The following is an 84,445-nucleotide window of genomic DNA, read 5'->3' on the forward strand; positions in this document are numbered from 1 at the left end:
GCCGGAGCAGCGAGGGAGATCCCGCATGGAACACCACGCCCGCACACAGAACGAACGGCTCGACATCAAAACGACTACCTGCTACATGTGCGCCTGCCGTTGCGGCATTCGTGTGCATCTGCGCGAAGGCGAGGTGCGCTACATCGACGGCAATCCGGAGCATCCGCTCAACCAGGGCGTGATCTGCGCGAAGGGCGCTTCCGGCATCATGAAGCAGTACTCGCCCGCGCGCCTCACTCAACCGTTGATGCGCAAGCCGGGCGCCGAGCGCGGCAGCGCGCAGTTCGAGCCGGTGTCGTGGGAACACGCGTTCGAGGTGCTCGAAAAGCGTCTCGGCCACATTCGCGCCACCGACCCGAAAAAATTCGCGCTCTTCACCGGACGCGACCAGATGCAGGCGCTGACCGGACTCTTCGCCAAACAGTTCGGTACGCCTAATTACGCGGCGCATGGCGGCTTCTGCTCGTCGAACATGGCGGCGGGCATGATCTATACGATCGGCGGCTCGTTCTGGGAATTCGGCGGGCCGGACCTCGATAACGCCAAGCTCTTCTTCATGATCGGCACGGCGGAAGACCATCATTCGAATCCGCTCAAGATCGCCATTTCGAAGTTCAAGCGCGCGGGCGGCCGCTTCATCGCGATCAATCCGATCCGCACCGGCTACGCGGCGATCGCCGACGAGTGGGTGCCGATCAAGCCCGGCACCGATGGCGCGCTGTTCATGGCGTTCCTGCACGAACTGATTGCCGCCGACGCGTGGGATCACGAATTCGTGCGCCGCTACACCAACGCGGCGGAGCTCGTCTCGCTCGACGAAGCCAGCGAAAACTTCGGCCTGTTCGTGCGCGATCCCGAGCGGCCGGTCGGCAATCCGCTGTTTCCGCAGAATCATCTCTGGTGGGATGCAAAAGCCGCACGCGCCGTGCCGCATCACGCGGCCGGCGTCAATCCCGCGCTCGACGGCCGCTATACGCTCGACGACGGCACGCCGGTCACGCCGTCGTTCGCCTTGCTGCGCGAACGCGTGGCCGATTGCACGCCCGAGTGGGCCGCCGGCATCACCGGCATTTCAGCCGACACGATTCGCCGCCTCGCCGGTGAAATGATCCAGACGAGCCGCGCTCATCGCATCACCTTGCCGATCCGCTGGACCGACGCATGGGGCGAGACGCACGAAACGGTCACCGGCAACCCGGTCGCTTTCCACGCCATGCGTGGCCTCGCGGCGCACTCCAACGGCTTCCAGTCGATCCGCGCGCTAGCCGTGCTGATGTCGCTGCTCGGCACGATCGACACGCCCGGCGGCTTTCGTCATAAATCGCCGTTTCCGCGCGCCGTGCCGCCGTCGGCGAAACCGCCTAACAGTCCCGACGCCGTCAAGCCGAACACGCCGCTCGCCACCGGTCCGCTCGGCTGGCCCGCCGCGCCCGAGGACCTGTTCCTCGACGATCAGGGTGGACCGGTGCGCATCGACAAGGCCTTCTCGTGGGAATATCCGCTGGCCGTGCATGGCCTGATGCACAGCGTGATTACCAACGCGTGGCGCGGCGATCCGTATCCCATCGACACGCTGATGATTTTCATGGCCAACATGGCGTGGAATTCGTCGATGAATACGATGAAAGTGCGCGAGATGCTGGTCGACAAGCAGGCCAACGGCGAGTACAAGATTCCGTTTCTGGTGGTGTGCGACGCGTTCCAGTCGGAGATGACTGCGTTCGCCGATCTGATCCTGCCCGACACGACGTATCTGGAACGGCACGACGCGATGTCCATGCTCGACCGGCCGATCTCCGAATTCGACGGTCCGGTAGATTCGGTGCGCGTACCGGTCGTGCCGCCTACCGGTGAATGCAAGCCGTTCCAGGAAGTGCTGATCGAGCTTGCGTCGCGTCTGAAGTTTCCTGCCTTCACGACCGCCGAGGGCGCAAGGCGTTATCGCGACTATCCCGACTTCGTCGTCAATTTCACGACGTCGCCCGAGTCCGGCGTGGGCTTTCTGATCGGCTGGCGCGGCAAGGACGGCGACAAGGCGCTGGTGGGCGAACCCAATCCGAACCAGTGGGAACAATACGCGAAGAACAATTGCGTGTTCCACTACCCGTTGCCCGAGACGCTGCAGTACATGCGCAACTGCAACGGGCCGTATCTCGAGTGGGCGGTCAAGCACGGTTTTCGCAAGTTCAGCGAGCCGATTCTGATCCAGCTTTATTCCGACGTGATGCAGAAGTTCAGGCTCGCCGCGCAGGGCCGCACGAGCGGCAGGCAGCCGCCGGACCACTTGCGCGCGCGGGTAGAAAAGTACTTCGATCCGCTGCCGTTCTGGTATGCGCCGCTCGAAAGCGCGGCGACCGACCTCGACAAGTTTCCGCTCGCCGCGGTGACCCAGCGGCCGATGGCGATGTACCACTCGTGGGACTCGCAGAACGCATGGCTGCGGCAGATTCACGGCGAGAACTATCTGTACATGAATCCGTTGATGGCGGCCGAAAACGGTATCGCCGATGGCGCGTGGATCTACGCCGAATCGCAGTGGGGTCGCGTGCGCTGCATGGCGCGCTTCAGCGAGACCGTCGAGCCGGGCACCGTATGGACGTGGAACGCGATCGGCAAGGCGTCGGGCGCATGGAGCCTCGGCCCGGGCGCGAACGAATCGCAACGTGGCTTCCTGCTCAACCACCTCATCACCGACGAGTTGCCCAACCGCGCCGACGATGTAGCGCGAAGCATGTCGAATTCCGATCCGGTGACGGGCCAGGCCGCGTGGTACGACGTGCGCGTGCGCATCTATCCGGCGGAGGCGGACGCGCGGCACACGCTGCCGCAGTTCGCGCCGATGCCCGCGGTGCCGGGCGAGAACGGCGTTATCTCACGGATCGTGCAGACCTACTTCGCGGGGCGAGGGGAGTTCGCGGCGCGGCTGCGCGGCGCGACGGGGCGCAAATAACATCGGGACAGCCGCAAGGAGCCTTTGATGACACAGATGGCATTGGTGATCGACCTGAACGTGTGCGTGGGGTGCCATGCTTGCGTGACGAGTTGCAAGGAGTGGAACACGTCGGGCGAATCGGGCAGTCTCGCCGATATGAATCCGTACGACGCGGATCCGTCCGGCACCTTCTTCAACCGGGTGCAGAGCTTTGAAGCCGGCAGTTTTCCCAACGCCGAGACGATCCATTTTCCCAAGTCGTGCCTGCACTGCGAGGATCCGCCGTGCGTGCCGGTCTGTCCGACCGGTGCGAGCTATAAGCGCAAGGAAGACGGACTCGTGCTGGTGGACTTCGACCGCTGTATCGGCTGCAAGTATTGCGCGTGGGCGTGTCCGTACGGCGCGCGCGAACTCGACGAAAGCCGCAAGGAGATGACCAAGTGCACGCTGTGCGTCGACCGGATCAACGATGAAAACCTGTCCGAGCGCGATCGGCAGCCGGCTTGTGTGCTCGCTTGCCCGACTTCGGCGCGGCTGTTCGGCGATATTCACGATCCGCAGTCGGTGGTGTCGAAGGCGATCGAGGAGCGCGGCGGCTATCAGTTGATGCCCGAGTGGAATACGCGGCCGGCGAATCACTATTTGCCGCGCGTGCCCACCGAGGCCGCGGGTTGTGGCAGCGGTTCGTGCTCGTGCAAATCGTCGGGCTCGGTGCAGGAACCGGAATCGCTCGATGCGCAATTCGAGCGCGGCGAGTTGCATCTTGCGTCGATGGCGACGCGCATCTAACGACTGATAGGACCTCACGATGAATCCCGCATTCTCCGTGGTTTTTCTGACCACTTTGAGCGGCGCGGCCCAAGGCCTGCTGATCGCGCTCGTCGGCGTGGAAACGGCCGCGCATCTGGGACTGCTCGCGTCGCCCTCCGGTGCGTTCTATATCGCCGGCGCGGGTGTGTCGGTGGTGTTAGGCGGGCTCGGACTGATCGCGTCGTTCTTCCATCTCGGCCATCCCGAACGCGCATGGCGCGCGATCGCCATGTGGCGCACGTCGTGGTTGTCGCGTGAGTGTCTGTGCCTGCCGGCGTTTCTCGCCTGCGCGTTTTTCTATGGCGTCGCGCATTGGTTCGGCTCGCCGTGGTCGCTCGCGATCGGCTGGCTCGGCGTGCTGGCGAGCGCGGTGCTGTTCGTCTGCACGGCGATGATCTACGCGTGCCTGCGCTTTCTGCAGGAGTGGGCCACGCCGCTCACGCTGGTGAACTTCACGCTGCTCGGCTGCGCGTCAGGCTTCACACTGGCGACGGCTTTGAGCGCGTGGTTCGCGCCCGAGTGGACCGTTGGACTCGCTGTTTGCGCATGCGTGCTGACGCTCGCCGGCTGCGCGAGCCGCTCGGCGTCGCTCATGCGCAATGCGCGCTTGCGGCCGAAGTCGACGGTGCAGAGCGCCACCGGCATTCACAATCCGAAGCTGGTGCAGGTGTCGCGCGGCTTTACCGCTGGTGCGTTCAATCTGCGCGAGTTCTTTCACGGCAAATCGGCGGGGACGCTGCGCAATGTCAAATGGGGGTTTCTCGCGACAGCGTTTGTTGTGCCGGTTTTGTTGATGGCGTTAGGGGCGAGCTTGCATTCGATTGGCGTTTCGCTCGGCTTGCTGGCTGCGGCGTGTCTCGTGCAGTACGCGGGGTTGGTGGCGGAGCGCTGGTTTTTCTTTGCTGAAGCGAAGCATCCGCAGAATCTTTATTACGCGAGGGTGGGTTAGAACGTTAGGGCCCGGTCGTGCCGCGTATGCGATTTACTCAATTGGCAGCGTGCGCGGGACGAGAGTCGGTTGATGACGGCGCGCTTGGCGATCTCAGTTGGCGCAAAAAAAGCGGCCGCGAAGAATAGCGGCCGCGACTTTTTTCACGCAGAACAATCTACCCGCACGCCCCCACCTCACCACACGCGGTGCAAAAGTCACACCCATCCTTGCGAATCACCGCATTCGCCCCGCACGACCCGCACTTGCGCCCGAGCATCGTATGCAAGCCTTGCGCGCCGCCGGGTTGCGTCAACGCGAGAGCGTCGGCATCAGTCTCAACGGGATGCGGACGAATGCCGAAATCCGCCGGTAACGCCGTCTCAGCCCGCATCTGTCCGCGCGGCAAACGCGCCAGCATGCGCGAGGGCACCTGATTGCCTTCGGCATCGAGAAAGCCGCGCCGATGCAGAATCTGCTGGATCGCGAAGGCGAGGGCGGCCACTTCCGAATCGTGCCAGCGTGGCGCGCGATGTCCGTCGAGACGCTGCACCTCACCGAGCCGCACTTGCCCCCGATCCCACGAAACCTTGCGCATGTCCTGCAGATTGCGCGCGACAAAACCGCCGCGCGCCGCCAGCGACAGCGAACGCATCGTCGCCGTGATCCATTGCTGCGATTCGTCGCGCTGACCCGTCGGAATGAAGAACTCGATAGGCCGTTCGATGGTGACGTCTTCACCACCCAGCCGCCCCGTGACCTCGATGAACGACACCGCCACGTAAAGCGACTTCTTGCCCAACTGCGTCAGATATTCGACCTTCTCGATGATCGCGGGCAACTCGCCCCTGGGCCGATGATCGATCGCGATACGCAGCGGATCGAGGTCGCTCTCGGTCAGCGTGTCGTCGGCTTGCGGCGGGCTCACGCTGAGCACCGCGCCGAGCGTTTCGTTCGGACGATAGGTGGCGAGACCCTTGAGGCCGTTTTTCCAAGCATCGAAGTAAAGGCTTTCGAACGCTTCGAACGGGTAGTCGGCGGGTACGTTCACCGTCTTCGAGATCGACGTGTCCACGTACGGCTGCACGGCCGCCATCATGTCGAGATGGTCGCGTGCCGACATCTCCAGTGCGCTGACGAAATAGTCCGGCAGCTTGTTCGTGTCGCCGCCAAGCTCGCGATAGAGCCGATACGCGTAGTCTTCGACATCGAAGGATTCGCGGCCGCCGTCGGCCATCACCTTCATGCGCGTGTAGGTCCACGAGAAGGCCGGCTCGATGCCGTTCGACGCGTTGTCCGCGAAGGCGAGGCTCACGGTGCCGGTCGGCGCGATGGAGAGCAGATGGCTGTTGCGAATGCCGTCGCGGCGGATGGCCTCTTTGATGTCTTCGGGCAAGCGCGAAGCGAACGTGCCGGCTTCCAGATAACGCGCGGCGTCGAAAAGCGGAAACGCGCCGCGCTCGCGCGCCAGGTCTACGGATGCGCGATACGCCTCGTCGCGCATCAGTCGCGCGATGCGCACGGCAAAGTCGCGGCCTTCCTGCGAGTTGTAGCGCAAGCCGAGCATGACGAGCGTGTCGCCGAGGCCGGTGAAGCCCACGCCGATGCGCCGCTTGGCGCGCGACTCGTCGTATTGCTGCTGCAGCGGCCACAGCGTGACGTCGAGCACGTTGTCGAGAAAGCGCACCTGCGTGCGCGTGCGTTTGGCAAGGCCGTCCCAATCGAATGAAGGCTTGCGGCCTTCCATCTGCGCGAACGGATCGATCACGAAACGCGTGAGGTTCAGCGGTCCGAGGTTGCAGCAGCCATACGCCGGCAGCGGTTGCTCGCCGCACGGATTGGTGGCGCGGATGGTTTCCACGGCGCGCAGATTGTTGTCCTCGTTCATGCGCGAGATGAATACGATGCCGGGTTCCGCGACGTCGTAAGTGGAGCGCATGATGCGATCCCAGATCGCGCGCGCCGGACGTTCGCTGTACACCCACAGGCCGTCTTCGCGTTGCCGCACGTCGTCGGCAGCGCGTTGGGCCGGCGAGGGCTCGGCGCGATGCACGAGTTGCCACGGTTGATCTTCTTCGACGGCGCGCATGAATTCATCGGTCACGCCGACCGAGACGTTGAAGTTGTTCCAGCGGCCTTTCGAATGCTTGGCTTCGATGAACTCCAGCAAATCGGGATGATTGCAGTCGAGCACGGCCATCTGCGCGCCGCGCCGCGAACCGGCGCTTTCGACCGTGCGGCATGACGCGTCGAACACGTCCATATAACTGCACGGACCGGACGCCGACGAACTGGTGGTGTGAACGCGCGCGCCTTTGGGACGGATCGCCGAGAAGTTATAGCCGACTCCGCCGCCGCGGCGCATGGTTTCGGCTGCTTGCAACAGCGCGACGTAAATACCGGGCAGGCCTTGTTCGTCGACGCCCTGAATCGCGTCGCCCACGGGCTGCACGAAGCAGTTGATCAGTGTGGCCGCAATGCCGGTGCCCGCCGCGCTCATGATGCGGCCGGCGCCGAGCGCGCCGTGCCGCAGGTTGTCGACGAAGAGCGCCTCGACCGATTCGCGCAGCGCCTGCGGTTCAGCCTCGGCGACGCCGCGCGCGACGCGCTTGAACACATCGTCGGCGGATTGCTCGTCGCCTTTCGCGTACTTTTCGAGCAGGACGTCGAGAGAAAATTGTTGCGGTGCGACGAGTGGTGCGGGAGGCGCGGAGGGCGCTATTGGCGTGCGGGTTTCCGGCGTGTCTTCGGCCATGGTATGCCCTCAATCGGCGCCGCAAGGGGCGCGGCGCGGTGGGTGGAGTGCGGGTCACGATAACGCTGTGCGTGGAACAGGCAGGTGACTTGACGCAACGTCGTCCACCTTAACGCACGTGGCGAGGGGCCGCAATCAGAGGGTGTTTTACCCACGGTGTGAAGCGGGTCACGCGATGCGCGTGCCGCTATGTGGGTTGGCGCGCCGGGCAGAGCGAGCGCGTCAGGCGCGTTGGCCAGGACGTGCGCGCGACGCCGGCAGGGAGATTGAGGCTCAGGCCTCGACGCACTCCAGCAGTTCAGCGCAGATCATGGCCGAAGCATTCAAAGGCGCCGGCCGCTCGGCCGGTTTGAACACCGCGTCGCCGCGGCGAATCTTGCGGCGCGACACTGCACATGTTCCCGAGGTATGTGCCGACCTGCGCCGCCACCGCTGCTCGCCGTAATGACATTTTCCCGGCTCGACCCAGCGAATCACGAGCGTCGTGTCCGAGCGCTCGAGAATTTCGATGCGGACGCCATTGGTACCGTCAAGGGGGATGGACTCTAAGGTCATCGTCGTCGGCTCCGTATTGTGTGGTGTGCCGAATGTAGTCCCGCGCGCGCCGGATAGCCATTGTGTCGCAGTTGAAACACTGTTCTTCAAACAGCAACAATGAAACTTGACATTCGCGCTATCCCGAAAAGACGGGCCTTCGCGGGCCATTGTTATGCTGAATTTACGATAGGACGGATTTTTGCAACGCAGTGTTGTACGTAGTGAGACAAGCGTACCGCCTGCAAGAGGCGACGGTGCTTCCTTTAAGATGTGGTTATTGATGAGCGACCGTGCCGCGCCAGTGTAGCGGTTTTGCATTTTTCCGGTCGGCTCGCGCGCACATCGAAGGAAGTCCCATGAGGGCGCCTTCACAAAACCATAAGAGCTCACATGAATTCACGCCCGCCTGTCGCACCGCCTGAATCGCCTGAAGCGCCGCACTGCCTGAAGAAGCAGAGAGCGGCCTCGCTCGTGCTGTACATCGGCCTGGTGTTGCTGGCGTTGTGGGTCGCGCGCGACTTCATCGCGGTGGTGGCATGGGCCGCCGTGCTTGCGATCGCGCTATGGCCGCTGTTGCGCAGGGTCGAGGGCAACCGCTGGTTCACCGGGCGCACGACGCTGATCGCGGCCGTGTTGACGCTGGCGATCGCGTTGCTGGTCGTGCTGCCGGTGGGCATCGGCATTGCCCAGGCGCTTCGCGAAGCGCACGACATGAGCGACTGGTTCAAAGACGCGCAGGAAAACGGCATTCCGTTGCCGGATTTCATCCAGCATCTGCCGTTCGGCGTGCAGCAGATTTCCGCGTGGTGGCAGGCCAATCTCGCTCAGCCGCTGCGCGGATCGGCGGCCATGAAAGGCTTGCACAGCCCGACGGTGATGACGCTCGGCCGGCACTTCGGCGCCCGCGCGGCGCATGCCGTAGCGGTGTTCGGTTTCATGCTGATCACGCTGTTCGTGATTTTTCAGGCGGGGCCGCGCCTGTCGGGCTCGCTGCTCAAAGGCATGCGGCGTGGCTTCGGCGAAGACGGCGCGCAGCTTCTGCTACGCATGGCCACGGCGGTGCGCGGCACGGTGTCGGGACTGGTCGTGGTCGGCCTCGGCGAGGGCGCGTTGTTGGGCGTCGCCTATTTCGTGACGGGCTTGCCGCATGTCGCGCTGCTCGCGCTCGTCACCGCGATCGCCGCGATGCTGCCGTTCTGCGCGCCGCTCACGTTCGGTCTCGCGGCCTTGTGGCTGGTCTCGCAGGGCTCGGTGGCGGCGGGCGTCGGCCTCGCCGTGTTCGGATCCGTCGTGGTGTTCATCGCCGAGCACTTCGTGCGGCCGGTGCTGATCGGCAACTCGACGCGTTTGCCGTTCCTGCTCGTGCTGTTCGGTATTCTTGGCGGCGCGGAAACGTTCGGCCTGCTCGGCATCTTCATCGGCCCCGCACTGATGACCGTGCTGATGGTGTTGTGGACCGACCTCGTGCGATAGTTGCACGGGTTTTCAAACTGGCTTCAGGCAGTACTGCTGAATCGCTCAGGGCCGACCTCGTGGAATAGTTGCACGGGTTTTCAGACCCGCTTCAGGCAGTGTTGCTGAATCGCTCAGGGCCGCTGGTTTGACGGATGGTCCTGCGGCGGCGGCTGCTGCGGTTGCGACTTCACGCAACCGAGCGTGTATTTGAGCGCGGCGGGCAGCAGCGCGCTCCAGACGTCCCACGTGTGGCCGCCGTCGATGATGCGCAGCGCCGCCGGATTGCCCGCCAGCCGCAGGTGCGTGTACAGCGTCGATGCATCGGCCTGGATCGCGAGGTCGTCGTCGCCGGCGGCGATGAACATCGGCAGGCGGTAGGGCCGGCTCATGTAGCGATCCCACTGCGCCGGGTAGTTGAGTTCGTGCCAGATACGCGCGTCGAATTCGCGCTCGCCGAACACGCCGACGCGGCGCGCAGCCGACGCGCGCGGCGGCTCGTTCGGATAGATCGCGGGGCTCAGCAGCAGCGCGCCGCAAAAGCGCTCGGGTTGCGTCATCGCATAACGCAGCGCGCCGAAGCCGCCCATCGAGACGCCGCCGATCATGCGCGCGCCGCGTTGCGTCGAGACCGCGTAGCGCGTTTCGATCTCGGGCAGCAGATCGTCGAAGAACGCGGTCTCCATCTTTTCCTTGCGATCGACGTACCAGTCCGTGCCGCCTTGCGGCATCACGATCACGACGGGCGGCATGTCCTTGTGGTCGATCAACGCGTCGGCCACGCCCTGCAGATGGCCTTGTGTGATCCAGTCGTTGGCGTCGCCGTTATTGCCGTGCAGGAGATACAGCACGGGCAGGCGGCTGCCGTTATGGCGATAGCCGGTCGGCAGATAGATCGTGTAGGCCCAGTCGCGGCCGAGGGCGTCGGAATGGAAGCTGCGGCTGATCACGGTGCTGGCGAGCACCGGCGCGCTGATCGAGGCCGCGCAAAGCGCAACGAGGGCTGAACGTAGGAATAGACGCATGTCAGAGTAGGAGGCCGCCGCACAGGTTGCGCGCGGCCGTCATGCTATCAGGATCGGCGGAGCATTTTGACCGCTAACAAGTTCAGCGGACGGCGGTATGGAGCGTGATTGAATAGCAGAAAATAGCTGTGGCCACCACGCGGTGAGCCCACACCCATACGCGTGCATGCCCCGCTCACGGCGACGTGCGCAACCACCCGCCATACAACCGGCCGGCCAGACGCTTGAGCGGCTCCACGCCCAGCGCCACCGCGAACAGCGCGCCGATCGCGATGGCATCCGCGAGCAGTCCGAGCGGATAGTTCAGATAACCGTCCGTCGCCGCGTACAGCACGGAGTCGACCACCAGCGAGATCACCGCGCCGGCGATAAAGCACAGCAACCCCTTGCGCCCAATCACGCCGACCCACGGCACCCATTGCGCGAGCTTTCTTGCCCAGCCGAGCTGAATCAGATTCGCGACCAGCCACGCGATGGCGAGGAAATTGACAGCCCGCAGGTACGAGAGGTTTTGCTTGAGGCTGGCATCGAGCGGTTCGTGTTCGATGAACAGCTTGTAGTAAGCGGCCGCCGCGACCACGGCGAACGCCAGCAGGCTAACGAGCCAGCTCAGACGGTGCGCGCTCACGCGCTGATAAACCGGCTGGCAACGGGCCAGCACGCCGAGCACGAACAGCAACTGCCAGGCGAACGGATTGAAATCCCAGTGCATGTCCGGCGCGGCGGGCAGGTAGGCGACGATGGCCGGCGCGCCGGCCCACAGCGCAACGCTGCCGGCCAGCAGCAGCCACGGCTTGCTGCGCGCGAGCGGCAGGATCATCGGCACCAGCAGCGCGAAGAACGCGTACATGGGCAGCACCGAAGCCAGATACGGCTGGCGGCGGAACAGCAGGATGTCGCCGAGCGCCGCGAGCGGGGTGTCCATCAGATCGTCGAGATCGGTGGTGGCGAGGTTCGGCCCGTCGATGCTGAATGCGCTGAGCACGGCGCTGACCAGCAGCATCAGCGCGGCGGTGACGAGGAACGCGCGATAGATTTCCAGCGAGCGCCGCAGGAAGCGGCTGCGCGCGATCGTCTCGTTGCGCCGTTCGGCCAGCGCGGCGTAGGCCGTGGCGGTCGCAAAGCCGCCGAGGAACACGAACACCTCGGCGGCGTCGCATAGCGCGTAGGCGTGCAGCGTGACGCGCGACAGAATGCTGCCGCCGATGTGGTCGACGACGATGATCAGAAGGACCAGCCCCCGAAAAAAATCGAGTTCGATCAGGCGGGATTGCGACTTTTGCATTGTGTTCGCCAAAAGCAAACCCCGTGCGACGGCGCGCTGGTTCAGCGCGGCAGGCGTCTCACAAGGCTTTTAGAAATTGGATTTGGGATGCTGCGGCGGATACGCGACCCGCGTCGCCGCTTACCAACCGGCCGGACGTGGCACGGTTGCAGGGGGCAGTCAAAGTGACCCGCGTGGCGGCGCGGAGTTCCGCTGCGCCGCCGCAAGAAGCCTGCGATTATATTTCTTTTCGTGACAAATCGGCTTGAGACCGGCCAACGCGGCGCGCGTAATGTGCCGCCGGTATCAAGTCCGCGCGGCGTTGCGCCGTTTACCTGAATGAGCGCCGCGACAAAAGGGCCCAGCGCACCAAGTGGAGATTTCGCAACATTTTGAGACATCGACACGACACCCAATGGACGGCGCTCTAACGGCGTGTGAGGATTTCTGTAAAGCGCGTCAAGGGCGGTGCAGCGCCTTTTGAGGCGCAAAGAACAAAGCGGCCGGATCGAGTTGTCCCATTGCTCGAGTGCAGGGAGATCGTCATGAACAAGCAAGTGTTCGCGCTAGCTGTCTCCACCGCTATGTCCGCCGCTTTAGCCGCGCCCGCCCTGGCGCAGACGAGCGTCACGCTGTATGGCGTGCTCGACGAAGGCATCAACTACACCAACAATGTCGGCCGCGGCCATGTCTACGAGCTGGCGAGCGGCTATGCGCAAGGCAGCCGCTGGGGGCTGAAAGGCGCCGAGGAACTGGGCGGCGGCCTGAAGGCGATCTTCCAGCTGGAAAACGGTTTCGACGTGAGTTCCGGGCGGCTCAATCAGGGCGGCCGCATGTTCGGCCGCCAGGCCTTTGTCGGTTTGAGCGCGAACCAGTTCGGCACGTTGACGTTCGGCCGCCAGTACGATTCGGTGGTCGACTATCTGGCCCAGACCACGGCCAACGGCAACTGGGCCGGCTCGCTCTTCTCGCACCCGTACGACAACGACAATACCGACAACTCGTTCAGGCTCGACAACTCGGTCAAGTACACGAGTCCGTCGCTGTCCGGCTTCCAGTTCGGCGGCGTGTATAGCTTCAGCAACGACACCAACTTCGCCAACAATCGCGCGTACAGTTTCGGCGGCCAGTATTCCTATGGCGGACTGCTGGTGGCCGCGGCGTATCTGCAGGCCGACAATCCCGGCAATGGCGCGAACGGTGCGATCGCGGCGAACGACGCCAGTTTCATCGCCGCCCGCATGCGCGTGTTCGGCGGCGGCATCACGTATACGTTCGGTCCGGCGACGGCCGGCTTCGTCTATACCAACTCGAATTATCTGGACCCGACCGGCAACGGCTATCTCGGCGTGACGCCGCTCGTGCCGCCGGGCGTCTTGCTGAACTCGCTGAAGTATCAAAACTTCGAGGTGAACGGCAAGTATCAGATTTCGCCGATGCTGTTCGTCGGCGCGCAGTACGTGTACACGATGGAAACCTACGACGCCTCGAGCGGCGGCGTGAAGCCGAAAATTCACTCGTTTGGCCTGATGGCGGATTACAACCTGTCCAAACGCACCGACGTCTACATCCAGGGCGAGTATCAGCAGGTAACCGGCGACTCGACCTATTCGATTCTGGACGATGCCTTCAACGTCGGCACGCAGTCGCCGTCATCGACCTCGAAACAGGTCGTGGTGCGCGCGGCGATCCGGCATAAGTTCTGACTCCAGCTTACTTAGCCGGGCCGCGCGGCCGTTTGTTTTTGGACGCTGCCGCGGCGGGCGTTCGCTTGCCGATCAACTCCGCCACCCAGTCGACGAAAATCCGCACGCGCGGCGCCAGATGCCGGCCATGTGGAAACACCACCGACACCGGCAGCGGCGGCGCTTTCCAGTCCTTGAGCACTTCGACGAGTTCGCCGCTCTCGAACAGCTGCGCATCCACGCTGCCGACCGGCCCCTGAATCATGCCGAGTCCGGCGAGGCAACAGCCGATATAGGCATGCGCGCTGTTGACCGAGACGGCGCTGCGCATCGGCACTGTCTTCAGTTCGCCTTGCTCCAGATATTCCCAGTCGAGATCGCGCCCGCTGCGGCTGGAGAAAAAGCCGACGGCGACATGGTCGTCCAGATCGGCGGGCGTGCGCGGCAGGCCGTATTTTTCGATGTGGCCGCGCGATGCGCAATTGATCTGCTCGAACTCGCCGATGCGCCGCGCGACCAGCGTCGTGTCGCCCATGTTGCCCACCCGCACCGCGCGATCCACGCCGTCCTCGATCAGATCGATCATGCGGTCGGTCGCGCTCAGCACGACGCGAATGTCCGGATAGCGCGCGAAGAAGTCCGGCAGCGCGGGAATCACCGAGTGCAGCGCCAGCCGCTCCGGCAAGTCGACGCGGATCGCGCCGCGCGGGCCGGTAGCGACATCGGCGAAGAGCGCCTCGGCGTCGTCGATATCGGCCAGCACCTGAACGCAGCGCTCGTGATAGGCGGCGCCTTCGGGCGTGAGCGCGACGCGCCGCATGGTGCGCTGAAGCAGCCGCACGCGCAGATGGCTTTCCAGGTATTGGATCGCGTTACTGACGGTGGGGCGCGGCAGTTGCATCTGCTCGGCGGCTTTGGTGAAGCTGCCGAGTTGCTGGTCGGCGGCGCCGACGAACTGGCGCGCATCGAGGCGGCGATTCCGCCTGAAGCCGTGGCGGGCTCACGCTACAACGAGGTGCAGATGGCGCATCTGGACAGCGAACGCAGCGGGCATTGATCGGCTGGTCGACTATCGGATCAAGCCGCGGCTGGGAAAAGGAAGAGCTAAACGAACTGCGCGCCTTGGACAACGGAGTATCACAAGGCGCGCGAATTAAAGATGACGAATATCGAGCGGCTTATTAAAGCTGATTAACGCTCAATTCATCACGCAATTCTGAAACAGAATGCCGACGATCACGCCGAATGGAATGCCGAAAGTCCGGCCGCGAAGCGTGGCGTTGATATCTTCATCGAGGACGAAGCTGCAGCGGCGCTCGCGCCACACGGTCTTATAGGCCAGCGGTTTGGCGTCGACGATTACGATGGAAATCAGCGCGGTCACGATAACCTGTTCCAGCGCATGCAGTTTGGCCATAAACGGCGAAAATTCGCCGGCATTGCACAAGAGCACCATGATGACGGCGGCAATCAGGGTGCCGAAGAAAAAACCGCTCATGAATCGACTTGCTGAACTGAGAGAATCCAATTGAACCTCGGCTTTATGCGCCGCCTTGAGAAAAGCGGCGAATCAAAAATATTCTGACGGAAAGGGTTTCCATTCGATAAACCGGCGCCGCCTTGATTGCGGCGCCGGTCGACCTCAATGGGATACGCAAGAATATTTTTATTGCCGGGTCCAACCTATCGGCTTTTTCCTAATGCCCGATAGGATGAATCCGAAAAGCGGGGAAACTCGCCACGTTCCAGCTATGTGCGAAAAAGGTTCAGCCTGGCGTACTGCAACAGCATGATGGTTTTTCCGTCGACGATTTCACCGCGCTCGATCATCGCCAGCGCTTCGTCCACCGGCAGTTCCAGCACCTCGATGTCTTCGCCTTCGTCGGCGAGGCCGCCGCCCGCGCCGACTTTCGCCACCGCATCGTATTCGGCGACGAAAAAGTGCAGTTTCTCCGTGACCGAACCCGGACTCATGAAAGCCTCGAAGACCTTGCGGACGTCGTGCACGCGGTAGCCGGTTTCTTCCTCGACTTCGGCGCGAATCCGCTCGTCCGGCGACGCGGTCTCCAGCAGCCCGGCCGGCGTTTCGATCAGCATGCCGTGATGGCCGTTGACGAACGCCGGCAGGCGGAACTGCCGCGTCAGCACGACCGTGCGCCGGCGCGGTTCGTAAAGCAGCAGCGTCGCGCCGTTGCCGCGGTCGTAGGTTTCGCGGCTCTGCCGCTGCCAGCTGCCGTCGGCGCGCCGGTAGTCGAAGGTGGTTTTTTTCAGCACGTACCAGTCGTCTGACAGCACCTCGACGTCGACAATCCTGACCCGTTCGGCGATTTCGTTCATGGCTCGCACCCTGTCCCGTGGAAACGCGGTTCGCTCCGCATGCGAATCATGGTATCGTGCGATATCGTGCAAAAACAAGCAATTTCGTGCAAACCCACGAAACTCGCCGAGGACCGTCGCCGTGCTCACATCGCAAAGAAAGCAGCTGATACTCGACGCACTCAAGCGCAATGGGCAAGTGATCGCCAAAACCTTGAGCGCTGAATTCGAAGTCTCCGAGGACACGATTCGCCGCGATCTGCGCGAACTCGCCGCCGAAGGCCAGCTTCAGCGCGTGCATGGCGGCGCACTGCCGGCCTCGCCGGCGGCGGTGGATTTTGCCGGGCGCGAGCGGATCGAATCGGCGTCGAAGGCGGCGATCGGGCGGGCGGCGGCGGCCATGATCGCGCACGGCCAGATTGTGTTCGTCGACGGTGGCACGACGGCCGTGCAGCTGGCGCGCCATCTGCCGCGTGACTTGCGCGCGACGATCGTCACGCATAGCCCGAGCGTCGCCGTTGAACTCGCGGAGCATGCCGAGCTCGAGGTCGTCATGATCGGCGGCCGCCTGTTCCGGCATTCGATGGTCAACGTCGGCGCCGCGGCCATCGAAACGCTCAGCCACATTCGCGCGGACCTGTATTTCATGGGCGTGACCGGCGTGCATCCGCAAGCGGGTCTGAGCACCGGCGACAGGGAAGAGGCCTACGTGAAGCGCGCGTTCGCGGAACACGCGGCGGAGACGGTGGTGCTGGCGTCGGCGGAAAAACTCAATGCGGCCTCGGCATACAAGATCGCGGACGTGACAGCGGCCAGTACGATCGTCGTCGAGCGAAACACGGATGAGGCGTTGACCTCGCCGTTCGACGCACTGGGCATTAGCATCGTGCGCGCATAGTTTGGCATGCTGATTAAAAGATCGAAAATCGCCGAAAATCGCCGAAAGCCGCTGTAAACCTGAAAATACAGCGCTTCATACCAGATCCGTTATTTGCGAGATAGCGCACAAAATTTGACGCACGCTGCGGCCAATCAACGCGATAATCCCGCCCCTTGCCCTCTGTGGGGCGAGGAAAGGCAACTCACGGTAGTTCAAGGTCAATCAGATCGACTGCGGCACGACCGAAGTGACGGTTGTCGCAGGTCGCCGGTACGCCCGGACGTTAGATAGCGTCCGCGGTTCGAATACCTCCCTCGTGGTGACGGCCGTCCAGCGCAAGTTCGTCGTGTGCCGGCACGCACGCGGACGCTCGCGCGCGATGCTGCGCGTCTTTCAGACGACGCCCGAAGGCAGTCACCTCACGGGCCGCCTCGATGGATGCCCCTTGGACGACGCCTCGAAGGAAGCCCCGCGAGGCCGGGTTGCCGCCGTATTCACTAAAGGAGAAGTCCATGGGGAAACTCGACCTTTCGCGTCGCAGTTTTCTGAAGGCCAGCGTGCTGGCGGGTGTGTCGGTGTATATCGCGCCGATGGGCAGCCGCGCATTCGCTGCGTTGTTCGAAGAAAAATTCCTGACGCCCGTGCAGTGGGATGCAGCCAACGGCCAGGCGAAATTCCGCATCGACGGGATTGCTAAAGTGACCGGCTCGAAAGTGTTCGCCCGCGACATTCGCGCCGCCGACATGCCGCACTGGCCGCAGCAGCAATCGCACGCTTTCATTCTGCGCACGACGCAAGCCGACCGCAGCTATGAGGGCTTCGACCTGTCGCTGCTCAGCGACGAACTGAAGCCGGACCGCGTGATTACCGCCGCCGATCTGGCGCGCGACGGCCTGATCTTCCCGGCGTTCTATGGCGACGACATGCTGCTACCGCCGGGCAAGACGCCCGCGTATCTCGGCCAGGCGGTGGCGATCCTGATCTATCACGACTTCGCGCGCTTCCGTTTCGCGAAAGACAAGCTGAAATTCCAGGATCAGATCATCCGTTACGGCGCGCCAACCGGCGCGCTCGAACGCGATCCGTGGGGCACGTTCCGTTTCGTGCGCGTCGGCGGCAAGACGCCGTACGACGACGACACCTTCTCCAGTCTGAAAGACGCTCCCGTTTTCCCGAGCATGATGCGCAAGCATCAACCGGTGTGGCCGGACGGCGTCGAACACGGCAAGCTCGACGAACAGGGCATGTTCCACGCCGCGCGCATCCAGCAGGAACTCGATCAGCCGTCGCCGGACTGGCTGGTGATGCAGCGCGAGTACAACACGCAGTCGATCGACACGGCCGCGCTCGAGCCCGACAACGCGAACTGCTGGTACGACGCGGCGACGCAATCGCTGCATATGGTCGTGCCGACCCAGGCGCCGTCCGAGGTCGCCGACAGTGCGGCCGAGATGGTCGCGAAGTGTGCGTTCCCGGTGAAGCATCTGTTCATCCACCCGTGCTACACGGTGGGCTACGGTTCCAAGGATCACTTCAACGTGCCGTTCTACGGCCTCGTCTGCGCGATGTATTCGGACGGCCGTCCCGTGCGCCTCGCCAACGATCGCTACGAGCAGTTCCAGACTTCGTTGAAACGCCACGCGTTCAAGATGAACTACCGCATCGCCGTCGATAAAAAGAGCGGTCTGCTGCAATCGTTCAAGGCGGAGATGGAAGCGAACGGCGGCGGACGTTGCAACTTCTCGCCGTCGGTGGCGATGGTCGGCGCGACGGCCGCGCAGTCGATCTACTACTTCCCGAAGAACGACCTATCGGCGGTGGCGATTGCTTCGCGCGCGATCGACGCGGGTTCCGCACGCGGTTACGGCACGCTGCAGAGCATGGCCGCGACCGAGATGATGATCGACGAAATCGCCGCGCAACTCGAACTCGATCCGATCGAGTTCCGCCTGAAAAATGCGCTGCGTTCCGGCATGAAGAACACGCAAGGCGCGGTGCCGGCCGGCGCGATTCGCGTCGACGATGTGCTGAACAAGGCGAAGCTGCATCCACTGTGGACGAATCGTGCGAAGCGCAAGGCCGAGTTCGAAGCGGCGCATCCGGGCAAGCGTTACGGCGTCGGCTTCGCGTGCGTGCAGAAGGACTTCGGCACCGGCGCGGAGACTTCGTTCGCGAAGGTCGAATTCACTGCCGATGGCAAGATCGGCCTGCAACACACCGCCGCCGAAATCGGCACCGGTATGTCGACCTCGCAAGCCGTCGCGGTGGCGAAGTGGCTCGGCAAGCCGGCCACCGACGTGCACGTCGCCATCACCGACTGGCCCGATCTGCCGGTGGTGACGAGCGGCGATCCGTACATGATGTCGCAAGCGGATCAGGACAAGCTCGCGGCGAATCCGCGCTGGTCGCCTGGTTACGCGTCGCCCTCGAGCGCGACGAATTCCGCTTACTACTTCACGCACAGCACGCGTGAAGCGGCGCGCGTGCTGTTCACGCATGGTCTGTGGCCGGCGGCGATGTCGATCTGGAGCCAGGGCATCGGCGGCGGCCAGGCCGCGCCGCTGGAAGTGCGTATCGAAGACGCGCGCTGGGTCGACGGCAAGCTCTCCGCGGCAGGGCTCGAAGCGCTGCCGTTCGAACAGCTCGCGAAGAAGGCGCACGAACTCGGGCTCGTGACCGGCGCGACCGTGCACGTGTTCAACCGCTGGCAGTGGACCGAAGCGGACTTCGAGATCGACGGCAGCGTCGAGCGCTGGCCGCTCGACGGGCTCGCCGTGCGCTACGGCGACAGCGCTCCGGCCGATAAGCAGAAGACGCAGACCACGCCGAATCGCTACCGCGTGCTGGATCGTCAGCGCGTGTTCATTCCACCGGTCCAGCGCAACAACGCGGCCGTGACGTATTACAGCGCGGTCGGCACGCTGGTCGAGCTTTCGGTGCATGAAGCGAGCGGCAAGGTCGATCTGCTCGCGCATCACTCGATCATGGAGTGCGGCAATCAGATCTCGCCGCAACTCGTGTCGGGCCAGTTGCAAGGCGGCCTCGCGATGGGCATCGGCCACGCGCTGCATGAATATTTGCCGCTCTACGAAGACGGTCCCGGCAACGGCACGTGGAACTTCAATCGCTACCACTTGCCGCGCGCTACCGATGTCGCCGTCTGGACCCAGACCGGCGAAGTGCTTCCGCCGCTGACCGAGACCGATCCGCCGAAGGGCATCGCCGAAGTGGTGATGATCCCGGTGGTCGGCGCCATCGTGAATGGGATCGCCCACGCGATCGGACATCGCTTTACCGACCTGCCGGTCACCCCGCAACGTATTCAGGAGGTGCTCGCATGACGGCCCCTAATCAAACCAACGCTAATGTCGCTAGTGGAGCGGTGAGCGCTGCTGCAGCAAGTGGCGCTTCCGCAGCGCTCGGCACGGCTCCCGCAAGCAGCGCTAACGCCGCCTCTGCAAGCGGCTCTTTTGCAGCTCCCGCGAGCGGCGCCGCTGCGGCTTCGGCTGCCGTCGCTGCGAGCACGCCTGCCGGCGCGTCCGTTGCCGCCGTGGTCGAGCGGCCGCTGACGCATTTCCGCTCGATGCCGCTGTCGATCAAGGTGAACGGCGAGATCGTCGGCCCGACCGATGTGCCCGCCGGGCTGATGATGATCGATTACCTGCACGAATATCTGCATCTGACCGGCTCGCGCCTCGGCTGCGGCCAGGGCCTCTGCCACGCGTGCGTGGTGATCGTCGACAAACCGGACGGCACCAGCGAAGAAGTGCGCACCTGCATCACCGGTGCGAATTTTTTCCACGGCAAATCCATTCGCACGATCGAAGGCCACGCGAAGCGCAACGAAGCGGGCGAGGTCGTCGAGTTGGCGCCGATCCAGCAGAAGTTTCTCGAGCATTTCAGTTTTCAGTGCGGCTACTGCACGCCGGGCTTCGTCAATGCGGCCATCGTGTTGATTGAACGCCTGAAGCGTCAGCCGGTCGCCAAAGACAAAGTCGAGGCGACCATTACCGAAGCGTTGAACGACCACATCTGCCGCTGTACGGGCTACGTGCGCTATTACGAAGCCGTGAAGGAAGTCGTGCTGACGACGCCGGGCCTCGTAAAGGACGCTGCATGATGAGGCGACCGATCACCTTGCGCCGCACGCTATTGCTGCTCGGTACGATGCTCACGCTGAGCGCGTGCGGCGGTAAGCATGACGACTCCGGTGCGCTGGCCGCGGCCGCCGCATTGGGACCGCAATCCACCGCGGCCGATCCACTCGCGCGCGGCCGCTACCTCGTCAAAGCCGCCGATTGCGCCGCCTGTCACACGACCGTGGAAGGCGCGCCGTTCGCGGGCGGCGTGAAGCTGGCTTCGCCGTTCGGCACCTTCTACGGCACCAACATTACGCCGGACAAGGACCACGGCATCGGCAACTGGAGCGCGGACGATCTGTACAAGGCGCTGCACGACGGCGTCACGCCGGACAAGCAACTCTATCCGGCGATGCCGTACACGTCGTACCGACAGTTATCACGCGCGGACAGCGATGCGATCTACGCGTACCTGATGGCGCAGAAGCCGGCCGCGGTGGCGAACCGCGAGCCCGACCTGTCGTTCCCGTTCAACCTGCGTTTCGGCGTGCGTTTCTGGAACTGGGCGTTCCTGAAAGACGCGTTGCCGGATGCGTCGACGGGACAGACAGCGCAGTGGAATCGCGGCCGCTATCTGGCGAGCGCGCTCGGCCATTGTGCCGAGTGTCATACGCCGCGCGGCACGTTCGGCCAGCTCGACGGCGCGAAGCCTCTGACCGGCGCGGCGCTCGGCCGGATCGCGGCGCCGGATATCACGCCGCACGGTCTCGCGGCGCGTGGCTGGACCGCCGCCGATCTGCAGACCTTCTTCGCCACCGGCATCGCGCCGCAAGGCTCGGCATTCGGCGAAATGTATCCCGTGGTGCATCTGAGCAGCCAGTACCTGACGCACGACGACTTGCGCGCCATGTCGACCTATCTGCTCGGCGACCAGGCGCCCGCGCCGCAACCGCTGCAGCCGGTTTCCGCAGATGCCGCTCAGCTCGAAGCAGGGCGCAACGTGTATCTCGCCGTTTGCGCGGGCTGCCATGGCCTGAACGGCGAAGGCAAGCCGCATGTCGCCGTGCCGATGCACGGCAATTCGACGCTGCGTCAAAGCGATGCCCACAATCTGATCGTGGCGATGCTCGACGGCATCGGCGCGCAGGATTTTCCGGGCCTCGAACGGATGCAGGAGATGCCCGGCTTCGCCACGCAGCTCAGCGATGCGGAACTCTCACAACTCGCCAACTATCTGCGCGCGACGTGGGGCGGTCAGCCTGCCGATGTGACGGCGGATGCGGTGAAAGCGCTGCGTTGAATCGTTGCTGCATTTCTGGCGCTTTGTCTCAGGCGCTAGGTGTAGGCAGTTAAAGAAGAAACCGACGCTCTCTGGTTAAGGGCGTCGTTTTTTTGCGCGGTGATCAGGCACAGCAAGCCTGGACAAAAACCGTCGAGGCCACGCACGCACGTCAATCCCGCTCTTCGAGCAACGTCTTCAGCTTGCGCAGATCCCGCTCGACCCATTGCGCGTCGGCGGCAAATTTCTCGTCAGTCATGCCGGGCACGCGAAACAGCGTGAATTGCACATCGCAGCCGCTGCCGTTCGCGATCACCCGCAGCGGTATATAGATCTCGCTGCCGTCGGGCAGAAGCACGAAGTGATCGAGCACGCCATACTCGTTCGGCGCACAGAAGCGCACGGTCGTCGTGCCTTCGCTGCCTTCGAAGCGCCAAATCGCACCGTCGTGGCCCAACGGGCGGCCGAGTCCCGATGCCCACTCGGGAAATGCTGCCGGATCCGAAGTGAAAGCGTAAACCTCGCGCCAGTCGCGCGCGATATGAACGCTGATTACTCGGGCTTGTGCCGCCTTTCTCATCATGTCTCATCCTATCGAGCCGGAGGCACTCCGTGCTGTCTCCGCGCGCCGCCCCGACTTTTACTGCACGCGTACGGCCAGCCGGAGCCGGCGATTCAAGTTTCCATGCCACTTTGCCGTTAATGCAAACGTTATCGTGCGTTTGCCGAGGCGTCGCCGTAGGTGCGTTTTACATGACTTGCAAACGCGCACCCGATTCGCCAGCGGCCCACGAAGCGCGGTCCGATAACGACCGGACTTGCGGCGGTCACGCGGATGCCTGACGGGCACGCGCCGCCGCCGTACACGTTGCATGCGCAACGATGACCGCAATACCCTGCGTAAGGTTTGTATCAAAGTATGTGGGTTGGCGCGTTTCGTATAAAACGCACTTTACAATTCCGCTTGAATTTTAATCGGCAATCTGGCCCTTTTCGCGGAAGATCGGCTGCTCTGGTGGCATCCGGCAGCTTGTGAAGGCGAGGGGTTGGGTTGGTCGGCAAAGGCATGGGTGAGCGCCGCACGAGGCGGCTTTGCCGTGTCGCAGGGAAAGCAGCGCGCCGTCCGGGCGTGCGCGTCGCTTGCGGCAAGGCGGCATCCGGCTCGCCAATGAATGAGGCAGGAGTCGAACAAGATGGGAAAGCGCTTCGACAGAACAATGATGGCCAGTATGGCTGGCGTATGGGTCGCGCTGGCGGTCGGCGGTTGTGCGAATGTGGGGCAGCAGGGCGCCCAGACAGGCGCCGCAGCGGGCGCGGCGCCTGTGTCCGGTGCGCCGGCGGCAAGCGCGCCCGCATCCGATGCGACGGCGACCGTACCGCCCGGCATCAGCGCCGACCAGAGCGCGCTGCTCAAGAAATCGCCGCCGCTCGTGTATCGCGTCAAACGTGGCGACAGCCTGGCGCGCATCGCGCAGCATCATCATTGCAGCGTAAAGCAGTTGCAAACCTGGAACGGATTGAAGGCCTCCTCGCGCTTGAAGTTGGGGCAGGTCTTGCACGTCGCGTCGCCGGAAACGGTGCGGGCGGTGAACGCGGCCAATGCGGCAGCGAAAGCCGCGGCGGCATCGGCGGCGGCATCCGCGCCGGCGGCTTCGGTCGCTTCGGTCGCTTCGGTCGCGGCGCGGCAGGCGGTGGCAACCGCGTCGGGTGCTATGCAGTCACCGTCGCAAGCCGCGCAAGCGGCGCAATCAGCGCAGTCACCAGCGCTCAGTGCCGCCGAAGCACGCGAAGTGGCGCAGCAAGCCGCGCGGCACGCGAACGGCGTAGCGCTGGCCTGGCCCGCGGGCGGACGCGTGGTCGAAGGATTCCAGCCGGGCGAAACACGCGGCATCGAAATCGCCGGTAAGCCGGGCGATCCGGTACGCGCCGCGGCCGACGGCAAGGTGATGTATGCCGGCACGGGTCTGAACAGCTACGGCAGTCTGATTATCGTCCAGCACAACAAGGACTTCCTGACCGCCTATTCGCACAACCGCAAGCTGCTGGTCAAAACCGGCGATATCGTCGCGCAGGGGCAGCAGATCGCCGAGATGGGCGACGAAAACAACTCGCGCGTCTCCGTGGGCTTCGAGTTGCGCCGCGACGGCAAACCGATCGATCCAATGCCGTACCTGCCGCAAGGGCGCGGCTAGGCGCGCCGCTTCAATCCAGCCACAGCAGCGCCGCGGCGACGATCGCTTCCGGCGCATCTTCCTGCATCAGGTGGCCGGCTTTCGGCACCGCCTGAAAGCGCGCTTCCGGTATGGCCGCGGCCAGTTGACGGCCGCGCGCCAAAGGAATCCATTGGTCCTCTTCGCCCCACAGGATCTGCACCGGACAGCGTAACTGCGGATAGCGCGCTTCGACCTCGTCGGTGTAGCGCTGATCCATTTGGGCGATCTGCCGGTAGAACGCGGCCTGGCCAGTTGCGCCTAGCCATGGCGTCACATAAGGAGTGAGTTCGTCGTCTGGAATCTCGCGCGCTATCGCGCCGCGCACGTACGCTTTCACGACCGCTTCGTGGATATACGGCGGCAGTCCGGCGAACGCGTCGCCGTGCTCGCGCACGTGCCGCACGAACGGCGAACCCCATGGCGCGACCGCCACCGGATCGATCAGCGTGAGGCTTCGATAGTCGCAGCCATCGATCAGATGCGCCCGCAATGAAGTCGCGCCGCCGAAATCATGCGCGATGACATCCGGGCTTGTCAGTTGCCAATGCGCGAGCAATTCCGCCAGCAAAGCATTCTGCACGCCGAGCGAGACGTCCTGTCCATCGCGCTGTTCGGATTGCCCGTAGCCGAGCAGGTCGTAGTAATAGACCGAGCGTGTCTGTGCGAGATGCGGAGCGATGCGATGCCACACATACGAAGAAAACGGTGTGCCGTGCACCAGCACCAGCGGCGGACCATTGCCGGTAACGTTGAAACGCACGGCTTGGTCGCGGAAGGTATAGCTTTCAGGGAGCGGCCAGATTTGCATAGCGATGAGCGTCGCGAGGGAGTCTGCCTACCATAGCAAAGCTTCGTGCAGCATGCTGACCGGCTTTTCGTAGCGCCCGCTGAACTCTCCCGCAGAAGCTCACCTTTGTTTTATTCAGCAAAGCCAGGCAAATTCAGCCACGACTCGTTCGCGCACTCGTTTCAATCGAAAACGAGTGGGGCCGGCAACATGCACTCTTACGAATCGCGCATAAATTGGCCTGAAATAAGGCCCCGTTGTGTTGGCCGTGTTCGAAAAGCCTGGTAATCGCCCGGCGACGCACGCGTGTCGCAATCGAACAGACAAGGCGCGATCGGTCGAAACGCGCGCTTTCGATGGTGAGGAAATTCGGGAGCCGAGGCGGGGTGAACGCCACGCGCCGCACACGCGATCATGCCGACGGCAAATCGCAACCAACGCGCAAACCAAGCGCGGCCCGAACCCGCATCACGCGAGCACACGAAGCCGCGCGCAACCGGCTACTTCGATTCGATCCCGCGCAACAGCTGCGACACCTGGCCATGGTGATGCAGGATCGCCGGATCGGCCTGCAACAGCGGCAGATAGCGCGGCAGAAAAGCGTTGTTCGGCTGATCGGGCGAGAAGAGTCCCGTCACGGCTTCGGCCGCGGCGGTCCGGTCGACGGCGTCGGCTTCCTTATCGTCGAGAATCTCGTCGACGTTCGCAATGACCGTCGAGAGCGGCGTAAGCCAGCGGAACCCCGATCCGTTGATGAGCACCTGCAGGAAAGCCGCCGGCGTGACCGGGCCGAATTCCTTTTCATACACGGCACGCTCGTGGTCGAGAATGGCTTTGTGCAGCGCCAACAGCGGCCGGCGAATGTCCGAGAGGAATTGAGTGCATTGCGAGTCGTTCATGTGTGCTGCTCCTTCGGATAGTCAGTCAGACCGGACCATGCTAACAAAATCGCCCGGTATTGATTCAACAAGATTCACGGGTCGCATAAAGGCCGGCCGTTCAGGCCGATGCGCGGATCGTCTCCCGTCGATTAACAACAGCTTTCAGACGCGCGATCACCATCCGCGAAATGCTTTGAGCCGGCCACCGGTGTGCAGCCGCGAGGCGAACTTTTTAATGCGCGTCTACAATTCGCCGGTCAGCATCGGCGCGGTCGCGCCCGTGCATTTATCGCCGTTTTCGATGACCGGAAAAACACTACACGTATTAGTCCGGTCAGTCGAATAAACGCGGCGAGTCTTTATGTTTTGGTTCGACGTCTCTGTCTAAACAGCCTGATAAACAATAAACCCCACTCGGAGCCGCTCAATGACAACGCTGAATATCAATGGCCAGACGCACACTGTCGATGCGCCACCCGACATGCCTCTACTGTGGGTCCTGCGCGATATCGTCGGTCTGACCGGCACGAAGTTCGGTTGCGGCATCGCGCAATGCGGCGCGTGCACCGTGCACCTCGACGGCGTGGCGGTGCGCTCGTGCGTACTGCCGGCAGCGGCCGTCGGCGATAAAAAAATTACGACGATCGAAGCGGTGGGCAGCACGCCGGCCGGTCAGAAGGTGCAGCAGGCCTGGCGTCAACTGGACGTGGTGCAATGCGGCTACTGTCAGTCGGGGCAGGTCATGTCGGCGGCGTCGCTGCTGGCGAGCAACCCCAATCCTACCGATGCGGACATCGACGCCGCCATGGCCGGCAATATCTGCCGCTGTGGGACCTATAACCGCATCCGCGCGGCGATCAAGCAAGCCGCCAAGGGGGCATGACATGTCCCAGGGATTGCTTGATTCACAGAACGGCGGGCAAGCGTCGAAGGGCGGCGCGCGCGCTCCAGGTGGCATTTCACGCCGCAGCTTTCTGAAACTCGGCGTGACGGTGGGCGCGGCAGCGGGCGGCGGTCTGTTGCTCGGCTTCAGCATGCCGGCATCGAGCCAGGATCAGAAGGCGGGCAAGTCGGTGATCGGCGGCGACGGTGTCGAAACGCCGCAAAGCGGCGTGTTCGCGCCGAACGCGTTCATTCAGATCGACACCGCGGGCAAGGTCACGCTAGTGATTCCGAAGGTCGAGATGGGCCAGGGCGTCTACACGTCGATTCCGATGCTGATTGCCGAAGAACTCGAAGTGCCGCTCGACGCGGTCACTATCGATCACGCGCCGCCCAATGAAAAGCTCTTTATGGATCCGCTGCTCGGCGGCCAGCTCACGGGCGGCTCGACCTCGATCCGCTATGCGTGGGAGCCGATGCGCAAAGCGGGCGCCACCGCGCGCACCATGCTGATCGGCGCGGCGGCGCAGCAATGGCAGGTCGATCCGGCAAGCTGCCATGCGCAGGGCGGGCAAGTGATTCACGAGGCCAGCAAGCGCAGTGTCAGCTATGGCGAACTGGTGACCGCTGCCGCCGGTCTGCCCGCGCCGCAGAACGTCAAACTGAAAGACCCGAAAGACTTCAAGCTGATCGGCACGGCGGCCAAACGCCTCGATTCGCCGGAGAAAGTGGACGGCACCGCCATGTTCGGGCTCGACGTGCGCGTGCCCGACATGGTCTACGCGGCGATTGCGAACTGCCCGGTGTTCGGCGGCACGCTCGCCAGCGTCGACGACACCAACGCGAAAAAAATCCCCGGCGTGCGCCAGGTCATCAGGATCGACAACGCGGTCGCGGTGATCGGCGACCACACGTGGGCCGCCAAACGCGGCGTGCAGGCGCTCGTCATCAAGTGGAACGAAGGGGCGGGCGCGAACCTGTCGATGAAGCAGATCGTCGACGATCTCGCCAATGCCTCGCAGCGCAACGGCGCGGTGGCGCGCAAGGACGGCGACGTCGGCAATGCGTTCTCCAATGCGAAGACGCGCGTCGATGCCGTGTATCAGCAGCCGTTCCTCGCCCACGCCACCATGGAACCGATCAACTGCACGGTGCACGTGCGCCCCGACGGTTGCGATGTCTGGCTCGGCTCGCAGGTGCCGACGCGCGTGGTGGATGCCGCCGCGGCCGTCACCGGTTTGCCGGCCGACAAGATCGTCGTGCACAACCATCTGATCGGCGGCGGCTTCGGCCGGCGGCTCGAGTTCGACATGGTCACGCAAGCCGTGAAGGTCGCGAAGCAACTGTCGACGCCGGTGAAAGTGGTCTGGACGCGCGAAGAAGACATTCAGCACGACATGTACCGCCCGTATTACTACGACAAGATTTCGGCCGGGCTCGACGCGAACGGTAAACCGATTGCATGGCAGCATCGGATTGTCGGCTCGTCGGTGATAGCGCGATTCGCGCCGCCCGCGTTCAAGAACGGCATCGATCCGGACGCGGTCGAGGTCGCGTCGGACTTGCCATACGACTTGCCCAACCAGTTGATCGACTACGTCCGCCAGGAACCGCACGCGGTGCCCACCGCATTCTGGCGCGGCGTGGGACCGACGCGCGGCACCTTCGTGGTGGAGAGTTTCATCGACGAACTCGCGGCGCAGGCCAAGGTCGATCCGGTCAAATATCGTCAGGATCTGCTCGGCAAGACACCGCGCGCGCTGAACGTGCTGAACGTCGCCACGCAGGCGGCGAACTGGGGCAGCGCCGTGCCGAAGGGGCAAGGGCGCGGCGTGTCGGTCATGCATGCGTTCGGCAGCTTCTTTGCGATCGTCGTCGACGTCGCGGTCGAGCAGGGCGAGGTGGCGGTCAAGCACGTGGTGTGCGCGGTCGATTGCGGCATGGTGGTCAATCCGAACACGATCGAAGCGCAGGTGCAGGGCGGCATCATCTTCGGCATCACGGCGGCGCTTTATAGCGAGATCACGATCAAGGACGGCCGCGTCGAGCAGAACAATTTCACCGACTACCGGATGCTGCGGATCGATCAGACACCGCCTATCGAGGTGCATATCGTGAAGAGCAGCGAGGCGCCCGGCGGCATTGGCGAACCCGGCACCGCGGCGCTCGCGCCCGCGCTGACCAACGCGATTTTCGCGGCCACCGGCAAGCGGCTGCGGCAATTGCCGGTCGGCAGCCAACTGCAAACCGTCTGACCGGAGCCCGACATGAAAAACACTCTGAAGGGTTTCGGCGCGGCGTTGTGCGTGACGCTGCCGTTGTTCGCGCAGATTCCGGCGCAGGCGGCAGATTCGGCGTTGGTGCAACGCGGCGCTTATCTGGCAAAGGTCGGCGATTGCGTCGCCTGTCATACGGCGCCCAAGGGCAAGCCGTTCGCGGGCGGCCTGCCGATGACCACGCCGATGGGCCAGATCTACACCACCAACATCACGCCCGACCCGCAGACCGGCATCGGCGGCTACACCGAAGAGGACTTTGCGCGGGCGATGCGTGAAGGCGTCGCAAAAGACGGCCACAACCTCTATCCGGCGATGCCGTATCCGTCTTACGCCAAGGTCAACGACGACGACATGAAAGCGCTGTACGCGTATTTCATGAGCGGCGTGGCGCCGGTGCAGCAGGCGAATCGCGAGCCGGACATCAAGTGGCCGTTGAACATGCGCTGGCCGCTGAAGTTCTGGAACATGGTGTTTCTGGAGAAGGGCGTCTATCAGGACAAGCCGGGCAAGGACGTGGCGTGGAATCGCGGCGCGTATCTGATTCAGGGGCTCGGGCACTGCGGGTCGTGCCACACGCCGCGTGGCATCGCGTTCCAGGAAAAGGCGCTCGATGAAAGCGGCAGCGCGTTCCTGACGGGTGGCGTGCTCGACGGCTGGTTCGCGGCGAACCTCACCGGCGAGCACAACGTCGGTCTGGGCCGCTGGAACGATCAGGACTTGCAGGCGTTTCTGAAGACCGGCGCGAATCGCCATGCCTCGGCGTTCGGTTCGATGACCAGCGTGATCAACAACAGCACGCAGAACATGAACGATACAGATATAGCGGCCATGTCGACGTATCTGAAGTCGCTGCCGCCGGCCGGCGGCAGCGGTGCGCCGCCTTACAAGTACGATCCGCAGGCGACCAAGGTGTCGCTGAACCGTCCCGCGAACGATGCCGGCGCGCGCGTCTATACGGCGTATTGCATGCACTGCCACGGTGTCGATGGACGCGGCTTCGCGCCGATGCTCGCGCCCTTGTCCGGCAATCCGAACGTGCTGGAGAAGGATCCGTCGTCGCTGATCAACGTGACGCTGAACGGCACCGAGGACCTGGTGATCGGCGGCATTCCCGCGCCGTATCCGATGCCGAAGTACGCGCCGGTGCTCAACGACCAGCAGATCGCCGATGTGCTCACTTTCGTGCGCGCCGGGTGGAACAACGGCGCGCCCGCGGTGACGGCGGACGACGTGGCGAAGTTGCGCAAGTCGACGCACGCGGCCCGCTAGTTCTGCGAGGCTGGCAATAAAAAACGGCAACCGTATGAAGCGGTTGCCGTTTTTTCGTTCATGCGCTGGAGCCAGGCATCAACGATGTTGCCCCACCTTCTGCCGCTTCTCCAGCACCCGCGCATACCACGTCAGCGGGAAGCACATCGCGAAGTAAATCATCGCGACCATGCCGTAGATCGGAAACGGGCGGAACGCGGCGTTAGTGATCATGGTGCCGGTCTTGGTCAATTCGGTAAAGCCGATGATCGACGCGAGCGCCGTGCTTTTCACCACCTGCACGAGAAAACCGACCGTCGGCGCCACCGCGATTTTGCGCGCCTGCGGCCACACGATGTAACGCAACTGCTGACCGAACGTCATGCCGAGACTCGCGCCAGCGGCCCACTGGCCGCGCGGCACGGCTTCCACGCAGCCACGCCAGATATCGACCAGATACGCACTCGTGTAAAGCGTCAACGTGACGGTGGCGGCGACCCACGGCGATACATCGACACCGAGCAGCGGCAAGCCGAAGAACGCCAGGAAGAGTTGCATCAGTAGCGGCGTGCCCTGAAACACTTCCACATACACGACGACGATACGCCGCAGCCAGGCGATCGGCGACACGCGCATCGCGAGCAGAATCAGCCCGACAATACCGCCGCCGACAAACGCGATCAGCGAGAGCAGCACCGTCCAGCGCGCGGCGAGCAACAGATTGCGGGCAATGTCCCACAGCGTGAATTCGACCATGATCAACGCTCCGTGGGCAGGGTGCGGGCGCCGCGCCACATCAGGCGGTTGCGCCAGTTACGCGGCGCGCTCTCGTTGCCGCGCGCCACACGGCCCGCGAACAGACCGCGGCCGAGCCGGTTGAGGATTTGCCGCAACACGATCGACAGCACCAGATACGTCGCGGTGATGATCAGGTAGCTCTCGAACGAACGGAAGTTGCGCGACTGGATGAAGTTGGCCGCATACGTGAGATCGGGCACGGAGATCTGCGAGACGACCGCCGAGCCGAGCATCACGATCAGCACCTGGCTCAGCAGCGCGGGAAACACATTGGCGATGGCCTGCGGCAGCACGATGAAGCGAAACACTTGCCGCCCGTGCAGACCGAGCGCCTGCGCCGCCTGCACCTGGCCGCGCGAAATCGAGTCGATGCCGGCGCGCACGATCTCGATGGCGTAAGCGCCGAGATTGACCGTCATGGCGAGAATCGCGGCCTGCACTTCATCGATATGAATGCCGAGGCTCGGCAAGCCGAAGAACACGAAGAACAACTGCACGATAAACGGCGTGTTGCGGATCAACTCCACGTAACTCGCCACCACCCAGCGCGCCCATTTCGGCCCGGCCACCGCCACGCTCGCACCCGCAATGCCGACGATCCCGCCGAGCACGGTCGAGACGGCCGTCAGCCCCAAGGTCACGGCGACGCCGCGCGCGAGCATCCCCGCATAGAGGCCGAAGCCGCTGAAGTCGAACGCATAGGTCATGGCGTGGCGCTCATCGTGAGGTCAAACTCCGGCGCGGACCACGCTTCGTGGGCCGCGCAAAAAAAGGTTCAGAGGTCGGCCGGCAACGGCGCACGCAGCCACTTCTGCGAAATCGCGTTCATGGTGCCGTCCTTGCGGGCCTTGGCAATCGTTTCGTCGACCTTCTGCTTCAGACGCGGCTCGTTCTTGTTCAAACCGACGTGATCCGGCGAGCTGAACAGCGAGAATTTCTGCTCGGGATCGTTAGCGGGATGACGCGCGAGAATCGTGGCGCCGACGTCGTTGCCGACTACCATCAACTGTACCTGACCAGAAAGAAACGCCGAAATTGCGCCGTTAGGATCGTCGAATCTTTTGATGTTCGCCGTGGGCGGTGCGATCTTGGTCACGCTCAGGTCTTCCAGCGTGCCGCGCGCGACGGAAATCGACTTGCCGGCGAGATCGGCGGCGTTCTTCACGGGCAGGGCTTTCGGGCCGAACACGGCGAGGTAGTACGGCGCGTACGGCTGCGAGAAGTCGATCACTTTTTCGCGTTCCGGCGTCTGGCCGACCGACAGCAGCATGTCCGCCTTGTGGTCGGCGAGATAGGCCATGCGGTTGTCGCCCGTCACCTGCACGAGTTCGACCTTGGCGTTGAGCGCCTTGCCGATCAGGTTGGCGACGTCGATGTCGTAGCCCATCGGCTTCATGTCCGGGCCGATCGAGCCGAACGGCGGATAGTCCTCGAACACGCCGATGCGCACCGTGCCCGATTTGGCGATGTTGTCGAGCGCGTCCGCATGCGCGGCAGACGGCAACGCGCACAGCGCGCCGAGAGCGGTGAAGGCCAGCGTCGCGGCGAGCGTGGCGAACACGCGGCGGGTGCGGGTTGGGATAGCGCAGCGGTGGTTCATGGTCTGTCCTCTGTCGAAAAATGTCGGTATTGGAATGGGTTCTAGTGACGTGCGACTCAATGCGCGGCGCGCGCGGCGATCAGTTTGCACGCGTGCGGTGGCAATTCCGCGAGCACCGGCATGCCGAGCGCGAGCCCTGGCGTTTCGCGCGGCGTGGTGGCGGCCGTCAAGGTGAAGCCGGCGCAATCGATGGTCGCTTCGAGCGACGCGCCCACGTCGCGGATAAACGTCACGGTGCCTAGCAGCCGGTTCGGGCCCGCGGCGTCGGACGCCGCTTTCACGCACACGTCTTCCGGTCGGATCAGCAGGCGGATATCGCTGCTCGACTCCGGCACGCGCGCCGGTTGCACGACGCTGATGCGCCGGCCGCCCGGCAGGCTCACGCTGCCCGCGCCGTCGTAGGTGACCGGCAGGATATTGCCAAGGCCGATAAAGTCGGCGACGAACTCGCTGACCGGATCGCGATAGATATCGAGCGGCTTGCCGACCTGCGCGATGCGGCCTTTCTCCATCACGACGATTTCGTCGGCCATCGTCATCGCTTCGCGCTGATCGTGCGTGACCATGATCGTGGTGATGCCGAGGCGCTGCTGCAGCAGGCGGATTTCCACTTGCATGGCTTCGCGCAGCTTGGCGTCGAGCGCGGAGAGCGGTTCGTCGAGCAGCAGCAGTTTCGGTTGCGAGGCGATCGCGCGCGCAATCGCCACGCGCTGGCGCTGGCCGCCGGAGAGTTGCGTGACCGGCCGGTTCGCCATGTGCGGCAACTGGATCAGTTCCAGCAACTCGGTCACGCGGCGCGTCTGCTGGTCCTTCGCGGTCTTGCGCAGCTTCAGCGGATACGCGATGTTCTGCGCGACTGTCATGTGCGGAAACAGCGCGAGCGACTGAAACACCATGCCGAAGTCGCGCTGGTTCGCGGGCAGGCGCGTGATGTCGCGCCCGGCGAAATGGATGCTGCCCGAGGTCGGCGTTTCCAGCCCGGCGATCATGCGCAGCAGCGTGGTCTTGCCGCAGCCGGACGGGCCGAGGAAGCACACCAGCTTGCCGTCGGGCACGCTCAGATCGACGTTGTCCACGGCATGCGCCGCGCCGAAACGCCGGGTCACGGCCTGCAACGTTAAATGGGTCATCGGATGCTCCAGCAATCAAGCGCCATAAGCGCGTCTGTTCACAACGCGACGCCTTCGTCGCCGATCAGCTTTTCGAGCAGCCAGATCAGCGCGAAGTCGATCGCGACGATGAACACGGCGAAACAGAACACGGTCGGATCGAGCGACGACACCGTGCGGCTGTAGAGCCACACCGGCAGCGTCATCGTATCGATGCCGTAGAGGAAGAACGTGACCGTGAATTCGTTGAACGAGATGATGAACGCGAACAGCATGCCGGCGAGAATGCCGGGGCGCATCAGCGGCAGGATCACGTCGACGAGCGCGCGGCTCGGGCTCGCGCCCATTACACACGCGGCCTCTTCGAATTCCGGGCCGATCGACGCGACCGACGCCGCGCAATTCTTCACGGTGAACGGCAGCGCCAGAATCACGTGCGCGATGATCAGGCGGAACACGCCGAGTTCGACCGGCAGCACGTTGAACACCAGCAGCAGCGACAGGCCGAGCATCACGAGCGGATAGACGAGCGGCAACGCGACCAGTTGTTCGACCGCGGGCTTGCCGCGAAAGCGGTAGCGGCTCAACGCGTAGGCGGCGGGCACCGAGACGAGCGTGGCGATCACCATGGTCGACAGCGCGACGACCAGGCTCGTGCGCAATGCGTCGCCCATCGAGAGCGTGTCGCTCGCGTCCGGCGACACGAAGCTGTGCCACGCGGCGCAATACCAGTGCAGGCCATAGGCGTGCGGCGGGAATTCAAGCGTGTCGGCCGCGCTGAACGACATGGTGATCATCGTGAGGATCGGCAGCGCGGCGAGGAACAGCACGAGCGCCGCGAGCAGGGCGGTGGCCTTGCCGAGCTGGCCGGGCATGACGGTCGCGAGGCGTGGTAAGCGCGGCGAGCCCGGCATGCGCGAGGGAGCGGTTTGGACGGGCGTGCTCATGCGTGCGGCTCCTCGGCGAGTTTTTGCGTGCGGCGCACGAGGCGCTGCGACAGCGCCATCACCGTCAACGTGGCGATCATCAAAACGACACCCGACGCGGAAGCCGCCGGCCAGTTCAGCAAAGGCGCGACCTGATCGTGGACCAGCACGGCGAGCATCGGCACGCGGCGTCCGCCGAGCAGCAGCGGCACGGCGAAAGCGCTCGCGTTGTAGGCGAACACGAGCAGCGCGCCGGATACGAGGCCGGGCATCGCCAAAGGCAACAGCACGTGACGCAGCGTTTGCCAGCGTGTCGCGCCGAGCGTGGCGGCGGCTTCTTCGTAGGAACTCGAAACCGCGCGCATCGCGCTCGAAAGCGGCAGCACGGCGAGCGGAAACGCCGTCTGGATCAGCCCGAGCAACACGCCGTTTTCGCGATACAGCCACATCAACGGACGTTGCACGAGGCCGCTGCCGAGCAGCGCGTGATTGAGCAGACCGGCCGGCCCGAGAATGATCAGCCAGCCATAGCCTTGCAGCAGCAGATTGACGAGCAGCGGCAGCAGCACGCCGGCGAGGAGAAGCCGCCGCGCGAGCCGCGACTTCGTGCGTGCCATCGCCAGCGCGACCGGAATCGCCAGCAGCACCGCGCAGATCATGCTCTGGAACGCGAGCTTCAAGGTGAGCCACAACGACTTCAGGAAGTAGCCGTCGAGCAGGTCCGCGTAGTTTTGCAGCGTGAAGCCGTGCCACTCGTTGCCCTGCGTGCCGAAGCTCATGCGCAGCACGACCAGCGCGGCCGCGCCGAGGATGGCGAGAAACAGCAGGATCGGCGCGAGCAGCAGCCACGGCCGCGCCTTTGCCATCGCGGTGGCGGCAGGCGTGTCCGGTCCGAGACCGGACGCACCCGACGCCGCGTCCGATGCCGGCCCGGACGAAGAAACACGCCGCGAGAAGCGCGCGAGCATCGTCGTCATGCCGCGAAGATTTCGGTGTAACGCTTGATCCACGCCGGCTGCACCACGGCGAGCGCCTTGTCGTCATGCAGCACGGCTTTCTCGGCGATCTGCTGCGGGCTCGGCACGAACGCGCGGCTCTCGGCGGGAATCACCGCTTTCGAATTTACCGGGCCGTTCAGCACGTCGGCGGCCATGCGGCCTTGCACGCCGGCGTCGAGCGAATGGTTGATGAAGGCGTGGATCAGATCGCTGTCGCCCGGATGCGATTTGGGGATCACGGTGAACATCAGTTGCGTGGCGAAGCCTTCTTTCATGCCGTAGGTCACGCCCATCTTGTACTCGGGCTTGCGGATCTGGGCGGGGAAGAACGCCGGCGAATAGATGCCGCCGATATCCAGCGAGCCGGTGCGGAACAGATCGGCCACCTGATTCGGGTTCTCGCCGAGCGTCATCACGCGATCTTTCAGCTCCATCAGTTTCTTGAAACCCGGCTCGATGTTCTGCTGCGAACCGCCGTTCATCTTCGCGGCGATGATCGCGAGGTCGACCGCTTCGGCCCACTCGGGCGGCGGCAGGAACAGGCGCCCGGCGTATTTGGGATCCCACAAGGCTTCGTACGATGCCGGCGCGGTCTTGACCGTCGACGTGTTGTAGATCAGGCCGTCCGACCACAGCAGATAGCCGACGCCGAAGCCGTTCGCGCCCGTGCGGTACTGCGGCGCGACGTCTTTCAGGTTCGGCAGTTTGTCCAGATCGGGCTTCATCAGCAGACCCGCGTCGCCGAGACCGGAGGCGCCGACGCCGGCGAGGGTGATGACGTCGTAGGTCGGGCGATCGCCCGCGGCCTTGACCTTCGCGACCATGCCGGAGGTGCCGTCGGCGCGGTCGGCGATGACCTTGGCGCCGGTTTTCGCGGTGAAGGTGGCGGCGATATTGCGCAGCGCGGCCGCGCCGGTGTCGTCCGACCAGGTCAAGAGGCGCAGCGTCTTGCCGCTGAAGTTGTGCTCCTGCGCGCGCAGATTGATGAACGGCATCGGCAAGGTGGATGCCGCGAGTGCGGCGCCGAGTGTCTTGATGGCCTGCCTTCTACCCCGTTTGATCTCTTGCATGGCGGTCTCCTGTGTTGAACGCCTTGTTGCCGGATATGTCACTGTGATTGCCGCCGTCGCCTCGCTAATCGGCGTTGTCTGCCTGCGCTGCGTGTTGAAGCACTCTAGATTTGCCAAAATCCCTCAACAAACGAAATCTGCGCATGGACGGCATGACATAAGCTCATGCGGCGGCCGTCGCGCGATTGCGGCGGCGCAGGCCCGTCAGACGGCGGGAGCGCCGAGGCAGTAGCGCATGCGGGTTAACGTCCATGTTTCGCCGACGCTTTCCGCCCTTGTGGAGGTATGAGGAAAGCTCGGTTCTGGTGCGATCGTGGACACGCTTTGCCCTGTGCCGGTGCATGGCGGCTTGCCGCGCCACAAGGTTTGGCGGCGGCATGAGCCGAATGCATGAGGCCACGTTGCACGCTTGTCGTGCGGAAAGCTGTGATCGCGTATCCTGTAGGCCCGGGAGCGGCGTTCCGGCGGCCTGCGACGAGCCGCCCCGCCACGCTCACGCAATGACTTTTCCTGATCGTACTGGACACTCACGATGCGACGCCTACCGCCGCTCAACGCTCTGCAGATTTTCGAAACCGTGGCGCGGCATCGCAGTTTCACGCGTGCCGCCGATCATTTATGCCTGACGCAGGGCGCGGTCAGCCGGCAAATCATCGCGCTCGAGGATTACTACAAGTTTCCGCTCTTCAAGCGCCATGCGAAAGGCCTGACGCTCACCGCCGAAGGGGAATTGTTGTTGCCGGCCGTGAAGGAGAGCTTCGCGCGCATCGAGGAAATTTCGCTGCGCCTCACACGGCAGCGCACCGATCTCGCGTTGAAAGTGCCGACCTGTGTGATGCGCTGGATGTTGCCGAAGATCATGCGCTTTCAGGCCGAGTATCCCGAACTGCACGTGCAGATCACGACCACGTGGCAGCACGACGTCGATTTCCAGCTCGAACCGTTCGACGCGGCGATCATTTACGGCTCGTCGCCGGGGGCGGGCGTGCAGGCGGTGTCGTTGTTCGAGGAGCGTCTGACGCCCGTGTGCGCGCCCGATCTTTTGAAGGACAAGCCGCTTGCCGAAGTGGCCGACCTCGCGCGTCATACGCTGCTGCACCCCACGCGCGATCATCGCGACTGGAAGATGTGGCTCGCCAAAGTAACCGAGATCGATGCCGCGAACGCCGTGGCGATCGACGCCGAGCACGGCCCGAGTTTCGATACGCTCGACATGGCGACCAACGCCGCGCTACAGGGCTTCGGCGTCGCGATCAGCGACCTCGCGCTGATCGACGAGGACGTGGCGGCCAAGCGTCTCGTGCGGCCGTTCGATACGGTGCTCAAGACGGGGTGGCGCTATTACTTCGTTTATCCGGACTCGGTCGCGCATCAGCAGAAGCTGAATCTGTTCCGCGACTGGATCGCGGCGCATTGGGAAGAGTAGGCGCGCCGTTGGGGCGCCGCGGGGCCGCCGGCCCGACGCCTTTCTTTAAAGGATCGGCCTTCAGGCTCAAGGCGCGAACGACAGAAACAGATACGCCGCGAACAGCGACAGATGCACGGCGCCTTGAAGAATCGTCGTGCGGCCCGAGCTGAGCGTGAGCGTGCCGACGATCAGCGTGAGGACGAGCAGCACGGTTTCTTTGCCGTCGATGCCCAACACCAGCGGCTGACGCGTATACAAAAACACCCCGGCGACGGTCGGAATGGTCAGCCCGATACTGGCCAGCGCCGAGCCGAGCGCGAGATTCAGGCTGTTTTGCAAACGGTCGGCGCGCGCCGCGCGCACCGCGGCCAGCCCTTCAGGCAACAGCACGAGCGCGGCAATGATAATGCCGACCACCGCCGGCGGCGCGCCCGCATTCTTGACCGCGGTTTCGACCACCGGCGAGAGCACCTTCGCAAGCAACACCACCGCGACGAGGCACACCAGCAGCAAACCGCCCGCCGCAAGCGCCTGGCCGGCGCTAGGCGGTGCGGCGTGAACGTCCTCATCCGGCGTGCCAGCCAGGAAGTAATCGCGATGGCGAACGGTTTGCACGAACACGAACACGCCGTACAGCACCAGCGACGAGACCCCGGCAAACGCCAGTTGTGAAGACGAGAGAAGCGGGCCGAGACTGATGGTCGTGTAGTTCGGCATGACCAGCGTCAGTACGGAGAGCGACGCGAGCACGGCCAGCGCCGCAGCGGCGCCGCGGCTCTGAAAATCCTGCTCGCGATGGCGAATGCCGCCCACCAGCAGGCAAATGCCGACAATGCCGTTGCAGACGATCATCACCGCGGCGAAAACGGTGTCGCGCGCGAGGCCGGCTTTTTCCGGACCGGATGTGAGCATGACCGAGACGATCAGCGCCACCTCGATCACGGTGACGGCCACCGCCAGCACTAGCGTGCCGAACGGTTCACCGACGCGATGCGCAACCACTTCCGCATGATGCACGGCAGTGAAGACCGCCGCGCACAGCGCCACACCGACCAGCACGAGCAGCAGCCCACTGTCCGGCATGGCGTACGCGATACCGAGCACGATCCACGCAACGAACGGCGCGGCAATGGTCCAGCGGGGCAGAACGATCGCGGGCGTGGTCATTCGGGCTTCCTTTTTAATGCTTGTCGTGAATGGCACGGCGGGACGCGAATGGCTTCCGCCCTGGTTCGGAGCGAGCGTGCATGTTCATGAATCTTGTCAACAACACGCTCTAACGCTTTAAATTATAAAGGATAGTTGTTCGTGTACGGGGCTATGTCGATTCTCAGGGACACGTGACGACGGCGTGCGTCCTGCATGCTGTAGCGCAAACGGCGACTGCTGGAGAAAGGGATCGGGTCACGCAGAATTGCGCGGATAACGCGTGGCGGGCGTGGCTGGCGCGTGCTTAATGCGCGGCGGCGATGGCGACCGGTATGCATTGAGGTCCGCTGGCTAAACGCGGATGCAGGGCGAATCTCAGTGTGCCGAGCATACTACGGGCGCGCGGCACCCGGCGAAACTGCTCGACACCGCTCCGGTAACGCCAATGCCCTGCGAGAAGGCATTGGCGTCCGGCTATATTGCTACAGCAGGGTCACTCGATTACTGGCCGACCGGACGAATCGTCAGCGCGTTCTTGACCGACGTCACGCCTGCCACGCCTTGTGCAGCCTGGGTGGCCAGATCGACTTGCGGTTGTTCGGGCACGGAGCCGGCCAGCGTCACTGCGCCGCCACGTGCGCGCACGGTGATGTTCGCCACGCTCAGGCCTTTCGTCTTCGACAGGGCCGAGCGGACCTTGCGTCCCAAAGCGCGGTCTGTTGCCTTGGTCTGCTTGGCCGTCGGCGCTGCCGCGGCCGGGGCTGCATCGCTGCTCTGTGCATATGCGTTCAAGGACGCGAGAACGATCAGCGCGCCGCCGATCATCTTGATTGCCGGGAATGCTTTCATTCAACTCTCTCCTATTGTCATGGGTACAACCGCCCCCGAATGAGGCAGTGCGCTACACCAGCAGGTACATCGGGATCAAAACTGAATGGAACGGTGCTGCGGATCGTGCGAATGCTTTCAATCTGTATGCTGATTCGGGCGGGCCGAAACACACGCGAGCCGGCAAAGGCTGTGCTGCAGGCCGGAAACACACGATACTCCAATTAGTGCCATGGTGATGGCGGCGCAGCACAGAAGTGAGGTTTTGGTACAACGAATGGGCCGATGAAAACTGGCCGATGGCGCTCAATCGCTGGAACCGATGCGTGCATCGCCCTGTTGACGGCTCGCGCGGCGGCCTGATTGCACGCCCTTTCATGCCGTTCGCATTTTCTCTTAAGCCCCACACCATGAGGCCTGACGCATGCGGAAACATCAACTTCCGATCCTGCCATTGCTTCGTGACGATTTGCCGGTCGATACCGTCGAACTCGCGCGCTTCATGATCGGCAAATACCTTGTGCACGATCAGTCCGAAGGCCGCATGAGCGGACGCATCGTCGAGACCGAGGCGTATCCGCTCGGCGATTCGACCAGTCATGCATTCATGGGCCGTCGGCCGCATAACGGTTCGATGTTTCTCGCGCCGGGTCACGCGTATGTGCGGTTGACCTATGGGCTGTCGTACATGCTCAATATGTCCGCCGAAGCCGAGGAAGTCGGCGCCGGCATTCTGTTGCGCGCGATCGAGCCGCTCGAAGGCCTGCCGTTGATCGAAGCGCGGCGCCCCGGCGTGCCGTTGCGCGACCTCGCGCGCGGGCCTGGCCGACTCACGATGGCGTTCGGTGTCGGACCGTCGTTCGACGGCTGGGATCTGTGCTCGGGGCAGGGCTTGTGGATCGGGGTCATCGAGCGGGGCGAGGTGCCGGTCGGCGTGACGACTCGCATTGGCTTGTCGCGCGAAATGCATCAACCGCTCAGGTTCTTCGAACCCGGCAGCGCCTTTGTCAGCGGGCCGCGCAAACTCCTGGTAACGCCCCAGTCCGGTGCGCCTAAGCGTGCGTAAATTTGCCCGGCAATCCCGTGTATGACGGTAGAACACGCTCAGATCAGACGTATTTTTGAAACGTCAGACACAAAGGGTTACGTTCCCGACAATTATTACGCCAAAGATGCTATTTGAATACGAGCTTGCGGTAATTTTCGGACCATTCTTGCGATTTCAACAATTATCTATCTCTTAATCAAGGGTTTTCCCTTGGCGATCTGATGACTAGACTGAATTCACTCGCTTCTCACATGGTGTGGCAAGCGTCGCAAATAAAACCAGGTCTGGAGGTAAATCATCATGAAATCGCTCATCAAGGCAGTTGCCATTGCAGCCGTTCTCGCCGCTCCGATCGCTTCGTTCGCTCAGTCGAGCCAGCAGCCCGTAACCCGCGCGGATGTTCGCGCCGATCTGATCCGGGTTGAACAGGCGGGCTATAACCCGGCCGCGTCGAACGATCCGACTTATCCGTCGGATATCCAGGCCGCTGAACAGCGCGTCCAGGCGCAAAACCCGGCCGTCGCGCAGACGCAGGAGCCGGTCGCCGATACCAGCGGTTACGGTGGCGCGACGAGTGGTTCGTCGCAAGCCGGCGGCGTGGTTCAGCCGATGTCGGGCCCGAAGTCGGTCTACTTCGGTAATTAAGATTAGCTGAGGTAGCCGGGCAAGCGGATTCGGCGCTCAGTGGCCGGCTTGCCCGGTCGGGCGCCGAACGACACGGAGCCGCGCGGATCAGTCGAACCGTGCTTCCAGGAAGGAGCGTTGCGCCGCCTGGAAATCGAAATGGAAACCGCAGCAAGCGGTCTGAAGTTGAGAACAACGTGCGCGTCCCGTCATGACGCGCGCGGTTGCAAAAACGGTGAATGGGTTGAGCGCGCCACGCGCCAGCAGCGCTGCGAGCGCCACAAGCGCGCCGTGCCGCGCGCAAGTTGCCCACCAGTCAGGAAACCTCCGCTGCCGCAAGGTAGCTTCGCCCAACCGATTGACCGATTGGGCTTTTTTCGCGCGTCCGGTGCCGCGACGTGGGCTCTGCGTCAGGGCCGCTCGCCGTGAATATAGAACTCGAGTTGCTGAATGGTGAACTGCTGTTCGGCGATGATGTTCTTCACCAGGTCGCCGATCGATACCATGCCGACCAGCCGGTCATTCTCGATCACCGGCAAGTGGCGCATGCGCCGCTCCGTCATGAGGGCCATGCAGTCGTCGGTGGTCTGATCGGGACGCACGAAGCGCACCGCCTTGCTCATGATGTCGCGCACCGGCGTGGCCTTCGACGAACGGTCCATCAGCACGACCTTGCGCGCGTAGTCGCGCTCCGTGACGATACCGGCGATGCTGTCGCCGTCTGTCACGACCAGCGCGCCGATGCCTTTTTCGGCCATCAGCTTGATTGCCTCATAGACTGAATCGTCGGCCCCGACAGTAAAAACGGTGGTGTTGTTCGGTTTCGTTTTAAGAAGCTGTGCAACGCTTGTCATGGAGCGGCTCCGTTTCGCAGTGCAGCACGCCGGCGCGGCGCGCTGTCGTGAGGGACAGGCCATTCCAGTATAGGCGTGACGCGGCACCGGGGTACTTCGGGAATACCTGTGGCGCGCCGGACGTTTAACTCGGGTAGCGCCGCGCCGGCGGTTCCGTGCTGCATGCAAGGGCATACGGGTGCGGGACGCCGATTAGCGGTAAACTCCCAGTCCGTACCTTATTCCCGGTTTGATCGGGTTCATGTCAGCACCATTGTCTAACGCCATGCTCACGTCTCACGATCCGTCGCCCGCAGTAGACGGCGCAACCAACGGCGAATGCGTCATTCTCGACGCCACCGCCACGCTTCCCACGCGCTACGGCACGTTCACTTCCTACGTGTTCCGCGTATGCGAAAGCGGCGCCGAACATCTCGCGCTCGTGATGGGCGACGTCGCCAACCAGTCGTCCGTGTTGACGCGCCTGCATTCCGAATGCCTCACCGGCGACGTGCTCGGCTCCTACCGCTGCGACTGCGGCGAGCAACTCGACCTCGCGCTGCGCTACATCGCGGCGGAAGGCTGCGGCGTGCTGCTGTATCTGCGCGGCCACGAAGGGCGCGGCATCGGGCTGTCGAACAAGATTCGCGCGTATGCGCTGCAGGAGCAAGGGCGCGACACCGTGGAGGCCAATCTCGATCTCGGCTTGCCGGACGACTCACGCGAATACGATTCGGCCGCCGGCATTCTGCGCACGCTGAAGGTCACCTCGGTGCGTCTGATGAGCAACAATCCGGAGAAGTTCGACACGCTGTCCAAGCACGGCATTCCGGTGTGCGAGCGGGTCGCGCTGGCCATTCCAATGCGCGAGGAAAACGAGCGCTATATCCGCACCAAGCAGGTGAAGTTCGGTCACTATTTCGACGAAAACGAATAGTGACGATTTGAGGTCTATCCACTCTCTGCCAAAGAGAGCCAAGACTGTCTGCAACTGATTGAAAATAAAATGAAAAATATCAGTGGTGAGGGTCTCGGCCGGCACAGCGACGCGTGTCTCCGTCTGTCTGAACTTGCAATGTAGGCGTAGGCTTCCTCGGCGTTGCCAAGGAAGCCTACGCCGGATATTTTTCCCTCAGAAAAACCTACGCCGGGGGAAGAATGCGCTTCGATGCACGTGCCGCGGCCAAGCCAGTTGCGGTCAGTCGACCGGCGAAGTAGCGGGACATTCGAAGGTCCGCTGCACGCTAAGCGACGTTCAGGCCATCATTTTGTTCATTGGGTCAATTGCCGCTATCGATGCCTTGGCGCTCGCCTGGCGGAAGACAGCGCATAGTCGCGCGAGGACGTTGGCGTGACCGTATCAAGGTGACCAATAAGGGCATCAATGAAGGCGCGGAGCTTTCCTGACATGCTGCGGCGTGTCGGATACAGCGCGTGAAGCTCGACGGGTTCGCGTCTCGGTGAGCTAAGTACCCGCGCTAACGTGCCTGCCCGCGACTTCGACAGACTCAGTTCGACCCAACTGATTGACTATTGTTGTCAGATTCATCGCTAGCTTCAGCTCTAAAGTTCGGAGGCCCGCGCCAGTGCAAGCGTGTCGATGTACTCCCGGATGTTCGTCACTTTGCCATTTCGAACGGTAATGGCGAAGACCCAATCGTCCTCGAACGTCCTGTTCGTGGCTTTGATCCTGCCCGTGGCGAAGCCGACGACCAGAACCCGGTCGCCCTGCGCGACGAATTCGGGGGGCTCCGGGTATGACGTTTCCACCATTTCGGAAGCCTTCTGAAGCAAAGCCGCCAATCCCGCATGCCCGCGATGGGTGCCGGCCAGCGGCCACTCGCCCGGAATGATCCACTCAATGTCTTCGGCAGAAATCGCCAGCAGACCTTGCTTATCGCCGCGGCCCATTGCTGCAAAAAACTCCTTCACAATCTGGACATTCTCATGCGTGCTCATCGAAATCTCTCCATTTCTGTTGCATCGGATCGTCCCACGCTCTTCGGCATGATTTCATGTGGTCGAAAAGCCGCCGTCGATAAACAACCCCACTGGAATGGGTTAACGAGAACGCCGTGAGAGATGGCTTGCTCCCAGTGGTGTTGTGGACCTGCCGGTGAGGACGTGGCGTCGGCGATTCAGCCGATCTCGACGTTCAAGGCGATGTCCCAGGTGCCGGCGCCGTTTTTGGCCAGGCCGATCATCATCAGACCGAGCGCCTCGAGCGTCGAGGCCATGTGCAGGCCGCCGACATCCAACGGACGCAGTCCGAGACTCTCGATGAAGGTCGAAACGCGCGCCTTGGCCTCCGCGTCGTCGGCCGCGATGAACGCGTCGAGGCGTCCACCCTTGGCAAGCACGTGGCCGAAAATAGTGTTGAACGCCTTTACGACGTGCGCGGTGGCCGGAAGACCCCTGGCGATCTCCTGCGCGCCGGAACTGCCGTGCGGGGTGACGAGGCCGGAAAGCTCCGGGGCGACCGGATTGGTGATATCGATGATCACCTTGCCGTCGAGCGCGTCTCCGTAATCGGCCACTACCGCCGCCGCACTGCCATACGGCACGGCGAGGATGACGATATCGCCCGTCGGCGCGGCGGCGTAAGTCCCGGTAGTCGCTCCCGCTGGGAGCTTATCGGCCAGCGCCCGCGCTTTGGCGGGGTCGCGGCTCAGGACCTCGACGGTATGTCCTGCCGTGGCGATACGGGCGGCGACCGCCGTGGCCATGCCTCCTGCGCCAATGATGCTAATAGTGCTCATGTCAAATATCCTTCTGAGTTGGGGTATGCCCGTGATCTGTACGAGGCTTTCGCCCCATGATGTTTTCCGTGCGCCGAGCCACTTGCGTCACCCTCCTACCGCTCCGGGTGGATAGTGTCCTGGTCGGGCTCGGCGCGATGCGGGAGTCGCTGCCGTCCGCTTAGCTCAGCTGGCAGGGAAGTAGTGGCCATTGTCCATATCGGCAAACAGGCCGGGCTGCGTTGGTGTCCAGCCGAGCGTCTGGCGCGTGATGGCACTCGACGCCGGGGTATCCAGCGTGACCAGATTCGCAAGGAACCCGAAATACCCCGGCAGCATCAGCACGTCAGCGGGAATGGGCACGGCGGGCAGCTTCAGGCGACTGCCGATGGCCTCGGCGATCTCGCGGTAAGGAATGCTCTCGTCCGCAACCGCGTGCCAGCTTCTGCCGGCGGCGCCCTTCTCAAGCGCCAGGCGGAACACGGTGGCGAGGTCGCGGGCGTGCACGGCGGCCCACCGGTTCGCACCGTCTCCAGGGTAACCAACGACACCCTTTTCCTTCGCCAGCCCGATCAGCAACGGAAGGAAGCCGACGTTATCGGTCGTGCTGTGCATGATTTCAGGAATCCGGACGACTGAAGACCGCACGCCTTTTTCGGCGAGGCCGATTACGGTGGTTTCCACAATGTTGCGAACCCGCAAGGTGTTCTTGTATGGATCGCCGCCGGGAAGAGGCGGATCCTCCTCGGTGGCCGGCCGACCCAGGTTCTCCCAGCCGGGCGAGCCGATGCTTCCCGATGAGACCAGCGGCTTTCCGGTTCCGGCCAGCGCCTCGCCATATGCGAGCATGATCTGAAGCTCCGCGTCGGCCACGGCGTTGATCCCGCCGACCGGCATCAGGTCTTGCCGGTGTGCGACATGGATGACACCGTCGGAGGCGGCGGCCGCTTCTTTAAGACCGTCAAGATCCTCGAGGGTACCGGGACGCGCCTTCGCACCGAGTGCGGACACTGCAGCCGCCGCCTTGTCTGAACGAGCGAGGGCGGTGACCTCATGGCCGGCGGCGATGAGCTCGGAGATGATGTACGGACCGGAATGGCCGGTCCCGCCAGTGACGAATACGTGCATGTTAGGGCTCCTGTTGATGATGTGATGCGAGAAGTTCTGCGAGCGCGCTCAGCCGGGAAGGCTGGCGCCGAGTTTGAAGGTGACGGGTTTTGTAAAATGCATGGGCCGTTTGCTCATGACCTTGGGTATGACGGCCGGGTGCTTTGCTACCGGCTCCCTGCCGTCAGCTTGTCAGCCGGCGGGGAAGTAATGACCGTTGTCCAAGTCCGCGATCAGGCCGGGCTGAGTGGGCTCCCAGCCGAGGACCTGGCGCGTGATCGCGTTGGACGCCGCGAGGTCCAGCGTCACCACAGCCGTCAGGAACCCGAAATAACCTGGCAGCATCAGTTCGTCAGCGGGAATGCTCACGGCGGGCAGGCCCAGGCGGGCGGCAATGGCCTCCGCTATCTCGCGGAACCGGATACCCTCGTCGCCGACCGCGTGCCAGGTCTTGCCGGCAGGTCCTCTTTCGAGCGCCAGGCGCAACAACGAGGCCAGATCGCTGGTGTGCACCGCGGGCCACCGGTTTTCGCCGTCACCGGGATAGCCGACGAAGCCCTTCGTTTTCGCGAGCCCGATCAGTTGCAGGCGCCCCGTCGAACTATGCACCAAGGTAGGAATTCGCACGACCGAAGACCGCACGCCCTTCTCTGCGAGCCCGACTACAGCAGTCTCCACGATGTTGCGAGCCACCAGCGTGCCCGCGTCCATGGGTCCAAAAGGAAGGGCCGGGTCATCCTCGGTCGCCGGTCGGCCGAAGCTGGCCGGTGCGAGGAGCGGGCCTGCCCGCCCCAGGTTCGTGGGCGCGCCGATACTCCCCGCCGCGACGAATGGCTTTCCAGTGCCCGCCAACGCCTCGCCGAACGCGAGCACGATCGAAAGCTCCGAGTCGCCTAAGGCAGTGATCCCGCCGGACGAAAGCAGTTCGGCCCTGTACCCGAGGTGGATGACGCCGTCGGAATCCGCCGCCGCCGCCTTCAGACCGTCAAGGTCGGCAAGGTTTCCACGTCGTACCCTGGCGCCGAGCGCAGACGCCGCTGCCGCAGAGGCGTCCGACCGGGCCAGGGCGACCACCTCATGCCCGGCGGCGATGAGGCCGGGAATGAGGTATGAACCGACCTGGCCGGTCCCGCCAGTGACGAAAACGTGCATGTGAATGTTCCTTATGAGTAATGCGATGCGAGAAGCGGTGGTACCGTGCACTCAGCCGGGAAGGCTGACGCCGATTGAAAAGTTGGCGTGCTTGACGGAATGGGTGCGGAGGCCCAGCGACAGCAGGCAGGCGTGCTCCAGCGTCCTCGCCATGGGCAGCGGCCCGGTATCCATAGGGCGCAGTCCGAGGCTCCCGATGAACGCCGAGACGCGTGCCTTTGCCGACACGTCGTCCCCGGCGAGGAACACGTCCAGCGGCGGGTGGCCCGCAACCGAACCGGCAGCCAGGACGTGGGAGAACTGGGTGTTGAACGCCTTGACGACTTTCGCATCGGCAGGCGCGGCCTTGGCAATCTGCTGGGCACCGAAACTGTCGCTGGGGGTCACGAAGCTCGCGTGGTCGGAGGCGACGGGATTGGTGATGTCGACTAGAACCTTGCCTGCCAGCTCTTCGCCGTACTGCTTCACCACATCGAGAACGGCGGAGTAGGGAACCGCCAGGATGACAATGTCCCCGGCCGGGGCGGCGGCGAACCTTCCTGTCGTCGCGCCGGCTCCGACCTGCCCGGCGAGCGCCCGCGCCCTGGCGGCGTCGCGACTCATCACCTCGACGGTGTGTCCGGCCCTGGCGGCAAGACCGCCGATCGCCGCGGCCATGCCGCCTGTGCCGATGATGCTGATAGTGCTCATATGCAGCCTCCTGGTTGCTGGGTGCTGCTCGTACTCCCGAACAACCATGCTAGACACATTGCTTGCAAAAAACAAGTAAACAACAGAATTTACTTGCGATATGCAAGCGATGTTAATATCTAGCCATGAAGACGACATCTAAAGAAGACCTTCGGTCCCATTGCGCAGTGAACTATGGCGTGGAGATCTTCGGCGACCGGTGGTCGCTCCTGATCATTCGCGACATCGTTTTTGTCGGCAAGAAGACGTATGGCGAGTTCCTGAAATCGGAGGAGGGAATCGCGACCAATGTCCTTGCTTCCCGCCTTGCGTTTCTTGAGGAGCAAGGAATTCTCTCGAGGGCACCCAGCCCCGACGACAGGCGCAAGGACTTTTACACGCTGACCGAGAAGGGCCTGGACCTCATTCCCATCGTGCTTAACATAGTCCTTTGGAGCGCGAAGCACGATTCGAAGTCGTACGTGCGGCGCTGCAAGCAGTTCGTTGCTCGATTAAATCAAAACCCCATGCAGGTGAGCGAAGAGGTGAAGGCGCTGATCCGTAATGGCGGATGTATGTTCCCTGATCCCGAGATTGAGCCGAGAACGCAAACAAAGTGAAACACCTCGAACAGCTGTGATCGCACTCAAGGAGGCGTTGCACTGAATGACGGACGGCGGTGCCGCACGCACCGGCCGCCGTGCGTGCATGGCGGCCGGTGCTGTAGCGGCGGATTCGTCGATATCTTGCGCCCGGCATGCCGGGCGCTTTGCTTTGTGCCTTCCATGGATCGAAGCGCGGCCGCTCAGAACAGGCTGAAGTCGTCGTTGCTGTCGGGGATGGCGTTGAGCATATCCCGCAGCGCGCGCCAGCCGAGCCATCCCGCAAGACTCGCCGATATCGCCAGCCAGCGGTGCGCGCGTGTGCTCGTGCTCGTGCGTGTCGACTGCGTTCGATGTTGGGATTCGACCTTGCGCGCGTCGATCGATGCGCGGAGCAAAGGGCAGGTATGCATGCGATCTCTCCTGTTTATCGAGCGGTGCCGGTGCCGGTGGCAGGTGCAGCAGCCGCGGCCACGCGCGGCAGAAGCGCAGCGAATACTTCCGCTAGCGTCGTCGCGCCGAAACGCCGCTCGCTGATCTCGGCTTCGACATCGATACGGCCCGCGTTGTGCGCGTCGTAGAGATCGGTGATCAAACGCGCATGGTGTTCGCCGAGCCCCGTGCCTTGCAGCACCGCGGCCCATTCGCCGCGCGGCACTTCGCGTGCTACGACGGTACGGCCCGCCAGTTCGCTGATCGTGCGCGCCACATAGAATGCGCTGACACGCTCATCGCTTTCTATGCTCACCACGCGCGGCGACACCGGCTGCGCGCCGCCGTCGAGCAACACCTCGGCGGCGAGCACGCCCACGTCCTGCGCGGCGACAGTCGGAAAGCGCTTGCTCAACGGATGATGCAAACTCGGCAGCGCGCCGCTCGCGAGCGCGACCGGCAGCACGCGCGCCCAGTTGTGCATATGTTCGGCGGCGCGCAGAAACGTCAGCTGCGAATCGACCGTTCGCAGTTGCGTTTCAAGCTCGTGAAACAGCGTGGTGATGCCCGTGCCGGCTGCATGTTCCGCGCCGTAGTCGGAGAGCGCGAGGATGCGCGGCGGCGGATCGGCGCGCAGTGCGGCGACGCTCACGTCGATCATGCGGCGCATTGGCTGCGCGGGATCGGCGTGCCCACGCGGCAACGGACACAGCAGTTGCACCGCATGCGCGCCTTCGATGGCGCGCGCCACCGTCGCGGCGTCGAGCAGATCCGCGACGACGATTTCGCAGCCGAGCCCTGCAAGAAATTCACCCTGTTGCTTATCACGGACGACCGCGCGCACGTTGCGGCCCGCCCGGCGCAATGCCGCCGCGCTTACTTTGCCGACATTGCCGGCAGCTCCAAAAATCACGAACACGTTGCGCTCCCTGGTTGACTCGGTACGCCCTCATCTTAGGGACGCAGCGGCGGGAAAGCGCGCGGGCAAGGATCGCGCCGCGCAGATTCGGATGACGGTTTTACTTGCCGCGCCGCAGCAGAAACGTTGAATCGCGTAGAGTCGAGCGAAGCCGCGCAAAACGCCGCACAATGCAGACTCACTCGCCGTCATCCACGAGGGAAGCAATGAATGCAGTGACACCGAAACCGGTAGGGCAACCGCAACCGCGACCACAACCGCTGCCACATAGCGGTTCCCGCCTCACGTTGCGCTCGAGCAGATTGCTCGGCTGGCAGGGCTTCGGCGCGGAACTGGTCAACGTGTCGGCCGGGCTGCACCGTATTCCCGCGTTCAAGTATCACCGGGTGGGCGTGCATGTCGGCGCGCCGGTCAGGGCGCGCTGCCTGTGCAACGAGCGGCGCCACTCGCGAATCCAGGCGCATGGCGACGCCGACGTGATTCCCGCCGGTCTCGACGGGCAGTGGAGCGACGAGGCCGCCTGCACGATTTTCAGCGTGTGGATCAGCGAGGCGTTCGCGCAGCGGACCGTCGAGCAACTGTCGTTGAAATCGGCCGATGCGCAACTGCGTCCGCAATTCCAGATGCGCGATCCGCGCTTCCAGCATCTCGCCTGGGCCTTGCGCGCCGAGCTCGAAGCGGACGAGACATCCGATCCGCTTTACGCCGAAAGCCTGTGTACGGCGATGGTGGTGCGCCTGATCGGCGGTGCGCCGACGCTCGAGAACAAGGGGCGCACGCTCGCGCCAAAAACGGCCGCGCGCGTGATCGAGTTCATCGAAGCGCATCTCGACCAGCGTCTCACGCTGAGCGAACTGGCCGCGCTCGCCGAGCTGAGCGTGCCGCATTTCAAGGTGCTGTTTCGCGAGACGCTCGGTATGCCGGTGCATCAATACGTGGTGCAGCGGCGCGTGGAGCGCGCGCGGACGCTGCTGCTGCAAGGCAAGCTCAACGCGAGTCAGATCGCGCTCGATACGGGCTTCGCGCACCAGAGTCACATGGCGCATTGGATGGGCCGCCTGTTGGGCGTGACGCCGCGCGAGCTGATCAGGTCGGGTGCGAATGCGGGCAATATTGTCGAGTTCGATTCGAACCAGGTGCGCAGCATTGCCATACCGCGATAGAGCCTAAAAACAACGCGATGCGCACGGCCTCACACGTTCGAGGCCGCGTGCCCGCAAAATAAAAAGCCCAGCGATCAACCCGGCGCCACGCCCGTCAACTGCGAATACACGTCATGCGACAGTTGCAGCAACTGCTTGCGGTCGATGCCTCCCGACACCGCATAGCCGAAGTCGCCGTCGATCCAGTAGAACACGTTCACCGGGCCGTCCTGATACAGCTTGAACGCCGTCGTGTTCGAATTCTGCTGGCGACGCGAGATGCACAGCGTGACCCGCTCGCCGTTCGGCCCGCGATACATGAACTGCGCGGTCGGGCCATCGGCGCCAGGCAGTAGCCGTCCACCCGAGAGGTTGAAACCGCTCTTCGAGAGAACTGGCGGATGCACGTTCGTGCCGAGCCGGCTGGCGAGCCACTGCACGAAATCCTGTTCGTGGTCGTCGGTGCTCAGCTCGGTCGGCCGGTCCACTGCTGGCATGTAGACCACATGCGCCACCGCCGCCTGCCGCGCGAACATTTCCGAGCTGTCGGCGCTGACAGGGCGCGTGTCCGAGTGGCCGCCCGCGACCGGCGCGATCGCGTCCTGTCCCATATGCGTGCCCACGCCGATGCCCACGCCCAGCACCAGCGCCGCCGCCATCCCGGCGAATTGCGGCCAGTTGGCGGCAATCCGCCAGCGGCGCGGGGCGGGCGCCTGCAGGCGCTTCGGCACGGGCTCGTTCAGTACGCGGTCGTAGCGCTCGTGGAACATGCTGTTCAGCGAGAAATAATCGCTGACGCGCGCGGCCAGGTCGGGATTCTGTTCGAGCGCGCGTTCTACATCGGCACGGCGTTCGTCGGACAGCGTGCCATCCACGTACGCGTGCAGGTCTTCTTCGCCGATCGGCATAGTCTGGTCGCTCATCGCACCACCTGTAATTTTGCACCGGGCTGCGTGCCCGCCATCAACGCCCGCAAGCGTTCGCGTCCGCGCGACAGCCGCGACATCACCGTGCCGAGCGGAATGTTCAGCGCAAGCGCCACATCGGCATAGCTCATTTCCTCGAGGCCCACCAGCAGCACGACTTCGCGCTGCTCCATGGGCAGACGCTGCAACGCGTAGTCGAGGTCGCGCATTTCCAGCGAGCGGGTCTGCTCGGAGGGCACGGCGAATTCGCTCTCGGACACGCTTTCGTCGTCGACCGCCACGTGGACGGCGCGCGCCGACGCCTTGCGCGCCTGATTGGCGAACACGTTGTGCATGATCGTAAACAGCCACGCGCGCAGGTCGGTGCCCGGCTGAAACATGCCGGTGCGGCCGAGCGCACGCTCGAGCGTGTCCTGCACCAGGTCGTCGGCGAGGTCGCGGTTGTTGATCAGCGCTCGCGCATAGCGCCGCAATCGCGGCACATGTTCCATCAACTCGTCACGGACATCCATTTTTTATCCCAATCGTGGGGTTTCCCGCAGGCGAGGAGGCGTGCTCCTGTCGCGCGAAAAGACGCATTTGAGATGCGAACACGTTTGTGTGCACTTTATTCCGCCGCAGTGTCTGAGATCGTGAATCGCGTGCTGTATTCATCACATCGTCATCGCATGGTCATTGCGTCGGCGGCGCGCATCAGGCCGTGGGTGCGAGCGTCGCCGGCGACCACGAAACGCTGCCGCTGCGCGGTCCACAGCAACAGGCGAATCTCGCCGATGCGTCTCGCGGACCACTGCGCCTGCACCGGCGCGAACAGCGCCAAAGCCGACAGCAGCACGACCGGTTGATTGTCGCCGTTCAGATAGATGAATTCGCTGACCCGCTGCAGCGGGCCCAGCGCCACCACGCGTCGGTCCACGAGACGCAGTCCGATCGCCGAGAGATTCGGCGCGGACGCATCGACGCGTGTGGGCGATGCAGCCGAAACCTGGCCGGCCGCACTTTCCGCGAGCGCCATCACCGCGGCGTTGTTCAGCGCCTGGGCGGACACCTGGGTCGCGGCGAGCCAGCCGCTTGCCACTGCGAACGTCAGCGCAAGCGCCGCCAGCGCGTTGAGCCACTTCCGCGTGCGTTTTGACATGTTGATGCGCGCGATTGCGCGGCGCCACGCCGTGACGCGGCCCGGCACGGGTTCGTCAGTTGTTTGAAAAGCCTGCTGGATCTGCGCGTTCAGCCTGCCGTAAAACGCCACGCGGCGCGCCTCCGCCGGATCCTTGCCCAGATATTCCCGCAAAAACGCGGCGCGCTCGGGCGTCAGCGTGCCGTCGGCGTAGGCCTGAATGTCCGCTTCGGAAAGCGGCGAATCGGATGGGGCGTCAGTGGTCATGGTGTCGGCGTGCGTCGGAGTTCGGCTGTCGAGGGGCGAACACGCACACACCCCAGTTTATTCCATATGTTCGCACGCCAATTTCTACGCTGCCGGTTCGCGCGTGCGCACTTTCACGCAGCCCGCACCGCACCGCCGAAAGCGCGAGCTAACCCGATTGCGGGTCCGTTTATTCCCGCTTTCGAATATGTTTTTTCTCTCGCTTCGAGGCAGGAATAAAAGCCGCGGACCTGTGGTTCTCCCTCATGCAAACCCGCACAAAACTCATTGGAGTTCATCATGAAGAAGATCGCTTTCGCCGCATTGTCCGTTGTCGTTCTCGCTGCTTCGTCGAGTGCTTTCGCGCAAGGCAAGACGCGTGCTGAGGTGTACCAGGAATTGATCCAGGCCCAGCAGAACGGCCTGAATTACGTCACCGATGCATCGTATCCCGACGTGAGCCCGGTGTTCGCGCAGCAGGTCGCGCAGCACAAGGAAGCACTCGCCAAAGAAGCGGCGGCTACCAACCACGTCGCAAGCCAGGACGCGCAGGCAGGCAGCGTCAATTGAAGTGCCGATACCCGGCGCGCAACTGGAACGGGCGCGCCGGATATCGAATGGAATAGATCGCTGCGTCGTGTGTTTGCCCGGTAAGCGCATCTATCCGACAGAGGAGTTTTCGTGGCAAAACCATCCGTTCCCAATCCGGCGCCTGTCTGCGTGCCTTGCCGACTCGTCGCGATCGGCGCGGCCGTGCTGGTGCTCGCCGGCGGCTTCGCTTACACGGCAGGCTGGCTGACGCCGGCACGTCTCACCGCACCGCGCATCATCAACACATTCGAAGCCGTGGCGGGTCAGCCGCATCCCGGTTATCGGCGCAATCATGCGAAGGGTCTGTGCATTGAAGGCTATTTCGACAGCAACGGCGAGGGCGCGGCGCTCTCGAGCGCGGCGGTGTTCGCGGCCGGCCGCACGCCCATCACGGGACGCTTCGCGGTGCCCGGCGGCAATCCTTCCGCGCCGGATACGAGTTCGCCCGTGCGCAGTCTCGCGTTGCTGTTCCAGTTGCAAAACGGCGAGCAGTGGCGCACCGGCATGAATTCCACACCGGTGTTCGCGGTGCACACGCCCGAGCAGTTCTATCAGCAACTGAGCGCGGCGAAGCCCGACCCGGCGACCGGCAAACCGGACCCCGCCAAACTCAAGGCGTTCTATGCCGCCAATCCCGAGACCCAGCCGTTTCAGGCGTGGGTGAAGGCGCATCCGCCTTCGTCGAGTCTGGCGAATGCCGCGTACTACAGCATCAACGCATTCCGTTTCACCGACGGCGCCGGCAACACGCGCGCGGTGCGCTGGGCTATGGTGCCCGAGACGCCGTATGCGCCGATCACGGACGCCGAAAAAACCGCAAAGAATTTCCTCGAAGCCGACCTCGATCAGCGCCTGCAAGACGGACCTTTGCGCTGGCATCTGATCCTGACGGTCGCGAAGCCCGGCGACCCGACGAACGACGCCACGCTGCAATGGCCCGACGATCGGCAGCATATCGACGCGGGCACGCTCGTGATCGATCACACCACATCGCAGGCAAACGGCACGTGCCGCGACGTCAACTTCGATCCGACGATCCTGCCCGCGGGCATCGCGCCATCGGACGATCCCTTGCTCGCCGCGCGTTCGGCGGCGTATGCGCTGTCGTACCAGCGCCGCACACGCGAGGAAGCCCTGCACCCCGCGGTTCATCAAGCCCAGACAAACGGAGATCACTCATGAGGCCGACGCGCACCCATTTCAGTCCGCTCGCGCGCCTGTTGCACTGGACGATGGCGCCCCTGATCATCGCGATGCTGTTCATCGGCGTGGGCATGGTCGCCACCGTCTCGCGCGCGCACAACACGCTGATCGCGATTCACCGGCCGCTCGGCATTGCGTTGCTGCTGCTGGTGCTGCTGCGCGTGGGCGTGCGCATCACACGCGGCAGCCCGCCGTTGCCCGACGATATACCCGCGCCGCAGCGCCTCGCGGCGAAGGCCTCACATCTGGTGCTGTATGTGTTGATGGCGGCCATGCCGTTGATCGGCTGGGCGATGCTGTCCGCAGCGGGTTATCCGGTCACGCTCTACGGTCCGCTGCACTTGCCGCCGATCGCGCCGCACAACGTCGAGTTGTTCGCGTTGCTGCGCGCGTTGCACACGTGGCTCGCGCTCGCGTTGTTCGCCACCGTGCTGCTGCATCTCGCGGCCGCGCTGTTTCACGGGCTGATCCGGCGCGACGGCGTGTTTTCGAGCATGGCGCGCGGCGAGCGTTAGCGCTTCTTTAACTCTTCACGCGTTCCGAGCGAGGATCATAAGGCGCCTTCAGATGCAGCGTTGCCGGCAGCAGTTCGCCGGCGACGTCGATCGCATAGCTGCCGCTGTTCAGATACGCGGCGTCCGCTGCGCCGTCTGGATTGTTCACGTAGCCCATTGCCACCGGACAGCCCAGCGTGTGGCCGAACGCCGCCGAACTCACGAAGCCCACCGGTTTGCCGTCGCGCAGAATCGCTTCGCCGCCCCACAGCATGCGATCCGCGGCGCCGTCGGCGGTCAGCACGACCATGCGGCGGCGCACCGGTTCGGCGCGCAATTTCAGCAGCGCGTCGCGGCCGCGAAACGCAATATCCTTGTCGAGTTTGCACGCGAATGAGAGGCCCGCTTCGAACGGGTTCGTATCCGGCGTGAGTTCGCGGCCCCATGCGCGATAACCTTTCTCGATGCGCAAGGAGTCGATCGCGTAGTAGCCCGCGTTGACGAGGCCGAATGCTTTACCCGCTGCGTGCAGCGTCTCGTACACGCCGACCGCGAATTCCACCGGCACGTACAATTCCCAACCGAGTTCGCCGACATAGGTGAGGCGAGTGGCCCGCACTGTCGCATAACCGAGATCGACCTCACGGCTCTGGCCGAATGCGAACGCTTCGTTGCTCCAATCCGCTTTCGACACGCTTTGCAGCAGTTCGCGCGAACGCGGGCCCATCACGGCGAGCACCGCATATTGGCCGGTCACGTCGACGAGCGTGCAGTGTTTGTCGTGCGGAATCAATTTTTCGATGGTGTCGAAGTCGCGCGTGGTTTGCGCGGTGCCGGTGACGAGCAGGTATTGATCGTCGGCGAGGCGCGTGAGCGTGAAGTCCGATTCATAGCCGCCGCGCTCGTTGAGCATGGCGGTGTAGACGGTGGTGCCGTTCGGCACGTCCACGTCGTTGGCGACGAGGCCTTGCAGCACGCTTTGCGCGTCGCGCCCCTTGACGAGAAATTTGGAGAACGACGTCATGTCGAACAGCGCGACGCCTTCGCGGCACGCGCGGTGTTCGGCGCCGCTCCAGGGCAGCCAGTTCTGCTGGCCGAATGCGTACTCGATCCTGGCCTCATCAGGCGAAGGCGCGAAAAAGTTGGCGCGCTCCCAGCCCATCTTGCTGCCGAAACATGCGCCTTCGTCACGCAGCAGCGAATACAGCGGCGAGCGGCGAAACGGCCGCGCGCTGTCGAGTTCGCGATTCGGCCAGGGCATTGCGTAATGCAGGCCGAGCGTTTCCTTGACGCGATCGTGCAGCCACGTATCGTTGCCGTTGAAGCGCGCGAAGCGGCGAATATCGACCGGCCACAGATCCATGGTCGGCTCGCCCGCGACGATCCATTCCGCGAGCGCCATCCCGGCGCCGCCCGCCGACGCGATCCCCATCGAATTGAAACCCGCGCCGACGAAAAAGCGCCGCAGTTCGGGCGCTTCGCCCAGCATGAAGTTGTTGTCCGGCGTGAACGATTCGGGGCCGTTATAGAACTGCTTCACTTGAGCGGTTTCCAGAGCGGGCACGCGCTGCAGCGCGTTTTCCATCAGGATTTCGAACTGATCCCAGTCGTCCGGCAGCAGTTGAAACTCGAAATTCTCGGGGATGCCGTTCATGCCCCACGGTTTCGCATCCGGCTCGAAGCCGCCCATCACGAGGCCGCCCACTTCTTCCTTGAAATAGATGAAGCCGTCCGGGTCACGCATCACCGGCAGATCCGGATGCACGCCGGCAATCCGTTCCGTGACGATGTAGTAGTGCTCGGCCGAATGCAGCGGCACGGTCACGCCGCACAGGCGTCCGACGGCCTTGGCCCACTGGCCCGCGCAATTCACGACGATGTCCGCGCCGAGCGTGCCTTCCTCGCCGTCCTTGTTGCGCCACGCGAGGCCGCTGACTTCGCGCGCGCCGTTCGACTTGCCGTCGTGTGCATTCCGCGTGTGGATCGCCGTGACGCGGGTATTTTCGACGATGCGCGCGCCGCGCTGGCGGGCGCCGCGGGCGAGTGCCTGGGTCAGGTCGGTGGGATTCGCCTTGCCGTCGCCTGGCAGCCAGACGGCGCCGAGCAGGTCGTCGGTGCGCATGACCGGCCACAGGTCGCCGGCTTCGCGTGGGCTGATCACGTCGCAGGCCACGCCGTAAGCACGGGCGACGGCGGCGGTGCGCTTGAGTTGCGTCATCCGCTCGGCCGTGCGCGCGACCGAGAGCGAGCCGCATTGCTTCCAGCCGGTGGCGAGGCCGGTATCGGCTTCGAGTTCGGCGTAGAGCGCAGTCGAATAGCGGATCAGCTTCGTCATGCTTTCCTGCGCGCGCAACTGGCCGACGAGCCCGGCCGCATGCCAGGTCGTGCCGCACGACAGTTGGCCCTGTTCGAGCAGCACCACATCGGTCCAACCCAGTTTCGTCAGATGGTAGGCGACCGAACAGCCGATGATCCCGCCGCCGACGATGGCGACGCGAGCGTGAGTGGGAAGGGATGTGGACATGTGTGGAAATGCGTGGAGGAGGTGTGGGTAGATTGCCGTAAAAAAACACGAAATGCAACGAGCACGCGACCCTGTTGTGATTTCGGCGGCGTCATGCAACGGTCACACGATCGTGTTTTTAGAAGGAACCGACTTCACCGCAGCCCCGTTTCAGCAGAATAGAACGGGCCGTCATCGCCGTGGACATGTGGTTTTAGTTGGAAACGTGTGGCTATTCAACCCGCAGAACTGTGTCTTTTGCTAGACTCCACCGAACCATCACCGCCCAATCGCCATGTTTTCCAACCAGCGCCAAGCCGAAATCCTGCGACTCGTCCGCGAGCAGCGCACCTGCACGATCACGGACCTAGCCGGCCGTTTCGACGTGTCCGACGAGACCATCCGCCGCAACATCAAGCCGCTCATCGCGGACGGCCTGCTGATCAAGGTCCACGGCGGCATCATGCTGCCGGAGCGGCTCGACGAGCCGCCGTTCCAGCGACGCATGACGGCGAGCGCCGAAGGCAAGCGGGCAATCGGCGCGCGCATCGGCGAGCTGGTGCGGGATGGCGATTCGCTGATCCTGGAGGGCGGCACGACCTGCCTGCATATCGCGCAGGCGCTTGCCGTCCGCTCGCGGCTCACGGTCGTGACCAATTCCATCGAAGTCGCGCGCGTGCTGGCGCCGCGCAATGGCAACCGGGTCTTCATCGCGGGCGGCGAGTTGCGGCCGGACGATTGCGCCGCGGTCGGCGACAGCGCGCTGGCTTTTCTGCGGCAGTTTCACGTGCGCTACGCGATCGTTTCGGTTACCGCGATCGACATGCAGGGGCGTTTCATGGACGCGCTGCCCGCCGATGCGACGTTTTCGCAGGCGGCCTTCGCCCAGGCCGAACGGTGCGTGGTCGCGGCCGATCACGCGAAATTCGGTCACAGCGCGCTGGTGCACGCGTTCGGCGCCGACGCAGTCGATCAGCTGGTGACGGATGAAGCACCGGCGCCCGCACTAGCTCAGGTGTTCGCGGCGGCTGGCGTGGATGTGGAGGTGGGCACACAACCCATTTTGTCCAACGCGTAAAATGGCCGGTTACCACAGGCAATCGATGCCGCACAGATATTCACCGGCCGGCGCCATCCGCGCACCGGACTGATTCTGTCCGCGCGTTTGCCTAAGCCGGCTTGAATAGGATTGGACGCTGATGTCGTCAGTTTTCTTTGATCGGGAACGGATTGCAGAATGGCTCGGGGACCACACCGTCGCCAAGGCGCGCTCGGTCGGCCCCGTTGCCAACGTGAAATGGCACGGCGCCACGCTCAGCGGCGACGTGCAGGGCACCCGGCCGATCCCCTACAAAACGCGGGTGCGATTCCGTACCGATGGCGGTTCGCCCTGGGCGCAGGGCGACTGCACGTGTCCGGTCGGCCGCAACTGCAAGCACGTCGCCGCGCTGCTGTTCGCCGAGCTCGAGTACCACGACGAGATGGACCATATCACCCAGGTCGAACCGGACGACAGCGAGACCACCGGCGATCTGCCGCCGAAGCGGATTGCACACATGGGGCACATGGGGCAGCCGGCAGGCGTGCGGCCCGAACTGGTCAGCTGGCTCGAACGTTTTCGCGCCCGCGCCGAGGCCGCGGATGCCGACGCGCAGAAGGCGAGCGCGCCGCGCACGCAAACGCTCGCGTACCAGCTGAACTGGTCCAGCTTCCACAAGCGCCACGAAGTGGTGCTGTACCGCGCGCGCTGCAATGCTGCCGGCGCGGTCGTCGCGGTCGACGAAGCCTGGGGCAATGTGGAAGCGGCGCTGCTCAAGCAGCCCAAGTTCGTCTCCGACGAAGACCTGTCGATCCTGCGCGGTCTGTGGCTTGGCCGCTCCCGTGAAGATTTCGGCCAGTTCATTCTGCGCGGCACGAGCGGCGCGGAGATGCTGCAGAAACTGATCGCGACGGGGCGGCTGTTCTTCGACTTCAAGCCCGCGCCCGGCGAGGCCGGACCGGCCGCGCTGTCGCGCGGCGCCGACCGGCCTGGCCGGATCGAATGGGAGCCGCTCCCCGACGAACGCCTGAGGCCCGTGCTCTGCACCGAACCGCGCGCCAGCATGGTGCTGCCGACCGAGCCGGTCTGGTACGTGGACGGCGTCGCGAACGAGGCGGGCATCGTCCAGTCGTCGCTGCCGTTCCAGCAGTTGCCCGATTACCTCGCCATGCCGCCCATCTCGCTCGCCGAAGCGCCGCTGGTCGCTTCGGTGCTACGCGAGATCGCGCCCGAGTTGCCGCTGCCGCCCACGCAAGACGCGTCCGCGATTCGCGTGATCGACGTCGAGCCGGTGCCGGTGCTTTCGCTCAATAGTCACGCGCTGCCGTCTTCGACGAGCAAGGCGGGGCTGCGTCAATCCGGATCGGTCGAGCTGGCTGGCGTGAGTTTCGATTACGAAGGCGTGAGCATCAACGTGGACAGCAGCGTGACGCTCGTGCCGATGCCGGGCGGCGATGTCATTCATATCCGCCGCCGTTACGAGGCCGAGAAAAAGCGTCTGCTCGAACTGCGCAAGACCGGTTTGCAGAAGGTGCCGACCAGCCGCGTCTACGCCTCGCGCCTGCTGCCCGACACCATGCTCGGTTTGCCCGATGCCGAGGCGTGGTCCGCGTTCGTCAACGACGCCGTGCCGGAGCTCGTGAGCAAAGGCTGGCGTGTGACGATGGCGCCCGAGTTCCGCTACAACGTGATCGAGATCGACGCGATCGAAGGCACCGCGCATCAGGCCGGCGACGGCTGGTTCGATCTCGAGATGGGCATTCGCATCGGCGAGCGCAACGTGCGGCTCGAACCGCTGCTCGCCGACCTGTTCCGGCGCGACAAGCGCTGGCTGGGCGGCGCGCTCGAAGCCATCGCCGACGATGAACCGATCGAGCTGAAGACCGAGGAGAACAAACGTCTGCGTTTGCGCGCCGATCGACTGAAGCCGGTGGTGCGCGTGCTGGTCGATCTGTTCGACGCGCTCGGCGGCTCGCTCGCGGACGGTGCGCCGCTGCGCGTGGCATCCGTCGACGCCGGCCGCCTGGAAGCGCTGAACGGCACGGGCCGCTGGCAATTCCGTGGCGACGATTCGATCCGCCAACTCGCGCAGCGTCTGCAAGCCGGGCCTGGTCTGCGCGAAGTTCAGGTGCCGCGCGGCCTGAAGGCCGAACTGCGGACTTATCAGCACCAGGGCCTGAACTGGATGCAGTTTCTGCGCGAGCAGAACCTCGCCGGTGTGCTCGCGGACGACATGGGTCTGGGCAAGACCGTGCAGACGCTCGCGCATATCCTCGCGGAGAAAGAAGCGGGGCGTCTGACACGGCCGGCGCTGATCGTCGTGCCGACCACGCTCGTGCACAACTGGCGCGAGGAAGCGCGCCGCTTCGCGCCCGAATTGAAAGTGCTGCTTCTCAACGGTCCGCAGCGCAAGGAGCGCTTCGAGCAGATCGGCGAACACGAACTGATTCTGACCACGTACGCGCTGCTGTGGCGCGACCAGAAGGTGCTCGCCGAGCATGAGTATCACTTGCTGATTCTCGACGAAGCGCAGTACGTGAAGAACGCCACCACCAAAGCCGCGCAGGCGATTCGCGGGCTGCGCGCGCGGCATCGGCTGTGTTTGACGGGCACGCCGCTGGAAAATCATCTCGGCGAGCTGTGGTCGCAGTTCGACTTTCTGTTGCCGGGTTTTCTCGGCAGCCAGAAAGACTTCACCAGGCGCTGGCGCAATCCGATCGAGAAGAACGGCGACGGTGTGCGTCGCGCGTTGCTGGCGCGGCGCATCCGGCCGTTCATGCTGCGCCGTCGCAAGGACGAGGTCGCCAAGGAGTTGCCGGCCAAGACCACGATCCTGTGCTCGGTGGACCTGGAAGGCGCGCAGCGCGATCTCTACGAAACCGTGCGCACGGCGATGCAGGAGAAAGTGCGCGCCGCCGTCAGCGCGCAGGGTCTCGCGCGCAGTCACATCATCGTGCTCGATGCGTTGCTGAAGCTGCGCCAGGTGTGCTGCGATCCGCGACTCGTCAGAACGCTCAAGGCAGCCGGCGAGGCGGGCGACGTTCCTGAAAAAGCCGAGAGGACGGGCAAGATCGAGAAGGGCGCACGCGCCATGCGCTCGGCCAAGCTCGACCTGCTTCTGTCGATGCTGCCGGAACTGATCGAGGAAGGCCGCCGCGTGCTGCTGTTCTCGCAATTCACCGGCATGTTGTCGTTGATCGCGCAAGCGCTCGAAGAGGTCGAGATCCCCTACGTGATGCTCACCGGCGACACGACGGATCGCGTCACGCCGGTCGAGCGTTTTCAGAAGGGCGAGGTGCCGCTGTTCCTGATCAGCCTGAAAGCGGGCGGCGTCGGCCTGAACCTGACCGCCGCCGACACGGTGATCCACTACGACCCGTGGTGGAACCCGGCCGCCGAGAATCAGGCGACCGATCGCGCGCATCGGCTGGGACAGGACAAGCCGGTGTTCGTCTATAAGCTGATCGCGGCGGGCAGCATCGAGGAAAAGATCGTCGAGTTGCAGGAGCAGAAGGCCGGGCTCGCCGACAGCATTCTTTCCGAAGACGCCGCCGGCGCCGCCAAATTCTCGGACGACGATCTCGACGCGCTGTTCGCGCCGATGCCGGAAATCGAAAGCGGCCGGTAGGAACCGGTTATCCGGAAAACGATCTCGAAACGTTCCGGCGCGCATGCCGCGCCGCGCGACGTTGCGCCCGTTCGCGGGCGCTCAAATATCTCCACATTTGATGCTGCCATGAGCGCAAGCGTGACAAATGGTCAAGGAACGCCCCGTTCCCGGCGATGCCGTCAACGCTTTGTCCTGACACTCGTTGAACACGCGACCGTGAAGCGGTCATTCAACGCAGTTCGTTAAGGAAATACCGTCCATGAAGAAGCACATTTTCACCGTTGCCGTCGCGGGTCTGTTCTCGATCGGCGCATTCGCCCAGGCATCCAACCCGGTCGCAGCATCGTCGCAAGCAGGCGTGGCTACGCAGGAAGCCTCCGCGCCGGCCGCCAAGCATCACCACAAGAAAAAGCATCACAAGCACGCGCATCGCCATCAGGCGGCGTCGGCTGCCAGCGGCGCGCAAGATGCGCCGTCGAACGACGACGCAGCGCCGGCTAAGCCGTAAGCATCACCCGACGATGTGACGATGCGGGCCGGCGCAGGTCGCCGGCCCGGTTCGATTGATCCGGATCTCCCCGATGAAAACCTGTTCGTCCCGTGTTACCAAATCGGGCTCTTCCGTGCTGTTCGCGTTGTTGCTGGCCGCGTCGTTGACAAGTTGCGCGCTGCCTTCGTCTGGCGCACCGCCGGCACGTCCGACCCATGTTGACGAAGCACCGCCGCCCGCGACTGCATTCTCGAATGCGCCTACGCCGGTGCCCACTTCGCAAGTCCCTGCGGGCTTTTACCGCGTCAACCCCGGCGACACGCAGATCGGCGTCGCCAAGGCGTTCGGTCGCGAGCCTTCGGCGCTCGCGCAATGGAACCAGTTGTCGCCCACGGACGGCCTGCGCGTCGGTCAGGTGCTGCGCGTTGCGCCACCGCTAGTTGCCGGCGCACCGTCTGCAACCGGCGCGTCATCGAATTCACTCGCACAAGCGCGCGCCATCTTCGCGGATAGTCCGAGCGAGCCTGCGTCCGCGAAGGCACGACTCGCGTGGCCGGTGAGCGGTCAGGTGAGCGCGCCGTTCGTGTCGGGCAAGACGAAGGGGATCTTGATAGGCGGGCGCGTCGGCGAACCCGTGCGGGCGTCGGCGGGCGGCCGGGTTGTGTACGCGGGCGGGCGCATCGCGGCGTACGGCAAGCTGATCATCATCAAGCACGACGCCCACCTGTTGACGGCGTACGGCAGCAACCGCGCGCTGCTCGTCAAGGAAGGCGCGGACGTCAAGGCAGGCGAGGTGGTCGCCGAAATGGGCGCGGACGACAAAGGCCAGGCGTCGCTGCGCTTCGAAGTGCGCGCCGACGGCAAGCCGGTCGATCCGCTCAAGTACCTCCCGAAACGCCAGTAACACGGCGCGCTCGCGGCCTCGCCGCTCATCTGCAGTGACCTTGAATTCGAACGGGACGCGGAGCCTGCCGCAGGCAGTGCGCCGCGCGACGTGATGCCTATGATTTTCTCTCCACATTGCTTTGCGGCGGCCCGGCGCGCGTCGGCAGTCCTGCTGCTCGGCGCGCTGTTGGTGCTCGCCGGATGCGCGCAACCGGACGCCGGTCGCGATTCGCTTAGCGGCGGTGCAGCCGTCGATCGCCAGGGTCAAAGTGCAGCACAGCATGCGATGCAAATTGGCGGGTCCCGCGCATCGCACGCATCAGACACCGCGAACGACGAGCCGCCGCCCGATCCACTGGTGAACGACGATACCGCATCGTCCACACCCGCCTGCGCATGCGGCAACACCCTCCGGCAAACCGGTACGGCGACGTGGTACGGCAAGCAGTTCCACGGACGCCGCACCGCGAGCGGCGAGCGCTACGACATGCACGCGCTCACGGCGGCGCATCGCACCTTTCCGCTGGGCACCTGCGTACGGGTAACGGCGCTCGGCGGCGCGCGCTCGGTGATCGTTCGTATCAACGATCGCGGACCGTTCGTGCGTGGACGGATCATCGATTTATCGTATGCCGCCGCGCAGGCGCTCGGCATCGGTTCGGTGGGCAAAGCGCTGGTCACGCTGGAACGCGTCGCGGCGGCACGCCGCTGCATGGGTGCCTGATGCCGGTCGTGGGTACGAGAGGAGCTTGGCCGAACAGCTAACAAATTGATTGATTAAAGGTTGCCGTAGTAATCCGACAATCTGTCCCACAATCGCATCGACTGTAACAAAATGGCTGCGTATGTAAATTCCCCATTGCGAACGCTTCAATTCATACGATTTTCAGCGCATATGGCGCAAGCTCTCCCTCCCGCGCGAATTACGTCCGACGTAATAACTACCTCGCTGCCAGTTACAAAGGCAGTTTTTTCATCTTGAGCTCGATTTTATGACGGGCTAATTTGACTTTACTCGTGCGGCTAGACCCCTTGCGAGCGTGTGATGTTTTGAGCGGCGCGGGCCTTCGGAATGAGGCCGCGCCGCATTTTTTTGTCCGGATCGCGAGCCCTGCGGTTTGACAATTCTTAAACGATTTATTTTGAGACTGTTCCTATACTGACTCGCAAATTGTCAAATCGCCGCGAGCTGAATGTAAGACGCGGCCTGCAAAGACAACGGCGAACGGGGCCAATCACCGTGCGAGCGAGACCAGCCGACCCGAACCGCGACCCGAGCGGTCGATACCAATAAATGGCGTCGCATAGCCGGACCGGATAGCGGCTTAATCGCATCCGGAAAACAGCAGCCGTTTTTCGATTATGATGGCCTTCCCCCTCGATACCTCGGCGATAAAGCGAATCACGCGTCCTAATATCGAGATGGCGGCGGAAGGCCTGAACAGGGCGCAAGGCAAAGGACCACTAGTCGAAAAATGTGCAGCCGAAGATGAAATTGAAAGCCGGATCGTCGGTGCTTACGCCGTCATCCCGGTCATCTGCCGGCCAGCCGGCCACCAGTTACGAAGGATGTCGCGTTGCGGGGTGTTATGAGAATTGCTGTCCTGGATGACGATTCGGCTCAGGCCGACCTGGTTTGCCAAACGCTGTCGGCGGCGGGCCATATCTGTCACGCATACGGTGCGGGCCGCGAACTGGTGCGGCAGTTGCGGCGCCAGACGTTCGATCTGCTGGTGCTCGACTGGAACGTGCCCGACATGTCGGGCGAAGAGGTGCTGCGCTGGGTGCGCGAAAGCCTCTCCGAGCGCCTGCCGGTTCTGTTCATGACGAGCCGCGGCCGCGAAACCGACATCACGTCGATTCTCAACACGGGCGCGGACGACTACGTCGTCAAACCGGTGTCCGCGGCGGTCTTGCTGGCGCGCGTCGGTTCACTGCTGCGCCGCGCGTACCATCTCAAGCCGGCCGCGGCGAAGGAAGTCTTCGGCGAATTCGAATTCGATCTGGGCGCCAAGCACGTGGTGGCGCGCGGCACGACGGTCGCCGTTACGCAGAAGGAGTTCGAACTCGCGCTTCTGCTGTTCCAGCATCTGAGCCGGCCGCTGTCGCGAGCGCATATTCTCGACGTGATCTGGAAGCAGGCGACCGACATTCCGTCGCGCACCATGGACACTCACGTGTCGATGTTGCGCAGCAAGCTCGGCCTGCGCCCGGAGCAGGGCTATCGGCTGACGCCGATTTACGGCTATGGCTACCGGCTGGAGAGAATCGATTCCGCCACGCCGCCGGCAGCGGCCGGCGAACGCCCTGAAGCGGGGGAGGCGTGACGGTTTGCGTTGATGGAGCAGCACGCGGCCGCCTGGTTTCGCCGGGCCGACGCAGCGGCGCATGGCTCGCGGCCGCCGGCCTGCTCGCGATGACCTGTTTCGCGCCGGTGTCGGCGTCCGCGCAAGCGTCGCGCGCGCCGAAACCGCGTGCGAAAGCCGCCGCGCCGGCCTATGTCTCGTATCTGACTCACGCAGGCGACACGCTCTACGAGATCGCCGGCCGCTATATGCGCGACTCGAGCGATTGGGCCGTGCTGAGCCGCCTGAATCATGTGCCCGCGCCACGCCGCATGCCGGCCGGCATCGCGTTGCTTCTGCCCGCCGACAAGCTCAAACAGGAACAGGAATCCGCTCGCGTGATCGCGACCAGCGGACCGGCCGAGCACGCCTTCGGCAAGAACCCCTACGTGCCGCTCGCCGAAGGGACGACGCTCGGCGAAGGCGACCGCGTGCGCACCGGCGACAACGGTTTTGTGACGCTGGAATTGCCCGACGGCTCGCACGTCACGGTGGGGCAGAACGGCCTGCTGGATATCGGCACGCTGAGGCGCACCACGCTGACCGGCGCCGGCGATCGTCTGCTCGAACTGCGCAATGGCGAAGTCGAAAGCCAGGTCACGCACGCGACGAAAAAGGACGACCGCTTCCAGATCCGCTCGCCGTCCGTCGTGGCGGGCGTGCGCGGCACGCGCTTCAAGATCGCCTACGACGGCGACGCGCGAAGCACCGCGGTAGAAGTGCTGGACGGCGCGGTCGGCGTCGACCCGGCCGCGCTCGGCGGTCGCGCTTTCGCGTCGCCGCCCGGCGTGCCGCTGCAAGCCTCCGTGCAACTCGTGAAGGCGCGCTTCGGCAGTGTGACGCGGGCGGGCGGCACGATCGGCGGCCCGGTTGAATTGTTGCCCGCGCCGGCGCTCACGCAGCCGGCCAAGGTGCAGGACGGCAAAACGGTTGCGGTCGACCTCGTGCCGGCCGACCGCGCGGTGGCCTACCGCGTGCAGATCGCGCGCGACGCCGACCAGCTCGACCTGATCCGCGACCAGCGCGTGAGCGAGCCGCACGCGGATTTTGGCGACCTCGCCGACGGCACCTATTTCGTACGCATTGCCGCGATCGACGCCCACGGCCTCGAGGGCTTGCCGCAGGTGTACGCGTTCGAACGCCGCCAGCTCGGTTTGGCCGCGTCGGCGACGCAGCGGGCCGGCAGCCGCGACTATGAATTCCGCTGGTTCGTCAGCCGCGCCACGGTCGAGTCACGCTTCCGTTTCGTGCTGGCGAGCACGGCCGATCTGCGCCATCCGCTCGTGGACCGCACCGATCTGTCGGGCGGTCAACTGATCGTGAGCGATCTGCCGGCCGGTGTCTATTACTGGACGATCGTCGCCGAGCAGTTCGAGAACGGCCGCTTCTATGAAAAGAGCAGTGCGGTGCGCTCGTTTACGCTTGCGCGCTGACGCTGGTAGATTCACGGGGCTGAGCCATGCATCAGCCCGCTTCCTGGTTTCGAACCAAGCAACCCTTTGCCGACCACACCTACGCGCCTGAGCCTCGATCCGCGCGCCCGTCTCGGACGGCGCGCCGGCCGCCGCTTCCTGATCGAATGGGTGGCCATCGGCTGTCTCGGCATCGTGGTGATTCTGCTCAGCTCGCTCGGCCGCCTGAGCGCGAGCGTCGACCATCTGGTCTACGACCGCTTTCTGAGCCTGCGCGCGCAACCTCTTCTGCGCGATCTCGTGGTGGTCGAAATCGACAACGCGAGCATCGCGCAACTCGGCCGCTGGCCATGGCCGCGCAGTGTTCACGCGAAGCTGCTGGAACAGATCGCCGGCGCGAAGCCCGCCGCGGTGATCTACGACGTGCTGTTCACCGAAGCCAATCCGCAAGACGCCGAACTCGCCCACGCGATCGCGCTGAGTCCGACCTATCTGCCGATCCTGCTCACCGCGTCCGATGACAGCGGCCGCCGCGTCGCGGTTGAGCCGGTGGCGCCGCTCGCGCATGCGGCGGCGGGGCTTGGCCATATCAATCTCGAAGTCGATAGCGACGGCATCGTGCGCAGCGTCGCGCGCTACGAGGGCGGCGCCGATTCACGCTGGCCGCAACTGATGGTGCCGGTCGCCCAGGCGGTGGAGCACGGCTCGCTCCATCTGAACAGTTCGCAGCGTGGCCACGCGTTGCGGGAAGCCGAAGCCGCATCCGACGACGGCGGCGAAGGCCGTTTCCTGATCCCATTCGGTCCGAACGCGCAGAACTACACGAAGCTGAGTTTCGCGCGCGTGCTCGCCGGCGATGTGGCGCCGGAGCAGTTGCGCGGCCGCATCGTGCTGATCGGTGTGACTGCGTCCGGCTTGTACGACCGTTTCGCGACGCCGGTGTCCGGCAAGCTCGGCCCGCTGCCCGGCGTGTACATCCACGCGAACGTGCTCGACACGCTGCTCACCGGCCGCGAGATCGAGCCGGTCTATCCGTGGATTCTGTTCGCGGTGTCGCTCGCGCCGCTTGCCGCGTTGCTGGCCGGATTTCTGGTGTTGTCGCCGCGCCGTTCGTTGCTGCTGACCGGCGCACTGTGTCTGCTCGCGGCGGCCGGCAGCGCCGCCTTGCTGTACGGCGCGCGGCTCTGGATGTCGCCGGTGCCGGCGATCGTCGGTCTCGTGGCCGTCTATCCGATCTGGAACTGGCGGCGCCTCGAGATGACGATGGCCTACCTGCGCGGAGAACTGCAACGCCTCGCCGACGAACCCCATCTGCTGCCCGAAACGCCGCAGCGCCGCCGCGAGTTCGGCGGCGACGTGCTGGAGCAGCACATGGCGCTGATGGCGCAGGCCGCGCAGCGCGTGCAGGACATGAAGCGTTTCGTGTGGGACAGCCTCGACAGCATGCCCGAGCCGATCCTCGTGAGCGATGTGCGCGGCGTCGTGCTGATCGCCAATCATGCCGCCAAGGCGCATTTCGCGCGTCTCGGCGCGCCGCTGCCCGAAGGCCGTCCGATGCAAGCCGTGCTCGGCGGCCTGACGCTCGTGAAGACGATCGACACCGATGCCGCCTCCGATGCCGAAAACAATCTGCTCGCCCGCACGCACTGGCCCGCGCCGCTCGATCCCACGCGCCGTGAATTCGCCGCGCTGATGGCGCACGGCGTCGAAGTGCGCGATGCCCACGAGCGCGACCATTTGCTGCGCTACGCCAACTGCACCAACGCGCAGGGCGAGACCACCGGCTGGATCGCGGGCCTCGTCGACGTGTCGGCCTTGCATGCGGCCGAGCGTCAGCGCGAAGACGCGCTGCGGCTCCTTTCGCACGACATGCGTTCGCCGCAGGCGTCGATTCTCGCGCTGGTGGAGATCGAGCGTGCCCGCCGCGAGCCGGTGCTTGCGCGCGGTTTGCTCGAGCGCATCGAACGCTATGCGCAGCGCGCGCTTACGCTGGCCGACGACTTCGTGCAACTGGCGCGCGCCGAATCGCAAACCTATGTGCTCGAACCGGTGAGTCTCGCCGAGTTGCTGATCGACGCGAGCGACGAAGTCTGGCCGCAGGCACACGCCAAGCGCATCACGCTGCACACGGAGACAGGCACTGCCGACGCTGCCGACGACGGCCACTGGATCTGCGCCGACCGTTCGCTGATGACGCGCGCGCTCGTCAACATTCTGAACAACGCGGTCAAGTACAGTCCGCCGGATACGCGGATCGTGTGCAGCCTCGCGAGCCTGACGCCGAACGGCGTGCCGGCGGCGGCAAGGCGCGTGTCGTGCACGATTCGCGATCAGGGCTACGGCATCCCCAAGGAGCAGCAGGCGGGGCTGTTCGAGCGCTTCCGGCGGTTTCACGAAGCCGAGCGGCCGGAAGTGGGCGGCGCGGGGCTCGGCATGGCCTTCGTCAAGACGGTCGTCACGCGTCATGGCGGCGACGTCGAGGTGGCCAGCGAACCCGGCCAGGGCACGGAATTCACGATCTGCCTGCCGGTGCTCGAAGACGCACAATCGGGCGCCTCCTTCACGCCGCGCCCATGACGTATGACCAAGCACCTTATCGAAGCGAGAAGACTGTGAAAGCGATGCTGATCTGTGCCGCGTTGGCCGCGGCGAGTCTCACTGGTTGCGCGGGCCTGAGCGCCGATGTGCATACCGCGGACGCCACGAACGCGGCCGCCGCGCTGCAAGGCGAGCGGACTTACACGATCGCGCGCATGCCGTCGCAGGAGACCAGCGCGGATCATCCGCAATTCGAGAGCCTGCTGATGGATGAGTTGGCGAAGCAGGGCTTTGTCGCGGCGACGGCGGAAAGCGCGCGTTATCTGCTCTCGGTTGCCTACGACACGCGGCCGGCGACGATCGGCGTCAATGAAAACGGCTGCACGTCAGGCGACTGCCAACGCGGGCCCGCCGCACCGTTCTCGCTGTTCGGCGGCCCCGGGTACCGCCATGCGCTGACGCTGCGGTTTTTCGAGCGCGCGAGCGGCCAGGAAGTCTACAAAGTCAGCGCGGTGAGCAGCGATCGCGACGCGGACCCACTGCATGCCATGCCTACGCTCGTCAAAAGCGCCCTCGCCAGATTTCCCTTCGATGCGCCGCCAGATTGGCGCGTGAAATTGCGCGCCGACGAAACTGGCGGCGTGCCGACGGTGACGTCGGTCAAACCGCTTCAGCCGTAACGCGCGTCGAGCTCATTGCGGCGCATCGCTGTCTTCCGGCCAGCGGTTTTCGAACACGCAATCGGCGAGCGGCAGGCGGCTCGCCCAGCGTTCGGTTTCCAGCATCGGCTCGCTATAAAACCGGTCGACGTGGCCGAGACACAGAATCGCCACGGGACGCGCGCCCTCGGGCATGCGCAGCAGCTGGCGAACCGCGTCGACGTCGAATAGCGACACCCAGCCCATGCCGAGACCTTCGGCGCGCGCGGCCAGCCACATGTTCTGGATCGCGCAGGCCACCGACGCGAGGTCCATCTCGGGCAGCGTGCGGCGGCCGAAGATGTGGCGCTCGCGGCCGTCCATCAGCGCCATCACCAGCAGTTCGCCGCAATCCAGCATGCCTTCCACTTTCAGCTTCATGAACTCTTCGCGGCGTTTGCCGAGCGCATCGGCGGTGGCGAGTCGTTCGCTTTCCACCGCGTCATGCAAGGCCGTGCGCAGCGCGGGATCGGTGATCCGGGCGATCCGCCACGGCTGCATGAAGCCGACGCTCGGCGCGTGATGCGCGGCGTCCAGCAGGCGCTGCAGCACGGCCGGATCGACCGGATCGCGCACGAAATGGCGCATGTCGCGGCGTTCGTAGATCGCGCGGTAGACGGCGTCGCGCTCGGAATCGTTAAAAGGCTTCGCCATGGAACAGGGCGGCCGTGAAGGCCGGGTTGGAGGGCCAATAAGCGTGCATGTAAGTCGCCACGATCGAGCCGGCGCGATAGACGGCCTCGCCGGGCGCGTCGCCCTGCGGCCTCGTGGCCGAGCGCAGCGGCGTGAGCGGCGTGTTCAGCTTCGAGTAGTGAAACGTGTGGCCGGTCATCGGCCCGTGCAGGCTGTCGATCTGTTGCATGCCGAGCGCGGTGAAGCGCGTTTGCATGGTCGCGTGGCCGGGCAGCAGGCCGAGCATCGGTGTGGTCACGCCGTGCGTGTCGGTGAGTTGGTCTAGCAAATAGAGCATGCCGCCGCATTCGGCGACGAGCGGTTTGCCGGCGGCCACGTGCGCGTGGACGCTTGCGGCGCTGCGGGTGTTGTTCGCAAGCGCTGCGGCGTGCAGTTCCGGGTAGCCGCCCGGAAGATACAAAGCGTCGGCGTGTTCGGGCAGTGCTTCGTCGGCGAGCGGCGAGAAGAAGGCGACTTGCGCGCCGAGTGCTTCCAGCAGCGCGATGTTGGCCGGATAGATGAACGAGAACGCGGCGTCGCGCGCAACGGCAATCGTCTTGCCGTCCAGCAGGCGCGGCAGGACCTCGGGTGTGGGCGTGCCGAACTCGACGGGCGGCGGTAGTTCGGCCAGCGCGGTGCGGCCCAAAGTGTCCGCGGCGTGATCGAGGCGCGCGTCGAGGTCGTCGATTTCGTCCGCCTGATGCAAGCCGAGGTGGCGATCGGGCAGCGCGATTTCATCGCTGGCGGCAATGTGCCCGCACCAGCGCAACTCCGGCGGCAACGCTTCTTCGAGCATCTGCGCATGCCGCGCGGAACCGACGCGATTGGCGAGCACGCCGTAAAACGGCACCTGCGGCCGGAATTGTGCGAGACCGAAAGCGACCGCGCCGAAGGTCTGCGCCATTGCCTTCGCCGAAATCACCGCGAGCACCGGCACGCCGAACGTGGTGGCGAGATCGGCGCTGCTCGGCGTGCCGTCGAACAGACCCATCACGCCTTCGATCAGGATCAGATCGGCTTCGGCGGCCGCTTGCGCGAGCAGCGTGCGGCAGGCGGCTTCGCCCACCATCCACAGATCGAGCGACAGCACCGGCGCGCCGCTCGCGCGCGCCAGAATCATCGGGTCGAGAAAGTCCGGTCCGGTCTTGAAGACGCGCACGCGTCGCCCCAGCCGCCGATGGTAGCGCGCAAGCCCCGCGGTGATCGTGGTCTTGCCTTGACCCGACGCGGGCGCGCTGATGAACAGGGCGGGGCACGCGGCCATCGCTCAGAACTCCACGCCGCGCTGCGCTTTCACGCCTTGCTCGCGATACGGATGCTTGACGATGCGCATTTCGGTGACGAGGTCGGCGGCTTCGATCAATGCATCCGGCGCGTGACGGCCGGTGACGACCACATGCAGCATCGGCGCGCGCGCGTTGATGACCGACAGGACTTCGTCGAGCGGCAGGTATTCGTACTTGAGCACCGTGTTCAGCTCGTCGAGGATCACCATCTGGTACTCGCCGCTTTCGATCATGCGGCGCGCTTCGTCCCAGCCTTTGCGCGCGGTCGCGATGTCGGCGTCGCGGTTCTGCGTGTTCCAGGTGTAGCCGTCGCCCATTGTGACGAAATCGCAGTTGGCGATTGCGCCGAGAAAGTCGCGCTCTGAAGTGTGCAGCGCGCCCTTGATGAACTGCACGACGCCGAGACGCATGCCGTGGCCGAGCACGCGCACGGCCATGCCGAACGCGGCGGTGGTTTTGCCTTTGCCCGTGCCGGTGTTGACGATCAGCAGGCCTTTTTCGACGGTGGCGTTGGCCTGCTTTTTCTCGTGGCCTTCGCGGCGGCGCTCGGTCATGCGTTGATGCGATTCGGGGTCGGTCTTCATGGCAGGTCCTGTTGCTGTGTGTCGTTGTCTGGGTGTTCGTCTTTGGCGCGAGCGGTAGCTGAGGCGATCGCCACGGTCACGCCTTCATGAACGGTTTTGCGCACGAGGAGTGTGGCGCGAGGCGCATGGCTTATGACAGATTCACCGAGCCCGGCACCGGCGTCGGCCACCGCGCCAAGCAGCGCGCAGGGCTCGCAGACGCCGTCCACGCCGAGGTGCCCGCGCGCTGCCGCCGAAGGCGCCGCGACGGGCATCGCCGCGATCTGTTCAAGGCTGAAGAATGTCAGCGGCAGCGCATGCCGCGCGCAGAATTCGAGCAGGCCCGCTTCGCGGGCTTTGGTATCGAGCGAGGCGACGATACGGATTTCGTCGAAAGAATGCGCGCCGAGCGCGGCGCGCACGGCTGCCTCGATCTGCTCGGCCGGGCTGTGCAAACGGCAACCGATGCCGACGCTCAGCGTTTTCATAGCGTATCCGTTCCGTCCGTGCGCGGTGTCGCGGCGAGTTCCGCCTGCGCCGCCTCACGCGCCAACGCGAGCGACGCCACCCCGCCGATCACCACGATCGCCGGCGACCCGAGTCCGGCACGCGCGACGGCGTCGGCAAATTCATCGAGCCGCGCGAGCGCATGGCGTTGCTCGGGACGCGTGGCCGATTCGATCGCCGCGCACGGCGTGTCGGCGCTCATGCCGGCCGCGAGCAGCGCACCGACGATATCGTTGAGCCGCCGCATGCCCATATAGATCACGAGCGTCATGCGCGTGGCCACGAGCGCGACCCAGTCCGGCTCGCCGCTGCCCGCGCCGTGCCCGGTGACGAACACCACGCCCTGCGCATGATCGCGATGCGTGACCGGAATGCCGATCGCCGCGGGCGCCGCGATTCCCGCCGTGATGCCGTTGATGACTTCCACCTCGATACCCGCCGCGTGCAGCGCCTGCTGTTCTTCGCCGCCACGGCCGAATACGAACGGATCGCCGCCTTTCAAACGCGCGACGCTACGCCCGGCCCGCACATGTTCGAGCATCTGCGCGACGATGCCTTCCTGCGGCGTGGACGGATGGCCGCCGCGCTTACCGACGTAGACGACCAGCGCGTCGGCGCGCGCGAACTGCAGCACCTCGGGATTCACCAGATCGTCGACCAGCACGACATCGGCCTGCGCCAACGCACGGGTGGCCTTGATGGTCATGAGTTCGACGTCGCCGGGGCCGGCGCCGATCAGCCAGGCGCGGGTCATCGCGGCGTGCATGGCGGGCGCCATGTCGTAACAAGCGGGAAAGAGTAAAACGCGAAGGGTCGCCAGACGGCGGACTTTGGGGTCATGCAGTGCTACGGATTCAGGCACGGCGCAATGCGTGGTTCGTGGCGATTCCAGACGGAACTCGCCTACGCGGACACAGTGCGTCGTGCTTCAGCGCCTTCACATCCGTCCCTCGCGGATTCCGGCGGCCGGCGGCGCGATGATGCCCTGAGGTTCGCCGCCTCCGCGTCTGGCCGGTATCCGGGCTGGCGGCCTCACGCGCTTTGCCTTCCCGTCCGCATTCGCTGGAAATTGCCGGACAGTGGCTTAAAAAAACGCATGCGCGGCGCAAGTCGATTCAACATCGCGCCGCAGGTCGCTTACCGTTGCGGGGACAGCACAGGTTGAGCGCATGGCGCGCTGCCTGTTTCCCGTTTAACTGCACACGCGAACGCATGTGCGGGCACCAAACGCGCGCATACGATAGCACATGGCGCCCCGCCCGATAAGCGCTTGCGGCCTGGGTTTCCTTGACGGCACCGGGCTGCGGGCCTACACTCGCACGCACTTTGGTGCTCGTGTGCGCGCTCGTGCGCATGCAGTTAAACGGGAAACAGGGTGCCCACCTGCCATGGACCGGGTCAACCTGTGCTGCCCCCGCAACGGTAAGCGAAATGTGGTGCTAACTGCAGTGTTAAAGCAGTCGATCAGCATCGCGGAGCCGGCTTCGATGTCCACGCGCAAGGCCGCGTCGGCATATCACCACTGGGCGAGAAATCACTCGCCCGGGAAGGGGAAGCGGCGCTTTCGCCAGCCCGGATACCGGCCAGATAACGAAGGACGAACGCCGCGGGGATGCGGCGCTGCGTTCATGACCTCATTCCCGCTTTCTGTTTTTTGTTGTCGCGGCAACGCCGTCGTTCGTCCCCGTGTTTTGATATTGTCGTGGCTGGCCGGGCGCGTGCTCCGTTTGCCGCGGCATAAGCTGAAAACACGCCGGCGTGCACGTGCAACTCCTACGGATGGACCTCACGATGCAAACTCAAATGCGCAAGATCCCCGTCACCATCGTCACGGGCTTTCTCGGCAGCGGCAAGACCACGCTGCTGCGGCATATTCTTCAGCATGCGGGCGGCAAGCGCATCGCGGTGATCGTCAACGAATTCGGCGAGCTCGGTATCGACGGGGAAATCCTCAAGGGTTGCGGCATCGGTTGCGATGAAAACGGCGTCGAGACCGAAGGCCAATTGTATGAACTGGCGAACGGCTGCCTGTGCTGCACCGTGCAGGAAGAGTTTTTTCCGGTGATGGAAAAGCTCGTGGAGCGCCGCGACCAGATCGATCACGTGCTGATCGAGACCTCGGGCCTCGCGTTGCCGAAGCCGCTGGTGCAGGCGTTCAACTGGCCGCAGATCAAGAACAGTTTCACCGTGGATGCCGTGGTCACCGTGGTGGACGGCCCGGCCGCGGCAAGCGGTCAGTTTGCGGATAATCCGGTCGCCGTGGATGCGCAGCGCAAAGCCGATCCGAATCTCGATCACGAGTCGCCGTTGCACGAATTGTTCGAAGACCAGTTGTCGGCCGCCGACCTGGTGATTCTGAACAAAACGGATCTGCTCGACGACGCGCAGCAAAGCGCTGTTGAAGTTTCGATCCGCGAAGAAATTCCGCCGCAAGTGAAGATCGTTCGCGCACATATGGGCCAGCTCGATCTGCATACGTTGCTGGGCCTCGAAGCGGCGTCGGAAGATTCGATCCACTTGCGCCACGACCACCACGGTTCCGCCGAAGATGCCGATCATCACCACGACGAGTTCGACTCCGTGGTCGTGCAGGCGAACGCGTCGTCGCGCGAGGCGGTGATCGCCGCGCTGCAGCAGCTGGTCGAAACCAGCACGATCTATCGCGTCAAGGGTTTTGCGGCGCTGCCGGGCGCGGCGATGCGTCTGGTCATTCAAGGCGTTGGGCGCCGCTTCGACAGCTATTTCGATCGACGCTGGCAGGCCGGCGAAAGCGGCCCGAGCCGCTTCGTGCTGATCGGTGAAGACCTCGATCAGCCCGCGTTGCAACGTGCGTTCGACGCGGCGCTCGGCGTGCCGTCGAGCGTCGAAACGCAGCAGGCGTAAGCGCATATGCATCTGCTGCGCACCACGCCGGGCGGTTTTGTCGACGACACGCAAGGCGTGATCCGGATCGATCAGCAGCCCGCGGATATCGTGGTGCTCAGTTCCGCCGACACCACGCTGTCGCTGCTGGCGAGTGTTTTTCCGCGGCTGGGTGAAGGTTTTCCGAGCGTGCGGCTCGCGAATGTCACGTATTTGCGGCAACCGGCGTCGGTGGATTTTTATCTCGAAGACGTCTTGCAGCATGCGCGCGTGGTGGTGGTCGATCACTTGGGCGGCGAGGCGTATTGGCCTTACGGCATCGAGCAGGTCGTGGCGCTTGCCGAGCGCAAGCAGCAGACGCTCGCCATGTTCTCTGGCGATCTGCAGGAGGATCCGAACCTGCTCGCGCGCAGCACCGCGAGTGCGGATCTGTGCCATCAACTGTGGCGCTATCTGCGTGAAGGCGGCCCGCAAAATGCCGAGGCGTTCCTGCGCTGTATCGCGCACCGCGCCTTCGGCTGGGGGCGCGAACCTGCGCCGCCGCGCGCGTTGCCCGCCGCCACGCTCTACCATCCCGAACGCGACACGCCGACCGTGGCCGACTGGCAGGCGCGCTGGAAACAGGGAGCGCCGGTCGCCGCGATCCTGTTCTACAAGGCGCATCTGCAGGCCGCCAACACGGCGGTGTTCGACGCGCTGATCGACGCACTCGAATCGCAAGGTCTGAATCCGCTGCCGATCGCGATTACCTCGCTGAAAGATGCGATGAGCCGCGACGTCGTGCAATCGCTGTGCGCGCAGCACGATGTCGCGCTGGTGCTGAATACGACTGCCTTCGCCGCGTCCGCGATCGACGACCCCGAGCCGCTCGCGCTCGCCGGCGACGCGCCGGTGTTGCAAGTGATCCTGAGCGGCGGCAATCGCGAGGATTGGGTCAAGGACAATCAGGGTCTCAATTCGCGCGATATCGCCATGCATATCGCGCTGCCGGAAGTGGACGGCCGCATCATCACGCGCGCGATCAGTTTCAAGGGGCTGGCGTACCGTTGTCCGCATACGCAGGTCGATGTGGTGCGTTATCAGCCGGACCTGGAACGCGTAAGCTTTCTCGCCGAACTGAGCCGGCGCTGGTGCCGTCTGCGTTCACTCGATAACGCGGACAAGAAACTCGCATTGATCCTCGCCAACTATCCGATGAGCGAAGGGCGCATCGGCAATGGCGTGGGGCTCGACACGCCGGCCTCGGTGGTCGGCATTCTGTCGATGCTGCGCGCCGAAGGTTATCGTCTCGCGGATTTGCCCACGGACGGTGACGCACTGCTGAAAAAGCTCACCGAAGGTGTGACCAACGATCCAGTCGTGCGCGATCTGCGTCCCGCGCTGCAAAGCCTCGCGCTCGACGACTATCTGGCGCACTTCAACGCATTACCTCTTGAAGCACGCAACGCGTTGAACGCACGCTGGGGCGCGCCGGACCTGGATCCCACGCTGCGACGCGGCCGCTTCATGATCGCGGGCTGGCGTTGCGGACAGGTGTTCGTCGGCATTCAACCGTCGCGCTCGCGCGAACAGGGCGACTACGCGAGCTATCACGACGCCGAACTCGTGCCTCCGCATGCGTATCTGGCGTTCTATTTCTGGTTGCGTCACCAGTTCGGCATCGACGCAATCGTGCATGTCGGCAAGCACGGCAATCTGGAATGGCTGCCCGGCAAGAGCGTCGCGTTGAGCGATACCTGCTGGCCCGATCTGATTCTCGGGCCGATGCCGCATCTGTATCCGTTCATCGTCAACGATCCGGGCGAGGGCAGCCAGGCGAAACGCCGCGCGCAGGCTGTCATCATCGATCATTTGATGCCGCCGCTCACGCGCGCCGAAAGTTACGGACCTTTGCAGGATCTGGAGCGCCAGGTCGACGAGTATTATGAAGCGCTGATGGTCGACCCGCGCCGCTCGAAGCTGTTGCGGCGCACGATTCTGGCGACCATCGTCGAACATAAGCTGCATGAGGAACTGAGTCTCGCGGCGCCGAACGGACAGGACGATGAAGACGCGCTGCTCACGCGCGTCGACGCGTGGCTGTGCGAGTTGAAGGAAGCGCAGATTCGCGATGGCTTGCATACGTTCGGGCAATCGCCTGATGGCGTGCAGCGGCGCGATACGTTGCTGGCGCTGGGGCGTTTTCCGGTCGGCGACGGGCAGGGCGGCAAGGCCGGTTTGATCGATGCACTGGCGCGCGATCTGCAGATGGATCATTTGTTCGATCCGTTGTCGGTGGATTGGTCGGCGGTGTGGGACGGTCCGCGTCCCGATGTGCTGCAATGCGTGAGCGATGCGCCGTGGCGGCACTGTGGCGATACGCGTGAACGGCTGGAATTGCTGGCGGCTGAGTTGCTGCGCGACGTGTGTGGCGACAGAACTGATGCATCTTCCGGGCCGCTTGCCACGTGCTTGCCGCAAGCGGAGCAGGTGATCGAGCGTCTGCGCAACGACGTGCTGCCGCGGCTCGACGCCTGCGGTCCGCAGGAAATGCATCAGCTAAAGCGTGGCCTAGAAGGCCGTTTCGTGCCGCCGGGGCCGAGCGGTTCGCCGTCGCGTGGCCGGCCCGACGTGCTGCCCACCGGCCGCAACTTTTATTCCGTCGACACGCGTGCGGTTCCCACGCAAGCTGCCTGGTCGCTTGGTTTGAAATCCGCCCAGCAACTGATCGAACGGCATTTGCAGGAGAAGGGCGATTATCCGCGCGCTATTGGTCTGTCCGTTTGGGGCACCGCGACCATGCGCACGGGTGGCGACGATATCGCCCAGGCGCTCGCGTTGCTCGGCGTGCGGCCGAAGTGGGCGCCGGGCAGCCATCGCGTGACCGATTTTGAAATCATGCCGATCGAGGTGTTCGACCGGCCGCGAATCGACGTCACCTTGCGGGTGTCCGGTTTCTTCCGCGACGCCTTCGCCAACGTCATGCATTTATTCGACGCCGCCGTGCAAGCCGTCGCCGAACTCGACGAACCCGAACACATGAATCCGATTCGCGCGCGCGTGCTGCGCGAACGCGATGCGCTGATCGCGCGCGGCATGGACGCCGCCGAAGCGCGCAAGCGCGCCGGCTGGCGCGTGTTCAGTGCGCGGCCCGGCGCTTATGGCGCGGGTTTGCAGGACATGATCGACTCGCAGCAATGGCAGACCGACGCCGATCTCGCGAACGCGTATCAGGCGTGGGGCGGCTACGCGTACACGCAAAAAAGCGCGGGCGAAGAGGCGCGTCACGCGTTCGGCGCGCGTCTCGCCGCAATGGACGTGGTGCTGCAGAACCAGGACAACCGCGAACACGACCTGCTCGATTCGAACGATTACTACCAGTTCCAGGGCGGCATGGTCGCCGCGGTGCGCCATCTTGCCGGCGATCAGCCGAGCGTGTATCACGCCGACCACAGCAATCCGGCCGCGCCGCGCGTACGCACGCTGCATGAGGAGATCGCGCGCGTGATCCGCTCGCGCGTGGTCAATCCGAAATGGCTCGATGGCGTGAAGCGTCATGGATACAAAGGCGCGGCCGAAATCGCCGCGACCGTCGATTATCTGTATGGCTACGATGCGGCCGCGCGCGTGATCGCGGATCATCAATATGCGCTCGTGACCGACGCCTATCTGAACGACGCGGACACGCGCGAGTTCTTGCAGCGGCATAACCCGCACGCGTTGCATTCGATCTGCGAGCGTCTGCTCGAAGCCATGCAGCGCGGTTTGTGGCAGGCGCCGGGCGACTATCGCGCGCAAGTCGAACAGCATCTGCTTGCGAGCGAGCAACAGATCGAAGGAATGCAAACATGAATCCAGCGATGAGTGCCACCGCCGCGCGGCCCGTTTTTCCCTTTGCCGCGCTGATCGGCCAGGCGCCGTTGCAGCAAGCGCTGCTGCTGGCCGCCATCGATCCGGGCTTGGGCGGCGTACTCGTCACCGGGCCGCGCGGCACGGCGAAGTCGACCGCGGCGCGCGCGCTGGCTGAGTTGCTGCCGGAAGGTCAACTGGTGAATCTGCCGCTCGGCGCCAGCGAAGATCGCCTGATCGGCACGCTCGATATCGAAACCGTGTTGCGCGACGGTTCGGTGCGCTTCTCGCCCGGCCTGCTCGCCAAGGCGCACCGCGGCGTGCTGTATGTGGATGAAGTCAATCTGCTGCCCGACGCGCTCGTCGATGCGTTGCTCGACGCGGCCGCGAGCGGCGTGAATACCGTCGAACGCGATGGCGTATCGCATAGCCATGACGCGAGCTTCGTGCTGATCGGCACGATGAATCCTGAAGAGGGCGAACTGCGGCCGCAATTGATCGACCGTTTCGGCTTGATGGTCGAGTTGCAGAACTGTTTCGAGCCGCGCGTGCGTCAGGCGATCGTGAAGGCGCGGCTGGCGTTCGATCTGGACCCGCAGGGTTTTCGTGCGGGTTATGCGCAACAGCAGGCGGCGTATGTCGAGCGGATTCGTGCGGCGCGTTTCAAATTGCCGCAACTCGCATTCGACGACGCCGTGCATGCGCATGTGAGCGCGCTGTGCATCGACGCCGCCGTTGACGGGCTGCGCGCCGATCTTGTAATGCTGCGCGCGGCGCGTGCGTTGGCGGCGCTCGAACAGGCTGCCGCGGTGACGGCGGAGCATGTCGATCGGGTGGCTGAAGCGGTGTTGGCTCATCGGCGGCATGTTCGCGAGTCGCCGGCCGAAGGTGGCCCGCGTGAGGGCGACGCCGAACGTGCGGCTTCTTCCGATAGCCGGTCCTCATCCGCGGAAGGCAATGGGCCGCTGCCGGCCGACGCCACCGGCGATAGCGATTGGGGCTATCTCGCGCCCGAGCCGGCCGCGACCACGCACGTCAAGGGCGTCATTCCACTTAACGTAAAAAAACGCTGAGCCATCGGAAGGGCGCCGCCGCTGACTCGCGCAGCGGTTTTCGATGGTTGCAAGGCGCGGGCACAGCTCCCGGTATGCGCGGGCGCTTGCGCGGCGAACCGGGCAAACGCATCGACTGGCTGCCGACACTCACTGCGAAACGCCAGGGCGCGTTGCGCGCCGGGCATCTGCGTTTCGTGCGTGAGGCGCCGCGCGGAGGCGTGCTGCACTGCTTCGTACTCGATTGCTCCGGTTCCATGCTGGCCGGGCAGCGTCTCGCGCTCGCCAAAGGTTTGCTGATTGCCCTGTTCGACCGTGCAAGCGCGGAGCGTGCCGAGGCGGCGCTGGTCTGTTTCGGCGGCGTCGCTGCGGATGTGCGTTTCGGCCCCGCTGTGCCGCGCTGGTGGAACGAGCGCTGGTTGAGCCCAGTGGGCGGCGGAGGCGGCTCGCCGCTGACGGCAGGCGTTCAGCGTGCATCCCAGCTGCTGGATCGCAGCGCACGCCGCAAGCCCGGCCAGCAACGCTGGTTGTGGATTCTGACCGATGGCCGCACGCGTGACCTGCCGGCGCGGCCGCTGGATGCGGACGAAGTGGTGTTCGTCGATTTCGAGCGCGAGGCGATCCGGCTGGGCCGCTGCGAAATGCTCGCCGATGCCTGGGGCGCGCGGCGTTTGACGCCGGAAGAACTGATGCTGATGGGCTGAGCGGCTGAGCGGCTGAGGAAGTGATTGGCTGATGGTCTGATTGACTGAGCGGCACGCGGGCCGTGCTGCTCACAGGCCAGCGCTTATTTCAGGCCGCTCGACCAATACACCACATCGTCCTGACGGTCGAACACGAAGACTTTCATCACCATCTGCTGGGCTGCATCGAGTTGATCGAGTTCGAGCCCGTGCGTCGAAGGCTCGCCTGGGCTGTTGCCTTTCTGCACGTTGCGGATCACCGCCGTGGTTTCGATCTCCGTGTCGAGATCCTTCGACTTCAGGCGGAACGCAACGCGCAAACGGTCGCCGACGGCGCCGAGAGTCCACGAGGCGGCCAGCGACATGCCGAGCGCGCTGATGCCTTTCGCGAGTCCGAGGCCTTCATAGGATTCACCGGTTTCGCCGATGCCGAAACGCACCGCGAGGTGCGCGCGAACGCGGATCGATTTGCGTTCGCGCAGGCGGCGGATCACGCCGGGCTTCGACAGCACGACGTAATCGAACGGCGTGCGGCAGATCGCTTCGATCGTGCAGACGAAACGAAACACCGCATGGCTCGCGATCGCGACGATTTCGATGTTTTCACCGATGCCGAGCGGGAAGATACGGCCTTCGTGCATCGGCGGAGTGACGAAAAGCGAATGATTCGGCGCGAAACCGATGATGCGGCACGGATGCATGGGCGCGCCGCTGCCGAGCTGCGAGCGCACACCGATCAATGCACCGATTTCCAGATGCATGTCCTTGAGCGTCAGTTCGCCGTTGGGATCCGCTTGTGGCTCTGTCTGCAGCGGCGGTTGCGTGGCTGCATCCAGTAAGTCGCCGCGCTGCGGACGGAAGTGCCCGAACAGGAACCTGCACTCGTCCGTGGTTGCCAGAATGGTGCCGCTGGCGAAAAGCAGCGTGCCGTCGGCGTCGACGATCGGCCAGTCGAGAGGTTTGCCTACCGGCACCTGCTCCGGATTCAGGGCCTTCGTTTGGGCTGCGGATGAGGCTTCCTCGACGTGTTCCTCGACTGGATTGTCCATGGTCGGCGGCTATTTAAGTGACGGGATATCTTGGTTGACGGCTGACGAAAGAGAAACTTTAGTTCTTTGCGGCGGTGCCGGCTTTCCATTCTTTCGATGCTTCTGCCAAGTGTGCGCCGGATGTGTGTCGTGGCTCTATATAGTAAGGAGGATCGCTTGGCTGATTTGACGGCGCGGAGGTGCGGCCGCTGATCACCTGGCTGGCGTCACGAGTACGATTGCCTCATGAGTAGGCAATTAAATCGGATGGCTAACTAATTTGCCGGCGTTGTGGTGGTGGTCTGTTTTCGTGTCTCTCAACTTTCTGAAAAATATTGCGCGAAGGGGGTTGACGACCTGTCGCTCGCTCTCCATAATCTCGTTTCTCTGCTGCTGATGCAGCGACGCAGAACGAAGCGGTACCGGGTGATTGTGATGTTGATGGCTGATATCAGAAGCGTGCGGTGCCGGTTTGGTAGTGAG

75 protein-coding genes and 2 riboswitches are annotated in these 84,445 nt (G+C 64.2%); of the genes, 36 read left to right on the forward strand and 39 right to left on the reverse strand.

Features of this window, described 5'->3' with window-relative positions:
* Positions 1-25 precede the first annotated feature (25 nt).
* The 3 genes from PQR54_RS33970 to PQR54_RS33980 are packed head-to-tail and all read left to right on the forward strand — an operon-like array spanning position 26 to position 4,691.
* Positions 26-2,950 (forward strand): molybdopterin-dependent oxidoreductase, encoded by a 2,925-nt coding sequence (locus tag PQR54_RS33970; protein ID WP_408253349.1) that lies wholly within the window; start codon positions 26-28, stop codon positions 2,948-2,950.
* 27 nt (positions 2,951-2,977) lie between these two features.
* The gene (locus tag PQR54_RS33975; RefSeq protein WP_408253351.1) at positions 2,978-3,721 is read left to right on the forward strand and encodes a 4Fe-4S dicluster domain-containing protein; all 744 of its coding nucleotides are present in this window, start codon (positions 2,978-2,980) and stop codon (positions 3,719-3,721) included.
* 19 nt (positions 3,722-3,740) lie between these two features.
* The gene (locus PQR54_RS33980) at positions 3,741-4,691 is read left to right on the forward strand and encodes a dimethyl sulfoxide reductase anchor subunit family protein (RefSeq protein ID WP_408253353.1); all 951 of its coding nucleotides are present in this window, start codon (positions 3,741-3,743) and stop codon (positions 4,689-4,691) included.
* A 157-nt stretch (positions 4,692-4,848) separates the two neighbouring features.
* Here the strand turns inward: PQR54_RS33980 and PQR54_RS33985 are convergent, their stop codons facing one another.
* Complete coding sequence (locus PQR54_RS33985; RefSeq protein ID WP_408253356.1) at positions 4,849-7,425, reverse strand: adenosylcobalamin-dependent ribonucleoside-diphosphate reductase; 2,577 nt, start codon at positions 7,423-7,425, stop codon at positions 4,849-4,851.
* A 273-nt stretch (positions 7,426-7,698) separates the two neighbouring features.
* Positions 7,699-7,980 carry a DUF3331 domain-containing protein gene (locus PQR54_RS33990; protein ID WP_106311561.1) on the reverse strand — a complete coding sequence of 94 codons (282 nt, stop codon included), beginning with the start codon at positions 7,978-7,980 and terminating at the stop codon, positions 7,699-7,701.
* A 372-nt stretch (positions 7,981-8,352) separates the two neighbouring features.
* Here PQR54_RS33990 and PQR54_RS33995 point away from each other — a divergent pair, with 372 nt between their 5' ends.
* Positions 8,353-9,435: an AI-2E family transporter gene (locus tag PQR54_RS33995; protein ID WP_408253358.1), complete on the forward strand. Its 1,083-nt coding sequence runs from the start codon at positions 8,353-8,355 to the stop codon at positions 9,433-9,435.
* A 113-nt stretch (positions 9,436-9,548) separates the two neighbouring features.
* On the opposite strand, the gene PQR54_RS34000 is transcribed toward PQR54_RS33995, so the two are convergent.
* Positions 9,549-10,439, reverse strand: a complete 891-nt coding sequence (locus tag PQR54_RS34000) for an alpha/beta hydrolase (RefSeq protein ID WP_408253360.1) — start codon at positions 10,437-10,439, stop codon at positions 9,549-9,551.
* A 175-nt stretch (positions 10,440-10,614) separates the two neighbouring features.
* The gene (locus PQR54_RS34005; protein WP_408253362.1) at positions 10,615-11,724 is read right to left on the reverse strand and encodes an OpgC domain-containing protein; all 1,110 of its coding nucleotides are present in this window, start codon (positions 11,722-11,724) and stop codon (positions 10,615-10,617) included.
* A 524-nt stretch (positions 11,725-12,248) separates the two neighbouring features.
* Between PQR54_RS34005 and PQR54_RS34010 the strand changes: the two genes are divergently transcribed.
* Positions 12,249-13,409: a porin gene (locus tag PQR54_RS34010; protein ID WP_408253365.1), complete on the forward strand. Its 1,161-nt coding sequence runs from the start codon at positions 12,249-12,251 to the stop codon at positions 13,407-13,409.
* 7 nt (positions 13,410-13,416) lie between these two features.
* On the opposite strand, the gene PQR54_RS34015 is transcribed toward PQR54_RS34010, so the two are convergent.
* On the reverse strand, positions 13,417-14,289 hold the full coding sequence (locus PQR54_RS34015; protein ID WP_408253368.1) for a LysR family transcriptional regulator: 873 nt from the start codon (positions 14,287-14,289) through the stop codon (positions 13,417-13,419).
* On the opposite strand from PQR54_RS34015, the gene PQR54_RS34020 reads away from it, so the two are divergent.
* The gene (locus PQR54_RS34020; RefSeq protein WP_408253370.1) at positions 14,284-14,445 is read left to right on the forward strand and encodes a hypothetical protein; all 162 of its coding nucleotides are present in this window, start codon (positions 14,284-14,286) and stop codon (positions 14,443-14,445) included. The genes PQR54_RS34015 and PQR54_RS34020 overlap by 6 nt on opposite strands.
* A 141-nt stretch (positions 14,446-14,586) precedes the next feature.
* On the opposite strand, the gene PQR54_RS34025 is transcribed toward PQR54_RS34020, so the two are convergent.
* Positions 14,587-14,886, reverse strand: coding sequence for a hypothetical protein (locus PQR54_RS34025; protein WP_408253372.1), 300 nt, complete (start codon positions 14,884-14,886; stop codon positions 14,587-14,589).
* A 251-nt stretch (positions 14,887-15,137) separates the two neighbouring features.
* Complete coding sequence (locus tag PQR54_RS34030) at positions 15,138-15,725, reverse strand: NUDIX domain-containing protein (RefSeq protein WP_408253375.1); 588 nt, start codon at positions 15,723-15,725, stop codon at positions 15,138-15,140.
* Between the two features lie 121 nt (positions 15,726-15,846).
* Here PQR54_RS34030 and PQR54_RS34035 point away from each other — a divergent pair, with 121 nt between their 5' ends.
* From PQR54_RS34035 to PQR54_RS34050, 4 genes are all read left to right on the forward strand, one after another.
* Positions 15,847-16,602: a DeoR/GlpR family DNA-binding transcription regulator gene (locus tag PQR54_RS34035; RefSeq protein ID WP_408253377.1), complete on the forward strand. Its 756-nt coding sequence runs from the start codon at positions 15,847-15,849 to the stop codon at positions 16,600-16,602.
* Positions 16,603-17,096: 494 nt separating this feature from the next.
* A complete protein-coding gene (locus tag PQR54_RS34040; protein ID WP_408253380.1) occupies positions 17,097-19,925 on the forward strand; it encodes a xanthine dehydrogenase family protein molybdopterin-binding subunit in 2,829 nt (942 codons plus the stop codon).
* Positions 19,922-20,704 (forward strand): (2Fe-2S)-binding protein, encoded by a 783-nt coding sequence (locus PQR54_RS34045; RefSeq protein WP_408253383.1) that lies wholly within the window; start codon positions 19,922-19,924, stop codon positions 20,702-20,704. The genes PQR54_RS34040 and PQR54_RS34045 overlap by 4 nt, the downstream gene beginning before the upstream one ends.
* Positions 20,701-21,963, forward strand: a complete 1,263-nt coding sequence (locus PQR54_RS34050; RefSeq protein ID WP_408253385.1) for a c-type cytochrome — start codon at positions 20,701-20,703, stop codon at positions 21,961-21,963. Before PQR54_RS34045 ends, PQR54_RS34050 begins: the two co-directional genes overlap by 4 nt.
* Before the next feature lie 151 nt (positions 21,964-22,114).
* Here PQR54_RS34050 and PQR54_RS34055 read toward each other — a convergent pair whose 3' ends face one another.
* Positions 22,115-22,525, reverse strand: coding sequence for an SRPBCC family protein (locus tag PQR54_RS34055; protein ID WP_408253388.1), 411 nt, complete (start codon positions 22,523-22,525; stop codon positions 22,115-22,117).
* A gap of 610 nt (positions 22,526-23,135) precedes the next feature.
* Here PQR54_RS34055 and PQR54_RS34060 point away from each other — a divergent pair.
* Complete coding sequence (locus PQR54_RS34060) at positions 23,136-24,134, forward strand: peptidoglycan DD-metalloendopeptidase family protein (RefSeq protein WP_408253390.1); 999 nt, start codon at positions 23,136-23,138, stop codon at positions 24,132-24,134.
* Between the two features lie 10 nt (positions 24,135-24,144).
* On the opposite strand, the gene PQR54_RS34065 is transcribed toward PQR54_RS34060, so the two are convergent.
* Positions 24,145-24,963 (reverse strand): alpha/beta fold hydrolase, encoded by an 819-nt coding sequence (locus PQR54_RS34065; RefSeq protein ID WP_408253391.1) that lies wholly within the window; start codon positions 24,961-24,963, stop codon positions 24,145-24,147.
* Between the two features lie 479 nt (positions 24,964-25,442).
* A complete protein-coding gene (locus PQR54_RS34070) occupies positions 25,443-25,841 on the reverse strand; it encodes a hypothetical protein (protein WP_408253394.1) in 399 nt (132 codons plus the stop codon).
* A gap of 409 nt (positions 25,842-26,250) precedes the next feature.
* Between PQR54_RS34070 and PQR54_RS34075 the strand changes: the two genes are divergently transcribed.
* From PQR54_RS34075 to PQR54_RS34085, 3 genes are read left to right on the forward strand one after another with little or no spacing between them, the layout of a single operon-like run.
* Entirely contained in the window at positions 26,251-26,706 is a 456-nt protein-coding gene (locus PQR54_RS34075; RefSeq protein ID WP_012426834.1) for a (2Fe-2S)-binding protein, read from the forward strand.
* 1 nt (position 26,707) lies between these two features.
* Positions 26,708-28,960 (forward strand): xanthine dehydrogenase family protein molybdopterin-binding subunit, encoded by a 2,253-nt coding sequence (locus PQR54_RS34080; RefSeq protein ID WP_408253398.1) that lies wholly within the window; start codon positions 26,708-26,710, stop codon positions 28,958-28,960.
* A 12-nt stretch (positions 28,961-28,972) separates the two neighbouring features.
* Positions 28,973-30,253 (forward strand): cytochrome c, encoded by a 1,281-nt coding sequence (locus tag PQR54_RS34085; protein WP_408253400.1) that lies wholly within the window; start codon positions 28,973-28,975, stop codon positions 30,251-30,253.
* A gap of 78 nt (positions 30,254-30,331) precedes the next feature.
* Here the strand turns inward: PQR54_RS34085 and PQR54_RS34090 are convergent, their stop codons facing one another.
* The 7 genes from PQR54_RS34090 to PQR54_RS34120 all read right to left on the reverse strand — a co-directional run bounded on the left by PQR54_RS34090 (position 30,332) and on the right by PQR54_RS34120 (position 36,733).
* On the reverse strand, positions 30,332-30,988 hold the full coding sequence (locus tag PQR54_RS34090) for an amino acid ABC transporter permease (protein ID WP_310815525.1): 657 nt from the start codon (positions 30,986-30,988) through the stop codon (positions 30,332-30,334).
* 2 nt (positions 30,989-30,990) lie between these two features.
* Positions 30,991-31,737, reverse strand: coding sequence for an amino acid ABC transporter permease (locus tag PQR54_RS34095; protein ID WP_408253403.1), 747 nt, complete (start codon positions 31,735-31,737; stop codon positions 30,991-30,993).
* Between the two features lie 68 nt (positions 31,738-31,805).
* Positions 31,806-32,630, reverse strand: a complete 825-nt coding sequence (locus PQR54_RS34100; RefSeq protein WP_408253406.1) for a transporter substrate-binding domain-containing protein — start codon at positions 32,628-32,630, stop codon at positions 31,806-31,808.
* Positions 32,631-32,686: 56 nt separating this feature from the next.
* Positions 32,687-33,760, reverse strand: a complete 1,074-nt coding sequence (locus tag PQR54_RS34105; RefSeq protein WP_408253409.1) for an ABC transporter ATP-binding protein — start codon at positions 33,758-33,760, stop codon at positions 32,687-32,689.
* 38 nt (positions 33,761-33,798) lie between these two features.
* Positions 33,799-34,686: an ABC transporter permease gene (locus PQR54_RS34110; protein WP_408253412.1), complete on the reverse strand. Its 888-nt coding sequence runs from the start codon at positions 34,684-34,686 to the stop codon at positions 33,799-33,801.
* Entirely contained in the window at positions 34,683-35,642 is a 960-nt protein-coding gene (locus tag PQR54_RS34115) for an ABC transporter permease (protein ID WP_408253415.1), read from the reverse strand. Before PQR54_RS34115 ends, PQR54_RS34110 begins: the two co-directional genes overlap by 4 nt.
* Entirely contained in the window at positions 35,639-36,733 is a 1,095-nt protein-coding gene (locus PQR54_RS34120; protein WP_408253418.1) for an ABC transporter substrate-binding protein, read from the reverse strand. The genes PQR54_RS34115 and PQR54_RS34120 overlap by 4 nt, the downstream gene beginning before the upstream one ends.
* Before the next feature lie 532 nt (positions 36,734-37,265).
* Between PQR54_RS34120 and PQR54_RS34125 the strand changes: the two genes are divergently transcribed.
* Positions 37,266-38,159 carry a LysR substrate-binding domain-containing protein gene (locus PQR54_RS34125; RefSeq protein ID WP_408253421.1) on the forward strand — a complete coding sequence of 298 codons (894 nt, stop codon included), beginning with the start codon at positions 37,266-37,268 and terminating at the stop codon, positions 38,157-38,159.
* A 66-nt stretch (positions 38,160-38,225) separates the two neighbouring features.
* Here the strand turns inward: PQR54_RS34125 and PQR54_RS34130 are convergent, their stop codons facing one another.
* A complete protein-coding gene (locus PQR54_RS34130) occupies positions 38,226-39,308 on the reverse strand; it encodes a calcium:cation antiporter (RefSeq protein WP_408253424.1) in 1,083 nt (360 codons plus the stop codon).
* A 483-nt stretch (positions 39,309-39,791) separates the two neighbouring features.
* On the reverse strand, positions 39,792-40,139 hold the full coding sequence (locus tag PQR54_RS34135) for a BON domain-containing protein (protein ID WP_408253427.1): 348 nt from the start codon (positions 40,137-40,139) through the stop codon (positions 39,792-39,794).
* Between the two features lie 403 nt (positions 40,140-40,542).
* Here PQR54_RS34135 and PQR54_RS34140 point away from each other — a divergent pair, with 403 nt between their 5' ends.
* The gene (locus PQR54_RS34140; RefSeq protein WP_408253430.1) at positions 40,543-41,184 is read left to right on the forward strand and encodes a DNA-3-methyladenine glycosylase; all 642 of its coding nucleotides are present in this window, start codon (positions 40,543-40,545) and stop codon (positions 41,182-41,184) included.
* A gap of 282 nt (positions 41,185-41,466) precedes the next feature.
* Entirely contained in the window at positions 41,467-41,811 is a 345-nt protein-coding gene (locus PQR54_RS34145) for a DUF4148 domain-containing protein (RefSeq protein ID WP_408253433.1), read from the forward strand.
* Between the two features lie 87 nt (positions 41,812-41,898).
* Here PQR54_RS34145 and PQR54_RS34150 read toward each other — a convergent pair whose 3' ends face one another.
* Complete coding sequence (locus tag PQR54_RS34150) at positions 41,899-42,072, reverse strand: hypothetical protein (protein ID WP_408253436.1); 174 nt, start codon at positions 42,070-42,072, stop codon at positions 41,899-41,901.
* Between the two features lie 128 nt (positions 42,073-42,200).
* Positions 42,201-42,644: a CBS domain-containing protein gene (locus PQR54_RS34155; RefSeq protein WP_012426849.1), complete on the reverse strand. Its 444-nt coding sequence runs from the start codon at positions 42,642-42,644 to the stop codon at positions 42,201-42,203.
* Between the two features lie 265 nt (positions 42,645-42,909).
* On the opposite strand from PQR54_RS34155, the gene ribA reads away from it, so the two are divergent.
* Positions 42,910-43,560, forward strand: coding sequence for a GTP cyclohydrolase II (gene ribA, locus PQR54_RS34160; RefSeq protein ID WP_012426850.1), 651 nt, complete (start codon positions 42,910-42,912; stop codon positions 43,558-43,560).
* A gap of 626 nt (positions 43,561-44,186) precedes the next feature.
* On the opposite strand, the gene PQR54_RS34165 is transcribed toward ribA, so the two are convergent.
* From PQR54_RS34165 to PQR54_RS34185, 5 genes are all read right to left on the reverse strand, one after another.
* Positions 44,187-44,582: a nuclear transport factor 2 family protein gene (locus PQR54_RS34165; RefSeq protein ID WP_408253441.1), complete on the reverse strand. Its 396-nt coding sequence runs from the start codon at positions 44,580-44,582 to the stop codon at positions 44,187-44,189.
* A gap of 179 nt (positions 44,583-44,761) precedes the next feature.
* Entirely contained in the window at positions 44,762-45,382 is a 621-nt protein-coding gene (locus PQR54_RS34170; protein ID WP_408253444.1) for an NADPH-dependent F420 reductase, read from the reverse strand.
* Positions 45,383-45,547: 165 nt separating this feature from the next.
* A complete protein-coding gene (locus PQR54_RS34175; RefSeq protein ID WP_408253447.1) occupies positions 45,548-46,489 on the reverse strand; it encodes an SDR family oxidoreductase in 942 nt (313 codons plus the stop codon).
* A gap of 171 nt (positions 46,490-46,660) precedes the next feature.
* On the reverse strand, positions 46,661-47,620 hold the full coding sequence (locus PQR54_RS34180) for an SDR family oxidoreductase (RefSeq protein ID WP_408253450.1): 960 nt from the start codon (positions 47,618-47,620) through the stop codon (positions 46,661-46,663).
* Between the two features lie 51 nt (positions 47,621-47,671).
* Positions 47,672-48,310: an NADPH-dependent F420 reductase gene (locus PQR54_RS34185; RefSeq protein ID WP_408253453.1), complete on the reverse strand. Its 639-nt coding sequence runs from the start codon at positions 48,308-48,310 to the stop codon at positions 47,672-47,674.
* Between the two features lie 125 nt (positions 48,311-48,435).
* On the opposite strand from PQR54_RS34185, the gene PQR54_RS34190 reads away from it, so the two are divergent.
* Positions 48,436-48,909, forward strand: a complete 474-nt coding sequence (locus PQR54_RS34190; RefSeq protein WP_408253455.1) for a winged helix-turn-helix transcriptional regulator — start codon at positions 48,436-48,438, stop codon at positions 48,907-48,909.
* 185 nt (positions 48,910-49,094) lie between these two features.
* Here the strand turns inward: PQR54_RS34190 and PQR54_RS34195 are convergent, their stop codons facing one another.
* Positions 49,095-49,304 carry a hypothetical protein gene (locus PQR54_RS34195; protein ID WP_408253458.1) on the reverse strand — a complete coding sequence of 70 codons (210 nt, stop codon included), beginning with the start codon at positions 49,302-49,304 and terminating at the stop codon, positions 49,095-49,097.
* Between the two features lie 14 nt (positions 49,305-49,318).
* Entirely contained in the window at positions 49,319-50,242 is a 924-nt protein-coding gene (locus tag PQR54_RS34200) for an NmrA family NAD(P)-binding protein (RefSeq protein WP_408253461.1), read from the reverse strand.
* A gap of 206 nt (positions 50,243-50,448) precedes the next feature.
* Between PQR54_RS34200 and PQR54_RS34205 the strand changes: the two genes are divergently transcribed.
* Positions 50,449-51,405 carry an AraC family transcriptional regulator gene (locus PQR54_RS34205; protein ID WP_408253464.1) on the forward strand — a complete coding sequence of 319 codons (957 nt, stop codon included), beginning with the start codon at positions 50,449-50,451 and terminating at the stop codon, positions 51,403-51,405.
* Positions 51,406-51,479: 74 nt separating this feature from the next.
* Here PQR54_RS34205 and PQR54_RS34210 read toward each other — a convergent pair whose 3' ends face one another.
* From PQR54_RS34210 to PQR54_RS34220, 3 genes are all read right to left on the reverse strand, one after another.
* The gene (locus tag PQR54_RS34210) at positions 51,480-52,307 is read right to left on the reverse strand and encodes an anti-sigma factor family protein (RefSeq protein WP_408253467.1); all 828 of its coding nucleotides are present in this window, start codon (positions 52,305-52,307) and stop codon (positions 51,480-51,482) included.
* Entirely contained in the window at positions 52,304-52,822 is a 519-nt protein-coding gene (locus PQR54_RS34215) for a sigma-70 family RNA polymerase sigma factor (RefSeq protein ID WP_012426855.1), read from the reverse strand. Before PQR54_RS34215 ends, PQR54_RS34210 begins: the two co-directional genes overlap by 4 nt.
* Before the next feature lie 149 nt (positions 52,823-52,971).
* Positions 52,972-53,694, reverse strand: a complete 723-nt coding sequence (locus PQR54_RS34220; RefSeq protein ID WP_408253470.1) for an anti-sigma factor family protein — start codon at positions 53,692-53,694, stop codon at positions 52,972-52,974.
* A gap of 279 nt (positions 53,695-53,973) precedes the next feature.
* Between PQR54_RS34220 and PQR54_RS34225 the strand changes: the two genes are divergently transcribed.
* From PQR54_RS34225 to PQR54_RS34235, 3 genes are all read left to right on the forward strand, one after another.
* Positions 53,974-54,243 (forward strand): DUF4148 domain-containing protein, encoded by a 270-nt coding sequence (locus PQR54_RS34225; protein ID WP_408253473.1) that lies wholly within the window; start codon positions 53,974-53,976, stop codon positions 54,241-54,243.
* A gap of 111 nt (positions 54,244-54,354) precedes the next feature.
* Complete coding sequence (locus tag PQR54_RS34230) at positions 54,355-55,446, forward strand: catalase family peroxidase (RefSeq protein ID WP_408253476.1); 1,092 nt, start codon at positions 54,355-54,357, stop codon at positions 55,444-55,446.
* Positions 55,443-55,982: a cytochrome b gene (locus PQR54_RS34235; RefSeq protein WP_408253479.1), complete on the forward strand. Its 540-nt coding sequence runs from the start codon at positions 55,443-55,445 to the stop codon at positions 55,980-55,982. Before PQR54_RS34230 ends, PQR54_RS34235 begins: the two co-directional genes overlap by 4 nt.
* Before the next feature lie 7 nt (positions 55,983-55,989).
* Here PQR54_RS34235 and PQR54_RS34240 read toward each other — a convergent pair whose 3' ends face one another.
* On the reverse strand, positions 55,990-58,485 hold the full coding sequence (locus PQR54_RS34240) for a GcvT family protein (protein WP_408253482.1): 2,496 nt from the start codon (positions 58,483-58,485) through the stop codon (positions 55,990-55,992).
* A 274-nt stretch (positions 58,486-58,759) separates the two neighbouring features.
* On the opposite strand from PQR54_RS34240, the gene PQR54_RS34245 reads away from it, so the two are divergent.
* The 9 genes from PQR54_RS34245 (at position 58,760) to PQR54_RS34285 (ending at position 71,463) form a co-directional block, all read left to right on the forward strand.
* A complete protein-coding gene (locus PQR54_RS34245; RefSeq protein ID WP_408253485.1) occupies positions 58,760-59,542 on the forward strand; it encodes a DeoR/GlpR family DNA-binding transcription regulator in 783 nt (260 codons plus the stop codon).
* 121 nt (positions 59,543-59,663) lie between these two features.
* The gene (locus PQR54_RS34250) at positions 59,664-63,131 is read left to right on the forward strand and encodes a DEAD/DEAH box helicase (protein WP_408253488.1); all 3,468 of its coding nucleotides are present in this window, start codon (positions 59,664-59,666) and stop codon (positions 63,129-63,131) included.
* 241 nt (positions 63,132-63,372) lie between these two features.
* Positions 63,373-63,621, forward strand: coding sequence for a hypothetical protein (locus tag PQR54_RS34255; protein WP_408253491.1), 249 nt, complete (start codon positions 63,373-63,375; stop codon positions 63,619-63,621).
* Positions 63,622-63,694: 73 nt separating this feature from the next.
* Positions 63,695-64,507, forward strand: coding sequence for a peptidoglycan DD-metalloendopeptidase family protein (locus PQR54_RS34260; RefSeq protein WP_408253493.1), 813 nt, complete (start codon positions 63,695-63,697; stop codon positions 64,505-64,507).
* Positions 64,508-64,606: 99 nt separating this feature from the next.
* A complete protein-coding gene (locus PQR54_RS34265; protein ID WP_408253496.1) occupies positions 64,607-65,212 on the forward strand; it encodes a septal ring lytic transglycosylase RlpA family protein in 606 nt (201 codons plus the stop codon).
* Between the two features lie 865 nt (positions 65,213-66,077).
* The gene (locus PQR54_RS34270) at positions 66,078-66,815 is read left to right on the forward strand and encodes a response regulator transcription factor (protein WP_106311440.1); all 738 of its coding nucleotides are present in this window, start codon (positions 66,078-66,080) and stop codon (positions 66,813-66,815) included.
* Positions 66,812-68,266 (forward strand): FecR family protein, encoded by a 1,455-nt coding sequence (locus PQR54_RS34275; protein WP_408253499.1) that lies wholly within the window; start codon positions 66,812-66,814, stop codon positions 68,264-68,266. The genes PQR54_RS34270 and PQR54_RS34275 overlap by 4 nt, the downstream gene beginning before the upstream one ends.
* Positions 68,267-68,332: 66 nt before the next feature.
* The gene (locus PQR54_RS34280; protein WP_408253502.1) at positions 68,333-70,822 is read left to right on the forward strand and encodes a CHASE2 domain-containing protein; all 2,490 of its coding nucleotides are present in this window, start codon (positions 68,333-68,335) and stop codon (positions 70,820-70,822) included.
* Entirely contained in the window at positions 70,819-71,463 is a 645-nt protein-coding gene (locus PQR54_RS34285; RefSeq protein ID WP_408253505.1) for a DUF4136 domain-containing protein, read from the forward strand. Before PQR54_RS34280 ends, PQR54_RS34285 begins: the two co-directional genes overlap by 4 nt.
* A gap of 12 nt (positions 71,464-71,475) precedes the next feature.
* On the opposite strand, the gene bluB is transcribed toward PQR54_RS34285, so the two are convergent.
* The 5 genes from bluB to cobA are packed head-to-tail and all read right to left on the reverse strand — an operon-like array spanning position 71,476 to position 75,263.
* Entirely contained in the window at positions 71,476-72,135 is a 660-nt protein-coding gene (gene bluB / locus PQR54_RS34290; RefSeq protein WP_408253508.1) for a 5,6-dimethylbenzimidazole synthase, read from the reverse strand.
* Complete coding sequence (locus PQR54_RS34295; protein WP_408253511.1) at positions 72,119-73,417, reverse strand: cobyrinic acid a,c-diamide synthase CobB; 1,299 nt, start codon at positions 73,415-73,417, stop codon at positions 72,119-72,121. Before PQR54_RS34295 ends, bluB begins: the two co-directional genes overlap by 17 nt.
* A 3-nt stretch (positions 73,418-73,420) precedes the next feature.
* Positions 73,421-74,023, reverse strand: coding sequence for a cob(I)yrinic acid a,c-diamide adenosyltransferase (cobO, locus tag PQR54_RS34300; RefSeq protein WP_012426872.1), 603 nt, complete (start codon positions 74,021-74,023; stop codon positions 73,421-73,423).
* On the reverse strand, positions 74,020-74,490 hold the full coding sequence (locus PQR54_RS34305) for a cobalamin biosynthesis protein (protein ID WP_408253515.1): 471 nt from the start codon (positions 74,488-74,490) through the stop codon (positions 74,020-74,022). The genes cobO and PQR54_RS34305 overlap by 4 nt, the downstream gene beginning before the upstream one ends.
* Positions 74,487-75,263, reverse strand: coding sequence for a uroporphyrinogen-III C-methyltransferase (cobA, locus tag PQR54_RS34310; RefSeq protein WP_408253545.1), 777 nt, complete (start codon positions 75,261-75,263; stop codon positions 74,487-74,489). The genes PQR54_RS34305 and cobA overlap by 4 nt, the downstream gene beginning before the upstream one ends.
* Before the next feature lie 238 nt (positions 75,264-75,501).
* A riboswitch (cobalamin riboswitch) is annotated at positions 75,502-75,752 on the reverse strand.
* 67 nt (positions 75,753-75,819) lie between these two features.
* Positions 75,820-76,111, forward strand: a riboswitch (cobalamin riboswitch).
* Positions 76,112-76,300: 189 nt separating this feature from the next.
* Between cobA and cobW the strand changes: the two genes are divergently transcribed.
* The 4 genes from cobW to PQR54_RS34330 all read left to right on the forward strand — a co-directional run bounded on the left by cobW (position 76,301) and on the right by PQR54_RS34330 (position 82,955).
* On the forward strand, positions 76,301-77,392 hold the full coding sequence (gene cobW / locus PQR54_RS34315; RefSeq protein WP_408253518.1) for a cobalamin biosynthesis protein CobW: 1,092 nt from the start codon (positions 76,301-76,303) through the stop codon (positions 77,390-77,392).
* Positions 77,393-77,398: 6 nt separating this feature from the next.
* On the forward strand, positions 77,399-81,202 hold the full coding sequence (gene cobN, locus PQR54_RS34320) for a cobaltochelatase subunit CobN (RefSeq protein WP_408253521.1): 3,804 nt from the start codon (positions 77,399-77,401) through the stop codon (positions 81,200-81,202).
* Positions 81,199-82,272 carry a magnesium chelatase ATPase subunit I gene (locus PQR54_RS34325; protein ID WP_408253524.1) on the forward strand — a complete coding sequence of 358 codons (1,074 nt, stop codon included), beginning with the start codon at positions 81,199-81,201 and terminating at the stop codon, positions 82,270-82,272. The genes cobN and PQR54_RS34325 overlap by 4 nt, the downstream gene beginning before the upstream one ends.
* A 74-nt stretch (positions 82,273-82,346) precedes the next feature.
* Positions 82,347-82,955 carry a vWA domain-containing protein gene (locus PQR54_RS34330; protein WP_408253527.1) on the forward strand — a complete coding sequence of 203 codons (609 nt, stop codon included), beginning with the start codon at positions 82,347-82,349 and terminating at the stop codon, positions 82,953-82,955.
* Between the two features lie 83 nt (positions 82,956-83,038).
* Here PQR54_RS34330 and PQR54_RS34335 read toward each other — a convergent pair whose 3' ends face one another.
* Together PQR54_RS34335 and PQR54_RS34340 are read right to left on the reverse strand one after the other, a co-directional pair.
* A complete protein-coding gene (locus PQR54_RS34335; protein ID WP_408253530.1) occupies positions 83,039-83,983 on the reverse strand; it encodes a flagellar brake protein in 945 nt (314 codons plus the stop codon).
* Positions 83,984-84,220: 237 nt separating this feature from the next.
* Positions 84,221-84,445, reverse strand: a 225-nt coding sequence (locus tag PQR54_RS34340; protein ID WP_408253533.1) for a hypothetical protein, incomplete at its 5' end; no start/stop codon positions are given.

It is taken from the genome of Paraburkholderia phytofirmans (assembly GCF_046028095.1).
GTDB lineage: Bacteria > Pseudomonadota > Gammaproteobacteria > Burkholderiales > Burkholderiaceae > Paraburkholderia > Paraburkholderia phytofirmans_A.

Bases quoted from the DNA above. Each gene is read 5' to 3' on its own strand.
- PQR54_RS33970 (WP_408253349.1), top strand. From the start codon at position 26: ATGGAACACCACGCCCGCACACAGAACGAACGGCTCGACATCAAAACG.
- PQR54_RS33975 (WP_408253351.1), top strand. From the start codon at position 2,978: ATGACACAGATGGCATTGGTGATCGACCTGAACGTGTGCGTGGGGTGC.
- PQR54_RS33980 (WP_408253353.1), top strand. From the start codon at position 3,741: ATGAATCCCGCATTCTCCGTGGTTTTTCTGACCACTTTGAGCGGCGCG.
- PQR54_RS33985 (WP_408253356.1), bottom strand. From the start codon at position 7,425: ATGGCCGAAGACACGCCGGAAACCCGCACGCCAATAGCGCCCTCCGCG.
- PQR54_RS33990 (WP_106311561.1), bottom strand. From the start codon at position 7,980: ATGACCTTAGAGTCCATCCCCCTTGACGGTACCAATGGCGTCCGCATC.
- PQR54_RS33995 (WP_408253358.1), top strand. From the start codon at position 8,353: ATGAATTCACGCCCGCCTGTCGCACCGCCTGAATCGCCTGAAGCGCCG.
- PQR54_RS34000 (WP_408253360.1), bottom strand. From the start codon at position 10,439: ATGCGTCTATTCCTACGTTCAGCCCTCGTTGCGCTTTGCGCGGCCTCG.
- PQR54_RS34005 (WP_408253362.1), bottom strand. From the start codon at position 11,724: ATGCAAAAGTCGCAATCCCGCCTGATCGAACTCGATTTTTTTCGGGGG.
- PQR54_RS34010 (WP_408253365.1), top strand. From the start codon at position 12,249: ATGAACAAGCAAGTGTTCGCGCTAGCTGTCTCCACCGCTATGTCCGCC.
- PQR54_RS34015 (WP_408253368.1), bottom strand. From the start codon at position 14,289: ATGCAACTGCCGCGCCCCACCGTCAGTAACGCGATCCAATACCTGGAA.
- PQR54_RS34025 (WP_408253372.1), bottom strand. From the start codon at position 14,886: ATGAGCGGTTTTTTCTTCGGCACCCTGATTGCCGCCGTCATCATGGTG.
- PQR54_RS34030 (WP_408253375.1), bottom strand. From the start codon at position 15,725: ATGAACGAAATCGCCGAACGGGTCAGGATTGTCGACGTCGAGGTGCTG.
- PQR54_RS34040 (WP_408253380.1), top strand. From the start codon at position 17,097: ATGGGGAAACTCGACCTTTCGCGTCGCAGTTTTCTGAAGGCCAGCGTG.
- PQR54_RS34045 (WP_408253383.1), top strand. From the start codon at position 19,922: ATGACGGCCCCTAATCAAACCAACGCTAATGTCGCTAGTGGAGCGGTG.
- PQR54_RS34050 (WP_408253385.1), top strand. From the start codon at position 20,701: ATGATGAGGCGACCGATCACCTTGCGCCGCACGCTATTGCTGCTCGGT.
- PQR54_RS34055 (WP_408253388.1), bottom strand. From the start codon at position 22,525: ATGATGAGAAAGGCGGCACAAGCCCGAGTAATCAGCGTTCATATCGCG.
- PQR54_RS34060 (WP_408253390.1), top strand. From the start codon at position 23,136: ATGGGAAAGCGCTTCGACAGAACAATGATGGCCAGTATGGCTGGCGTA.
- PQR54_RS34065 (WP_408253391.1), bottom strand. From the start codon at position 24,963: ATGCAAATCTGGCCGCTCCCTGAAAGCTATACCTTCCGCGACCAAGCC.
- PQR54_RS34070 (WP_408253394.1), bottom strand. From the start codon at position 25,841: ATGAACGACTCGCAATGCACTCAATTCCTCTCGGACATTCGCCGGCCG.
- PQR54_RS34075 (WP_012426834.1), top strand. From the start codon at position 26,251: ATGACAACGCTGAATATCAATGGCCAGACGCACACTGTCGATGCGCCA.
- PQR54_RS34080 (WP_408253398.1), top strand. From the start codon at position 26,708: ATGTCCCAGGGATTGCTTGATTCACAGAACGGCGGGCAAGCGTCGAAG.
- PQR54_RS34085 (WP_408253400.1), top strand. From the start codon at position 28,973: ATGAAAAACACTCTGAAGGGTTTCGGCGCGGCGTTGTGCGTGACGCTG.
- PQR54_RS34090 (WP_310815525.1), bottom strand. From the start codon at position 30,988: ATGGTCGAATTCACGCTGTGGGACATTGCCCGCAATCTGTTGCTCGCC.
- PQR54_RS34095 (WP_408253403.1), bottom strand. From the start codon at position 31,737: ATGACCTATGCGTTCGACTTCAGCGGCTTCGGCCTCTATGCGGGGATG.
- PQR54_RS34100 (WP_408253406.1), bottom strand. From the start codon at position 32,630: ATGAACCACCGCTGCGCTATCCCAACCCGCACCCGCCGCGTGTTCGCC.
- PQR54_RS34105 (WP_408253409.1), bottom strand. From the start codon at position 33,760: ATGACCCATTTAACGTTGCAGGCCGTGACCCGGCGTTTCGGCGCGGCG.
- PQR54_RS34110 (WP_408253412.1), bottom strand. From the start codon at position 34,686: ATGAGCACGCCCGTCCAAACCGCTCCCTCGCGCATGCCGGGCTCGCCG.
- PQR54_RS34115 (WP_408253415.1), bottom strand. From the start codon at position 35,642: ATGACGACGATGCTCGCGCGCTTCTCGCGGCGTGTTTCTTCGTCCGGG.
- PQR54_RS34120 (WP_408253418.1), bottom strand. From the start codon at position 36,733: ATGCAAGAGATCAAACGGGGTAGAAGGCAGGCCATCAAGACACTCGGC.
- PQR54_RS34125 (WP_408253421.1), top strand. From the start codon at position 37,266: ATGCGACGCCTACCGCCGCTCAACGCTCTGCAGATTTTCGAAACCGTG.
- PQR54_RS34130 (WP_408253424.1), bottom strand. From the start codon at position 39,308: ATGACCACGCCCGCGATCGTTCTGCCCCGCTGGACCATTGCCGCGCCG.
- PQR54_RS34135 (WP_408253427.1), bottom strand. From the start codon at position 40,139: ATGAAAGCATTCCCGGCAATCAAGATGATCGGCGGCGCGCTGATCGTT.
- PQR54_RS34140 (WP_408253430.1), top strand. From the start codon at position 40,543: ATGCGGAAACATCAACTTCCGATCCTGCCATTGCTTCGTGACGATTTG.
- PQR54_RS34145 (WP_408253433.1), top strand. From the start codon at position 41,467: ATGAAATCGCTCATCAAGGCAGTTGCCATTGCAGCCGTTCTCGCCGCT.
- PQR54_RS34155 (WP_012426849.1), bottom strand. From the start codon at position 42,644: ATGACAAGCGTTGCACAGCTTCTTAAAACGAAACCGAACAACACCACC.
- ribA (WP_012426850.1), top strand. From the start codon at position 42,910: ATGCTCACGTCTCACGATCCGTCGCCCGCAGTAGACGGCGCAACCAAC.
- PQR54_RS34165 (WP_408253441.1), bottom strand. From the start codon at position 44,582: ATGAGCACGCATGAGAATGTCCAGATTGTGAAGGAGTTTTTTGCAGCA.
- PQR54_RS34170 (WP_408253444.1), bottom strand. From the start codon at position 45,382: ATGAGCACTATTAGCATCATTGGCGCAGGAGGCATGGCCACGGCGGTC.
- PQR54_RS34175 (WP_408253447.1), bottom strand. From the start codon at position 46,489: ATGCACGTATTCGTCACTGGCGGGACCGGCCATTCCGGTCCGTACATC.
- PQR54_RS34180 (WP_408253450.1), bottom strand. From the start codon at position 47,620: ATGCACGTTTTCGTCACTGGCGGGACCGGCCAGGTCGGTTCATACCTC.
- PQR54_RS34185 (WP_408253453.1), bottom strand. From the start codon at position 48,310: ATGAGCACTATCAGCATCATCGGCACAGGCGGCATGGCCGCGGCGATC.
- PQR54_RS34190 (WP_408253455.1), top strand. From the start codon at position 48,436: ATGAAGACGACATCTAAAGAAGACCTTCGGTCCCATTGCGCAGTGAAC.
- PQR54_RS34195 (WP_408253458.1), bottom strand. From the start codon at position 49,304: ATGCATACCTGCCCTTTGCTCCGCGCATCGATCGACGCGCGCAAGGTC.
- PQR54_RS34205 (WP_408253464.1), top strand. From the start codon at position 50,449: ATGAATGCAGTGACACCGAAACCGGTAGGGCAACCGCAACCGCGACCA.
- PQR54_RS34210 (WP_408253467.1), bottom strand. From the start codon at position 52,307: ATGAGCGACCAGACTATGCCGATCGGCGAAGAAGACCTGCACGCGTAC.
- PQR54_RS34215 (WP_012426855.1), bottom strand. From the start codon at position 52,822: ATGGATGTCCGTGACGAGTTGATGGAACATGTGCCGCGATTGCGGCGC.
- PQR54_RS34220 (WP_408253470.1), bottom strand. From the start codon at position 53,694: ATGACCACTGACGCCCCATCCGATTCGCCGCTTTCCGAAGCGGACATT.
- PQR54_RS34225 (WP_408253473.1), top strand. From the start codon at position 53,974: ATGAAGAAGATCGCTTTCGCCGCATTGTCCGTTGTCGTTCTCGCTGCT.
- PQR54_RS34235 (WP_408253479.1), top strand. From the start codon at position 55,443: ATGAGGCCGACGCGCACCCATTTCAGTCCGCTCGCGCGCCTGTTGCAC.
- PQR54_RS34240 (WP_408253482.1), bottom strand. From the start codon at position 58,485: ATGTCCACATCCCTTCCCACTCACGCTCGCGTCGCCATCGTCGGCGGC.
- PQR54_RS34245 (WP_408253485.1), top strand. From the start codon at position 58,760: ATGTTTTCCAACCAGCGCCAAGCCGAAATCCTGCGACTCGTCCGCGAG.
- PQR54_RS34250 (WP_408253488.1), top strand. From the start codon at position 59,664: ATGTCGTCAGTTTTCTTTGATCGGGAACGGATTGCAGAATGGCTCGGG.
- PQR54_RS34255 (WP_408253491.1), top strand. From the start codon at position 63,373: ATGAAGAAGCACATTTTCACCGTTGCCGTCGCGGGTCTGTTCTCGATC.
- PQR54_RS34260 (WP_408253493.1), top strand. From the start codon at position 63,695: ATGAAAACCTGTTCGTCCCGTGTTACCAAATCGGGCTCTTCCGTGCTG.
- PQR54_RS34265 (WP_408253496.1), top strand. From the start codon at position 64,607: ATGATTTTCTCTCCACATTGCTTTGCGGCGGCCCGGCGCGCGTCGGCA.
- PQR54_RS34270 (WP_106311440.1), top strand. From the start codon at position 66,078: ATGAGAATTGCTGTCCTGGATGACGATTCGGCTCAGGCCGACCTGGTT.
- PQR54_RS34285 (WP_408253505.1), top strand. From the start codon at position 70,819: ATGACGTATGACCAAGCACCTTATCGAAGCGAGAAGACTGTGAAAGCG.
- bluB (WP_408253508.1), bottom strand. From the start codon at position 72,135: ATGGCGAAGCCTTTTAACGATTCCGAGCGCGACGCCGTCTACCGCGCG.
- PQR54_RS34295 (WP_408253511.1), bottom strand. From the start codon at position 73,417: ATGGCCGCGTGCCCCGCCCTGTTCATCAGCGCGCCCGCGTCGGGTCAA.
- cobO (WP_012426872.1), bottom strand. From the start codon at position 74,023: ATGAAGACCGACCCCGAATCGCATCAACGCATGACCGAGCGCCGCCGC.
- PQR54_RS34305 (WP_408253515.1), bottom strand. From the start codon at position 74,490: ATGAAAACGCTGAGCGTCGGCATCGGTTGCCGTTTGCACAGCCCGGCC.
- cobA (WP_408253545.1), bottom strand. From the start codon at position 75,263: ATGACCCGCGCCTGGCTGATCGGCGCCGGCCCCGGCGACGTCGAACTC.
- cobW (WP_408253518.1), top strand. From the start codon at position 76,301: ATGCAAACTCAAATGCGCAAGATCCCCGTCACCATCGTCACGGGCTTT.
- cobN (WP_408253521.1), top strand. From the start codon at position 77,399: ATGCATCTGCTGCGCACCACGCCGGGCGGTTTTGTCGACGACACGCAA.
- PQR54_RS34325 (WP_408253524.1), top strand. From the start codon at position 81,199: ATGAATCCAGCGATGAGTGCCACCGCCGCGCGGCCCGTTTTTCCCTTT.
- PQR54_RS34330 (WP_408253527.1), top strand. From the start codon at position 82,347: ATGCGCGGGCGCTTGCGCGGCGAACCGGGCAAACGCATCGACTGGCTG.
- PQR54_RS34335 (WP_408253530.1), bottom strand. From the start codon at position 83,983: ATGGACAATCCAGTCGAGGAACACGTCGAGGAAGCCTCATCCGCAGCC.